We start from the raw sequence: 115,343 nt of genomic DNA on the forward strand, positions 1-115,343 counted from the left end.
GCCGGCTTCGCGCAGCAGCGCCTTGGTCAGCGCCTTGTCCGAGGCGAGGCCGACGGCGATGTGCCCGGTATCGCCGGTGATGCTGGCCTGCAAGCGCTTTTGCTGGGCGCCCCAGCCGAGCACGAACAGATTGGCCTCCGGCGTGAGCCGGCGGAACGGAATGCCCTGCCGTGCGGCGGCCTTGAGGATGGCGCCGGTGCTGGTGCCGATGGCCTGGCGCCGCGCCGTCTCGCGCAGCGCGGCCAGGCCGTCTTCCAGCGGACCGCCCGGTTCGAGCATCGCCGCCGCTGGCGCGCCGCCGGCGTGCTGCCGGTCCGCCTCGGCCAGGGCGCGCACCAGCGTGATGGCCAACTCGACCGCGTTGATGCCGATCTGCTCGAGTTCGTATTCGCACACCACACGGTAGTGTCCGTCGGCCTGGCCGGCCTGGTGGGTACGGCCGGCGCTGACCGGCGTACCGGCCAGGCATTGCAGCGCGAGCGCGACGTGTTCGACCACGTGGGCCAGATTGGTGCCTTCGTGTAGCGCCCGGGCGAAGCCGCCGTATTGTCCGGCAGAGCAGCGGTCTTCTTGCAGCGACGGCAGGATCTCGAGCAGGCGCTGGTTGAAGCCGGGGATCTCGTTGGTTTGAAGGCCGCGCTGGTGTTGTAAATCCAGTACGGTCAGGATGCAGGGGTGCGTCGAATACAGGTTGGGACCGCGCAGCACGCGTTGTTCGAGGATGTTCATGATTCGTCGTTCCGGTCGGTGAGGAAGTCGAGGAAGTCGGCCAGCGCGCGCGGAGCCGGCACGGCGCCGTCGGGCAATTGGCCGCGCGGGGCGGCGGTGTGCGGGGCCGCCGGGTCGGGCGGGGCCGCGAAGGCCGTCCCGGACGGCAGCAGGTGCAGGCCCACGCCGACGAGGGTCGGGACGGCGCCGGCGCGCAGGTCGGCGATGTTGGTCTTGGCGGTGCGGCAGTCGAGCACGGTGACCGTGCCTTCGCCCATGATCTCAAAGCCGGCGCGGCCGTGCACGATCAGCGCGGTGTCCTCGTCGATGCCGGCGCCGAGCAGGAACGGGGTTTGCGCGACCACGCTGAGTAGCCGGTGGATGCGCTGGCGCTGCGAGAAATGCTGGTCGATCACGACGCGATGGACGAAGCCGAGGCCGGCGCCAAGGCGCACCGCGCCTTTTTCCGGCGCCAGCTCGGCCTTGCCCTCGGCCAGCATGTGGGTGCACATGGCCGAGGCGCCGGCGCTGGTGCCGGCGATGCAGGCGCCGCGCAGCGCGTGGGCGTCGCGCATGGCCTGCTCGACGGCGGTGCCGCCGATGTGGGCGACCAGCCGTTTTTGATCGCCGCCGGTCATGAAGATGCCGCCGGCACCGGCGACGATGTCGGCGTTGGCGGCGGCATCAGCGTCGACGCGGTCGCCGATGGGCACGTGGCGTACGTTGCGCGCGCCCAGGTCGTGCAACGCGCCGCGGTACATTTCCCAGACGTCCTCGGGGATTTTGCTGGCGGCGGTAAGCACCACCAGCGGGCGCTCGGCACCGCCGGACAGCTCGACGAAGCGGGCCAGCACGTCCTTGTTGTCGGTGCGGTCCTCGCCGCCGCCGATGATCATCAGGGCGCCAGGGGCGGGTGGGGTTTTTGGTGTGTGTTGCATGGGTGTCTCGCTGTTGATGTTCGTTGTCATGAAAAGTCTGTAATGAAGTGTCGCAGGGAGCGGGCCGCGCCGGTAGGGCGGTTCGTCCTGTGCCGATGTAAGCCAATGCTTACTTCGGTCCGCTCGAAACGCCGCCGCGCCGGCGCCGTATTGATGCGTTCGATCCGCGTCCGTTTCGTTTCTTAGTTGGCATCATTGTAAAAACTGGTTTACCATGGCCTTTCGTTGATTCAATCCCATCGGATCCGTATGAGTGATCATTCCACCGAGTGCCGCCGCAAGAACGAGGCGCTGGCCAGTATTATCGAGCTGGGCTTGTCCTATAAGGACGCGCTCGGCTATCCCAGCGCCAAGATCTACCTGATGGAACAGGCGGTCGACCAGGCGATCATCAAACGGGTGCTGGCCACCCCCCAGCGCCGTCGTGGCGCGCGCGAGCGCGGGTCTTGAGTAGCCTGTCCTGGACAAAAAACCGCCGCGACGCGGCCGTGCCCACTCCGTTTCACCCCTCCGTCAGGACCCCAATGAATCAAACCCTCCCCAGCATCCAGGATTTTCCTATCGCCGGCATTGGCGCGTCGGCGGGAGGGCTGTCGGCCTTGCAAGAATTCTTCAAGCACGTCACGCCCGAGATGGCGATGTCGTATGTCGTGGTCATGCATCTGTCGCCCACCCACGAGAGCGACGCCGCCGCGCTGTTGCAAAAGTGGACGCCGCTGCCGGTGGTCGAGGTCACAGGGCCGACCCATGTTGAGCAGAACAAGGTCTATGTGATATCGCCGAACCGGCAACTGGAGATGATCGACGGCTACCTGCGGGTGCGCGAGCGCGTCGGCGGCGCCGGCTGGCCGGTTGCGGTCGACAGCTTCTTCCGCACCCTGGCGGCGGCGCACGAGTCGCGCGCGTTCGGCGTGGTGCTGTCGGGTACCGGCAGCGACGGCGCGGCCGGCCTGGTCGCGCTCAAGGACCACGGCGGCGTGGTGATGGTGCAAAATCCGGACGAGGCCGAGTTCGCCGGCATGCCGCGCGCGGCGATCGATTCGGGCGTGGTCGATTTTGTGCTGCCGGTGGCCGAGATGCCTGGCAAGCTGGCGTCCGTGTGGGACAATGCGCGCCGCATCAGCTTGCCGCTGCCCAAGGGCAAACCATTCGTCGAGTCGAACGACAGCGCGCTGCCGGCCGAGGACGAGGAGGTGCTGCGCGACATCACCACCGTCCTGCGCGCGCGCACCGGACACGACTTCTCCAAGTACAAGCGCGCCACCGTGCTGCGCCGTATCGAGCGGCGCCTGCAGGTGCGCGAAAAGCCGTCGCTGGCGCAGTACCGCGACCTGCTGCGCGAAGACCGTGCCGAGAGCGAGGCGCTGCTGCGCGACATGCTCATCGGCGTGACCCAGTTCTTCCGCGACACCGAGGCGTTCGAGAGCATCGAGCGGGACATCGTTCCCAAGCTGTTTGCCGACGTCCCGGACGGCCAGGCGCTGCGCGTCTGGAGCGTGGGCTGCTCGACCGGCGAGGAGACCTATTCGCTGGGCATGCTGCTGACCGAACACGCGGCCAGGAGCGCCACCGGTGCGGAGTTCCAGCTGTTCGGCTCGGACATCGACGAGCGCGCGATCGCCTTCGCCCGCGCAGGCCTCTACAACGCCGCCATCACGCGCGACGTGTCGGCCGCGCGGCTGGCCGAGCATTTCAACAAGGAGGACGGCCGCTACCGCATCAAGAAGTCGGTGCGCGACAAGATCCTGTTCGCCAGCCAGAACCTGCTGCGCGATCCGCCGTTCTCCAAGATCGACCTGATCAGCTGCCGCAACCTGCTGATCTACCTGAACCGCGACACCCACGCCCAGGTGCTCGAGATGTTCCATTTCGCGCTCAACCCGGGCGGCTATCTGTTCCTCGGCGGTTCCGAGTCGGCCGACATGGTGGCCGATTTCTTCATACCGGTCGATAAGAAAAACCGCATCTACCGCGCCCGGCCGACGTCGCGTCTGCCGCGCTCGGCCATCCCGATGATGGCGCCGATGGCGGCGGCCACGGCGGTGCCGTACCCGGAGCGCCCGCACGGCGACAAGCCCTCGTTCGCCAGCGTGCACCAGCGCGTGCTGGCCGAGTACGCGCCGCCGAGCGTGCTCGTCGACCAGCAGTCCAACATCGTCCATATGTCCGAGGGCACGGCGCAATTCCTGCGCCATGTCGCCGGCGAGCCGTCGCGCAACCTGGTGGCGCTGGCCGAGCCGGAGTTGCGGCTCGAACTGCGCGCCGCGCTGTTCCAGGCGGCCCAGAGCGGCAAGAGCGTCGAGACGCGCAGCGTGCGCTTCGAGCGCGGCGAGCGGGTGTTTTATGTCAACATGATGGCGCGGCCGTTCTACGACGCCAATACCGCCACCGACTTCATCCTGGTGCTGTTCCACAAGGTCGAGCAGACCACCGACGAGCAGGCCGCCGGCATCCCGCAGGAGCCGGCGCAGGACACTGTCCTGTCGAGCCTGGAACAGGAGTTGCAGCGCACCCGGCAGCAGTTGCAGGACACCATAGAAAACTCGGAGACGTCGAACGAGGAGTTGAAGGCGGCCAATGAGGAACTGCAGGCGATTAACGAGGAACTGCGCTCGGCCACCGAGGAGCTCGAGACCAGCAAGGAGGAATTGCAGTCGGTCAATGAGGAACTGATCACCGTCAATTTCGAGCTCAAGAGCAAGGTCGAGGAGACGGGCAAGGTCAACGACGACCTGCAGAACCTCATCGCCTCGACGGACCTGGCCACCATCTTCGTCGACCGCGGCATGCGCATCAAGCGCTACACGCCGCACGCGTGCGAGTTGTTCAACCTGATCGCCAGCGACGTCGGCCGGCCGTTGCACGACATCACGCACAAGTTGACCTATCCGGAGCTGTCGCAGGACGCGGCGGCGACGTTCGAGTCGCTGCGCCCGGTCGAGCGGGAGGTCGCCAGCGATGACGGGCGCTGGTTCATCGCCCGCCTGCTGCCGTACCGTACCGGCCTGGACCAGATTGACGGCGCGGTGCTGACGTTCATCGACATCACCAAGCGCCGCCGCGCCGAGGAGCGCGCCCGCGCCGGCGAGGAGCGCATGCGCCTGGTGGCGGCCAGCACCAAGGATTACATCATCCTCACGGTGGGCCTGGACGGCACGATCACCAGCTTCAACAGCGGCGCCGAGCGCATCTTCGGCTATGCCGAGGCCGAAATCATCGGCCGGCCTTACGAACTCATCTTCGTGCCCGAGGACCGGGAGGCGAACATGCCGGCCGACGAGCAGCGCCGCGCGCGCGACGACGGCCGCGCCGAGGACGAACGCTGGCACCTGCGCAAGGATGGCAGCCGCTTCTACTGCAGCGGCGTGCTGACGCCGCTGCGCGGCAGCGGCGGCGAGCTGACCGGCTACGCCAAGATCGGCCGCGACCTGACGGGCCGCCAGGAGGCCGAGAAGAGCCGCGCCGAGCAGCTCTCGCGCGAACGCCATCGCAGCACCCAGGCGCAGCGTGACAATGAACAGAAGGACCAGTTCCTGGCCATCATGTCGCATGAGCTCAAGCACCCGCTCAACCTGATCCACATGCACGCCGATGTGCTGCTGCGCCTGCCGGTGGTGCGCGCCGAGCCGGCCGCGCACAAGGCCGTCAGCGCGATCCGCTCGTCGACCATCAGCCAGGCCAAGATCATCAACGATCTGCTCGACCTGTCGCGCGTGTCGACCGGCAAGATGGAGTTGGACCGGCGCGAGCTCGATTTCCGCGCGCTGGTGGGCAACATCGTCGAGGTGACCGGCGGCACGCCCAACGCGCCCCAGGTCGTGGTGCGGATGCCGGAGCAGGTGTTGCCGGTGCACGCCGACGAGGTGCGGCTGGAACAGGTGGTGTGGAACCTGATCAGCAACGCCATCAAGTTCACGCCGCCCGGCGGCACCGTGACCGTCACGCTCGACCATGACGAGAGCGAGGTGCGCCTGTGCGTGCGCGACACCGGCCAGGGCATCCGCCCCGACGTGCTGCCGACCATCTTCGACATCTTCAAGCAGGGCAGCGCCAACCCCATGCGCGGCGGCGTCGGCCTGGGCATCGGCCTGGCGCTGGTGCACGAGTTCGTCAAACTGCACGGCGGCCGGGTCACGGCCGAGTCGGCCGGCGTGGGGCAGGGGGCCACGTTCACGGTGGTCTTGCCGCGCGCGCTGGGGGCCGGGCCGCGCGCGGCCGACGCGGCGCCGCCGCCGCGCGTGCTCGAGGGCGCGCGCCTGTTGGTGGTCGATGACAGCGCCGATGGCCTGGAGGTGTTCACCATGCTGCTCGAGCTCGAGGGTGCGGCGGTGACGGCCTGCTCGTCGCCGGTGGCGGCGCTCAAGTTGCTGCCGGCGCAGCGTTTCGATCTGGTCATGTCCGATCTCGACATGCCGGAGATGGACGGCACGGCCTTCATCCGGGCCTTGCGCTCCCATCCGGACTACCAGGACGTGCCGGCGCTGGCCATCACCGGCATGGCGCGCCGGCAGGATGTCGAGCGCGCGTTAGACGCCGGCTTCTCTGCCCATGTGGGCAAGCCGGTGGACATGGCGGAGCTGTCGCGCAAGGTCGCGCAGCTGTTGGAGAAAAACACAGGTACTTGATAAAATCGACGACGCGTGGCGCGTCGGAAGGGAAACGATGAACGGAGTGGTTGTGATAGGGGCCTCCGCCGGGGGCGTGGCGGCATTGACGGAAGTTCTGGCGGGACTGCCGGGCGACTTTCCCGCGCCGGTATTGATTGTGATGCATATCGGCGACCATCCCAGTGTGCTACCGGCCATTCTCGCGCGCAGTTGCGCCTTGCCGGTGCGGCACGCCGCGCACGGCGAGACGCTGGCGCCGGGCGTGGTGCTGGTGGCGCCGCCCGGCCGCCATTTGATGGTCGAGCGCGACGGCGATGCGCTGCGCGCCGTGCTGGTGCACGGCCCCCGGGAAAACCATTCGCGGCCGGCGATCGACCCGCTGTTCCGGTCGGCCGCCATCGCTTACGCCGGAGGGGCCGCAGGCGTGATACTGACCGGTTTCCTGGACGACGGCGTGGCCGGCCTGGCGGCGATCAAGACCTGCGGCGGGACCGCGATCGTGCAGGACCCCGCCGATGCCAGCGCGTCGGACATGCCGCGCAACGCCCTCGAGCAGGTTGAAGTGGACCGGTGCCTGCCGCTGGCCGGCATCGCCGGCGCGCTGGTCGAGTGGGCCGCGGGGCTGCCGGAGCGCGTGGCGGACCATGCGGCTGAAGCGCCTGAATGGCTGACGGTGGAAAATCGCTTCGCGTCCGGCGGCGGCGAGCTGAAGCAGCTCAAGCGCATCGCCACGCCGTCGCCCTATACTTGTCCGGAATGCGGCGGCAGCCTGTTTTCGCTGAATAACGCGAAGTCGTGCCGTTTCCGCTGTCATACCGGTCACAGCTACACCTTGTTGAGTTTGCTTCGGGAGCAGGAAGACGCCATCGAGGCGGCCTTGTCGAAAGCCTTGCGGGCGGTGCAGGAGAAGGAAAGCCTGGCCGAGCAGTTGGCCGCCGAGTTCTCCGCGCGCAGCGTCGCTCCCGAGCCCGGTTATGCTGCGCTGGCGCAACAGGCGCGCGCCGAGGCCGAAGCCTTGCGCGCGCTGCTGACCGGCGGGAAATAGCGGATCAGTCGATCAGCTGGCGGAACAGGCGCGTGGCCATCAGGCCGACGGCGCTGTGGTGGCGCGCCGGCGTCATCAGCGACTGCAGCAATCGCATCGCCGCCTGCTTGTTGCCCATCGACGCCACTTGCAATTCCAGTTGACGCAGCTCGCCGATAGCCTCGTCGTCGTCGTTGGCGCTGGCGTCGGTAGCGTGATGGCGAATGACGCCACGCATCGGGCCGCTGCGCGGGCTGTGATGCAGGCCGAGCGTGTCGAGCGCGCGCTGGCGGGCGCGGAAGCTCGGCGTGCGGGCCGCCGGGGCGGTCGGCTCGCCAGGCGCGGTGGCGATCCAGTCGCTCAGGATCTGTTGCTCGTAGGCGCTGAAGACGCCGAACATCTCGGCACGCTCGCTCTGAATCAGGCGCCAGAAGCGGCTGTTGTCGGCCGGCTGGCCGCGCTGGATCCAGCCGGCTTTTTCCAGCTCGCCCAGCATGGCCGGAATCTGTTGCGGATCGGACAGCCAGTCGTTGATGCCACGGCCGCCGACGCGGCAGTAGTCGGAGTGCATGTTCTTGCCGACCACGCTTTTGGTCGCCATGATGTGCACCAGTTCAGCCTCCAGATCGAACTCGGCGATGACCGAGTTGGTGCTGGCGCCCAGATCGTTGAGGCGGTAGCCGTCTTGCACGCGGCGCAGGAAGGCGGCGGCGTCGCCGCAACGCGGCAGCAATTGTTGCAGCGCCTGCACCGCCTTGAAGGCGTGACCGGTGCCGCCGTTGTCGACGGTGATGTGCAAGGTGAAGTAATACGGATCGATGCCGAGCTCGTTCAGCTCGTAGGCGGTGATCAGCAGGTGCAGCGGCAGTTGCTCGTAGCCGAGGTTGTAGCCGATGATCTCCGGCAGGAAATGTTCGGCGTCGTAGGCCAGCGCGAGCTGGATCGCACCCTGGACGAAGTGGGTTTCGTCGACATCCTGCCATTGGTCGCAGCCGTGGCTGGCCAGCAGTTTTTTGTAAAGCACGACGTGGTTTTTGTCCGGTACGCCGTCGCCCAGCTCTTCCAGGTAGGTCTGGATCAGGGGGCGGAAGTCGGGATCGTCCCAGCGTTCCAGCACGCCGTACAGCCAGGCGCCGTCGACCAGCTTGGTCGGGGCGACGTGCTTGAGGAAGTACAGCGCGTGGGCCTTGGTGGTGAAGTAGCGGCGCGGGGCGCCGTCGCGGCGCTGCTTGAGGTAGGCGTTGTATTCGGCGCCGATGGCTTCGGAGCGTTCGGTGATCCAGGTTTCCATGCCGGCGGTGTTGTCGGGCAGGTCGGAGCTCAGCAGGCGGGCCTGTTGCAGCTGTTGCTCCAGGAACGTGCGGGCCATCGCTCGGTCGTTGCCGACAGGAACGCCTGGCGACAGGGCGCGGTAGACGGCGCTCGGGGCTGCGCTGGAGTCGTATTCGGCGCTATTGTCGCGTGCGCTGGCGATGGTATCTGGCAATGTTTGAGCGAGTAGGGACATGGTGTTCTTCCGAAAAAGTGAGACGGCGTCAAGCTCGTCTATATAGTCGGTAGATTATCCCTGCCGCAGGGCGCTGGCCCAAGGGGCGTTGCCCCTGTGTTTGTGTAAGACAGAGCTTACATTGCTGGTTTGCATGGGGCGACACTGGCGACTTTGACATGGCAGATTACGGCGTTCCGCCTAATCCGCCATGCATGCGTCGCCGACAGCCTTGTTACGACTCGGCCGTCTTGGCGTTACCGCTCCGGTTCGCCTGCACGCGCTCCGCCGCCTTTTTGCCGGCCAGGAAGGCGTGATCCGAGTTGTAATATTCCCACTCGCTGTAGCGCCCCGCCAGCACGATATCGTGCTGCTCCATCCACGCGCGCACCGTCGCCACGTTCTCCGCCCGCGCGTGGTCGTACACCACGTACGCATACGGCATGTCGACCTGGTTGGCCGTGATCACGCGGTCATCCTCGCGCATCATGCCGACTTTGATGCAGTCCTGGATGCAGCGCTCGATCAACGCTTCGCCATCCAATGGCAACGGCTTCCACGGCGAATAGGAAATCTCGCAAGTGAAACCGAAACCGCCGGGCGCATTGCATTCCGGGCTGGCGTTACCCTGCACGAAGATGCGGTGGAAGATGCTGTCCTCCGGGTAATAGATCCAGTGCTTGTCGGTGACGTCGGTGCGCGCGATGCCGATGTTCACGCAGCGGATCGAGATATGTTTCAATCCCTCCGCCGCGCGCCGCACTTCCGGCGGCGCCGCGTTGCCGATCAGCCGCACCAGTTCCGGCAGCGGCATGGTGCTGATCAACTGCTCGTATTGCAGGCGGCGGCCGTCGGCCAGCACCACCGTATGCTCGCCCGGCAGGATGCAGACCGCGTCCGCGTTGAGCTCGATCTTGCCGCGAATGTGCGGCAGGAAGCCCGACACCAGCGCCTGGAAGCCGCCGCGCTTGGGATAGCCGAAGCGGGCGTTCGGCCCCATCGGCTTGGCGACCGGCTCCAGCGCGCCTTCGATGATCTGGTTCAGGTCCGGCAGCGGCACCCGTCCACCCAGCCACGAGGTTTCCATTTCCTTCAGCGGCACCGTCCACAATTTCTTGTTGTACGGGATGGCGAAGTGGCGCGCGATGCCGGCGCCCCACACGCGGTAGATGAAGTGCTCGAAATCCTCCCCCTTGGCGGCGGTCGACATGGCGCTGGCGCTGCTGTTGGCGACATCGGCGGTGCCGTCGGCGCAGCAATCCTCGACATCCGCGCCGGCGGTGGGGCAGCTCTCCGCCTTGTCGGCCAGGCCGTAGCGCGATTCGATGGCGCCAACGATGCATTCCTTGATGACGGCCGGCGGCAGTCCGTACAGCGCGCCCTGGAACGGATAGCGGGTGAACACCTGCTTGCTGTAGACCCAGGCTTCGCGCATCTGCCAGTGCTGGTTGTCGCCGAGCAGTATGTCGTACAGCTTGAGCACATACGGGTCGTTGGAGAACATGATGTGGCCGGCGTAGTCGAACGTGAAGCCCTGGTCCTGGATCGAGCGGCACCAGCCGCCGACGGTGGCGTTACGCTCCAGCAGCACGGTGTCGGCGCCCAGGTGGTACGCGGCCGACAAGCCGGTCGGCCCGGCGCCGACGATCAGGCAGCCGGTGCGCTGCGCAACGGACGTCTGGCGCATCGGATTGACGACGGCGCTGCCGGCGGCCGCGTCGGCGGAAGCGGCGGCGCGGGTGCCGTCCTGCTGGCTCAGCTTGGCGCCTTTGCCGGAGGGCGGCGTGTTGGCCAGCAGCGCGCGCATGGCGTCTGCGGTCGCTTCCCACGAGGTCTTGTCGACCACGGCGCGCATCTTCTCGTTCAGCGCCGCGCGCAACATCGGCGTCATCGCCAGCGCCGCCTCGCAGGACTCGATGAATTCCGCGTGGCTGTGCGCCACCCAGACGATGTCGCTATACGGGTCTTCCACATCCTTGATGGCGGTGCTGACGGCCGGCAGTTCGGCCGCCATGTACTCCAGCACCTTGGTCGGGCTGATGTAGCGGGTCGATTCGTTGAGCGCGAACGGCAGCAGGCACACGTCCCAGCCGGCCAGGAACTGTGGCAGCGCGTCGTACGACTGCTGGCCCAGGTAGTGGATGTTCGGGCGTTGCGGCAGCGAGGCCGGATCGATCTTGACGACCGGTCCGACCATCACCAGTTGCCATTCCGGATGGGCGTCGGCCAGCGCGGCAAGCAGCGGGGCGTCGAAGCGCTCGTCGATGACGCCGTAGTAGCCCAGGCGTGGACCCGGGATGCCGGCGTGCAGCGGATGGGCGTTGCCCCGGTCGAGCGCCCGCTGGAAGTGCGCGGCGTCGACGCTGCTGGGGAAGCAGTGGGCGTTGTCGTGGCGCCCGCGCTTGGCCTCGTACAGGCTCGGTCCGCCAGTGAAGACCAGGTCGGCGATCTTGAGCAGCGCCGTCTCGCGCTGCAGCAGCTGCTTGGGCGGGTTCTTGAACGCGGAGAGTTCATCCATGCAATCGTAGACCACCAGGCCGGCGTGCAGCGGCGGCAGCAGCGGCAGCGCCATCGGCGTGTAGAACCAGACGATGGGGGCGTCGTCGCCACGGATGAGTTCGGCCAGCAGCGGTTGCAGCAACGGAATCTGGTCGTCGTGGAAGCCGGGCGCCTGCACCGGCGTGTGCGGGCGGTAGACGGTGACGTTCGGCGCGGGCGACGAGCTCTGCAGGAAGCTCTCGCCGTCATAGAAAACCGGCTCTTCGACGAAGGCAATTTTGTAATGTTGTGCCAGGCGCGACAGGAGTTGTTGTGGGCGCTGATAGACGAAGTCCCAGCGCAGATGACAAAAGACGATGATAGTTTTCATGAAGTTCTCCCTGTGCCCTTGCGGGTCGTGAATAGTTGGCTAGCCTGGCCGGCAAACAGCGCTAGCGTTCGCTTCCACGGATCGCGGGGGAGGTTGAACGTAAAGGCTTTATGCAAAGTCGAGGCTGGTATTATCGATTCGTGATGCGATGATTTCTGTGCAGTTGAGCTGCGGTTGCGGCAGAAATAATCTGTCACCAATCGTAGCAATGATTGGATGTTTTTTCATTTCAATTCCGCTGGGAAAAGCAGTTGTAAATCAGCCGCACTTTTTGGTTTTTTTTACGCCTGTTTTTCGTTTTCAATTGGAATTGAAATGCATTGCGGAGCGAACATTGCTAGCATTATTTTTTGGCCGCGCAACCGGCGCGGCACCGATGAAAAGGATGCGCATGAGCCAGTTTGAATATCCGCGACCGCAACTGGTCCGCGACGCGTGGCAGTCACTGAACGGCGAATGGGAATTCGCCTTCGACCACGAGCAGCGCTTCAGCCACGTGGGGGATCCGATCGACTGGAGCGCGCGCATCAACGTGCCGTTCGCGCCGGAGTCCAAGGCCAGCGGCATCGGCGACGAATCGTTCCACATGGCGTGCTGGTATCGGCGCACCTTCGATCTCGAGCAGCGCGGCGCCCACACGATCCTGCATTTCGGCGCGGTCGATTATCACGCGCGCGTCTGGGTCAACGGCGTGCTGGTGGCCGAACACGAGGGCGGGCATACGCCGTTCCACGCCGACATCACCGACGCGCTGGCGGAGGGGCCCACACAAACTATCGTCGTGCATGTCGAGGACGATCCGGGCGACCTGGCCAAGCCGCGCGGCAAGCAGGACTGGCAGCCCGAGCCGCACTCGATCTGGTATCCGCGCACCACCGGCATCTGGCAGACGGTGTGGATCGAGGCGCTGCCGGCGACCTACATCGGCTCGCTGCGCTGGACGCCCGTGTTCGACGGCTTCGAGATGGGCTGCGAGGTGGTGGCCGGCGGCGACATCCGCACCGACCTGGCGGTGTCGGTGCGGCTGCTGCACAACGGCGTGCTGCTGGCGGCCGACCGCTACCTGCTGGTGGGACGGGCGGCCAACCGCAAGATCGTGCTGTCGGACCCGGGCATCGACGATTCGCGCAACGACCTGCTGTGGAGCCCCGAGCGGCCGACCCTGCTGGACGCGGAGCTGACCCTGTATTGCGGCGACGAGGTGCTCGACACGGTGTGCTCGTACACCGCGCTGCGCTCGGTGGCGATCAACCGCGACCGCTTCATGCTCAACGGCCGGCCGTATCCGCTGCGGCTGGTGCTCGACCAGGGCTACTGGCCCGACACCCTGATGACGGCGCCGTCCGACGACGCGCTGCGCCGCGACGTCGAGCTGGCCAAGGAGATGGGCTTCAACGGCGTGCGCAAGCACCAGAAGATCGAGGACCCGCGCTACCTGTACTGGGCCGACAAGCTCGGGCTGCTGGTGTGGGAGGAGATGCCGTCGGCCTACGCCTTCAGCCCGCGCGCGATGACGCGGCTGATCAAGGAATGGACCGAGGCGATCGAACGCGATTACAGCCATCCGTGCGTGATCGTGTGGGTGCCGTTCAACGAATCTTGGGGCGTGCCGAACCTGACGTCGACCCAGGCGCACCGCAACGCGGTCGAGGCGCTGTACCACATGACGCGCATGCTCGACGCCACGCGGCCGGTGATCGGCAACGACGGCTGGGAGGCGTCGGCCACCGACATCCTCGGCATCCACGACTACGACGCCGATCCGGAAAAGCTGCAGCAGCGTTACGCCGTCACCGATCCGGTGCGCACCTTGTTCGACCAGCGCCGCCCGGGCGGGCGCATCCTGACCCTGGACGGTTTCCCGCACCGGGGCCAGCCGATCGTGCTGACCGAGTTCGGCGGCATCGCCTTCGATCCGAACGCGCCGGCGCACCACACCTGGGGCTATTCGCGCGTCGGCGACGCCGAGACGTATCTGAACCGGTATCGCACCTTGCTCAAGGTGGTCAACGAGACGGTGATGTTCTCCGGTTTTTGCTACACCCAGTTCGCCGACACCTTCCAGGAGACCAACGGCTTGCTGAATGCCGACCGCAGCCCCAAGGTGCCGCTGGTGCAGATCAGCGCGGCCACGCGTAACAGCGCCCCCGAGCCGGACCGCAGCCACGATGCGCCGTAGTCCTACGTCAACAGCAGCGGTGTGCTGACAAGGTCCGGCTGAGCCGGTCGTAGAATGCACTGGTCGGATCGTTTGTCGACGCGGCAAGTGGCGATGCCGATGGAAGACGTCACAACCGTTGATTTGGGAGATGAAAATGACCAAGGAAAAGCAGTCGGGCGGTGGCAACAAACAATCCGCCGAACAGTCTGGTAACAGTTCTGGCAGTCCGGCAAAAGCCAAAGCCGGCAAGGATGCCGCAAGCCACACCAAAGCCGATACGGGCAAAGGTGCGGGCGGCGGTAAAAAACAAACGCGCAAGCACTAAGTGTGAAACGCTCACTTTAAAATAGTCAGGGAGAAGAAAAATGAACTTTATCGGATGGATTGTTATTGGTGGTTTGCTGGGCTGGATCGCTAGCAAGGTCATGAACACGGACGCACAGCAGGGCATTTTCCTGAACGTGATCGTCGGTATCGTCGGCGCCTTCCTCGGCGGCCTGGTGATCGCGCCGTTGCTGGGCACGGGCACGATCAACGATGGCGACTTCAGCCTCGGTTCGCTCGGCGTCTCGTTCCTCGGCGCGGTGGTGCTGCTGGCGATCGCCAACCTCGTCTTCCGCGGACGCGCGCGCTAACACCGCAAGCGACACCGCCTGATGAAACACCGCCTTCAAGGGCGGTGTTTTCGTTTCTGCGGCCTGCACGTCCGACCAGCGTAAAATACCGCCCTGGTCGCCAAAACGGCGTGTATGGAAAACCACGATATGCAGGATAACAAGGTCGCCGCGCAGTTTCGTCCGGACCTGGCGCGGTGGCGTCAGCTGGTCGCCCCCGCGTGGCTGGCGATGCTGGTCGATGGCGCGCGGGTCGAAGCCCGGCCATCGCTCAATTGGCGTCTGCTGGAGGTTGGCTGCGGCGGCGCCGCGATGTTCGAACACGCCCACATCCCCGGCGCCTCGTACCTCGACACCGGCGAGTTCGAATGCGAACCGCTGTGGAACAAGGTCGACGACGCAGCGCTGCTCAGCCTGCTGCTATCGCACGGCGTGCGCCACGATACCAGCGTCATCCTCTACGGCCGCAACAATCTCGCCGCCGCCCGGCTGGCGCATTTGCTGCTGTATGCGGGGGTCGAGGATGTGCGCCTGCTCGATGGCGGCTTCGCGTTGTGGCAGGCGGGTGGTTACGCCTGCGCGCAAGGAGCGGTGGCGAAGGCGGCGGATCGTTCGGTCGCGGATTTCGGGGTGGCGTTCCCAGCGCATCCTGAATATCTGATCGGTACCAGCGAGGCGCGCGCGTTGCTGTCCACGCACGATGGCGCGCTGGTCAGCATCCGCAGCGAGGCGGAGTTTCTTGGCAAGGTGTCGGGCTACAGCTACATCGCGGCGCGTGGCGACATTCCCGGTGCGCGATGGGGCCGGGCCGGCGCCGATGGCGACGTCAACAGTATGAGCGCTTACCATCTTGACGACGGCCGCATGAAGCCGGCCGCCGAGATCGCGCTGCAATGGCGGGCGCAGGGGATTGTCGAAGGTTTGCACATCGGGTTTTATTGCGGCACGGGTTGGCGCGCGTCGATGGCGTTTTTCTATGCATGGTTGATGGGCTGGCCACGTATCAGCGTGTATGACGGCGGCTGGCTGGAGTGGAGCGGGGTCGGTGGTTGTCCGATTGATCTAGATCAAACTCTGAGCAGGTTGCAATGCTAACGTGGGGGCGTACTCACCCGAAGCCACATTATGCATGTTCTGGACATCACCATGTACTACGCCGCCGAGGGCGGCGGCATCAGCAGCTATCTCAATGCCAAATCCAACTGGCTGGCTCGGAACAGCCACGTGCGCCATACGATACTGAGTTCAAGCGTGAAGGATTGCAGCCTCGCACCGTCGGTCATCGCCTTGCCGGGTATCGCGCTTCCAGGAATTAACGGCTACCGTCTGCCGCGTTCGCTGCGCGCGCCGGCGCGCATCGTCCAGCGCTGCCGGCCCGATCTGCTGGAGGTCGGCGACGCCGGACCGTGCGCGCTGGCCGCGCTGCATGTGCGCCGACGTTTACAAGTTCCGCTGATCGGCTTCTACCACTCGGATTTGCACGCGCTGGTCGGGCAGCGGTTCGGCCCGCGAGCCGCCACTATCGCCGGCAAGTATTTGCGGCACGTCTATAACCAGTTCGACCTGGTGCTCGCGCCCAGCAAGCTGATGGTGCAGCGGCTGAACCAGCTGGGCGTGACGGATGCCGTGCACCAGCCGCTGGGCGTGGATACCGACATATTCAGTCCGGCGCGGCGCGATGCCGGCCTGCGCCAGCGTCTTGGGTTGCCCGACACGACCCGGTTGCTGGTGTACGCCGGCCGCTTCACGCCGCAGAAAAAGCTGGGCATCCTGATCGAGGCGGTGCGGCGGCTGGGCCGTCCCTACCATTTGCTGCTGATCGGCGGCGGCAGCGCGTTGCCGGCGTCACCCAACAGCACGATACTGCCGTTCGAGCGCGACCCTGGCCGGCTGGCGCGGCTGTTGGGCGGCTGCGACCTGCTGACCCATCCGGGCGACGGCGAAACCTTCGGCCTGATCGCGCTGGAGGCGATGGCCTGCGGCCTGCCGGTGCTGGGCACGGGCGGCGGCGTGGCGGAGCTGATCGATCCCGGCACGGGCCTGGTGGTGCGGCCCGACAGCGCGGCCAGCCTGGGCGAGGGCATCGCGGCGCTGTTCGGCACCGATCTGGCGCGGCTGGGCGCCAACGCCCGTCACAAGGCGTGCGCGCATTTCGACTGGAACCGCATCATGCCGCAGCTGATGGAGCGCTACACCGGCTTGCTGGCGTCGCGGCGGCGGACCGAACCCGACCCCGAGGGCTGCCTTGCCGACTGAGCGCAAGGCGCTGTGCGTCTCGATCCACGACGTGGCGCCCGCCACCTGGCCCGCCTGCCAGCGCTTGCTGGGCGCGATACACGAGGTCGCCGATATTCCGCTGACCTTGCTTGTGGTGCCGTGCTACCACGGCCACGATCTCCCCGACCCCGGTTATGACGCGATGTTGACGGCGTTGCTCGCGCGCGGCCATGAACTGGCGCTGCATGGCTATCGGCATCTGGACAGCGGGCCGCCGGCGTCCGGCTGGCGCAAGCGCTGGCTGCGCGGCGTCTACACCCGCAGCGAAGGCGAATTTTCGGCGTTGAGCGCCGCGCAGAGCCGGCTGCTGCTGGCGCTGGGTCTGGAGTGGTTCGATCGCCGGGGTTGGCCGGTCGACGGTTTCGTGCCGCCGGCCTGGCTGCTGGGCAGCGGTGCCTGGCTGGCGCTGCGCGAGGCGCCTTTTTCCTACACCACCACCTGGACCCATTTCCACCTGCTGTCGCCGCGGCGCCGCATCTGGTCGCCCAGCTTGGTGTACGCGGCGCGCAACCGCAGCGGACGTCAGTTGTCGCCGCGTTTGGCGGTGGCGCAGGCTGCCTGCATGGGGGCGGCCGGGCTGGTGCGATTGAGCCTGCATCCGGCCGACGCCGCCCATCCGGCGCTGCTGCGTCATGCCCAGCATCTGCTGGGCGCGTTGCTCGAGTCGCGCGTACCGATGACGAAGGCCGCCTTCGCGCGCCAGAGCCGGTCACTTTGATGATTTTTCCGTTCGGTGTGGCAATAGTACTCCGGTGCTCACTACAATAGGAGCGATGAAAACCTCACTCAGCGCGCTCCTGCTTCTCTCGTTCGCCGCCGCGCCGGCGTTCGCCACCAACTATTACGTCGCCCCCGGTGGCAGCGACAACGCCGCCGGCACGCAAGCGGCGCCGTGGGCCTCGATCGCGCATGCGCAAACCCAGGCCCAGGCCGGCGACACCGTCTACTTCCGTGGAGGTAAATATGCCTACACGGCCGGTGTCGAGGCCTGCGCCAGCCGCACTGCCATCGTCAACGCCATCACGCTGAACAAGAGCGGCACCGCCAGCCAGCCGATTCGCTACTGGGCGTATCCGGGCGAGACGCCGGTGTTCGATTTTTCGGCGATGAAGGACGATTGCCGCGTCAAAGGTCTCAATGTGACGGCCAGCTGGGTCCACCTCAAGGGCTTGGAGGTGACCGGCGCGCCCCAGCAACCGGGCAACCGCTTGAACCACGAGTCGTGGGGCGTGTGGAATAGCGGCAGCCACAACGTCTTCGAACTGCTCAATTTGCACCACAACATGGGGCCGGGGTTGTTCATCCAGAATGGTTCGAACAATCTCGTGCTGAACAGCGACTCGCACCACAACTACGATCCGTACACGTCCAACGGCGCTGGGCAGAGCGCCGACGGCTTTGGCGCGCACATCAAGGCCAATCAGCCGGGCAATGTGTTCCGGGGTTGCCGCGCGTGGATGAACACGGATGACGGCTTCGATCTGATCAACGCGTTTTCGCCGGTGACGATTGAAAATTCGTGGGCCTGGCAGCATGGTTACCTGCCGGGGACCACGACCCCGCTGGCGGCGGGCAACGGCAATGGCATCAAGGCGGGTGGTTATGGCGGCGCGTATGTGGCCAACGGGGTCAAGCACACGGTGCGGTTCTCGGTGGCGTTCGCCAACAAGGCCGCGGGTTTCTATGCCAACCACCATCCGCTGGCGATCGATTTCTTTAATAACACGGCGTTCAGCAACGGCGTGAATTACAACATGCTGGGGATCGCGCCGGATGGTTCGGCGGTGAATGTCGGGAATTTGCGCAATAACCTGGCGCACAAGGGGACGGCGACGTCGAATACGGCCGGCTTGGATATGGCGAATAATTCGTGGACGACGTCGGTGCAGGTCGGCGACGGAGATTTCGAGGATGTCTCGGCCAGCGGCTGGGACGCGCCGCGCCAGGCCGACGGCAGTTTGCCGGTGCTGCGCAGCTATCATTTGCGCGCGACCAGCGATTTGATCGGCAAGGGTGTTGATGTGGGATTGCCGTTCAAGGGTTCGGCGCCCGATTTGGGCGCGTTCGAAGCGGCGCAGTGATGTGATGGGCCGCCAATACCACTTGGCGGCCCGCTTTGATTAATCCACCAGCTTCGCGGCCAGCTGCTGCACCTTGGCCGGATCGGCTTTTACCGCCATGGCCAGCGCGCGGCCGTAGTTGGCGTCGGCCTTCTGGAAGTGCGACAGCATCGTGTACTTCACGATGTCATCCTTGACCTGACCCAGGTCCCCCGCCAGATTGCTGACCAGATTGGCCTGCTGCTGCGCGTTCAGCGAGCGGTAGAAATCGCCCGCCTGCGCGAAGTTGCGCGTCTTGGTGATGCGCGCCTGCTGCGTCGTGCCGCTCAACGGCAGTTGGCTGGACTTGTATTCGGCGTTGTCGGCCAGCGGCGCGCGCGCGCTGGGCTGGTAGTTGACTTCTCCTTTACGCGCGCCGCTGTTGGCCGCGCCGTCCTGGTTGTAGTTGGCGGCGGCCGCCACGGGACGGTTGATCGGCAGTTGCAGGCCGTTGGCGCCGAGGCGGTGCAGCTGCGTGTCGGCGTACGAGAACAAACGGCCCTGCAGCATCCGGTCTTCCGACGCTTCAATGCCCGGCACCAGGTTCGACGGCGCCATCGCCGATTGCTCGGTCTCCAGGAAGACATTGTCCGGATTGCGGTTCAGGGTCATGGTGCCGACTTTGGTCTCCGGCACGCTGGTCGGCCAGATCTTGGTGGCGTCAAGTCCGTTGAAGTCCAGCTTGGCCAACTGCTCCGGTGTCATGACCTGCACGTACAGATCCCATTTCGGAAAGCGGCCTTCCTTGATGGCGGCGATCAGGTCGCCCGTCATGTGGTTGAAATCGCGGCCCTGGATTTCCGACGCCTCCCTGGCGGTCAGCGTTTTCTCGCCCTGCAGCGACTTCCAGTGGAACTTGACGTAGTTGACCTGACCCTTGGCGTTGACGAATTTATAGGCGTGCACGCTGTTGCCGTCCATTTCGCGGTAGCTGGCCGGCGTGCCTTGGTCGGAGTACACGCGGGTCAGCATGTGGGTCGATTCCGGCTGGTGCGAGAAGAAGTCGAAAAAGCGGTTCGGGTCTTGCACGTTGGTGTCCGGCGACGGTTTGAGCGAGTGCACCATGTCCGGGAACTTGATGGCGTCGCGGATGAAGAATACCGGCAGGTTGTTGCCGACCAGGTCCCAGTTGCCTTCCTTGCTGTAGAACTTGGTGGCGAAGCCGCGCGGGTCGCGCAGGGTTTCCGGCGAGTGGTTGCCGTGGATGACGCTGGAGAAGCGCACGAACACCGGCGTTTCCATGCCCGGCGTGAAGACGGCCGCGCGCGTCAGGTTGGAGATGTCCTTGCTGGCGACGAAGACGCCGTGGGCGCCGGTGCCGCGCGCGTGCACCACGCGTTCCGGCTGGCGCTCGCGGTCGAAGCGCTGCAGTTTCTGGATCAGCTGGACGTCCTGCAGCAGCACCGGGCCGTTGGGACCGGCCGTCTGGGAATTCTGGTTGTCGCCGATGGGTGCGCCGTTGTCGCGGGTCATGACGGTGGCGGGGGCGGGGGCGGTTTGGGCGGCGGCGCTGCCGATGCCGGCCGCTGCCGTCAGGGCCATCGCGGCCAGGCGACAGGCGAGCTGAGTCGATTTCATGGGTATCTCCCTTTTGATGTGTGAAAGCAAACCTTAACGGCTGTGTCACTATTATCAAAATCAATTATTTGTATGAAATCGATAGCTTTTTCGTTATTTAAACCTTTCAGTTACAAGAAATGCCTGTCTGTCCACTTTAGCGCTTGCGGCCGCTACTGGCGAATTGCTCGATCTTACGGGTGGCGCCGGAGACGATCAGGATGTCTGCGGGCAGCACGTGGGTTTCCGGCAGGGCGTGCTGGAAGTCCTCGCCGGGGCGCTTGACGCCGACCACGGTGACGCCGAATTTCTCGCGCACGTGCGACTGCGCCAACGTCATGTTGTGCGTCATGTCCGGCGCGCGTATCTTGGCGATGGCGAAACCGTCGTCGAACTCGATGTAGTCCATCATGCGGCCGGTGATCAGGTGCGCCACGCGCGCGCCCATGTCGGCCTCCGGATAGACGATGTGGTGGGCGCCCACGCGCCTGGCGATCTGGCCGTGCTCCGGCGTCAGCGCCTTGACCCAGATGTCCTTGATGCCCAACTCCGTCAGTACCATCAGCGACATCAGGCTGGCCGCGAGGTCGGTGCCGATGCCGACGATCGCGTGCGAGAACTCGGCCACGCCCAGCTGGCGCATCACGTCCTCGTTGGTGGAATCGGCCTGCACCGCGTGGGTCAGTTTATCGGCCCATAGCTGCACCAGTTCCGTGTCGCGGTCGATGCCCATGACGTCGTGGCCCATGCGCATGAGCGCTTCTGCGACGGCGCCGCCGAAGCGGCCAAGGCCGACGACGACGATGTTGTCGCTGTTCGGGAATGAAATCTGTTCCGTGAAAATTTTACCCAACAATTGGATGCTCCTCGGGATAACGATAGGGCAGGCGCCGTTCGCCCAGTACCAGCGACGCCGCCAGGGTGACGGTGCCGACCCGGCCCAGGAACATCAGCAGGGCCAGGGTCAGTTGGCCGCTCGGCGGCAGGCCCGGGGTGATGCCGGTCGACAGTCCGGCCGTGCCGAAGGCCGACACCACCTCGAAAATAATCTGGTCGGTCGGGAAGTCGGAGACGTGCAGCAGCACCAGCGTGCCCAGGGCAACCATGCCGCAGCCCAGGACCACGACCGTGATGGCCTGTCGCTGCGCCGACGCGCCGAGGCGGCGGCCGAAGGCCTCGGTGTCGCGAAAGCCGCGCACCTCGGCGATCACCAGCAGCGCCAGGATGACGATGGTGCCGACCTTGACGCCGCCGGCGGTGCTGGCGCTGCCGCCGCCGATGAACATCAGGAAGTAGTGCAGCGCCCACGATTCCGGCGTCAGCGCGCCGATGTCGACGGTGTTGAAACCGGCCGTGCGCGCGGCCACCGACATGAACGACGCCGACAGCAGCTTGCCGCCCAGGTCCATGGCGCCCAGCGTGCGCTGGTTGTGCCATTCGAACAGCAGCACGCCGAGAAAGCCGAGGGCCAGCAGCGCGCCGGTGCCGAGCAGTGTGAGCTTGGTATGCATCGACCAGTGGCGCGGGTCGCGCAGCTTGAGGCGCAGGTCGTGCAGCACCGGGAAGCCGATGCCGCCGGCGACGATGGCGATCATCAGCGGCGCCAGGATCAGCGCGTCGCCGGCGTAGCGCGTGACGCTGTCGGCGTGGATCGAGAAGCCGGCGTTGCTGAACGCCGCGACGGCGTGGAAGGTGCCGCTCCATGCGGCCTGCGCCCACGGCAGGTCGTGGGCGAAATGCATGCGCAGGGTGAGCAGGGTGGCGATCAGCAGCTCCGACGCGAACGTGACGACCAGCACCAGGCGCGCCACGCTGGTGACGTCGCCCAGTCCGAGGGTGCGGGTCTCCATCTGGCTCATTAACTTGGTGCGCAGACGGGGCGAGTTGTTGACCAACAGGCCAAGCAGGGTGGCGGCGGTCATCATGCCGAAGCCGCCGAACTGGAACAGCGCCATGATGACGCCCTGGCCGAAGCCGGACCAGTAGGTGCCCGTGTCGACCACCGTCAGGCCGGTCACGCAGACGGCGGATACTGAGGTGAACAACGCCGCCATCCATGGCGCGCCCTGGCCCCCCGCGTGGGAGAACGGCAGCATCAGGAGCGCCGTGCCGAAGGCGATCGCCATCAGGAAGGCCAGCGCCACGGCGCGCGCGGGATGAAGCACGGATCGCATCAGGATGTAGGTCGCAGGGTCAGGTTGTTCAGGGGTGGAGAAGGCGATGCAAGTCACATCGGCGTCGGCGCGGCTCGATTATACGTGACGCCGGGCGTGGCCGATCCCGTGCTGGACGGATGAGCTCGGGGGTGGCATGCTTGTGGTGTCTTCCAGACTTGGTCGGGGTGGTGATGCGGTATTCGGGCAGCGCGGCGGTTTTTTCAAGCTTGTCGAAGGCGCTCGCGTGGCTGGCCTGCTGGGCGCTGTGCGCGTGCGCCGCCGCCGAGCAAGTGTCGCTGCGCCAGTTCGGCCAGGCCGACGGGCTGGCCAACCAGGCCGTCACCAGCATCACGCAGGACGCCGCCGGCTATCTGTGGGTCGGCACCGAGAACGGTTTGTTCCGTTTCGACGGCGCCCGTTTTCGACGCTACGGCAAGCCCGATGGCTTGCCGGCGGCGTTCATCACCGCGCTGGGCACCGATAGCGCCGGCCGCGTGTGGGTCGGCACCGACGCGGGCTTGTGCGAGTGGCGGGGTTCCCGCTGCGTCGCCGTCAAGGATCCAGCTGGCGCGCCTATCGTTGTCTGGGCAGGGCGCGGCTTTGCGCGCAATGGCGAAGACGTGGTGCTGGTCGTGGGCCAGCGCGATCTTCTCGAGTTACGGCCCGGCGCCGCCGCCGGCGCGTGGCAATCCCGATATTATTTCAGCGCGGCGCAGCGCGCCGCGCATCCCGAGCTGGCACGCATCGGCGGCGTCGCCGTCGGTGCCGACGGCGCCGTCTGGACCGGATGCGGCGAGCAGGTGTGCCGCTATGGCGCCGGCGGACTGACCGTCTATGGGCCGCGGGAAGGCGTGCCGGGGGCCTTTTGGCGCGGCATCCTGGTCGGCAAGGACGGCGTGGTGTGGGTGCGCAGCCAGGACTACCTGGTGTCGATCGCGCCGGGCGCCGCGCGGGCGCAGTCCCACACCCCGCCGGGCGTGGCGCAGACGACCGTGAGGCAGTATTTTCCGATGACGCAGGACAGCGACGGCACGCTGGTGTCGAACAACGACAACGGCCTGCTGCGGGGCCTGGACGGGCAATGGCGCGAATACGGCGCCAGGGAGGGGCTCAAGGCCGACGGCGGCATCTCCGCCATCTTCACCGATCGCGATGGCGAGTTGTGGCTCGGCCTCGCGGGCCGCGGCCTGGCACACTGGCAGGGCTACCGCTCCATCGTCAACTGGACCACCGGGCAGGGTTTGCCCAGTGACGATATGTGGTCGTTCCACCGGAGCGCCGACGGTGTGCTTTTTCTCGGCACGGGGCGCGGCCTGGCGTTCCAGCGCCCGGGCGAGCCGCGTTTCGCCCAGCCCACCGGCGGCTACGAGGGCGCCGATCATCAAATCGGCGCGGTGACGTCGGACCGCGCCGGCAACGTGTGGAGCGGCGCCTTCTCCGGTGCGCTGGTGCGTCGAGATCATGACACCGGCCGCAGCGTCCACGTGGCGAAGCTGCCGCTGATTTTGCGCCTGTTCCTGGATGCCGCCGGCCAGTTGTGGATTGCCACCAACAACGGCTTGTATGTGATCCGGGATCCGGAACGTTCACCGGCCCCGCAGCTGGTCGCGGAGCCGCGCTCTTTGCTGGGCGTGCCGAAGGAGGATATCAATATGACCGCCGCCTGCCAGACCGCCGACGGCACCTTGTGGTTCCTCGCCAACGGCACGCTGCTGCGGCTGGCCGGCGGACGCTGGAGCATGCCCGGAATGCCGTCGACCTTCAGCATGTTGAACTGCGACGCCGGCAACCTGTGGCTGGCGGAAGACCACGCGCCCATGGTCTGGTACGGACCCGCCGACGACGAGGCTGGGACCCTGGCGGTGCAGCGCCTGCCGCTGGCCGACACGCCGATGGCGGCGCGCGCGGTGATGTCGATGCATGTCGACCGCCGCCACTGGCTGTGGATCGGCAGCGATGACGGCGTGGCCGTCTGGAACGGCAAGGCCTGGCGCGTGCTCGATCAGCAGAGCGGGCTGGTTTGGAACGACAGCAATCAGTACGCGATCTTCGAGGACACCGACGGTTCGATGTGGATCGGCACCAGCGGCGGCGCCTCGCATATCGTGCACCCTCAGGAGCTGTTCGCACCCAAGGAGCTGGCGCTGCGGATCGAGTCGGTCGACTACGACGGCAATCCGCTGGGCGTCAGCAAGGCGCAGATGATCGCCTGGAGCGGCGGCGCGCTCGAGGTCAGGCTGGCGGTGCTGTCGTTCCGCAACCACGAGGCGCTGCGCTACCGCTACCGCCTCAAGGGACTGGAAAACGGCTGGACCGTCACCGACTCCTCGGCCTTGCGCTATCCGGCGCTGGCGCCGGGCAGCTACGTGCTGCAGGTGAGCGCGGAGAACCCGATGCTGCAGGCGGCGGCCGGGCCGGTCGAGCTGCCGGTGACGATCATGCCGCCGTGGTGGCAAAGCGGCTGGTTCTACGCCGGCTGCGCGCTGCTCGCGGTGGTGCTGGCGTGGCTGCTGTACCGCTGGCGCCTGCGCGGCGTCCTGCGCCGCAGCGCGGCGATGGAGCAGCTGGTGCGCGAACGGACCATGGAGCTGGAGGCCTCGCGCGAGGAGCACCGCATGCGCTCCCTCAAGGACGGGCTGACCAAGGCCTGGAACCGTGTCGCGATCATGGAGATGATCGGCCAGCAAATCGCCGCCACCGCGCGCAGCGGCGGCAGCTTCATGGTGGTGATGCTGGACCTGGACCACTTCAAGCGCATCAACGACACCTACGGCCATCTGGCCGGCGACGCGGTGCTCAAGGAGTTCGTGCGGCGCCTGTCGGACCGCCTGCGCGGTTCCGACACCGTCGGCCGCTATGGCGGCGAGGAGTTCATCCTGCTGCTGCCAGGGCTGTACGCCGGTGGCGGCGAGCAGCGCATCCGCGAGCTGCACCAGGAAGTCTGCGCCGATCCGGTGGTGGAGGACGGCGTTTCCATCGACATTGCCTGCAGCTTCGGCGTGGTGGCCGGACCGCTGCCCGGCTGCACGCCCGAATCGCTGATCAAACTGGCCGACAAGGCGCTGTACCGCGCCAAGGAAAACGGCAGGAACCGCATCGAGTACGCCGAGCGCGAACCCTGATGCCGGCAGGGTCGTCCAACTTTCCATACAGGCACCCCTGGACCGGTCCAGCTTTTCATGCCGGTATCACGTTGCAATCATCATTTCCGTAAAGAATTGTCATTGAAATCAATGGCTTGAAAGGCCATTTTTGGCTTTTCGGCGCTGGCATACCCATTGCTATCTACCCGTACCCCGCGGCGCCGCCGGGGAAAAAATACGGAGATGATAAAAGTGAAAAAAAAGCGCCCACTAACGCTGTACATCCTGATCGCCATGGTGTTGGGCGTAGCCGTCGGCTACGCGTGCCACCAGGCTTTCCCCGATAAAAAGGCCGCCGCCGACATTGCCGGCCATATCTCGATCGTGACGGACGTGTTTCTGCGTCTGATCAAAATGATCATTTCGCTGCTGGTGTTTTCGACCCTGGCGGTCGGCATCGCGCACCTGGGCGACGGCAAGGCCGCCGGCCGTATCGGCATGAAGGCCATGGGCTGGTTCGTGATCGCCTCGCTGGTGTCGCTGACCCTGGGCATGGTGCTGTCCAACCTGATGCAGCTCGGGACCCATCTGGGCCTGCCGCTGCCACCGATCGACGCCACCACCGGTCTGAAAACCTCGGCGTTCACGCTCAAGGAATTCGTCAGCCACATGGTGCCGAAGTCGCCGATCGAGGCGATGGCCAACAACGAGATCCTGCAAGTGCTGGTGTTTGCGATCTTCTTCGGCAGCGCCCTGGGCGCGCTGGGACAATCGGCGGCCAAGCTGACCGCCGGCGTCGACCAGCTGGCGCAGGTCATGCTGCGCATCACCGGCAGCATCATGAAGATGGCGCCGCTGGCCGTCTTCGCCGCGATGGCGTCGGTGGTAACCACCAACGGCCTGGGCATCCTGGCGACCTTCGCCAAGTTCATGGGCGGCTTCTATCTGGGCCTGGTGTGCCTGTGGGCGCTGCTGATCCTGGGCGGCTTCGCCTTCATCGGCAAGCGCGTGTTCCGCCTGATGGTGCTGATCCGCGAACCGTTCCTGCTGGCGTTTTCGACCGCCAGCTCTGAGGCGGCCTATCCAAAACTGCTGGTGGCGCTGGATCAATTCGGCGTGCAGCGCAAGATCTCCAGCTTCGTCATGCCGATGGGGTATTCGTTCAACCTCGATGGCTCGATGATGTACTGCACCTTCGCCGTGCTGTTCATCACGCAGGCCTACGGCATCGAACTGTCGCTCGGTACCCAGATCACCATGCTGCTGCTGTTGATGGTGACGTCCAAGGGCATCGCCGGCGTGCCGCGCGCCTCGCTGGTGGTCATCGCCGCCACGCTCAATCAATTCAACATCCCGGAGGCGGGCCTGCTGCTGTTGATGGGCATCGACCAGTTCCTGGACATGGGCCGCTCCGCCACCAACGCGGTCGGCAACGCCGTCGCCACCGCCGTCGTCGCCAAGTGGGAAGGCGCGCTCGATGAAGAGCAGGCGCCGGTCACGGAGAAGGACAGCGCCGCTAACATTCGCGCCGCCTGAGTCCTGAGTCCTGAGTCGCACCAGTTTAGTACCCAAAAAAGTAGCACTACAAAAGTAATCTCGGGAGATGTAACGATGCAGAAAAATATCATGGGCGCCCTGGCGCTGGGTTTGTTGTCGTCCGCCGCGCCGGCGCAATCGTCGGTCACCGTCTACGGCGTCGCCGACGCCGGCCTGCTGGTCGAGCGGGGCGCCGCCGCCGGCAATACCACCAAGATCGGTAGCGGCATCGGCTCGGGCTCGCGCCTGGGCATCAAGGGCAAGGAAGACCTGGGCGGCGGCATGTCGCTGGCCTTCGGTCTGGAAAACGGCAACAACCTCGATACCGGCATACCCGCCCAGGGCGGGCTGCTGTTCGGCCGCCAGGCCTACCTGTGCCTGACCACCCCGGTGGGCGCGTTCAGTGTCGGCCGCCAGTACTCGCCATTCTACAAAACGCTGAACAACATCGCCGACCCGTTCCAGACCGGCTTCGCGGGTAACTCGCAAAACATCTTCGCCAATAACTCGCGGGTGGACAACTCGGTGGAGTACATCACGCCGAAGGCGGCCGGCTTCTCGGCGGATGTCCTGTACGGCTTCGGCGAAGTGGCCGGCGACACCAGCAAAAACCGCAGCATCGCCGGCAGCGGCACCTACGAAAACGGTCCGCTGACGCTGGTGCTGGCGCACCAGCAGCGCGACAACGCGCTGTCCACCGCCCGCAGCCGCAATACGATGCTGACGGCGCGCTACCAGTTCTCCAGGGTCACGGTCCACGCGGCGCACGCGCGCAACAAGGATTTGCTCGAAAACGAAAGCAAGGATACGCTGCTCGGCTTCACGGTGGCGCTGCCGGTTGGTACGCTGCTGATGTCCTACATCGACCATCACGACGATTCGGCGCTGCGGCAAGATGCGAAGCAGGGGGCGATCGGTTATCTGTATCCGCTGTCGCGCCGCACCGACCTGTACACCGCCTATGGTCATATCAACAACCGCAACGGCGCCAGTTTCAAGGTCGGCACGGCCACCGACACCGGCACCGGCACCACTGGATTCAACCTCGGCGTGCGGCATGTGTTTTAATGGCCGTGGTTTGAACGCGGCGTGATCGCTGGTTGAGTAAATACGAGGGGATTATGGCGGCAGCATCATCGCAGACGGTTCCACCATCGCGGCCTGGCCGGCGGCTTTGGGGGCGACTCACGCTGTGGGTGTTGCTGCTGGCCGCCTGTCTGGCGCTGGCGATTTTTTGCTGGCGCTGGGCGGAGAACGCGGCGATCGAGCGGCTGCGCCTGTCCGGGGCGCAGCGGCTCGACGGCTATGCCCTCAGTCTCGAGAACCTGCTGGCCAAATACGATTTCCTGCCCGGCACCCTGGAGTTGAACAAGGACGTCATCGCCCTGTTGCAGCATCCCGGCGACGACGCGCTGCGCGGGGAGGTCAACCAATACCTGGAGAAGGTCAACCGCCTCTCCAAATCCACCACCATCTATATCGTCAATCTGCAGGGCGTGACGCAGGCGGCGAGCAACTGGCGCGAGCGCGACAGCTTTGTCGGCGACGACGTCTCGTTCCGGCCGTACGTGCGCGACGCGCTGCGCCGCGAGCCGGGTGGTTTTACGGCGTCGGCACCACACGCGGCGAGCCGGGTTATTTTTTTGCGCACGGGATTTATCACAACGGCCGCATGCTGGGCGTCGCCACGGTCAAGGTCAATATCGAGAAGCTGGAGAAGGGCTGGGTGCAGGGCGCCGACAAGGTGCTGCTGGCCGATGCCCACGGCGTGGTTTTCCTGACCTCCGCGCCGGAATGGAAATACCGCACGCTGGCGCCGCTGGCGCCGGAGGTGCGGCAGGAACTGGAGGCGTCGCGCCAGTATTTTTCGCACGCGCTGACGCCACTGGGTTTGCGCGAGGAGCGCCGCATCGACGGCGGCGCCAGCATCGTCGACGTGCCCGCGGCGGCGCAGGCAGCGGAGCCCGATCCCGGACCAGGTTCGCGCATGGTGAGCCAGGCCCGCTCGCTGGCGCCGCGCAAATGGCAGTTTGTGTATCTGTCCGATCTGGCGCCGGCCAGGGCCAGCGCGCGCAACGTGTTCTTGTTCGCCTTGCTGGTGCAGGCATTGCTGGTGATGCTGGTGCTGTACGCGCGCCAGCGCCGCCGCCTTGGCCGGCAGCGGCTGCGCGCGCGCGAGGACCTGCAGCGCGCCTACGACAATCTGGAGACGATGGTGGCCGAGCGCACCTCCAGCCTTCAGCAGATGACGCACAACCTGAGCGAGGAGAATATCGTGCGCCGCAAGGCCGAACAAAAGCTGCGCCAGGCCCAGAGCGAACTGGTTCAGGCGGCGAAGATGGCGGTGCTGGGGCAGATGTCGGCCGGGATCACGCATGAACTGAACCAGCCGCTGACGGCCCTGCGCACGATGGCCGACAACGCCAAGGTGCTGATCGAGCGCGATCGCTTGGACGAGGCCAAGACCAACCTGGCGACCATTTCGCAACTGGTCGGGCGCATGGGACTGATCACCGGCCAACTGCGCCAGTTCGCGCGCAAGGCCGACGCCAGCCTGCGGCCGGTGCCGGTGGCGGCGGCGATCACCGCCGCGCTGTTCCTGGTGGAGCGGCGGGTGGAGCGCGAGCGCGTGAACTTCCGCATGTCGATGCGCAGCCAGGACGTGCATGCGCTGTGCGACAGCAACCGCCTGGAGCAGGTGCTGGTCAATTTGTTTAACAACGCGCTCGATGCGATGACCGACAGCGAAACGCGCGAGCTGACCGTCGGCGTCGAGCGCACCGACGAACGCGTGATGATCGGCGTGGCCGACACCGGCCCGGGCATCCCGGAAGACATCCGCGCCCATTTATTCGAACCATTTTTCACCACCAAGCCGCAAGGGCAGGGCCTCGGACTGGGGCTGGCCATCTCCGAGCAGATCGTGCGCGAATTCGGCGGGCTGCTGCGGGTCGAGGCCAGCGCCTCGGGTGGAGCGCGGTTTATTATTGAATTGCCGCTTGCGGAGCAGGAGACTACGGATGTATGAAGCGATGAAAGTATTGTTGGTCGAGGACGACGCCACCGTGCGCGCGGGCAGCGCGCAGGCGCTCGACCTGGCCGGATTCCAGGTCGAGGCCTTCCACGCGGCTGAACAGGCGCTGGCGAAGGTCACCCCGGGATTCGCCGGCGTGATCGTCAGCGATGTGCGGCTGCCCGGCATGAGCGGGCTCGATCTGATGGCGGCGGTGAAGGCCATCGACCCCCAATTGCCGGTGGTGCTGGTGACCGGGCATGGAGATATCACGATGGCGGTGAACGCCATGCGCGACGGCGCCTACGACTTCATCGCCAAGCCGTATTCGTCGGAGCAGCTGTCCGAGGTGGTGCAGCGCGCGCTCGAGACGCGCCGCCTGACCCTGGAAGTGGCGGCGCTGCGCCACCGCATCGAGCACGGCGTCGGCATCGAGGCCACCTTGCTGGGCGATTCGGCGCCGATGCGCGACCTGCGCCGCCTGATCCTGGACCTGGCCGACGAACCGGCCGATGTGCTGATCTACGGCGAGACCGGGACCGGCAAGGAGATGGTGGCGCGCTGCCTGCACCAGTACAGCCGCCGCCACAAGCGCAATTTCGTCGCGCTCAATTGCGGCGCCATCCCGGAGAATATCTTCGAGAGCGAGGTGTTCGGCCACGAGCCGGGCGCCTTCACCGGTGCCGGCAAGCGCCAGGTCGGCAAGATCGAATACGCGGACGGCGGCTCGCTGTTCCTCGACGAGATCGAGAGCTTGCCGATGTCGCTGCAGGTGAAGATGCTGCGCGTGCTGCAGGAACGGTACGTCGAGCGGCTCGGTTCCAACAGCCAGGTGCCTGTGGACGTGCGCGTGATCGCCGCCGCCAAGGATGATTTGAAGGAGCTGTCGGACCAGCAGAAATTCCGCAGCGATTTATACTATCGCCTGAACCTGATTGTGCTCAACCTGCCGCCGCTGCGCGAGCGTCGCGAAGATATTCCGCTGCTGTTCGAGCACTTCCTGCTCGGCGCGGCGGCGCGCTACAAACGCGCCGCGCCGCCCGTGCCCGGGCCGCTGATGCAGTCGCTGATGGCGCACGACTGGCCGGGCAATGTGCGGGAGCTGCGCAACATCGCCGAGCGCTTTGTGCTGGGATTGTCGAGCGGCGCCGACGGCCTGCTGTCGGCGCGCAGCCTGGCGCCGTTGCCGCTGGCCGAGCAGGTGGGGTGCTTCGAGCGCGCCGTCATCGAGCAGGAGCTGCGCAAGGCCGGCGGCAGCGTCAGCGAGGTCAGTGTGGCGCTGGCGGTGCCCAAGCAGACGTTGTATTACAAGATGCAAAAGTACGGGTTAACGCCGGACGTGTACAAGTAATCGGCGCGCGAGCTCCGAACGGTTGTGCGGATTTCGTCGTTCTTTGTGATTTGCCGGCGCAAGACTTGCGGCGCCGGGCGGCGTATATTATTGGATAACATCGTCTATTCAGGATAACCATGCGCGCCTCGTCACCGTTCCGTCACCGTCGATTGATCCTGCAAGGCGCCGCCAGTCTGGGGCTGATATCTGGCTGGAGCGCCAGGGCCAATGCGGCCGGCGCTGCGGCGGCGACCGGCGCCACAGCCACCGCAGCCGGCGCAGCCGATGCGCCGGCCACGCCATCCTCCGCCACGGCGGTGCCCATGTTCGACGTGCGTCTGCTGCCTTCCTTTTACGCCGAGGCGCTGCAGGCCAACCAGTCCTACCTGCTACGCCTGAACGCCGACCGCTTCCTGCACAACTACCACCTGTTCGCCGGCTTGCCGGTAAAGGGCAAGATCTATGGCGGCTGGGAGTCGGACACCATCGCCGGCGAGGGGCTGGGTCACTACCTGTCCGCGCTGTCGCTGATGCACGCGCAGAGCGGTCTGCCGGCGCTCAAGCCGCGCATCGATTACATCGTCGCCGAGCTGGCGCGCGTGCAGCGGGCGCAGGGCGACGGCTACATCGGTGGCTTCATGCGCAAGCGCAAAGACGGCAAGGTCGTCGACGGCAAGGAGATCTTCCCCGAGATCATGCGCGGCGAGATCCGCTCGGCCGGATTCGACCTGAATGGCTGCTGGGTGCCGCTGTATAACTGGCACAAGGTGTTCGCCGGCCTGTTCGACGCCCAGACCTACGCCGGCAACGCGCAGGCGCTGCAAGTGGCGACGGGACTGGCCGGCTACATGGCCAAGGTGTTCGACGCCTTGAACGACGAACAGTTGCAGCAGGTGCTGGCGTGCGAACATGGCGGCATCAACGAAAGCTTCGCCGAACTGTATGCGCGCACCAACGACGAGCGCTGGCTGAAGGTGGCGCGGCGGCTGTACCACCACAAGGCGCTGGCGCCGCTGGCCGAAGGCCGCGACGAACTGGCCAACCTGCACTCGAACACGCAGATTCCCAAGTTGATCGGCCTGGCGCGCCTGTATGAGCTCAAAGGCCAACAAAGCGACGCCGACACCGTCAAGTTTTTCTGGAAGACGGTGACGGACCACCACAGCTACGTCATCGGCGGCAACGGCGACCGCGAATATTTTTCGGGCCCGGACACCATCGCCGCCCACATCACCGAACAGACCTGCGAAGCCTGCTGCAGCTACAACATGCTGAAGATGACGCGCCACTTGTATAGCTGGTCGCCGGACGCCGCCTATTTCGACTACTACGAGCGCACGCACCTGAACCACATCATGGCGCACCAGAATCCGCGCACCGGCATGTTCACCTATATGACGCCGCTGATGTCGGGCGTGGCGCGCGAGTACTCCAGCGAGGAGAACGATTTCTGGTGCTGCGTGTTGTCCGGCATCGAGAGCCACTCCAAGCATGGCGACTCGATCTATTGGGAGAGCCGCGACACGCTGTTCGTCAACCTGTACATTCCGTCGCTGGTGAAGTGGCGGCACGCGGCGGCCACCCTGGAGATGACGACGCGCTATCCGTTCGAGAGCGATATCGACATCAAGGTCAAGCGCCTGGCCGGCCAGCGCTATTACACGCTGGCCCTGCGCATTCCGGCGTGGGCTTCGGGGCATACCTTGCTGGTCAACGGCAAGCCGCACGCGGCCAGCAAGGACAAGGGTTACCTGTTCGTGCGGCGCCGCTGGCGCGCCGGCGACACCGTGCGTCTCTCGCTGCCGCTGGAGCTGCGGCTGGAATCGGCCGCCGGCAACGACAAGGTGGTCGCGCTGTTGCGCGGACCGATGGTGCTGGCCGCCGACCTGGGCGCGGCCGACAAACCGTTCGACGGCCTGGCGCCGGCGCTGGTCGGCGCCAACATCCTGGCCTCGTTCAAGGAGGCCGACAAGGTGAAGGCCGTGTACCGGACGGTGGGCAGCGGCCGGCCCGGCGACATGAAGTTCACGCCGTTCTTCGCCCAGTACGACCGGCGCGCGGCGGTGTACTTCAACGCCTACAACGAGCAGGAATGGGCTGCCTCCGAAGTGGCGTTCCGCAAGGAGGAGGCGCGCCTCAAGGACCTGGCCGACCGCTCGATCGACGTCATGCACCTAGGGGAGATGCAGCCGGAGCGCGACCACGACCTGCAATCGGACATCTCGTATCCGGTGTCGTACCGCGGCCGCATGGGCCGCGATGCCCGCACCGGCGGCTATTTCAGCTTCCGCATGAAATGCGGACCGGGACAGCTGGTGCTGCAGGCCAGTTATTGGGGCGAGGAGCGCAACCGCGATTTCCATATCAGTATCGACGGCGAGCGGGTGGCCCGCGTCAAGCTCGATGGCAGCCATCCGGGTGAGTTCATCGACCGCGATTATGTGCTGCCGGAGAGATTGACCAGCGGAAAGAACAGTGTCGTGGTTCGATTCGATCCGGAGCCCGGCCACACGGCGGGGCCGGTGTTCGGCGCGCGCTTGTACGTGCAGCGCTGACGGCGAGGCAGGCCGGGACTGGCGCGGTTTCAATCAGACTCCGCTGTTGCAAGATTAATGATACGCTCATAAGTATTGTTATTCTGTAATCGCACGAGGCTTTTATGAATCTACCGGCATTGCCCCAGCTGCCGGCCGCGCGCTTCCTGACCGCGCCGGGAGAATTGGGTGCGCAGATTTTGGCGTACGATTGGGCGCGCACGCCGTTGGGGGCGATCGAGGATTGGCCGCACAGCCTCAAGACGGTCGTCAGCCTGATGCTCAGCTCCCGCCAGCCGATGTGGATAGGGTGGGGCGAACAGGCCACCTTCCTGTACAACGACGCTTATATCGGTGTGCTCAGCATGGCCAAGCATCCCTGGGCGCTGGGGCGTCCGGCGGCGGAGGTGTGGGCGGAGATCTGGGATATCTGCGGCCCGCTGGCCGACCGCGTGTTCGAGCACGGCGAGGCCACCCTGGCCGACGACGTGCGCCTGTTCATGAGCCGTGGCGATTTTTTGGAGGAGACGTTCTTTTCGTTCTCCTATAGCCCGGTGCGCGATGAATCGGGCAACGTGGCGGGATTGTTCTGCCCCAACCTCGACGTCACCGCCAAGCATTTGAACGCCCGCCGCCTGCGCACCCTGTCGGACATGAGCACCCGCATGCTGCAGGAAAAAACCGTGGATGGAGCCTGCGCGGCGGCGATGGCCAGTATCGCCGCGAATCCGGACGACCTGCCGTTCGCGATGCTGTACCTGGCGCACGACAACCCGGAAGGTGCGTCCGTCGGCGCCGCCGCGCTGGCGCAGGCCACGCATCCCGACCTTCCGCGCCAGCTTTTTCCGATCGACGAAGTCATCGCCGATGCCGCCACCCGCGTGGTGGCGCTGCGGCGATCGGCGGAGCGGGAGGCGGAATCCGCATTCCCGTCCGGCCTGGCCAACCAGCCGATACGCGAGGCGCTGGTGCTGCCGCTGATGGGCGCCGGCACGCAGCAAACCATCGGCGCGTTGGTGCTGGGCGTGAGCGCGGCGCGCCGGCTAGACGCCGACTACCGCCGCTTTCTGGAGCTGATCGCGATCCAGACCGGCAACGCGATCCAGCAGGCGCGCGCCGCCGAGGAGGAGCGCCTGCACGCCGAGATGCTGACGGAGCTCGATCGCGCCAAGACCCAGTTCTTCAGCAATGTCAGCCACGAGTTCCGCACGCCGCTCACGCTGCTGCTCGGACCCATGGAAGACGCGTTGCGCGACGCCGCCGCGCCTTTGCCGCCGGCGCAGCGCGCGCGCATGGAGCTGATGCGGCGCAACGGCCTGCGGCTGCAAAAGCTGGTCAACACGCTGCTTGAATTCTCGCGCGTGCAGGCCGGCCGCGCGCAGGCCAGCTTCGCGCCCACCGATCTGCCGGCCCTGACCGCCGATCTGGCCAGCAGCTTCCGCTCGGCCATCGAGGGCGCCGGCATGCGGCTGGTGGTCGACTGTCCGCCGCTGGCGGCGCCGGTGTATGTCGATCCGGGCCTGTGGGAAAAGATCGTTCTGAACCTGCTCTCGAACGCCTTCAAGTTCACATTCGAAGGGCAGATCGCTATCTCCCTTCATCAGGCGGGAACCAACGCGCGACTGACTGTGAGCGACAGCGGCACCGGCATTCCGGCGGACCAGTTGCCGCACCTGTTCGAGCGTTTCCACCGCGTGGAAGGCGCGCGTTCGCGCACCTACGAGGGCTCGGGCATCGGCCTGGCGCTGGTGCGCGACCTGGTGGCGCTGCACGGCGGTGCTATCGGCGCCGACAGTGAGCCGGGACGGGGGACGGTGTTCGCCGTCGAGATCCCGCTGGGCAGCGCCCATCTGGACCCGGCGCACGTGCGCGAGCAGCGCCTGGAGGAATGGCGGCCGACGGCGGTGCAATCCTATGTGGCCGAGGCGGAGGGGTGGGTACAGCCGGCGGCTCCGCTCCCGGACGCCGATCACGCGCCGGGTGCGCGCCATGGGCGTTTGCTGATCGTCGACGACAACGCCGACATGCGCGACTACCTGCGGCGCTTGCTGCGCGGTGTTTGGGATGTCGAGGTGTGCAACAACGGCCGGGAAGCGCTGGACGCGGTGCGGCGCCGGATGCCCGACATCGTCCTCTCCGATGTCATGATGCCGGAGCTAGACGGCTTCGGTTTGCTGGCGGCGCTGCGCGGCGATCCGGCCACGCGCGAGATTCCGATCATGCTGCTGTCGGCGCGCGCCGGCGATGAGGCGCGGCTGGAAGGACTGCAGGCGGGCGCCGACGACTATCTGATCAAACCCTTCTCCAGCCACGATCTGGTCGCGCGCATCGAGGTGCTGCGCCTGCGCAGGCAAGCGCGCATGGTGGACGTGGCCGTGGCGCGCCGCACGCAGAGCATCTTCAGCCAGGCGCCGGTGGCGATCGCCATCCTGCGCGGGCCGGAACACGTGTTCGAACAGGCCAACGCCTGCTACCAGGAGATGGTCGGGCCGCGCGCGCTGGTCGGTCTGTCCATTCGAAACGCCTTCCCGGAGCTGGAGGGGCAGGGCATCTTCGAATTGCTGGACGGCGTGCTGGCCGGCGGCGAGCCTTACGTGGGGCGCTCGGTGGCGGTGCGTTTCCGGCGCGGCCATGGCGAGGAATTGACCGATTGCTGCTTCGATTTCGTCTATCAGCCGCTGATCGACGATGACGGCCGCACCGAGGGCGTGGCCATGGTGGCCTTTGAAGTGACGGAGCTGGCCAACGCCAAGCGCGCCGCCGACGCGGCCAACCGCGCCAAGGACGAATTCCTGGCGATGCTGGGCCACGAATTGCGCAATCCGCTGGCGCCCATCGTCACCGCGCTGCAGCTGATGCGCTTGCGCGGCGGCGACTACGCCCTCAAGGAACGCACCGTCATCGAACGCCAGACCAGGCATCTGGTCGCGCTGGTCGACGATTTGCTCGATGTCTCGCGCGTCGCCGAGGGCAAGATCCAGTTGCGGCGGCAGTCGGTGGAAATGGCCGAAGTGGTGGCGCGCGCGATTGAAACGGCCAGCCCGCTGATCGAGGAAAAACGCCATGTGCTGGAGGTGCAGGTGCCGGCTTCCGGGCTGGCGGTGATGGCCGATCCGGGGCGCTGCGCGCAAGTGCTGGCCAACCTGTTGACCAACGCCGCCAAGTACACCGAACCGCAGGGCCGCCTGAGCGTAAAGGCCTGGCGCGACGGCGGCCACGCGGTGGTGGCGGTGCGCGACAACGGCATCGGCATCGCGCCCGACATGCTGGCTTCGGTGTTCGACCTGTTCGTGCAGGAGCGGCAGGCCTTGAGCCGCTCGCGCGGCGGTCTTGGACTCGGCCTGACGATCGCGAAGAGCATGATGGTGCTGCACGGCGGCAGCATCGGCGCGCGCAGCGACGGCGTGGGGCTGGGCAGCACCTTTACCATCCGCATGCCGGTACTGGAGCAGGTCTTCGAGTCGCCGCGCGCCGCCGTGCCGGCCGCGCGCCAGGCGCCTTCGCGGCAGGCCAGCTCCGGCTTGAAGGTGATGGTCGTCGACGATAACGAGGACGCCGCGCAGGCCATCGGCGAGGCGCTCGAGCTGATGGGGCACGAGGTGCATGTGATGTTCGGTGCGCCGGAGGCGCTGGCCAGCGAAGGCAGCTTGCGTCCGGATGTCTGCCTGCTCGACATCGGCCTGCCCGGGATGGATGGCTATGAGCTGGCGCAGCGCCTGCGCCAGCAGGCCTGCCAGCGGCCCTTGCGGCTGATCGCGGTCACCGGCTACGGCCAGGACGGCGACCGCCGGCGCGCGGCCGAAGCGGGCTTCGACAATCACTTAACCAAGCCGGTCGATCTGGTGACGCTCGACGGCCTGCTACGGGGCGGAGGTTAAGCAGGGATGATGCGCCAGGCGCCAGGCATTCTTCACGACATCAGTTGGGGGCCTGCCAGCGGAAGGTCGCGCCAGCGCTTGCCGGTGGCGTCGGCCAGCGCGTTGCCCAGCGCTCCCGCCATCGGTCCCTGCGCGGCTTCCGCCACGCCGAGGAATGGAGCGCCCGGCCGGTCGATCAGCACCACGTCGACCTTGGCCGGCACGTTCGAATAGCGCATGATCGGATAGCTGGCCCAGTCGACGCTGGCGATGCCGTCCGGGCCGAATTGCAGGCGCTCGTACAGCGTCCAGCTGGCGGACTGCAGGATGCCTCCCTCGATCTGGTTGCGGATGCCGTCCGGATTCACGCCTTGGCCGCAATCGACGGCCGCCGCCACCCGCACAATGTGCACTTCGCCGGTGCTGCGCTCGACCCGGATTTCGACCGCCAGCGCGACATACGCCATCAGATTCTTGTACTGTCCGAAGCCGAAGCCGAAGCCGTGGTGGCGGCGGCGCTGCCGTTCCCGCCTATCCCAACCGAATTTCGACGCGGCGGCACGGATCACATCGCGCGCGCGCGGGTCGTCCAGATGGCGCAGGCGGAATTCGACCGGATCGGTGCGGGCCGCCGCCGCCAGTTCGTCTATCATGCCCTCGATGGCGAACAGGTTGATGTGGGCGCCCAGCGAGCGCATGGCCGACGTGCGCAGCGGCGTCACCGGCAGAAAATGGTTGATCACCTTCGAATTGGCGAACGCGTACAGCGGTGCGGCGTTGCGGTCGCCGCCGCCCTCGGGCATCGGCATCGGCAGCGAGGGGCTGGGCGTGAACGGCTTGGCCAGCAGTTGCGCCGGTAGCAGCTTGCCGGCGTTGCCGGGGCGTTCGTTGTGCGAGCCGCTCCACAGTTCGTAGTGCCAGTCGCAGACCTTGCCGCCGGCGTCGAGCGATGCGCTCAGCTCCGTGCTCATCGCGGGCGCGTACGGCTCCCACTGGTTTTCCTGGTCGCGCATCAACTGCACCCGCACCGGCCGCCCGGGCATGGCGCGGGCGATCAGCGCGGCATCGGCCGCCACGTCGTCGGCGCCGTTCTGGCCATAACAGCCGGCGCTCTCGGTATGGATGCAGCGCACCGCGTCGAGCGGCATGGACAGCATCTCGGCGATGGCCGCGCGCAGCGGATAGACGCCTTGGGTGTGCGTCCACACCGTCAGCTGCGCGCCATCGAGCACCGCCACCGAGCACGATGGGCCGATCGAGCCATGCAACACATATTGTTTGGTGTAGCGGTTCCTGATGGTGGTGACGGCAACCGCTCCACCGGGGGCACGCTTGTCCTCGACCACGATGTCCTGGGCGGGAAGGGCGCGCAAGGTGGCGTGGATGCCGGCGGCGGCCGGCAGGGCCGGACCCTTGGCCCACCTGGCGCCGGCCGATAAGGCGCGCATCGCCAGGATCGCCTGCCATTCGTCGGCCGCGACGACCGCCAGGTAGTTGCCGTCGACGAGTACCTTCAGCACACCGGCCATCCGCTCGACGGCCTTGACGTCGGCCGACAGCAGGCGCGCGCCGTAGGCCGGCGGACGCACCACGCGGGCATGCACCATGCGGGGCGGGCGCATGTCCTGCACATAGCTGGCGCCGCCGGTCAGCTTGGCCGGTATGTCCACGCGCGGCAGCGAACTGCCGATCACGGTGTAGGCACCGGCGTCCTTCAGCACCGATTTGGCCTGCGCCGCGCGGTGCAGATCGATGCCGCGCAGCGCCAGGCCATAGTGCATGTTGCGCCCGTCCGGCGCGATGATCGTGCCGGCCCGGGTTAAGAGGTTGTCCGGTGCGAGCTTCCATTGCGCTGCGGCGCCTTGCACCAGCAGCGCGCGCACCTGGGCGGCGGCGTGCAGCAGGGCGGTGCCGCTGTCGGCGATGGTGTGGCTGCCGGCGGTGTAGCCCTCGTTGGGTGTGCGGCCGGTGTCGCCGGTGATGAAGTCGATGGCGGCCGGCGCCACGTCCAGCTGTTCGGCGGCGATCTGCAGCAACGCCGTGCGCACGCCGGTGCCCAGTTCCACCTTGCCGGTGAAGACCGTGACCTTTCCGTCGGCGGCGATCCTGATCCAGGCGTCGAGCATCGGATTGGTTTTCAGGCTGCCCGCCAGCGCCTTGTTGGCCACCGGCGGCACGCCCATCGCGTTGAATTCGGCAAGCGCGAGACGCGGCAGCAGGGAAAATCCCAGCACCAGGGCGCCGGCGCCCAGTGTGGCGCGGCGGCGCAGGTCGATGGTTTCGGTGTCGGTGACGCGGTCCGTCATGGCTTGCTCCCCGCCGCCTTGTGCGCCAGGGGCGCGACGCGGCGCGCGGCCGCCACTTCGCCGATGGCCGCCAGGATGCGCATATGCGTGCCGCAGCGGCAAAGGTTGGGCTCCATGTGGGCGCGGATCTGGGCCGCGCTGGGCTGCGGATTCTGTTCGAGCAGCGCCTGCGCGCGCATCACCATGCCGGCGATGCAGTAGCCGCATTGCGCCGCCTGGTGCCGGATGAAGGAAGCCTGCAGCGGGCCGGGATGGGCGGCGCTGCCCAGGCTTTCGATGGTGCGCACGCGGCGCCCTTCGCAGGCCGCCAGCGGCGTCAGGCAGCCGAACACCGGCTGGTCGTCCAGCAGCACCGTGCAGGCGCCGCACTGGCCAAGGCCGCAGCCGAATTTGGCGCCGTTCAGCTCCAGCTGGTTGCGCAGCGCGTACAGCAGCGGCGTGGAGGGATCGATGTCGAGCGTGTGGGTGACGCCGTTGACGGTGAGTGTGCTCATGGCTGGTTCTCCTTGCGAATCTCGGTGACGCGGCGCTCAAGCTTCGGCCACGGCGCGCGCTTGCCGATGTCGGCGCGGACGTAGGCGGCGATGCTGGCGATCTGCGCGTCGTTGAGCGAGGCGGCGAACGCCGGCATGAAGGTGGCCGAACGCGCTGGCGTCCATGGCACGCCGTTCAATACGATCTGTATCAGGTTGTCGGGGCGGTCGCCGGCGACGGCGGTGCTCAGGTTGAGCGGCGGCCGGCCACCGGTCGTCATCATCGGGGCGGCGTCGCCGTGGCAGCCGGCGCAGGCGCCGGCAAACAGCGTGCCGCCCTGGCGGATGCGGCCGGCGTCCGCACCGGTGGCCGGCGGCGCGGGGGGCGGGGCCGCGGGCGCCGTCGCCGTCTGCAGCGACATCAGGTAGGCCGCCATCGCCTTGGTGTCTTCCGGCGGCACCAGCGACAGGCTGTGGGCGACGGGCGCCATCGGCCCGGCGGCGGCACCATGCTCAGGCGACCAGCCATGGCGCAGGTACGCCGCCAGTTGTTCGGCGGTCCACGGCTTGGGCGCGCGCAGCAGCGCCGTCAGCGCCGGCGCGTCCCAACCGTCGATATTGCCGCCACCGAAGGCGGGACTGCGCTCGCCGCCGATCGGGTCCAGCGCGCTGTGACAGGAGGCGCAGTGGCCGGCGCCGTCCACCAGATAGCGGCCCCGATTCCATTCTGCGCCACGGGCCGGATCGTCCGGTGTCGGACCGCTGCGCAGGTAGAGTAGGTTCCAGCCCGCCAGCAATGGCCGGAAGCCCAGTGGGAAAATCAGCTGGTTGTCGGGCGCTGTCGCTTGCACCGGCGCGCGGGTCATCAGATAGGCGTAGGCGTCGCCGATGTCGGCGTCCGTCAGCCGCGTGTAGTGAATATAGGGGAAGGCGGGATACAGCAGATGGCCGTCGCGGGAGACGCCGTGGCGCAGCGCGCGGGTGAACGCGGACAGCGACCAGTTGCCGATGCCGGTGGCGGCATCGGGCGTGATGTTGGTTGTGTAGATGGTGCCGAAGGGTGTGCGCAGCGGCAGGCCCCCGGCGTAGGGCCGGCCGCCGGCGGCGGTGTGGCACACCATGCAATCGCCGACGGCGACGATGCGCGCGCCGCGCGTCACGCTGGCGGCGTCGAAACCGCCGGGGGCAGGCGGCGCGACGGGTGCCAGCGCCGGTTGCACTATCCACGCCGCCGCCAGTGCGCCGGCGGCCAGCGCCGCGATGCCGGCGGCGACCCATCTCCGTGTTGTTTTTCTCATTCCCGTTCCCGATCTTCGGCATTTGTCACAGATGCCAATGTGCCATCTGGCGTACCGTTTGTAACCTTTCAAAAGGCAGGGCAGGGAACTGGAATGCGCAAAAACCTATCCGGAGTATAGGCCGCAAGCCGCGCGATCCCCCCTATAATGGGAGGGATTGCCTGTTTCATAATTCATAATTCATAATTCATAAGGACAGCATGTTTCGGGTACCGCGCACTCCCTGGTTGTCCGGGTTGTTGGTTTGCTTGACGTTGTTGATCTTCGCGGTCGATACCTTCACGCCGCTGGACATGGCGGTGGCCGTGATGTACGTGGTGGTGGTGCTGCTGTCGGCAAGCGTGTGGCAGCGGCGCGGCGTGCTGCTGGTGACCGGCATCTGCCTGGCGTTGACGGTCGCCTCCTACCTGCTGACGCACACGGTGGTGTTCTCCGGCGCCGCCGCCGGGCGCATGATGGTCGGCCTGCTCGCCATCGGCATCACCGCCTTCCTGGCGCTGCGCGGACAAAGCGCCACCAACGCGTTGCTGGCGCGCGAGCACGCGCTGCGCCGCAGCGAGGCGTTTTTGGCCGGCACGCAGCGCATCAGCAAAACCGGCAGCTTCAGTTTCAAGGCTCCAGACGGTGCAATGTACTGGTCCGACGAGGCGGCGCGCATCTTCGGCTACCCGCTGGACGTGACGCCGACGATGGAGCGGGTGCTGGAGCGCTGCGCGCCGGACGACCGTCCGCTGGTGCGCGCGGCGATGGAGCGGGCGCTCGGCGCGGAGGGCGTGGTCGATCTGCGCCACCGCCTGCTGCTGCCGGACGGCCAGCTGAAATATGTGCACGTGCTGGCCGAGCCGCGCTACGACAAGCAGGGCGCCTGCGAATACCTGGGCGCGGTGACCGACGTCACGGCGGCGGTGCTGGCCGAACAGGCGCTGCACAGCGCCCAGGTGCAGCTGGCGCACGCCACCCGCGTGACGATGCTGGGCGAACTGGCGGCCTCCATCGCGCACGAAGTGAATCAGCCGCTGGCGGCGATTTCCACCAACGGCGAGGCCTGTTTGCGCTGGATGAACCGTCCGCAGCCCGACCTGGCCGAGGCGCGCGCCACAGTCGCCAGCATCCTGGAAGCGAGCGCACGCGCCACCGGCGTGATCAGGCGCATCCGCGCGCTGGCGCGCCGCAGCGATCCGCAGCACGCGGTGCTGGACCTGAACGCCGTCGCCGAGGAAAGCGTGGACCTGGTGCGGCGCGAACTCGATACCCATCGCGTGGCGCTGACCCTGGCCCTGGCGCCGCAACTGCCGCCGGTGTGCGGCGACCGCGTGCAGCTGCAGCAGGTGATCATCAATCTGCTGATGAACGCCAGCCAGGCCATGGCCACCTGCGCGCCTGGACAAGCGGTGCTGATGCTGCGCACCGGCCTGACCGCCGACGGCGCGCCGCTACTGTGCGTGAGCGACTCCGGCCCCGGCATCGCGGCCGACGCCGCGCCGCGCCTGTTCGAGGCGTTCTACAGCACCAAGGAGGATGGCATGGGCATGGGATTGCCGATTTGCCGTTCCATTATCGAGACCCACGGCGGCCGCATCTGGGTAGGCCAGCCCGCCCCGCACACGCCGCTGAACGGCGCCATCATCACCTTCTCCGTGCCAGCCTATGAACCAGATTGATTCCATTGACTACGCCGAAACGCTGGTCTACATCGTCGACGACGAGGCGCCGCTGCGGGAAGCCCTTTCCAGCCTTTTGCGGTCGGTGGGCATGCGGATCGCCGCCTTCGCGTCGGTGGCCGAGTTCCTGGCCGAACCGCGCGCCGACGTCACCAGCTGCCTGCTGCTCGATGTGCGGCTGCAGGGCGTCAGCGGCCTCGATTTCCAGGCCGACCTGCAGCGCGACGGGGTGGCGCTGCCGATCATCTTCATGACCGGCCATGGCGACATCCCGATGTCGGTGCGGGCGATGAAGGCCGGTGCGATCGACTTCCTGGCCAAGCCGTTCCGCGACCAGGAGCTGCTCGACGCGATCGACGCCGCGCTGCGGGCCGACCAGGCGCGGCGCCTGCGCGACGGTGCGCTGCAAGGACTGACCGCGCGCTATGAAAGCCTGACGCCGCGCGAGCGCGAAATCATGGCGCTGGCCGCGCGCGGCCTGATGAACAAGCAGATCGCCGGCGAAGTGGGCACCAGCGAGATCACCGTCAAGATCCATCGCGGCAACGCCATGCGCAAGATGCAGGCCAAGACCTTCGCCGACCTGGTGCGGATGGCCGAGGCGCTCGGCCTCGCCTAGCCAGAACGTTCGGGGTCAAGTCTGTCATTCGGACACGGACCCAGGCGTATCGCTGTTTTTCAACATGAGGTCGTGTCCGAATGACAGACTTGACCCCGGCGGGGAGGCCAGACTTTAACCGATACGGCCGCGGGGACCTATACCCTCGTATGATTTCCCGGATGTCGGCGAGGCTGTATTGTTCCACCATGCGCAGGACGGCCGCGAGACGCCGTTCGAACATGGGAGCACCCAGTGTCTGATCCGGAACCACATTTTTGTAACATTGCCATCGTCGACGACGACGACGCCGTGCGCGTCGGCTTGAGCAGCCTGCTGCGCTCCTACGGCTACGCGGCGCAGGCCTTCGATTCGGCCCAGGCGTTGCTGGCCGAGGGCGCCGATGCGCTCGGCCGGTTTCATTGCGTGATCACCGATTTGCAGATGCCCGGCATGAGCGGCATCGAGCTGCTGGAGGCGCTGCGCCGCCAGGGCAGCACCTTGCCGCTGATCCTGATGACGGCCTTTCCCGAGGCGGCGCTGCGCAAACGCGCGCTGCAGGGCGGCGCCTCATGCTTTTTGAGCAAGCCGTTCGACGCCAGCCAGCTGCTCGCCTGCCTCAGGAACGCCGCAGCTTCCTTGCCGCCAGCGGATTGATGTTGTCGGCGCACTCGCCGCAAAAGCCGTACAGCGACAGCGCGTGCTCGTGCAGCACGAAGTTGCGCTCCCTGGCCACCGCCTCCTGGCGCGCCTCGATCTCGGCGTCGAGGAATTCCTCCATCTTGCCGCAGTTGGTGCAGATCAGGTGGTCGTGGTGGCCGCCCTCGTTGAGCTCGAACACCGACGCCACCGAATCGAAGTGCCGGCGGATCAGGATGCCGGCGTCGGCGAACTGCATCAGCACCCGATACACGGTGGCCAGCCCCATGTCGATGTTTTCGTCGTGCAGCAGGCGGTAGACGTCGTCCGCGTTCAAATGCTTGCTTTTCGATTCCTGGAACAGTTGCAGGATGCGCAGACGGGGGAGGGTGGCCTTCAGGCCAAGCTTGCGCAACTCTTGAGGGATATCCATACGTCTCTCTGATGATAATGATAATGATTCTTATTCTCACTCTAGCTCGCACTATATCCGGATTTTATTTCTTTGGCAATGCAGTATTGATGCGTGCGTGGCCTTTTTGTGTTCAGGACAAACTATAATCTCCGGACAACATTTATTTTCCGGAACACAGTGACTTATCCCTTCCTCCAAGGCGGCGGCCAACTTGCGCAGATCATTGCTTCCCACGATTGGAGCAAGACCGCGCTCGGCCCGATCGACGCCTGGCCTCAGTCGCTGCAAACGACGGTGGCGCTGGTGCTGCGCTCGACGTTGCCGATCGTGCTGCTGATGCGCGAGGAGGGGGTGATGATCTACAACGACGGCTATTCGGTGTTCGCCGCCGGGCGCCATCCGATGTCGCTGGGATCGAACGTGCGCGAGGCGTGGCCGGAGATCGCCGACTTCAACGACCACGTGATCAAGGTCGGACTGGCGGGACAGACGCTGGTCTACAAGGACCAGCAGCTGACGGTCAACCGCAACGGCGGGCCGGAACAGATCTGGCTGGACCTGGACTATTCGCCGGTGCTCGACGAGGCCGGCACGCCGGTCGGCGTGATGGTGCTGGTGATCGAGACCACCGCCAAGGTCAAGGCCGAGCGGCGCTTGCTCGACGAGGCCGAGCGCATGCGCATCATGTTCGAGCAGGCGCCCGGCTTCATGGCGATGCTGTCCGGTCCCGATCACGTCTTCATGTCGGCCAATCCGGCCTACCTGGCGCTGGTCGGCCAGCGCGAGCTGATCGGCCTGCCGCTGCGCGAGGCGCTGCCGGAGGCCAACAGCCAGGGCTTCGTCGGCCTGCTCGATAAACTGTATGCGTCCGGCGAGACCTGGTCCGGCACGGCCGTGCCGTTCTTCCTGGCCGCCACCGGCGACCGCCCGCCGCGCGAGCGCTTCCTTGATTTCGTCTACCAGCCGCTGCGCGACACCGCCGGCGCCGTGTGGGGCATCTTCGTGCAGGGCGCCGACGTGACCGACCGCGTGATGGCCGAGAACCTGCTGCGCGCCAGCGAAAACACCTTCCGCACCTTGGCGCAAACCATTCCCAGCCAGGTCTGGCAGGCCAACGGCGACGGTGGCCTGGACTGGTTCAACGACCAGGTCTACCGCTATTCCGGCACCCGGCCCGGCGAGCTGGATGACAACCGCTGGGCCGAAATCGTCCACCCGGAGGACCTGCCGGCCGCCAGCCAGGCGTGGATCGTGGCGGTGGCCACCGGCCAGACCTTCGAGACCGAGTACCGCATCCGCCGCGCCGACGGCATCTACCGCTGGCACCTTGTGCGCGCCTTGCCTATCGTCGACGACCACGGCGTGGTGCAGCGCTGGGTCGGCACCAGCACCGATATCGAGGACCAGAAGTCGACCGCCTACAAGCTGCAGCAGCAGGTGGCCGAGCGCACGGCGGAGCGCGACCGCATGTGGCGCTATTCGACCGACGTGATGATGGTGGTGTCGCTGGACGGCTGGGTCAGCGCCGTCAATCCCGCCTTCACCCGCTTGCTGGGTTGGGAGGAGGCGGAGGTGATCGGCACATCGCTGTATAAGCTGATCCACCCGGACGACATGGCCGCGTCGACGGCGGAAATGGCCTCGCTGGCCGAGGGCCGGCATACCTTCAAGTTCGAGAACCGCACCTTGCGCAAGGGCGGCGGCCACGCGATCCTGTCGTGGACCGCCGTGCCGGACGAGCGTTTCGTGCACGCCGTGGGCCGCGACATGACGGCCGAACGGGCGGCGGCCGACGAAATGCGCCGCACGGCGGCGGCGCTGCAGCAGTCGCAGAAGATGGAGGCGATCGGCAAGCTGACCGGCGGCGTGGCGCATGACTTCAACAATCTGCTGCAGGTCATCTCCGGCAACCTGCAGCTGCTCAGCGGCGACGTCAAGGGCAACGCGCGCGCCGAAAAGCGTCTCGAGCACGCTCTGGCGGGCGTCACGCGCGGCGCCAAGCTGGCCAGCTATCTGCTGGCGTTCGGGCGGCGCCAGGCGCTCGATCCGAGAGTGGTCAAGATCGGCCGCTTCATCGCCGGCATGGAGGACATGCTGCGCCGTTCGCTGGGCGAGGAGATTGAGGTGGAAACCGTGATCTCCGGCGGCTTGTGGAACACGCTGGTCGACACCGCGCAGGTGGAGAACGCGGTGCTCAACCTGTGCATCAACGCGCGCGACGCCATGGACGGCGTGGGCAGGCTGACCATCGAGGTGGGCAACGCCATGCTCGACGACCAATACGCCGCCACCCATCCGGAGCTGGCGGCGGGCCAGTACGTGATGATCGCCATCAGCGACACCGGCAGCGGCATGAGTCCCGAGGTGCTGGCGCAGGCGTTCGATCCGTTTTTCTCGACCAAGCCGGAAGGCAAGGGCAGCGGCCTGGGATTGTCGATGGTTTACGGCTTCGCGCGCCAGTCCGGCGGCCACGTGAAGATCTACAGCGAACCGGGAAGTGGCACCACCGTCAAGCTGTACCTGCCCCGTTCGACCGAGGTCGAGGACGCGCCGGCGCCGCCGGAAATGCGCGCGGTGGTGGGCGGCCAGGAAACCATCCTGGTGGCCGAGGATGACGACGGCGTGCGCGCCACCGTGGTCGAAATGCTCAGCGAGCTCGGTTACCGCGTGCTCAAGGCGAACGACGCGGCCAGTGCGCTGAGCATCATCGACAGCGGCCTGCAAATCGACCTGCTGTTCACCGACGTGGTGATGCCGGGCGCGCTGCGCAGCCCCGAACTGGCGCGCAAGGCGCGCGAGCGGCTGCCGGGCATCGCGGTGCTATTCACGTCCGGCTACACGGAAAACGCCATCGTGCATGGTGGCCGGCTCGACGCCGGCGTCGATTTGCTGGGCAAGCCTTATACGCGCGAGGCGCTGGCGCGCAAGGTGCGCCATGTGCTGGCCAACCGCCAGCATCAGGTGCAGCTGGCGGCGCAACCGCCGGCGGCTGCCGTGGCGGCGGCCGACAACGCCGCCGCCACGGCCGGCTTGCGCATCGTGCTGGTGGAGGACGAGCAGGAACTGCGCGAGACCACCACCGAACTGCTGGAACTGCTGGGCCATACGGTGCTGCCGGCCGGCGACGCGGCCGCCGCGCTGGTGTTGCTGCAAGGGGAAGCGGTGGATGTGATGATCACCGATATCTCGCTGCCGGACCTGTCCGGCGAGGTGCTGGCGGCGCGCGCCCGCGCGTTGCGGCCCGATCTGCGTATCATCTTTGCCAGCGGCCAGCATCCGCGCTTTCCGCTGGAGGGGGCGCAATTGCTGCTCAAGCCGTTCAGTGTCGATAAGCTGATGCAGATGCTGGCATCCGTGGTCTAAAGCACATTATTAATGCAATTCTACTAAAAATTAATGTGGTTTTTGGATAGAATTCTTGGTATATTGCTTCACTTCATCTAAAGTTTCTTTAGGGAAGCTTTTCGCGCGCGGCTCAAGCCGTGTAGCGACATTGCCATCTTTCCCATTCTGAAGAACAGACGCCCGTCTGTGGTCGCCGGCGCCCTCGCGCCCGAACACGGCGTACCGGCGACCGCGCCAGGCACCATCGGGAACACAGACAGGAATATCGCATGACCGCTCGTTGCTTGACCCTGCTTTTATTGATGCTCTCGGCCCTGCTGCCGGGCGGCCGGCCGGCGTTCGCCGCCGAGGGCGGCCCGCATGATCCGGTGATCGTGGTGTCGGCCAAAAATCCGCTGTCTTCGCTGCGTTCCGGGCAGGTGGCGGCCATCTTCATGGCGCAAACCGACCGCTTTCCCGACGGCGCGGCGGCGGTGGCGCTCGACCTGCCGCCCGGCAGCGCCCTGCGCGACGCCTTCTACCGGCGCGTGGCGGACCGCTCGCCGGCGCTGATGAAGGCTTACTGGAGCAAGATGGTGTTCACCGGACGTGGCCAGCCCCCGCGCGAGTTGCACAACAGCGCCGCCGTCCGCCGCCTGGTGGCCGACAATCCGGCCATGATCGGCTACATCGACCGCGCCGCCCTCGACGCCAGCGTCAAGGTGCTGGAGGTGCGGCCATGACGGCATCCAGGGCGGGCGACAGCCTGCGCGCGCGCTGGCTGCGGCGCGGGCTCGATACGTACATCTCGCTGCCGCTGTTCGCGCTGCTGCTGCTGGTGGCGATCTGGCTGCTGTCGCTCAACGAGATCGATGTCGAACGCGGGCGCGCGCGCGCGGCCGCCGCCGATTCGCTGCGCGAGGTGCTGGGCACCTACGAGGCGCAGGTGGCGCGCGGCCTGGACGGCATCGATCAAACGCTGCGGGTGCTCAAGTACGCGGTCGAGCGGCGCGGTACCCTGGGCGCGCTGCCGGAACTGGGCCGCGAGGGCTTGCTGCCGTCGGGCCTGGTGTTCACCGTCAGCATCGTCGACCGCGACGGCATGACGGTCGCCATCAGTCCGCGCGCGGCGCCGGCATCGGTGGCCGACCAGCGCTACTTCAACTTCCACCAGCAGCGCGACAGCGGCACGACCTTCGTCGGCGAACCCACGCGCGATGTCGCCAACACCGAGTGGCACCTGCACTTCACGCGGCGGCTCGATGACGAGAAAGGCAACTTCGCCGGCATCGTCATGGTCGAAACCGATCCCGCCTATTTCACCAGCGGCTATGAGCGCAGCCGCATGGGCGAGCGCGGCATGCTGGGGCTGATCGGCACGGACGGCGTCGTGCGCGCCTTGCGCATCGGCGACAAGGTGTCGTTCGGCCAGCGCCTCGAGACGCCCGCGGCGCCCGCCAGCCTGCAGTCGGTGGCCCGGCCCCAGCCGGAGGACGGCGTGAGCCGCTTCAGCGGCGTGAGCGAACTGCATGGCGTGGCGCTCAAGGTCGTCGCCGGTCTGGACGAGAAGGAACAGATGGCCGAGTTCGAGCGCAAGCGGCGCGAGATCCTGTGGCGGGCCGGCGCGGCCAGCCTGGCGCTGGCGATCGCCACCGGCCTGCTGTGGCTGTGGTCGTGGCAGGGCGCGCGCCACCGCGCCCGCGTGCGGCGCGCGCAGGAAACCTATGCGGCGGCGTCGGCGGCCAGCCTGGACGCCTTCTTCGTCATGCGCGAGGTGCGCGACGGCGCCGGCGCCATCGTCGACTTCAAGATCGTCGACGCCAACTTGCGCGCCGAACAGTTCACCGGCGTCAGCCGCGAGCGCCTGTGCCGCACCACCTTGCTGCGGCTGGTGCCGGCGGCGCGCGAGAACGGCATGTTCGCCGACCTGGTGCGCGTGACGCAGGCCGGCGGCGTGCACGAGCAGGAATGGGAAAACACCATCCCCGAGCTGAGCGCGCGCTGGCTGCACCAGCAGGTGGTGCCGGTCGAAGGCGGCGTGGTGGCGATCGTGCGCGACATCACCGAGCGCAAACTGGCCGAGGAGCGCATGCAGCACCTGGCCCACCACGACACGCTGACCGGCCTGCCGAACCGCATCCTGATCACCGAGCGGCTGGAGCTGACCATCGCGGAGGCGCGTGGCCATGGTGGCGGCGCCGACACCTTGCTGGTGGCGTTCATCGATCTCGACGGCTTCAAGCTGGTCAACGACGGTCTCGGTCACAACGCCGGCGACGCGCTGCTCAAGGTGGTGGCCGGACGCATGGCCGCCTGTCTGCGCCCGGGCGACACCGTGGGCCGCTTCGGCGGCGACGAATTCGTGCTGATGCTGCGGCAGGCCGCCCGCGACGACGGTCAGGCCGGGGCGGCGGTGCTGGAACGGGTGCGCGAGGCCGTGCTACAACCGATCAGCGTTGGCGGACAGCAGGTGCAGGTCAGCTGCAGCATCGGCGTGGCGGTCCATCCCCACGACGGCGCCGACGCCGAAACGCTGCTGATGCACGCCGACGCGGCGATGTACCGCGCCAAGGAGCTGGGCAAGAACAACTGCCAGTTCTATGCGCGCGAAATGAACGCCGAGATCGAGCAAAAGCTGGTGCTGCTCGAGGGCATGCGCCAGGCGCTGGAGCACCGGCAGTTCCGGCTGGTGTACCAGCCGAAGGTGGACTTGCGCAGCGGCCGCATTTTTGGCGCCGAGGCGTTGGTGCGCTGGGTGCATCCGGAGCACGGCGTGATCGGGCCGGACCGTTTCATTCCGCTGGCCGAGGAAAGCGGCATGATCGTGGCGCTGGGCGAGTGGGTGCTGCGCGAGGCGTGCCTGCAAAACCGCGCCTGGCAGGACGCCGGCCTGGCGCCGCTGTGCATCTCGGTCAACGTTTCGCCGCGCCAGTTCGAGGAGGGCCGGCTGGTCGAGCGGGTGGCGCTGGCGCTGGCCGACAGCGGCATGGCGCCGCGCTGGCTGGAGCTGGAGGTGACCGAGGGCGTGATCATGCGCGACCTGGCGCGCGCGCTCGGCAAGATGGCGCAGTTGCGGACGATGGGCGTGGCGCTGTCGATCGACGACTTCGGCACCGGTTATTCCAGCCTGTCGGCGCTCAAGTCGTTCCCGATCAGCACCCTCAAGATCGACAAGTCCTTCGTGCGCGACCTGGCCCACAGCGCCGGCGACCAGGCCATCGCCAGTTCCATCATCGGCCTGGCGCACCGGCTCAAGCTGCGCGTGATCGCCGAGGGCGTGGAAACCGAGCAGCAGCGCGGCTTCCTGCGCGCCAACGGCTGCGACGAGATGCAGGGCTATCTGTTCAGCGAGCCGCTGCCGCCGGAGCAACTCGCGGCGTTGCTGGCGCGCTCGGCGGACGCCGCGCCGCCGCCCGTGCGGTTCAGCGAGGTCGCCGCGTAGGCGGTCACCCGAAACAAAATTCCCGAACACATCTTTGTCGCTGGTAAATTCGCGCTCCGTGCGGGGCGCGCGCCCGGCGCGGGTTTGCCGCACAGTCGCGCGTTTGATGTGAAACAAGGCCGCACGGCGGGACGCGATCTACTCTGGTCGAGCTTCCGGAGGCCCGTCATGCACAACGTCACACCGTCTATTTTCACTGTCCGCTACGCATATTTGCCGGCGCGGCCGCCGCGCGCGCCCAGGCTCGCCTTCTTCTTCGCCTTTGCGCTGTGCATGCTGGGCGGCTGCGCCACCAGCATGCACAGCGCGCCCGCGCCGGAAGACGCCGAGGTCATTCCCATCACCGAGCAATGGCTGGACGCCGAGCAGAAGAGTAACGCCAGCGCGCCGGCGGCCGGCCAGGACCTGGGCAGCCTGGCCGTCACCGAGCCGGGCTTGTATACCTATATCCTGGGCGTCGGCGACGTGCTGGCAATCACCCTGTGGGACCATCCGGAGCTGACCGGCGCGGTGGCGCGCGACCAGGGCGTCGACGGCGCCGGACTGGGGCCGCCGGCCGCCAGTTTTGTCATCGACCAGCACGGCAAGCTGCAGTTCCCGTTCGCCGGCAGCATGGACTTCGCCGGGCTCACGCGCGAGCAGGCCGGCGCCTTGCTGACCAAGCGGCTGGCGCGCTACTTCCGCGATCCGCGCGTCACGCTCAGCGTGCAGGCCTACCGCAGCCAGCGCGTCTACATCGACGGCGAAGTGCGCACACCGGGTCTGCAAACCGTCAACGACATTCCGATGACCCTGCTCGAGGCGGTCAACCGGGCCGGCGGCCTGACGCCCAACGCCGACCAGAGCCGCATCACCGTCGAGCGCGCGGGGCGGCGCCACCAGGTCGACCTGATCCGGGCGCTGCGCGACGGCCGCCACGCCGCCGCCGTGATGCTGGCCAACGGCGACATCGTGCGGGTGCCGCCGCGCGACGAGAGCAAGGTGTTCGTCGCCGGCGAGGTGTTGCAACCGCGTTCGCTGACCATGCATGACGGCCGGCTGACCCTGAACGAGGCGCTCGGCGAAGTCGGCGGCATCAATCCGCAGAGCGGCGACGCCGGCCAGGTGTACGTGGTGCGGCAGACGGCGCAGGGGCCGCGCGTGTACCGGCTCGACGCCCGGCCGTCGCGGGCGCTGGCGCTGGCCGAACGCTTCGCGCTGCGCCCCAAGGACGTCGTGTACGTGGCCGCCTCGCCGCTGGCCAACTGGCACCGCGCGATCAGCCAGCTGTTCCCCGGCGAGCTGTCGTCCGCCGTCGGCGCCACCACCAGACCATAGGCCCACCATGAACGACGCTTACGACACCCCGCCGCAACTCAGCGCGCTGCGCGGCATCGCCGCGCCGACCCAACTGATCGAGCGGGTCGACCTGCCGCCCGAGCCGGATCCGGGCGCGCTGCCGTGGCGCGCGTACTTCCAGACGCTGGTCGCGCGCCGCTGGCTGATCGTCGGCGTGGCCGCGCTGTGCACCCTGGCGGCGCTGGCGTACGCGCTGGCCGCGCGCCCGGTGTACGAGGCCAACATGCTGCTGCACGTGGAGGAGGACACCCCGAACGCGTCGAAGAACATCCTCAACGATGTGTCGTCGCTGTTCGAAACCAAGAAGGCGGCGATCGCCGAGATGGAACTGCTGCACTCGCGGCTGGTGGTGGCGCGGGCGGTCGACACCTTGCGCCTGTACATCGACGCGCGGCCGCGCTATTTCCCGCTGGGCGGCGAATGGCTCGCGGCGCGCCGCGGCAGCGCCCTGTCCGCGCCCGGCCTGCTGGGCCGCGGCGGCTATGTGTGGGGCGGCGAGAAAATCGAGGTCGCCAGCTTCGACGTGCCCGACGCCATGTACAACCAGGACTTCGCCATCACCGCGCTCGGCGGCGGGCGTTACCGGCTCGCCGACAGCAAGGGGCGCCCGGTGCTGGAGGGCGAGACGGGGCAGGCCGCGCACGCCGCCGGCCCCGACGGTCCGATCGACCTGTTGGTGACGCGGCTGCGCGCCAACCCCGGCGCCCGCTTCACGCTGCGCCGCAGCTCGCGCCTGGCCGCGCTCGAGCAGGTGCAGGGCGCGCTGCAGATCGCCGAACAGGGCAAGCAGTCGGGCGTGATCGCGGTCAAGCTGCACGGCGCCAACCCGCAGCAGGTGTACGCCACCCTGACCGAAATCGGCACCGAATACATGCGGCAAAACCTGGCGCGCCGCACCGAGGAGGCGCAAAAGACGCTGGCCTTCCTCGACCGCCAGCTGCCGGTGCTGCGCCACCAGCTCGAAGCCGCCGAGGCCAGCTACAACGGCTACCGCAGCAGCCACGCCACCGTCAACCTCGAGCAGGAGGTGCGCATCGCGCTCGACACCCTGGCGGCGGCGCAGACGCGCCGCAGCACCTTGACGCAAAAGCGCGTCGAGCTGCTGGGGCGCTACACCGACGAGCATCCGCTGCTGCAGGCGCTCAACCAGCAGAGCCGCGAGACGCTGCGCGAGATCGACGCGCTCGAGACGCGCATCAGGCGCCTGCCGCTGGTCGAGCAGGAGCAGGCGCGCCTGGCGCGCGACGTCAAGGTCAGCACCGACCTGTACACCGAGCTGCTGAACACGGCGCAGCAGTTGCGCCTGGTGGCGGTGGGGCGGGTGGGCAATGTGCGCATGGTCGACATGCCGGTGGCGCCGGAGCGTCCGCTCAAGCCGAACCGTTCGCTGATCGTGGCGCTGGGCATGGTCACCGGCTTGTTCCTGGGCGCCTTGCTGGCCTTCGCCAGCAAGGCGCTGGGCGGCGGCATCGACGACCCCGAGCGCATCGAGGCGATGCTGGGCGCGCGCACGGTGCACGCGACCATCCCGCACAGCCGCAGCCAGGACCGGCTGCGGCGGCAGGCCCGCAAGCGGGCGCCGCTGCTGCTGGCGCAGGCGGCGCCGGACGACGCGGCGGCCGAAAGCCTGCGGGCGTTCCGCGCCACGCTGCAGTTCGTCTTGCCGCACAGCCGCAACAACGTCGTCAGCTGCCTGGGGCCGACGCGGCGGGTGGGCGCCTCGTTCGTGTCGGTCAACCTGGCGCTGCTGATGGCCTCGGGCGGCAAGCGCACCTTGCTGATCGACGCCGACCTGCGCGACGGCCGGCTGCACGAGTACTTCGGCATCGAGCGCTCCGGCGGGCTGGCCGAGTGCCTCGCCGGCGCGCTGCAGCCGCACATGGCGGTGCGCCACGGGGTTGCCGACCATCTTGATTTCATTCCTTGTGGCAGCGTGCTGCCGCAGCAGACCGAGCTGTTGCAGCACCGCCACCTGGCGAGCCTGCTCGAGTCGCTCGGCGCCCGCTACGATGTGGTGCTGATGACGGCGCCGCCGGTGATGGAGGCGGCCGACGCGCTGGTCGTCGGCGCCCACGCCGGCGCCGTGTTTCTGGTCACGCGCGCCGGCGTGACCACCGAAGTGCAGCTCAACGCGGCGGTCAAGCGGCTCAACCAGGCCGGCATCGCGCCGCACGGGGTGGTGTTCAACGACGCGTGACGGCACGCGCGCGCTTTTTTTGTTGCAATAATGTCTTGCCAGAATTTTTTTTCTAAAAGCATTGAACTATAGAATTTGATTCAGATCAAACCTTCCTCATTCACTTCATGAACGAGGAAAGTCTGATGAACAATTCTGTCAACTACCTGTCCCAAGGGAGCGCCACGACCATCGGTCTGGGCGCCTGCGCAATGCTGCTGGCCGCTTGCGGCGGCGGCAGCGGCGGCGACCAGGGACGGCAGGCGGCCACGGCGGCGCAAGCGCTCGTGCTGGCCGCCAGCGTCACCTACAACGGCGCGGCCGCCGCCAGCGAGCTCTATGTTTCAACCACAGGTTCAGACAGCAACCCCGGCACCCAGGCGGCGCCATTCCTGACCATCGGCCGTGCGGCGCAGGCGGCCACGCCCGGCACCGTCGTGCACGTCGCACCCGGCACCTATGCCGGCGGCTTCGTCACCAGCACCAGCGGCACGGCCACCGCGCGCATCAAGTATGTGTCGGACCGCAAGTGGGGGGCGAAGATCGTGCCGCCGGCCACCTCCACCACGGCGGCGGCGTGGGACAACCGCGGCGACTACGTCGACATCGTCGGCTTCGAGGTCGACGGCAGCGCGGCGCGCGCCGGCACCGTCTGGACCACCGGCATCTACACCGGCGGCTCGTTCGGCGGCGTGCACGGCAACCGCGTGCACCACATCGGGCGCGGCGCCTGCGCCACGGGCGGCGGCATCGGCGCCGACAGCTATTTCAACGGCAGCGCGCATGACGTCCGCGACAATATGGTGCACGATATCGGCGCCGACGGCTGCCGCACGATGTACGGTGTCTACGTCAACAGCGCCGGCACCGATGTCAAGAATAATATCATCCACGGCATCTCGAACGCGGCGGTGCGCCTGTGGCACGACGCCTCGGGCGTCGATGTCGTCAACAACACCATCTTCGCCTCCGACACCGGCGTGGTGGTGGGCAGCGGCGATTATTACCACGCGACGGCGGCGGGGGACAATTCGCGCGTGACGAACAACATCGTCTACGACACCGTCTATGGCGTGGTCGAACAGGGCAACATCGGCTCCCACAACACCTATGCGAACAACCTGATGTTCCAGCAGTCATCCCAAGGCTACCTGCTCCTGAAGGGCGTGGCGGTGGCGACCATCGCGGCCGCGCCGCAGTTCGTCAACTACGTGCGCACCGGTGGCGGCGACTATCATTTGCGCGCCACCTCGCCGGCGATCGACAAGGGCCTGGCGGTCGACGCGCCACCGGTCGACTTCGACGGCAGGGGCCGCCCGTCCGGCGCCGCCGACGATCTGGGCGCCTACGAGTACGCCGGCACCACGCCGACGCCCACCCCGACGCCGACCCCGACGCCGACCCCGACGCCGACGCCAACACCGACGCCTACCCCGACGCCGGCCACCGCCAACCACCTGTACGTTTCCACCGGCGGCTCGGACAGCAATTCCGGCACGCAGGGCTCGCCGCTGAAGACGATCGCGCGCGCCGCCGCGCTGGCCGCGCCGAGCACCACCGTGCACGTGGCGCCGGGCAACTACGCGGGCGGCTTCAGGACCAACGCCAACGGCACCGCGAACGGCCGCATCTACTACGTCTCGACCACCAAGTGGGGCGCGAAGATCGTTCCGCCGGCGAACTCCAGCAGCAGCGTGGCCTGGGACAACCGCGGCAATTATGTCGAGATCAACGGCTTCGAGGTGGACGGCAGCGCCTACCAGAGCGGCACCAAGTGGCGCAGCGGCATCTACAACGGCGGCTCCTACGATGTCATCCGCAACAACCGGGTGCACCACGTCGCCCAGAACATCGCGTGTGACGGCACCGGCGGCTCGGCCATCGGGGTGGACTCCTACTACAACGGCGTCAAGGGCGATGTCATCAATAACTTTGTCTACGACATCGGCCCGGCCGGCTGCAGCCATGTGCACGGCATCTACGTCAGCACCTCGGGCAGCGTGGTCGGCAACGTCGTGTACCGCGTCGCCCAAGGCGCGATCCACCTGTGGCACGACGCCACCGACGTCGTCATCGCCAACAACACCGTGGCCAACTCCGGCATCGGCATCATCGTCGGCGGTGGCGACTTCTACCACGGCGGCGCCGGGGCCGATAACACGCACGTGGTCAACAACATCGTCTACGACAACCGCTACGGCATCTCTGAACAGGGCAAGACCGGTACCCGCAACACCTACCGCAACAACCTGGTGTACCAGAACGCCAACTACAACTTCAGTTTGCGTAACGGCCTGGTGGCCAGCGGCACGGTCAGCGCCGATCCGCAGTTCGTCTCGTACACCCGTACGGGAACGCCGGACCTGCACCTGCGCAGCATCTCGCCCGCCAAGGGCGCCGGCACCACCACCTACGCGCCGGCGGTCGACATCGCGGGCACGCCGATGCAGCCGGTCAGCATCGGCGCATATAAGTAAACCGCGGTAAGGGGAGGCAAGCGGCGGCAGACCATGCCGCCGCCGGCGGACCGGTCACTAGCCGGCTTCGCCCGCCGCCGGCGCCCCCAGTTTGCCGCCGGTCCGTCCCGGCAGGCATTGCTTGATGAACCGTCGCAGCCTGGACGTCTGCGCCTCGAACGGCAGGTGGATCAGGTAGGACAGCGAGACAATGATGGCCAGCATGGCGGCATATACCATGATGCTGGCCGGATCGTCGGGCGACAGCAACGCGCCGCCGCGGTAGGCCCACAGCATCCGCAGCAGCGGCACATGCAGCACATACAAGGTGAACGAGAAACCGGCCAGGAAGGCGCCGGCCGCCACCAGCGGCCGCATCGCGGCCGGATCGCGGCGTCTCGCGCCGCACAGGCACAACAGGAACAGCCCGCTGTACAGCAGGTCCCATCCCAGCGATTGCGCGTCCAGGTCGCCGTCCTGCCCCTGCAGGCGCAGCGCCACGGCCAGCGCGCCGAACAGCAGCCAGCCCGCATGGCGCTGGAGCCGGCCGAGGTCGAGCCGCACGCGCGAGGCCCCGGCCCCCATCAACCACACCAGGAAGTACAGCGCGATGACCGAGCCGAGGCAGAACGCCAGCGCCACCGCCGCGACGGCGGCGGCCAGCCGCCACTGCGTGGTGCCGGGCCGCAGCGCGAGCACCAGCAGCGGGAACAGCGCGTAGTACCAGGTTTCGTAGGCCAGACTCCACAAGGGGAAGTTGCCGCCGAAAACGGGCACCGCCATTGTCTGCACGCCGGCCAGATTACCCAGCAAGGTGGCCAGCGACCACGGGCTGGCGTCGGCCAGCCTGGGTTGTTGTGCGTCCAGCTCGCCGCTGCCCAGGCCGAGCAGCAGCATCAGCACGAAGGCCGGCAGCAACACAATCCACAGCCGCGTGACCCGGTCGATCGCGTAGTCGCGCAGCGCGCGCGGCTTGCCGATGCGGTCGAGCAGGCTGCCGCCCACCAGCCAGCCGCTGAGCACGAAGAACACCACCACCGCCTGATGCGCGAAGCCGGAAAAGAACGACAGCCCGAGGTACCACAGCGACGGCTCTTGCAGCGTGCTCAGGCCGGGGAAGACTTCGGCGCGCAGATGCGCGGCCGCCACCTGCAGCGCCGCCAGGCCGCGCAGCAGCGAGATCAGCGGCGACTGCCACTCGTGCGGTCCCAGCCGGCTTTCCTTGAGCAGGCGCAGGCGCGGCCAGCCGCTTGCCCGCGCGGCGGCCTGCGCGGTCCCGGGCGCCGCCGCCGCGGCCGGCCGCCCCGACAGCAGCGCGCCAAGCGTGTGGAACAGGATGCGCAGGTCGGTGAACAGGCTGCGCTGCTGCACATAGCGCACGTAATAATCGAGCTTGACCGGCAGCACCTGCTTCACGTAGGTCCGTTCCGGGTCGGCCGCCCGGCGCAGGATCTCGCCCTCGTCGCGGAAGTGGATCGCGGCCCAGTCGGTGATGCCGGGCGGCACCGACAGCACGATGTCGCGCACCGCCGGCGGATAGTGTTCCACATAGCGCGGCACCTCGGGACGCGGCCCCACCAGGCTCATCTCGCCGCGCAGCACGTTGAACAGTTGCGGCAATTCGTCGAGCTTGTGGCGGCGCAGCAGCCGGCCGGCGCGGGTGGCGCGGGCGTCGTCCGCCAGCGACAGCAGGCCGATGTCCTCGGCAGAGGCGTGCATCGTGCGGAACTTGACGATGCGGAACGCCACGCCGTTGCGCCCGACCCGGCGCTGGCGGTACAGCACCGGCCCGGCCGAGTCGGCCTTGATCCACGCCGCCAGCACCAGCATCAGCGGCGCCAGCAGCAACAGGCCTGCCAGCGCGGCGACGATATCGAACCAGCGTTTGGTTAACATAGCAGCTCCGTCAGGGTGGCGATGACGCGCGCCTGGTCGGCGTCCGTCATGCGGGTGTACAAGGGCAAGGTCAGCAGGCACTCGTAGCCGGCCTCTGCGCGCGGGAAATCTTCGGGCCGCAGCGCGTAGCGCTCGCGCCAGTAGGGCTGGCGGTGCAGGGGGATGTAGTGCACGCTGGTGCCGATGCCGCGCTCGGCGAGCAGTTCGATCAGCCGGTCGCGCGCCAGCGGCGCGCCCGCCGCCAGCCGCACCGGATACAAATGCCAGGCGTGCTGGCCATCGGCGTCGGCGTCCGGCGGCAGGCGCAGCGGCAGTGCGCGCAGGCCCTCGGCATAGCGCGCCGCCAGCGCCTGGCGCCGCGCCAGGAAGCGGCCGATCTTGCGCAGCTGTTCGCAGCCGATGGCCGCCGCGATGTCGGTCATATTGTATTTGTAGCCGGGCGCGACGACCTGATAGAACCAGGCCGGGCGGCGCGAGGTGTAGCGGTCGAAGGCGTCCTCGCTGATGCCGTGCAGGCGCATGACCCGCACGCGCCGCAGCAGCGCCGGATCGCGGCAGACCACCATGCCGCCTTCGCCGGTGGTGATGGTCTTGTTGGCGTAGAAGCTGAACACGGTGGCGTCGCTGTCCAGGGTGCCGACGGCGCGGCCCTTGTACAGCGTGGGGAAGGCGTGCGCCGCGTCCTCGACCACGCGCAGATTGTGGCGCCGGGCCAGCGCCAGGATGGCGTCCATGTCGCAGGCCAGGCCGGCGTAGTGGACCGGCACGATGGCGCGCGTGCGCGGCGTGATGGCGGCGGCGATGGCGTCCGGGCAGATGCACAGGGTATGTTCGTCGACGTCGACCAGCACCGGGTCGGCGCCGAGGTAGCGCACCACCTCGGCGGTGGCGGTGAAGGTCATGGTCGGCACGATCACCTCGTCGCCGGCGCCGATGCCGAGCGCCTCGAGCGCCAGGTGCAGGCCGGCGGTGGCCGAGTTGACGGCCACGCCGGTGACGCCGCCGCCGAGGAACGCGGCGAAGTCCTGCTCGAAGCGGCGGCTGACGGCGCCGGTGGTGATCCAGCCCGAGCGCAGGCATTCGAGCACGGCGGCGGCCTCCTCGTCGCCCAGGTCGGGCAGCGCGAACGGCAGGAAGTCGGTGGCGGTGGCCGCCGGGCGGGGCGCCGCGTCCAGCGGCTGGCGTGATGAGGGCATGATGTCTCCTTGGTGGGCGTGTCAGGGCGGCGGCGCGGCGCAGGCGGCCAGGAAGCGGCCGGCCAGCAGCGCGTAATTGAGGTGGGCGCGGGCGTAGCCGGCGCCGCGCTGGCCCAGTTCGTAGCGGCGCGCCGCCGGCATGGCGGCCAGGCGGGCGATGGCGGCGGCCAGCGCGGCCGGATCGTCCGGCGCCAGGCTCAGGCCGCACCCGGCCTCGGCCACCGGATCGTTGGCCGCCTCGACCGCGTGGAGGATGGGCCGGGCCGCCATCATGTAGTCGCCCAGCTTGTTGGGGGAGATGCCGAAGCGGTACAGCGGCTGGCGCCGCCAGCCGAGGTAGGCGAGGTCGAAGCCGCGCAGCAGCGCCGGCATGTGGCGCTTGGCCAGCGGCTCGAGGAAGTGGACGTCGCGCAGCCCGGCGGCGGCGGCCTTGCGCTGCAGCGCCTGCTTGTCGGGGCCGGCCCCGGCCAGCACGAACGCCAGCGGCCGGCCCTGCAGCAGCGCGGCGGCGTCGAGCAGGGTGTCGAGCGCGTTGGCCAGGCCGTGGCTGCCGGCGTACCCGACCACCGTGCGGCCCTGCCGGCGCAGTTCGGCCAGCAGGGCCGCCGCCGGCGCCGGCAGCGGCAGCGGCGGCAGGTCCCATTCGTCGAGGTCGACGCCGTTGGGCACCACGTGCAGCTTGTGCGGCGCCATGCCGCGCGCGGCCATGTGGGCGCCGGCCTTGGGCAGGATCGAGATGACGGTGTCGGCGTGGCGGTAGGCGTAGTCCTCGGCCGCCTGCATCAGCACGACGAACGGGTGCCAGGCCGGCATGCCGCCCAGTTCCACCGGCGACAGCGGCCACAGGTCGTGCACCTCGAACGCCAGGCGCGCGCCGGCCAGCGCGGCGATGCGGCGCGCCGGCCAGATATCGGCCGGGTAGGTGCTCGAGGCGATCACCAGGTCGGGCTGGAAGTTGCGCGCCAGGCGCGGCGCGCCCCGGTACAGCGCGGCGACGAAGGCGGCCATGTTGGCGGCGCGCCCCAGGCCGTTGCCGCGGTAGGCCGGCGTCGCGTGCCAGCGGTAGTCGATGCCGTCGATGGTCTCGTCGAGCACGCGGCGCCCGTTCAGCTCGGGCGCCAGCGCGCGCAGGTGCGAATTCGACGAGGCGACGATGCGCACCCGGTGGCCGGCGCGCACCCATTCGCGCGCCAAGTAGTAGGGCCGGTACTCCATGCCGTGCCGCACCGAACCGGCGTAGTGGTTAATCAGCAGTATGTTCATCGGTGTTGCCCTCGTTGTTGCCTTGTTGCGCTATGGATGATCGGGTCGCGGCCGGCCGTCACCAGCGCCAGGCCTCGACCAGCCGCCGCAGGTTGTGGCCGCTGCTGGCGGCCCAGTTGGTGCGCCATTGGGCCGGATGGGTCAGCAGGCAGATGCGGCGGTAGGCGCCGAACGCCGCGCGCGGCGGCATCGGATGGAAATACTGCGGGTAGGGGCGGTCGCTGATGTACAGGTCAAAGCTCGACAGCAGTTCGCGGTCGTAGCTTTCGCAGGCGATGCCGCAGCGCGCGCGCAGCGCGGCGTCGTCCAGCAGTTCGTGGTTGATCATGCCCAGGCGACGGTTGGCGAAGTCGCCGTGGCTGGCGACCGTGTGCAGCTTGCTGCCCAGCTGTTCCTCGATGCGGCGGAAGTTGCGCTCGAACTGGGCGCGGATCTCGTCCATGCGGGCGCGCACCCGGGCCGGGTCTTTCAGGTGGGCCCGCTTGGCGTAGGTGGCGATCTCCTCGTAGTGGTAGCTGGCCTCGCTGCCATAGCGTTCGATCTCGCGCATCAGGCCGAAGTCCAGGGTCGACAGGCGGAAATAGTAGCTGGCGCGTACGCCGTGTTTTTGTTCCAGCTCGAACATGCGGCGCGCGGTCGGCAGGTCGGTGTCGATGTCGTGGCGGTGCACCAGCACCCGGCCGCCGCCGGCGCGCCCGCCGCGCAGCGCCGCCAGCCACGCGCGCACCGACGTCTGCCGGTAGCCCTCCTGGCGCGCGTGTTGCAGCAGCGCGTCGTAGTGGGGCAGGCGCGACGGCATCAGGTAGTCGCTGTAGAGGCGATTGATTACGGTGCGCATGATGTTCAGCGCAGGCTGTAACGGACGCGGTAGGGGGTGAAGCCGAGCATGGTCTTGAATTGCCGCAGGCCGGGCTGGGCGCCGAAGAAAGTGTCGTACATCAAAAACTCCGGACCGTGGCCGGCCTGCAGCTCCCGCAGCAGCAGGCTGACGATGTCGGTCACCAGCAAGTGCATGACGCCGTCGTTGTTGCGGTAGCCGATCAGTTGCGAGAAGGCGGTGAAGTTGCCGTAGCGTCCAATGTTGCAGTAGGCCATCAGCTTGCCCTCCTTGTTGAACACGCCGAAGTAGCGATAATGGCTTTGCGTCTCGTAGTGGACCTTCTTGTCGCGGTAGCTGGCGTCCATCGGCCTGCCTTGCCGGCTGTCGAGGCTGGTGTTGATGTCGTGGATGGCGTCGACATGGTCGTTGCGGTCGATCTCGGCGAGCGAGTAGCCGCGCCTGCGCGCCTTGCTGACATAGGTGGCCGCGCCGCTGACACCGGTGATGCCGTCGGCACAGGCGGCCGTTCCGGCCAGGCGGCGCAGGTCGATCAGGGCCACGCCCAGCTGCTTGTAGCCGAACACCTTGTATTTCGGGTGGGGGCTGGTGAAACGGCGGTGGGTTTCCCGCACGTCGTCCGGATGGAAGCTGGTGTCGAAGCACAGCTTGGCGACCGGCAGCCGGACCACGTCGAGCATCAGTTTGCATTGGTTGGCGAGCTTGTTCATCATGGTGTCCTCAGCAAATGGAGTAACGAATACGGTAGGGCTGGAAGCCCAGTTTTTTCTTGAAGTTGCGCAACCCCGGCAGCGCGCCCAGGTAGGTGTCGTACATCAGGTAATTGAGGCGGCCCTCGTCGATCAGGCGGCAGGCGATGTCGGCCAGCAGCAGGTACATGACGCCGTCGTTGTTCTTGTAGCCGAGCAGGCGGTCGGTGGCGGCGAAGTCGCCATAGATGCCGACATCGCCGTAGGCCACCAGCCGGCCATCCTTGTCGAGCACGCCGTAGTGGCACAGGCCGTCCACCGGGTCGTAGCACGCGGTCCTGGTGGCGTAGGCCGGGTCCATCGGCCGGCCCTGGCGCTCGTCGGCCGAGGTGTTGATGCTGTGGATGTCGTCGATATAATCGTTGCGGTCGATCTCGGCGACCGTGTAGCCGCGTTCGCGGGCGCGCCGGCTGTGGTAGCCGGCGTAGTCGCGCCGCCGCAGCGCGTGCAGATAGGCCTCGCCGCTGTCGTAGGCGCGCAGGTCGATCAGCGCGACGCCGATCGATTTGTTGCGCACCAGCCGGTAGCGCGGATGCGGCTGGGTGAACAGGCGGTGGGTGCGCCGCACCAGTTCGGGGTTGAGGGCGGTGTCGAAGCGCAGCCGCGCGCGCGGCAGCCGGACGATGTCGGCGGCCAGGCGCGACATTTCCCGCAGGCGCGCGATGTGGTCAGAGATGTTCATGGAATTGAATCAGCATGGTTGCCCCGCGTGGCAGGTCGATCTCAAGCATCACGGCCTCCGGAGCGGTAGCGGGCGTAGGCGCCGAGCGCGGCGCCGATCAGCATGTCGCTGAAATAGTGCGACATGCACAGCAACAGCAAGGTGACCCCGAGCAGGCACCAGGCCAGGACGAAACGCTGGTCGCGGCTGGTGCGCCCGCCCAGCAGGTAGCCGTGCACGGCCATCTGGGCCAGCGGAAACGTCAGCAAGGCCAGCAGCCCGAGGAAGCCGAACAGGCCCAGGTCGACCCAGGCCGACAGGATGTTGTGCGCGTAGTTGCCCGGCTGGTAGCTGGCATAGTCGCCCAGCACGGGGTGCAGGTCGATGCTGCGCAGCGCCTGCCCGGTCAAGTGGTGGCGCGCGCTGACCGAGGATGAGTGCGACAGGTCGAGCAGCTCCAGCGTGCGGTTTTCGGGCACGGCGGCGATGATGGCGTCCAGATTGAATTTGAGCAGCAGGAACAGCAGCAGGAAGACCGCCACCATGGCCATGCGGTGGCGCGAGGCATGGAACTCGATCAGCGGGATCAGGAACAGCAGCGCGCCGAACTCGCTGCGGGCGGTGTTGATGTACAAGGTCGGCAGCCCGAGCGCGTAGAGCGCCCAGCGCAAGCGGCGCTGGCGGGTGCAGGCCAGCATGACGGCCAGCGGCACCAGGTAGGAGCGCGAGAAACCCTGGTAGGTGGCGACGCTGTCGGGGTCGCGGGCGGCGCCCAGCACGGCCAGGTAGAACGCGCCATCGACCGAGAAGCTGAACACCACGGCCGACATCGCGGCCAGGCCGGCCAAATGGGTCAGCCGGAAGCGCCGGCCCTGGAAGTCCAGCGTCTTGAAGATGATGAACAGGCTGAGTATATAGACGATGCCCAGCACGTGGGAGCCGAGGATGCCGGCGTCGGCGCTGGCCGCGTTGCAGGCCATCACGGCCGCGAAATAGGCCAGGAAGCCGAACAGGGCGGCGTCGACGCCGTGCAGGCGGTAGGCGTGCGCGTGCAGGCGGCGCAGGTAGGACAGCAGCAGCAGCGGAAACATCAGCAGCGCGACGATGGCGAAGTAGCCGCCCAGGAAGGCGCGGATCACGCCCAGCCCAAGCAAGGTCTGATAGGCGAAAAAGCCGGGGAACAGCAGGAAGAAGGCCAGCTCGGCGCAGGCGGGGCCGGGCAGGCCGGTGGGGGCGCCGGGGCGCTCAGCGGGCAGCATGCAGGCCTCCGGCCGGGTTGCGGTTGACGCTGTAGCGGTAGGACATGCGCAGGTACAGCAGGTACAGCAGCGAGTAGCCGACGGCGTAGGCCAGCACGTTTTGCTTGAGCGTGAGCGGGGCGGCGAACACCGCCACGGTCATGATGAACAGCGCGATCTGCCACACCAGTTCGATCTTCTGGCGCCCGGCGACGAAGAACACATAGCTCAGCGGACTGGCCAGGAAATTGAGGAAGTACAGGGGCGCCAGGATCTGGGCCAGCTCGCCGGCGCCGCGCCAGGCCTCGCCGAAGGCGAAGGCGAACAGCGCCGGCGAGGCCACCAGCAGGATCAGCGACGGCGCGCAGCCCAGCAGCAGCAACACGCGCAGCGCGTGCAGATAAGCCGGACGGCAATTGCCGGTGTCCTGGTACTGGCGCACCGATTCGCGCTTGAACACTTCGTGCACCGACGCCGCCAGCAGCGAGATCGGCGCGGCCAGCACCCGCTGCGTCAGCGCGAACAGCCCGGCGGCCATCACGCCGTGGCGGGCGCCGATGATCAGCAGCGGCAACTGGCCGACGCCGGTGTTGAGCAGATTGGCCGGCAAGGTGAAGTTCCACAGCGCGCGGTGGGTGCGCAGGAAGGCGCGCTGCGTTTTCGATGGGAACAGCGCCGACAGGCCGTGGCGCGAGAGCCGCTGCGACAGCGCCAGCGCCCTGGCACGCAGGCCGTCGCGCCAGGTGCGCCAGTTCAGGCGCTGGCGCCACGCGTCCGCCGATGGGGCGCGGGCCGCGCGCCGTCCCAGCGGCGGCGTGAGCAGGATGCGCGCGGCCAGCAGGCCCAGCGCCAGTCCGATCAGGTGACCGGCCTTCAGCGCGTCGGTGCCGGCGCCCAGGCTCAGGATGCCCAGCTGCGCCAGCGCGATGCCGCCCGCCGCGACGATCCTGGCCTTGGCGGCCGGGGCGAAGGCGTTGTGCGAGGCGGCGTAGGCGAGCGTGGTTTGCATCGTCGCCGTCAGCCAGGCCGCCAGGCCCAGGGTCAGCGCGCCCAGCCAGGACATGCTGGTCAGGCAGGACATCTTGACCAAGGCGGCGGCCACCGTCATCAGCAGCGCCAGCCAGGTCGCCGACCAGGCCACCACGCTGAAGCACAGGTGCTGGCGCTGGCGGCGCTGGTCGAAGATCATCGCGTTTTCCATGCGCAAGGTGGCGATCACCGCCGCGATGGCGACCACCCCGAACCAGACGCTGAACGCCCCCATCTCCGCCGGCGTGCACAGGCGCGTGATCAGCGGCGCGGCCAGGATCGGCAGCGCCTGCGCGGCCACCGAGCCGCTCGTCACGGTGAGCAGGTGTTTCCAGAACGTCGGCAGCGCGGGCAGCTTGGGCATGGGCATGGACATGGCGGGGTCCTAGTTGCCGGTGGCGGCCAGCACCACGGCCGCCACTTTTTCGGCGTCGGCGCTGGCCAGGTAGGGGCCCATGGGCAGGCTGAGCACGTGCTCGGCCAGCAGTTCGGCCACCGGGCAGGCGGCGTCGTCGAAGCGCGCGTAGGCCGGCTGCAGGTGGATCGGCAGCGGATAGTGGACGGCGCTGGGGATGCCGGCCAGCTCCAGCGCGCTCTGCACCGCGGCGCGCCGCTCCACCACCACCGTGTACTGGGCGTAGGCGCTGTCGCGGTCCGGCGCCGGCGCCGCCGTTTCGATGCGGCCGGCGAACAGCCGGTCGTAGAGGGCGGCCACGCGGCGGCGCCGCGCCAGCTCGTCGTCGAATGCGCCCAGCTTGGCCAGCACGATGGCGCACTGCAGGGTGTCCATGCGGCCGCCGACGCCGATGCGGGTGTGGCGGTAGCGCTGCGACTGGCCGTGCACGCGGATTTCGCGCATCGCCCGCGCCAGCTCGTCGTCGCTGGTGAAGATGGCGCCGCCGTCGCCGTAGCATCCCAGCGGCTTGCTGGGGAAGAAGCTGGTGCAGCCGATGGCCGACAGGTTGCAGCTGCGCAGGCCGCGATAGCTGGCGCCGAAGCTTTGCGCCGCGTCCTCGATGACGGCCAGGCCGTGCCGGCGGGCGATGTCGTTGATGGCGTCCATGTCGGCCGGCTGGCCGTACAGCGACACCGGCATGATGGCGCGCGTGCGCGGGCCGATGCGGGCGGCGACCAGCGCCGGATCGAGGTTGCCGCTGGCGCGCTCGACATCGACGAACACCGGCCGCGCGCCCAGCAGCACGATGGCCTCGGCGGTGGCGATGAAGGAGAACGGCGTGGTGATGACCTCGTCGCCGGGCTGGATGCCCAGCGCCATGAGCGAGATCACCAGCGCCTCCGTGCCCGAGGACACGGTGATGCAGTGGCGCGCGCCGCTGAACGCGGCCAGTTTCTGCTCCAGTTGCGCCACCTCCGGCCCCATGATGTACTGGCCGTGGTCGAGCACCCGCTGGATGGCGTCGTTGATGTCTTCGCGCAGCAGTTGATATTGCGTTTTCAGATCGATGAATTCCATGGGGGGCTCCGTGGCCAGGCTGGGGGAATGGATGGGCGCCAGCGATCAGGCGTCCGCTATCAGCGCGCAGACACCTTCCCGCAGCACATACAAATCGCCGCTGTGCGGACAGGCGGCGCTGCCGTCGCCGGCCAGCGGCAGGTCGAGCCGCTCGCCATACCGGCTGATCCAGCCGATCCGGCGCGCCGGCACGCCCGCCATCAGCGCGAAATCGGGCACGTCGCGGTTGGCGACCGCGCCGGCGGCGAGGAAGGCGTGCGCGCCGATCGTCACGCCGCACACCACGGTGGCGTTGGCGCCGATGGTGGCGCCGCGCCGCACCAGGGTGGCGCGGTACTCGCTCTTGCGGGCGACCGCCGAGCGCGGGTTGTAGACGTTGGTGAACACCATGCTGGGGCCGCAGAAGACGTCGTCCTCGATGGTGACGGCGTCGTACACGGAGACGTTGTTCTGGATTTTGACGTTGTCGCCGATCACCACGTCGTTGCCGATGTAGACGTTCTGGCCCAGCGAGCAGCCGGCGCCGATGCGGGCCCCGCCGCAGACGTGGCTGAAGTGCCAGACGCGCGTGCCGGCGCCGATGACGGCGCCCTCATCGACGATGGCGCTGGGGTGTACCGTCAAATCCATGTGGTTCTCCGTGGGCGTGTTCATAGCGGTACTCCGGCTTAATAATCCAGCGGCAGCGCCACGCGGCGGCCGTCGCGCGCCGAGCGGTAGGCGGCGATCAGCACCTCGAGCGACTTCAGGCCCTCGCGGCCGTCGGTCTCCGGCTCGGCCTCGCCGCGCAGCACCTTGATCACGTTGTCGTAGTACAGCGGATGGCCGAAGCCGTACACCGACGTGGTGGCGTAGCTGGCCGCGCGCACGCGGGCGTCGTCCTCGTCCGGCTCGGCGAAGTCCCACTGCTGCACCTCGTTGACGGCCACGCCGCCGATGCGCGCCGTGCCTTTCTCGCCAAGGATGGTGATGCTGCCTTCGAGGTTGTGCGGGTAGGCCAGCATCGTCACGTTCATCGAGCCGAGCGCGCCGTTGCGCCAGCGCAGGCTGATGACGCCGGTGTCCTCGACCTCGATGTCGCGCGCCAGCGTGGCGGTGTACGCTTGCAGGCTTTCGACCGGGCCGACGATCCAGTCGAGCAGGTCGACGTAGTGGCTGGCCTGGTTCATGAAGGCGCCGCCGTCGAACTCCCAGGTGCCGCGCCAGGCGGCGCTGTTGTAGTAGCTTTGCGGCCGGGTCCAGAACACGTTCAGGTTGACCATGTAGATGCGGCCGAAGCGTTTTTTGTCGACCGCGCTTTTGAGCAGTTGCAAGGTGGCGTTGCGGCGGTTCTGCTTGACGACGAACATGCGCACGCCGGCCGCGTCGCAGGCGCTGACCATGCGCTTGGCGTCCTCCCAGCGCGTGGCCATCGGTTTTTCGGTGACCACGTGGCGCCCGGCGGCGGCGATGTGCACCGCCTGTTCGGGATGCAGGCCGGACGGCGTGGTGATGATGACGGCGTCGACCTCGCTCCTGGCCAGCATCTGGTCCAGGCGAGCATACGGCGTGGCGCCGGTCTGGGCGGCGGCGCGCGACAGCGCGGCCGGGTCGATGTCGCAGACGGCGACCAGCTGGCAGCGCTCGGCGTGCTGGGCCAGCGCGGCAAAATGGTTTTGCGCGATGCGGCCGCAGCCGACCAGCGCGAAGCGCATTTTTCGGCCGACGACGGCGGGGGTGAACTGGCGCATGGGAGTGCTCCTTTTAATTGAGGGGGAAGCGCGGCCGGCGCAGGGTTCCTGCGCCCGGCGCGCCGTCAGGACGCCTGGGCCTGCACCGGCGCCGGCGGCGCCATGCTCAGCTGCGCGATCGCGCGCAGCGCCGCTTCGCCGTCGCCGGCCCGGGCGCCGGTTTGCGGCGTGAACTCGTCCATGATGGTTTTGAGCATGGCCTCGATCAGCCAGCGGTCGTTGGTGTCGCAGGTGATCAGCAGCAGCTCGATGTACTGGTCCAGCACGGCCGGCGGCAGCGCCTGCTCCTTCATGCGCAGGATGCGCGGATGACGGCTCGGCTCGGCGCCGTCGGCGGTCAGCAGTTCCTCCTGCAGCTTTTCGCCGGGGAACAGGCCGACGTAGCTGATCTCGATGTCGCCCTGCGGATGCTGGGCGGTCTTCTCGGTCAGGCCGGCCAGCGCGATCATGCTGCGGGCCAGGTCGACGATGCGGATCGGCTGGCCCATGTCGAGCACGAACACCTCGCCGCCCTCGGCCATCGCGCCGGCCTGGATCACCAGCTGCGCCGCCTCGGGGATCAGCATGAAATAGCGTTCCATGGCGGCGTCGGTGATGGTCAGCGGCCCGCCTTGCTGCAACTGGCGGCGGAACAGCGGCACCACCGAGCCGGACGAGCCCAGCACGTTACCGAAGCGGACCATGCTGAAGGTGGTGGTGCTGTCGCCGCGCGACGCCGTCTGCGCGGCGGCCTGGAACACCAGCTCGGACAGGCGCTTGCTGGCGCCCATGATGGTGCTGGGGCGCACCGCCTTGTCGCTCGACACCAGCACGCAGGTCTCGACCAGGTACTTGGCGGCGATGTTGGCGACCGCGCGCGCGCCGACGACATTGTTGCGCAAGCCTTCGACCAGGTTGGTTTCGACCATCGTCACGTGCTTGTAGGCGGCGGCGTGGTAGATGGTGTCGATGCTGTCCTCCTGCATCACCCGTTCGAGCAGCTGTTCGTTGCACACCGAGCCCAGATGGGCGCGCACAGCCAGTTGCGGCCAGTTGGCCTGCAGTTCCTGGCGTATCGTATACAGCGCGTATTCGGAATGGTCGAGCAGGTGCAGGCGGCGCGGTCCGAGGCCGGCGACCTGGCGGCACAACTCGCTGCCGATGGAGCCGCCGGCGCCGGTCACCAGCACGCTCTTGCCGCGCACGCAGCGGCTGAACAGCGCGCTGTCGGGCTGCACCGGCGGGCGGCCCAGCAATTGTTCGAGCGGAAAGTCCGGCACGGGACCGCGCGGCAACGGCTGCCGGCGCAGCGCATGGTCGGCCAGGTCGAGCAGACCGTGCAGGAACTTGATGCTGACGCCCGAGGTGCGCAGCATGCGCAGCACCGCGCCGAGCCGCTCGCCGGAGGTGGCCGGCAGCGCGACGACGATCAGCCGGATCGACGAGGCGGCGATGACTTCGCCGAGCCGCTCGGGCGGGAACACGCGCAGGCCGCCGACGGTGCGCTGTTCGCCGCCGCACTTCTCGTCGATGAAACATACCGGGCAGTAACGGCTGTCGCCGCGCATCGCCTGCGCCAGCCGGGCACCGGTGTCGCCGGCGCCATAGATGGCCACCGGTTCGCGCGCCTCCGCCGGCGCGCGGGTATGGCGCCGCAGGAAGGCGCGCACCGCCACGCGCGAGGCGACCAGGTACGACATCGCGATCAACCAGTAATTGAACAGCGCGCCGGACGGCAGCGGCTGGTCGTCGCGGTCCATGGTCAACGCCGACACCGCCAGCACCGCGCCGCCCAGGCCGAGTCCGGCGATGGTCAGCATGCGCTGGTCCAGATAGCGCACCACCGCCGAATACAGGTCGCTCATGGCCAGCGCGGCGATCGACATCGCCGTCAGCAGCAGCGTGAGCGCCGGCGACGCGCTGGCATAGGCGCCGGCGCCGGCCAGCAGCGCCAGTTGCAGGCACAGCGGCAGCGCCAGGCAGTCGGCGCCGAACATCAATAGGCTCTTGCCGGCGCGGCTGATGGCGATCAATTTCTCGCTGAGGACGCGGGCAAGCGGGGCAAGGCTGTCAGTGAAATAGAGCATGGTGCGCAATACCTTCGACGAAGCAATCATTGTGGTTGCCAACGCAATGGCGCGTGGCATGCACTGATTGTCTTCTGACCAGCATATTGCGGCTTGACTGCGATCAAACGGCCGAGCGTACCCCGGCGGCCGTGCTTGACTTCTACATTTCCTATTCCACTTAATTTTCTTTGGAAATGATTTAAACCTTATGGCATAAGGAGTACTTTTAAATGGGCTTGATCACGTACACGCAGCGGCGCGCGCCGTTGAGCATGTGTTCGACGCGGCCGACCGAGCAATCGGGACCGAGCACGCGCTGGAACAGGTCCAGCTCCGAACGGCAGAACTGCTGGCACTGGCGCGCGGCCGCGCAGATCGGACAGTGGTTCTCGACCAGCAGCAGGCTGCCGTCGCCGCGCGTTTCGACTTCGGCCATATAGCCTTCGCTGCTGCGCGCCTGCACCAGCGCGGCCACGCGCTCGGGCAGCGCGTTGGCGTTGCGCAGATGCACACGGTACTGCTGCTCGCTGACGGCCTCGCGCGCGGCGATCAGTTTGTCGAGGCCGGCGTCGCCGAACAGGCCGCGCACCTGGTCGATCAGCTGCACCGTCAGGTCGGCGTGCCGGTCGGGAAAGCGCGCGTGGCCGGCCTCGGTCAGCAGCCAGCGGCGCGAAGGACGGCCGCGCTTGTCGGCCACTTCCTCGTACGTCAGCATGCCTTTTTCCCGCCACGCCTCGAGCTGCCTGCGCGCGCCCATCGACGTCAGGTCCAGCAAGGCCGCCAGCTGCTGCGCGGTTTGCGGACCGCGCGTCTTGATCAGGAAGAGGGTTTGTTCGGCGGTGTTCACGGCAGCGCCTCTTCGAGGTTGTCGTTGTCCTTGCCGCGCATGCTGGCGTGCCAGCCGCCCATGCGCCACGCCGACCAGGTCGTCAACGCCGCGCCCAGCAGCAGGATCAGTCGCGTGTCGATCAGGGTCAGCACCGCGCCGATCAGCGCCATCAGGATGTTGGCCAGGCAGAACGTGGTCGAGATCAATCCCATCACCGCGCCTTGTCCGTGGGCGCCGAAGCGTTCCGCGCACCAGGTGGGCACGATGCCGTTGTAGAACGAGTGCGGGATGCCGAACAGGATGATGGCCGCGATGCCGAGCTTGGCGTTGCTGGCGGCAAGCAGGGCGATCAAGCCGGCCGTGACGAAGGCGAAGCGGCGCGCCCGCAGCAGCGGCTCGCCTGTGAACGGGCGGCCGGCGAAGATGGTGGTGGCGGTCATGACGGCGCACATGGCGGCCGTGGTCCAGGCGATGCCTTGCGAGCCGTAGCCGGGCACTTCCACCAGCCACAGCGGATAAAACTCGTAGAAGGCCGTCACGCCGCTGGTGTACGCCAGCGTCACGATGAACAGGTTGCGCAGGTCCGGTTCGCGCAGCAGATTGAGCGCGTGGCGGTCGCGCGCCACCTGCCACCATGAGGTGGTGGCGTCCGACGGCGCTTCGGACGGTAGCGCGATGGCCACCAGCACGGCCGTCATCAGCAGCAGCGCGACGGCGATCCAGAACGGCACCGTGATGCCCCACACCAGGGTGAAGCCGGCCAGCAGTGGACCGGCCAGCCAGCCCATGTAGAAGGCGCCGTTAAGCCACGACAGCGCTTTGCGGCGCAGGTCGCCTTCGAGGCGGTCGGCCAGCATGGCGCGCGCGACCGAGCCGTTGCCTTCGAGCAGACCGGTAAAGAAGCGGGCGGCGATGAACAGCGGATACGATTCGAACAGCAGCGCCAGGGCGGTGATGGCGTGGCCGAGGGCGGCGCCGTACAAGGTGACCAGCAGCACCGGGCGGCGGCCGTAGCGGTCGGACATCGGGCCGAGCAGGGCGGAACCGATCAGCAGGCCGAGCGGGTTGATCATCAGCGCCAGGCCGAACAGCAGCTTGGGCGGCAAGCCGAGGAAACTGTTTAGATCGTTTGTGACGCCGGCGGCGAACAGCGGCGGCAGGATCGGGTAGGGCAGCGCGGCGCCGATGGTTGAGAGCAGGGCCAGCAGGCAGGCGGCGCTTATCAGTAGCGGTGATTTCATGGGGTGTCGGTCGGTTTGCAGTACCGATACTGTAAGCGCTCTCAGCCATTAAGTAAACGAAAATGTTTATTAATTCATCGGCGCGGGAGGGGGCATGTATGATGGCGGTCATCGCAACCAGACCGACGCATCATGAGAAAGTGGTACCAGGACCGCCGAGGCGGCTATTTTTTTCTGCTGCTCGGGATCGGCCTGATGCTGGTTTTCGGCGCGCTGGAGTGGCGCTTTCCGGCGTCGGACCGGCTCGAGGCCCTGACCGGCCGCGTGACGTGGAGCTACACCAGCATGGGCGCGCTGTACTACACGGTGGCCGGCGACGCGCGCCAGTTCGCGCTGCTGGAAAAGGGCGACAGCGACGGCCGCATGCGCGCCGCCGTGCGCGATGCCACCATGCTGTATCCGGTCACCATCAAATTCGATCCGCGCCAGACCACGCGTCCCGGTTTCCTGCCCGGCTTTTTCTATACCACCTTCGGCGTCGCGGTCGGCGGCAAGGACGTCACGACCTTCGACGACGTGCGCGCCGCCCATCGCCGCGACAACCTGATCGCGCTGGTGCTGGGCCTGGTGTTCACGGCCTTCGGCGCGCGCCGCCTGTATGTTCTCAGGGGCGCGGCCGAGCCCGCTCCAGTGCCGCCACGTCGCCGCCGGCGATGAGCGCCAGGTGCTCGGTGATGTGCGCGACCGGCCAGTCCCACCACGCGATGGCTTGCAGCGCCGCCGCCACGCCGGCCGGGAAGCGTTCCTTGATTACCCGCGCCGGATTGCCGCCGACCACCGTGTAGGGCGGCACATCGGCCACCACCGTCGCCCGCGACGAGACGAGCCTCCTTAGCCCATCTCGCGCTGGCGGCGGAACGCCAGGAAGCCGGCGATGACGGTGAAGGTGGCGACGATCGCCACCACCACCCAGAAGCCGTGCGGGGCGTCGGCCAGCGGGATGCCGCCGACGTTCATGCCGAACAGGCCGGCGATGATGTTGATCGGCAACGCGAGCACCGTGACCACCGTCAGCACGAACAGGCTGTGGTTGTTGCCCTCGTTGACCAGCGCGGCGATCTCTTCCTGGATCAGCTTGATGCGTTCCTGCAGCGAGGCCATGTCGGCCAGCACCATCGAGAATTCCTCGGTCGACTGGCGCAGCTCCTGGGCGTCGATCTCGGCCACCCACGACGGCGGCCTTTGCAGCAGCCGGAACAGCGCGGCCGGCTCCGGCGCCAGCAGGCGCTGCAGGCGCACCAGCACGCGCCGCAGGTGGCCCAGGCTGGCGCGCTTGGTGTTGAGCTTGCCCGCCAGCAGGTTGTCCTCGATGCCGTCGACGGTGGCGATGGCGTCGCGCACGATCTTGATCAGGGCGTCGGCCTGGTCGCGCAGCAGGTGGATCAGCAGCTCGACCGACGAACGGATCGGCTCGCCGCCGCGCACCGCGTTGCGCAGCACGTCGACCGCCTTGAGCGGCTTGCGCCGCGCGCTGATGACGACCTGCTTGTCGACGCTCAGCCACAAGGTCGAGATGTCGGACGGTTCGAACGTGAAGTCGTGCAGCACGTCGTTGACGACGGCGATCAGGATGTTGTCGGCCAGTTCGATGCGGGTCGAGCGCGGGCCTTCATGCAGGCTTTCATAGAATTCCTCGGGCAGCGCGGTGTGCTCGTGCAGCCATTTCTCGCTGGCGGTGTTGGCCAGGTTGTAGTGCAGCCAGATGAATTCGGTCGGATGGTGGGCGCGGTTCTTCAGCCAGACGCGCGCTTCTTCGGTGTCCAGCGGCCGGCCCGTGCCGTCGGCCTCGCGGCCGAACACATAGCCGCAGACCAGGCCGGATTGGTCCGACCCGTAGGACAGGGGGGCAGTCTGCATGCATCATCTCCATGGGGAGGGCCGGGCGCGCGACTGCGCCACGCCGGCCCGGTGGCGCTCAGACCAGCAGCGCGGCGTTCATTTCGGCGGCGTCGTTGGCCGCTTCCTTCAGCATCAGCGCCAGCTTGTCCTCGTCGATGAACAGGTCGATCGCCGAGTCGGAGTGCGGCGGCAGCTCGCGCTGCGGCTCCTGCAGCGGCGAACGCACCGGCGTCAGATGGTTGGCCAGCAGCAGCGTGTCGAGCAGCGAGTCCGGCGGGATCGACATGAAGCTGTCGCGCAGGCCTTCGATGGCGTCGGCCACCGGTTCCGGGATGCACAGCTTGCGCATCACTTCGCGCGTGATGATTTCCTCGCTGGCCGAGTGCCAGTTCTCCGGGTCTTCCTCGAGCAGGCCGGGGAACTCGTCGGCGCGCGACAGCAGGTAGAAGCCGCCCACCTCGTGGACGATGCCGGCGAACAGCGCGGTGTCCTCGTTGACGCCGGTGACGTGGCGCGCGATCAGGCGCGCCAGCGCGGAGACGGCGATGGTGTGGTCCCACAGCGCCTCGGCCTTGGCGCGCAGTTTCGGGTCGGTGATCTTACTGCCGAACTGGCGCACCACCATCGCGGCGGCCAGCGCGAACAGGTTCTGGTAACCGATGCGCATGATGGCGCCGCGCACGTTGGTAATCACCGGCGCGCCGGAGCGGTTGAACATGGCCGAGTTGGCGATGGCGACGGTGCGGGCGGCCAGCAGCGGCTCGGCCAATACCAGGCCGATCGCCTTATCGACCGGGCATTCCGGATCGTCCAGTGCCAATTGAACGCGGAGCGCCGCGTTTACGCTGGTGGGGAACACCAGTTCGCCACGGATGGCCAAGGCCGCAATATGGCCGAATGCTTCAAGTTTATTCATGATTAAAATTATACGCACGCTACGCCCCATTCTCAACGCCATGATGACGATGTTGTGGGTTACGGCTGCGATAGAGGCGGGGATGCGACAGTGGCAAATGAATCCGTGGTCGTATCGACCACGGATACGGCCATGAACAGGTACGCTGAAAATCTGGGAGACACGTAGGGCTGATTAGCGCGCAGCGCGTAATCGGCCATGCATGCGCCGCGAAGAGCGCATGCAAAGGCGGGAGACGCCGGCGTTAAGCGCTGGCCAACTGCGGCTGACGTGGCGCCACGGCGCCGCTATAACGCGCCACCGACAAATCGTCGGCCAGGATCGCCGGCCGGCGTGCCGAAATGATATCGGACAGCAGTTGCGCGGAACCGCACGACATGGTCCATCCCAAGGTACCGTGGCCGGTGTTGATGAACAGGTTGCGCAGCGCGGTGCGGCCGACGATGGGCGTGCCGTCCGGCGTCATTGGCCGCAAGCCGGTCCAGAAGCTGGCCTTGGTCGTATCGCCGGCGCCAGGGAACAGGTCGTTGACCACCATTTCCAGCGTCTCGCGGCGGCGCGGGTTGAGGCGGGTGTCGAAGCCGGCGATTTCGGCCATGCCGCCGACGCGGATACGGTCGTCGAAGCGGGTCACGGCGATCTTGTAAGTCTCGTCGAGAATGGTCGACACCGGCGCGGCGGCGGCGTTCACGATCGGCACCGTGATCGAATAGCCCTTGAGCGGATAGACCGGGATGCTGACCAGGTTCTTGAGCAGGCTGGTCGAATAGGAGCCGAGCGCGACCACGTACGAGTCGGCGGTCACCACTTCGGCGCCGCAGCGCACGCCCTTGATGTCGTCGCCGGACGCGATCAGGCCGGTGATGTCGACGCCGTAGCGGAACTTGACGCCAAGCTTTTCGGCCATTGCCGTCAGCGCGGTGGTGAACATCTGGCAGTCGCCGGTCTCGTCGTTGGGCAGGCGCAGGCCGCCGACCAGCTTGTTCTGGTCCAGGCCCGGCTCGGCCCCCGCCAGCTGTTCGCGGCCCAGCAGTTCGTAGGCGACGCCGGTTTCCTCGAGCACGGCGATGTCCTTGGCGGCGTCGTCGAGCTGCTTTTGGGTGCGGAACAGCTGCGTGGTGCCTTGCTGGCGCCCTTCGTACTCGATGCCGGTGGCCGCACGGAGGGTTTTGAAGCAGTCGCGGCTGTATTCGGCCAGGCGCACCATGCGTTCCTTGTTGACGGCATAGCGTTCGGTGGTGCAGTTCTGCAGCATTTGCCACATCCATTGCAGCTGGAACAAGGTGCCGTCAGGCGTGATGGACAGCGGCGCGTGGCGCTGCAGCATCCATTTCATGGCTTTGAGGGGGATGCCGGGCGCGGCCCATGGCGAGGCGTAGCCGGGCGAGATCTGGCCGGCGTTGGCGAAACTGGTTTCCAGCGCGGGGCCCGGTTGACGGTCGAGCACGGTCACGTCGTGGCCGGCCTGCGCCAAATAATAAGCGCTCGTGACGCCGATAACACCGCTACCAAGAATGACAACGCGCATGTGAACCCCTATTATTTATATTTCACCATATATTCCACTATGGTATGCTTGTATCACCAGTATTTGTTACTATATAAAATAAATTATTTAGTGGATTATCATGCGAATTCAAAAGGAATCGGTCCGCGCCCTGGATAAGCTCGACCGCAAGATCCTGCACATCCTGCAAAGCGACGGCCGCATCTCGATGAAGGACTTGAGCGAGCAGGTCGGGCTGTCGATCACGCCGGCCATCGAACGGGTCAAGCGCATGGAGCGCGACGGCGTCATCACCGGCTACCACGCGCGCATCGATCCGCCGGCGCTGGGCGCCAAGCTGCTGGTGTTCGTCGAGATCACCCTGAACCAGAAGTCCGGCCCGGTGTTCGAACAGTTCCGGCGCGAGGTGCTGCGCATCCCGGAGGTGCAGGAGTGCCACCTGGTGTCGGGCGATTTCGACTACCTGATCAAGGCGCGCATCCATGAGATGGCGGAATACCGCAAGCTGCTCGGCGATATGCTGCTCAGCTTGCCCGGCGCGGCGCAGTCGAAGAGCTATGTGGTGATGGAGGAGATCAAGGAAACCCTTTTCCTGGCGACCGGGACGCCGTAACCGGCACGCGTCGCGGCTGCGCTTCAGTTAAAATCGTGGCCAGGTAATTTTATGAATCGGAGCAAGTGTGAATAGTCACCACGGTACTCCACCGACCGCCCACGTCGTGAGCGTCCGCTCGCTGGACGAGCATCTGTCGTCGGACCAAAGCTTCAGCTCGGCCTACGCGCGCGCGGTCGGCGCCATCGCCGGCAACGAAGGCAGCCTCACGCTGGCGCAGTTCGCCGCCGTCACCGACATCGCCGGCGACGGCAAATCCTCGGCCGTGTTCACGGCGCTGGTGCTCAACGCCATCGAGTCGGGCATCGACGTCGACTGGGCCTTCAACGCGCTGGCGCGCAGCTGCGCCGGCATCGACCAGGCCGCCCGTGAGAACGCGCTGGCCATGACGATTCCGCTGTTGGCCCTGCACGGCGGCGACGCCCGCCTGCTGGCGCAACGGCTGGCCAAGGCGCTGGCGGTGCGCCTGTCGCCGGACGACTTGAATAAATTGCCGGTGACCGAGCAGCGCGGCATCCTCGCCAACCTCGGCGAGCAGGCGCGGCGCCTGGTGCGCGGGCGCTCGCTGGCCGACACCGTCGCCGAGTTCGGCCGCAACGCCGGCCAGCCGGAACTGGTCGAGCACGCGCGCAATTTCCAGTCGGGCGATATCGACCACGACCAGTTGCGGCAGCTGGTGGTCAGCACCACCGCGTCGATCACCAGCGACATCAGCGCCTATCTGGACCAGGCGCGGCTGCTGTCGATGGGCGAGGCCACGGCCGCCACCCTGGTGAGCGCGGCCAACGATCTGAAAAGCCAGGTGCTGCAACGTCTGACCCTGGTCGACCAGCGCATCGCCCATGAGCGCCGGCTGCTGGCCGAGGAGATCGACGACGCCGTCCATGACGCCGGCAACGCCATCGAGCTGGCCATCGGCGACCGCCTCAACACCGACAAATGGAAAGAGGAGGAGGTCTGGGCCAGCATCGGCCGCCAGCAGTTCGGGCAGGAGATGGAGCGGCGCCTGGACCGCATCGTGCGCCGCAAGGAGCAGTCGCTGCACTTGCTGCAGGAGGACTTGCGCCTGTTCCAGTCGGCAATGCGGCTCAACCAGTCGTCGGTGTTCCAGCGGCAGCACCATTCGACCTTGGCCAAGCTGATGCCGCGCCTGCGCATCGGCACGCGCCTGGTCAACAAGGTCGACACGGCCGCCAATGTCACCTTGATGAGCGGGGCGGTGGTCGCGGCCGGCACCGGCACGGCCGCCTACCTGATCGGCGCGGCGGTGGTGTTGCCGGTGGTGGCGCCGGCGGCCCCGTTCGTCGGCGGCGCGGTGCTGCTGGCGGGGGCCTTTAAATGGTTCACCGATGGCGGCAAGCGCAAGCGCACGGAAATCCGCGACAAGCGCGCCGCGTTCGAGCAGGAATTGCGCAAGCAGTTGCAGGCGGCCGAGCAATCGTTCAACGACCAGCTGACCCTGGTCGCGCAGGGTTTCCACGACTCCGCGCTGCAATTGCTCACGCCGCTGTTGCTGGAGGCGGAGGCCGCCGCGCGCGTGCCCGGCATGCGCCAGCGCATCGCCGACCGCGTGATTACGCAGGCGCAGACGGCGATCCGCCAGCTCGATGCCGAGTTGCGCTGAGCGGCCGCCGAGCCGGCTTGCTTCGAAGCCAAACTTGCAAAAACGTATGTACGTTGGCGAACGGAAGTAATGCTCCACGCTTGTTATTATGTTCCCTGAGCAACTTCGCTCGACAATAAATAACAATATGGGGCACATCATGAACGCCAAACTCATTGCGGCCAGCTTGCTGGCTTTGTCCGCCAGCGCCTTCGCCGGCACCACCAACGTCTCGGTCAACATCGGCCAGCCTGGCTTTTACGGCCGCATCGACATCGGTGATTATCCGCAGCCGCAAGTGATTTATCGGGAGCCGCTGATTATCCAGCGTCCGACCCATTACGTCGAGCGCGCGCCGATCTATCTGCGCGTGCCGCCTGGCCACGCCAAGAAGTGGTCCAAGCACTGCGGCGCATACAATGCCTGCGGCCAACCAGTGTATTTTGTTCAAGATAGCTGGTATAACAACCAATACGCGCCAGCGTATCGCAGCCGTCACGACGACCGCCGGGATGACCGGCGCGACGACCGTCGTGACGATCACCGAGACGACGACCGCGGCAACGGCAAGGGCCATGGCAAGGGCCACGGCAATGGTCACGGCAACGGTCGCGACCGTTAATCGCGACAGCTCACAGGACAATGCGGTGCGGGCCGCCGCTACAGGAGAAACCTTTGCATAGCAAAATAGTCATTGTAGGCGGCGGCGCGGGCGGGCTTGAGCTCGCCTGCAAACTGGGCCGCAAACTGGGTCCGGAAGCGGTGATGCTGGTCGATAGCCGGCTCTACCATATCTGGAAGCCGTCCTTGCACGAGGTGGCGGCCGGAACGCTCGATGTGCATCAGGAAGGCTTGTCGTACCAGATGCTGGCGCACGACAATGGCTTTACGTTTGCCTATGGTCCGATGGTGGCGCTCGACGCCGCGCAGCGGCTGCTGACGGTGGGCGCCATCCGCGGCCTCGAGCCGACGAACGAGCTGATCCTGCCCGCGCGGCAGGTCCGCTTCGACTCGCTGGTGCTGGCGGTCGGCAGCACCTCCAATTATTTCGGCGTGCCAGGTGCGGCCGAACATACCATTTCCCTCAACGCGACGGAAGACGCCGAGCGCTTCCGCCTTACCCTGCTCAAGCTGTTGACCCTTGCGTCGCTGAAGAAGAGCGCGCAGCCGGATTCCGGCGTCGATGTCGTCATCATCGGCGGCGGCGCCACCGGCGTCGAGCTGGCGGCGGAATTGCGCGAGGCCAGCGGTGTCTACGCGGCCTACGGCTTCCGCCAGTTGCAGGCCGAGCGCGACGTGCGCATCACCCTGATCGAGGGGGCCCCGCGCATTCTGGCGCCGCTGCCGGAGAAGGTGTCGACGGCCGCGCTGGAGTTGCTGCATCAGCGCGCGGTCACCGTGGTCACCAATACGCGGGTGACGGCGATCTCGGCCACGCAGGTCAGCGCCGGGGAAGTTTCCTATCCGGCGCAGATCGTGGTGTGGGCGGCCGGCATCAAGGCGCCGGATTTCCTCAAGGAGCTGGGGTTGCCGACGGTGAAATCGGGACAGATCGATGTCGGTCAGGATCTGGCCGTGAAGGGTTTCGACTATATTTATGCGCTGGGCGATTGCGCCGCGTGCGCCGGTCCGGACGGCAAGCTGGTGCCGCCGCGCGCGCAGGCCGCGCACCAGCAGGCGGACTATCTGCTGACCACTTTCGTGCGTCAGCAAAAGGGCAAGCCGCCGCGCTCGACGCCGTATGTTTACCGCGATTATGGCTCGCTGGTGTCGTTCGGGCAGACCAATTCGGTGGGGAGCTTGATGGGATCGCTGAAGGGCTTGAGCTGGTTTGTCGACGGCTTTGTGGCGCGGCTGATGTACACCAGTTTGCATTTGATGCACCACCAGGCGGTGCTGGGGACGATACGGACCGGGGTGCTGGCGCTGGCACGCTTCCTGATCAAGCGCAGCACGCCGCTGGTCAAGTTGCATTGAGATGGGGGCCACGGCGGTTTGCGTTACCTCGGAGACACGTAGGGCGGATCGGCGGGTGAGGCCCGCCAATCCGCCCCGGGGGCCCACCGAAGGAGGCGGCCTACCTGCCGGTAGGCCTTAAGAGGCGGGACGCCGTAATCCGCCATCTATGAGCCGCTGGCAACACATGCATTGGCGGATTACGCTTCGCTAATCCGCCCTACGTGGTTTAGATGGTTTAAATGCCGGTGGCCGCCGCGCGGTGGCCAAGTGTCGCGTTACGTCGCGTTGACCGGCTTCGGCAAGATCATCGTCAGCACGACGCCGCCGTTGGCGCCTGCCGCCAGGGTCAAGGTGCCACCCAGGTAGGCGGCGCGCTCGCGCGCCATGCGCAGGCCGTACTTGCCGGCCGCCTGGCCGGGCGCTGCCGCCGTCGGACCACCCAGGCCCACGCCGTTGTCCTTGACGGTCAGCATCACCTCGTCCTCGTTGTCGTCGACAATCACGTCGATCTCGGTGGCCTTGGCGTGGGTGGCGATGTTGCGCAGCGCTTCCTCCAAAGTGTGCAGCAGCACGATGCCATGGCTGCGCGGACAATCGAGTTCGTCATCCGGCAGGCTGCAGCGGGCGACGATCTTCTGCTGTTCGCCAAATTGCTCGACCAGCTCGCCCAGGGCCACGCGCACGCCGAGGAATTCCAGCTTGTCGTTCCACAATTTGAGCTGCATCTGGCGGTTGGTTTCGACGATCTGCATCAGCAGCTGCTTCATGTGCGCGGCGCGGTCCTGCAGCGCCGGCTCCTGCGGCATCTTTTGCATCAGCAACCCCAGATGCATGGTCAGCGCCGTCAGCGACGAGCCCAGGCTGTCGTGCAGCTGGCGCGACAGCGAACGCCTTTCGTTATCCCAACACGTATGAACGTGGCCGAGCAGTTCGCTCAAATCCGCGCTGCGCAGCGCGTCCTGATGTTCTTGTGGAGCCGGTAAGGACATGGTTTTCTCTGAAGTGATGTTAGCGGACCGGAGTTGCGGTGGGTAACCGCTTTTTTTCCGGCAGACTTATCGTGTTCGGATAATACCCGAGCTTCGCAAAGCATGGCGCACGCGGCGCGGCCGGCGACGGCGCTTTTTCACCGATTATTCGATGGCTTATTTGACCGGCAGCTCGGTGCAGCTGCCGATCACTTCCATCAGGTGATCGATGTCGACCGGCTTGACCAGATGGCGGTCGAAACCGGCGTCGAGCACCCGCCGCAGGTCCTCGGCCAGGCCGTAGCCGGTCAGCGCGATCAGCTTGATATCGCGCGTGGACGGGTCGGCGCGCAGCCGCCGCGCCACCTCGTAACCGTCGATGCCGGGCAGGCCGATGTCGACCAGCGCCAGGTCCGGCCGGAAGCGCGCCGCCACCTCCAGCCCACGCAGGCCGTCCTCGGCGTACTGTACCTCGTAGCCATAGCAGCTGAGCATCATGGCCATCATTTCGCGGCCGTCCTCGTTGTCTTCGATCAGCAGCACGCTCGGCTTGCCCTGTTCGCGGTCTTGCGCGGCGGGTGCAGGGGGCGGCGCGGGCTCGAGCTGGTGCTCGATGCGCGGCATCCTGAGCGTGAAGGTGCTGCCGCCGCCCGGACCCTTGCTTTCGGCCTCGATGCTGCCGCCGTGCAGTTCGGTCAGGCGGCGCACCAGCGACAGGCCGATGCCCAGGCCGCCTTGCGCCCGGTCCAGCGTGCTGGAGCCTTGGACGAACACGTCGAACACGTGCGGCAGCAGGTCGGCCGAGATGCCGACGCCGGTGTCGCGCACGCTGAGCACGACGTCGTCGTTCTCGGTCCAGGTGCGCACCTCGATGCGGCCGCCCGGCGGGGTGTATTTCAGGGCATTGTCGATCAGGTTGCTGGCGATTTGCTCGAGGCGGGTCGGGTCGCCCTCGATCCAGCCGGGATCGAGGTCCTGGATCAGCTGGTAGTCGCCGCTGCGGCCGGTGGCGCGGAAGGTTTCGAGCGTGTGCGCGACCAGCGCCGACAGGTCCAGCGGCGCGCGGTTGAGCAGGATCTTGCCGGACATGGCGCGCGACAGGTCGAGCAGGTCGTCGACGATGCGGCCCAGGTGCTGGCTCTGGCGCTGGATGATTTTCTTGGCCCGCTGCACGCCGTCGGTGGACACGCCAGGCAGGCCGATCAGCGAGGCGGCGCTGCTGATGGCGCTGAGCGGGTTGCGCAGCTCGTGGCCCAGCATCGCCAGGAACTCGTCCTTGGCATGGTTTTGCCGCTCCGCCACCTGGCGGTCCTCGATCTCGCGGGTCAGCCGCTTATTGGTGGCGGTCAGTTCGGTGGTGCGCTGGCTCAACTGGCGGGCCTGCTTCTTCAATTCCTCGTTCTTGACCGCCAGCGCGACGAACACGGCGATCTTGGCGTACAGGATCTGCGGAATCACCGGCGTGAACAGGAAATCGACGGCGCCGCGCTGGTAAGCCTTCAAACGATCGAGCTCGTCCGCGAGGAAGGCGGTGATGAAGATGATCGGGATGTCGGCCGAGCGCGCGCGCTGGTGGATCGCCTCGGCCGTTTCGAAGCCGTCCATGCCGGGCATGTTGACGTCCAGCAGAATGACGGCGAAGTCGTGCATCAGCACCTGGCGCAGCGCTTCCTGTCCGGAACGCGCCGCCAGCACCTCATAGGATTCCTGCTCGGCCCATTGGGCAAGCAAACTGGTCAACGCGAACAGGCTGTTCGCGTCGTCATTGACGACCAGGATCTTTGGTTTTTCTATTTTAGGCACGGGGTCTCTGCTCATGCTGATACTGCGAAATCTTCGCGGCGTGAACGCAGCCAGAGAAGCACCTGCGGATCATAGCAATTGCCTATATGAATGTCAAAACCTCAACGGCAATCGAACCGGTCCCGGGGCGCCACCACGCCAATGTTTGATTGCGCACAGACCCGCCGTGGCGCGGCTGTCACAGTGGAGTTGTAACCCCCACTAAAGGAAAACATCATGAATATCGATACCATCGTCGACAAGGAATATGTAGGGCTGAGTTTCCGGGCCTTGGCCGAAGCGCCGGTGAGCGCCCTGCGCGGCATCAGCCCGAAGGACGCCAAAGCGCTGGCCCAGGCCTTCGACGTGCACAGCGTGCGCGACCTGTCCAAGCTGGAGTTCGTCAAGTGGGCGCAAGCCATCGCCACCCTGGCCGACCACGAACAGGAAACGCCGGAAGAACAGGCCAAGGAAACGCTGCTCGATGGCGGCATCGAGATGACGTTCCCGGCCAGCGATCCGGTGTCGGTCGATTCGGGCATCACGCGCATCGAAGTGCCGCCGGATATGGTCAACGCCAAAGCCGACCATCAGCACGCCGGCAAGGTCGACGAGGGCGGCAAGGCCGGCAAGCAAAAAGCCACCGCGCATTAATCGCGCAGAATCCGCACGGGTTTGTCCCGTGCAATAGAAGAAGGGCGGGTATATCACCCGCCCTTTTTTTTACCGCGTGGCTTTCAGGCCGGCGCCGGCGATCTGACGTGTTGCCGTGTCGGCTGGTTGCGCAGGGTTTGCGCGGTGCAGCTGCGGTTCTTGCCGGAACGCTTGGCCTCGTACAGCGCGGCATCTGCCATGGCGATCACCGAGGCGACCGCGTCGGCGTCGTCCGGGAAGATGCCGATGCCGATGCTGGTCGACAGCTGCAGGGTCAGGCCGTTGATGAGGTAGGGCTCGGAGACCGCCTCGATCAGCTTGCTTGCAGGCTCCTGGGTGTCGCCCAGGTGGGCGATGTTGCCCATGACGATGACGAATTCGTCGCCGCCGACGCGGGCCACGGTGTCTTCCTTGCGGGCGCAGCCGACCAGGCGCTGCGCCACCATTTTCAGGATGTCGTCGCCGGTGGCGTGGCCGTGGGTGTCGTTGATGGCCTTGAAGCCGTCCAGGTCCAGATACATGACGGCGGCCTTGTTCTGCTGGCGCGTGGCGTGCTGCAGCACGGTGGCGATGCGGTCCTCGAGCAGGCGGCGGTTCGGCAGCCCGGTCAGCGGATCGTGCAGCGCCAGTTCCTGCTGCTGGCGGCTATATTGCGCCAGTTCCTTGTACAGCAGGCGCACTTCGAGCATGTTGTGGATGCGCTTGTGCACCTCGAGCAGGTCGAACGGTTTGCTGATGAAGTCGCGCGCGCCCGCTTCCAGCGCGGCGATCTTGAAACTCGGTTGGGCGGTCAGGGCCAGCACCGGCAGGTAGCCGCCTTGTTCGATTTCCTTCAAGCCCTTCATGACCTGAAAACCATTGAGCCCCGGCATTTGCAGATCGAGCAAAATCAAGTCGTAGCATTGCTGTCGGTGCATCGGGCACACCTGTTCTGGCAGCATCGTCGACGCGACATTGGTATAACCGGCTTCGCGCAGGATCTCCAGCATCAGGTCGACGTTGTCGGCACTGTCATCCACCACCAGGATCTTGGCGTGCAGAATTTCGTCTCGGCTCGGCATATTTGTCTCTGTCTGTCTCTTAAAACGGCCGGGATGGCCGGGAAAACGCCAATAATAAATCGATAATATAGCAAACCGCAGTGCTGCGGCGCACACATCTGTAACTTATTGCTGTACGGAAATAATTGTACCCCTATCCCGCGAATTTTTGTAGTGTAACAAGCCTTTTCCGGATTGCTTGTAGGACAGGGCCGCGTCTCAAAGTAGGAGGAAATATGTACTTCGGGGAAATAATGCTTACTTTCGCGTATCGCCCGTCATCGGCGGCGTTCCTGTCTTGACCAGAGGATATCACGCGTGGCGGTGCGCCGCGCCCATGGCCGCCACTTTTGAGATGAGCTCGCTAGGTTCGACGGGCTTGGAGATATGGGCCATGAAACCACTCGACAGCGCGCGCACCCGGTCTTCCGAGCGCGCGAACGCGGTCAGCGCGATGGCCGGCAAATTGCCGCCGTGCGCCGGGCCTAGCGCGCGGATGCGGTCGAGCAGACCGTAGCCGTCGACCTCCGGCATGCCGAGGTCGCTGACCATCAAATCGGGCCGCGCGTGCTGAAGCAAACTGAGCGCTTCGGTGGCGGTGGCGGCGGTCAGCACGTCGGCATTGCAGTCATTAAGTATGCGTTTGATCAACTCCCGGGCGTCGTCTTCGTCGTCAACAACCAACACTTGCAAGCCGGATAAATCATGCGTTGCAGCAGAACGCACGCCGTCGGCGCCCGACGCCTCGTTTTTGCCGGTGCGGCGCGGCAGGCGCACCGTGAAACAGGCGCCCAGGCCTTCGCCGCCGCTCTCGGCGCTGACGGTGCCGCCGTGCTGCTCGACCAGATGCTTGACGATCGATAAACCCAGTCCCAGTCCGCCATGCTGGCGGGTGGTGGTGGCGTCGGCCTGGCGGAAGCGCTCGAACACATGGGCGATGAACCCCGGGGCGATGCCGATGCCGGTGTCGCGCACGAAAATGGCGACCTGGTCGCCTTCGCGGCGCACGCCGACCGTCACCGTGCCGCCGTGCGGGGTGAACTTGATGGCGTTGGTCAGCAGGTTCCAGATGATTTGCTGCAAACGGTTGGCGTCGCCGGCGACCATGCCGGCCAGCGCCTCGAACTCGGTGTGCAGGTGGATGTGCTTGGCCTGGGCGGCCGGGCGCACCGTCTCGATGGCGGCGGCGGCAATGGCCGACGGCGACAGCGACAGCATTTCCAGCTGTACCTTGCCGGAGGCGATGCTGCTCATGTCGAGCAAATCCTCGATCAGCTGCGCCTGCGCGCGGGCATTGCGTTCGATGGTCTGCAGGCCGCGGTGCAGGTCGGCCTGGTCGCGGCTGCCCCGCCGCAGCACCTGGGCCCAGCCCAGGATGGCCGTCAGCGGCGTGCGCAGCTCGTGCGACAGCGTGGCGAGGAATTCATCCTTCATCTGACTGGTGCGTTCGGCCTCGGCGCGCGCCTGGCGTTCGCTGTCGAGCAGCACCTTGCGCTCTTCGGCCGCCTGCTGGGTGGCCTGGTAGAGGCGGGCGTTGTCGATCGCGATGGCGGCCTGGGCGGCGACGCCGCCGATGATGCGCTCGGTGCGCTCGGAAAACATGTCCGGTTCCGGGTGGCCGAAGCACAGCCAGCCGATCACCGCGCCCGAGCTCAGCGCCACCGGCACGGCAAGATAGCTGCGCACCGGCGGTTGGCCGGGCACCGCCTGGCGCGCCTCGGCTTGCAGGTCGTCGATGCGCACCGGGCCCTTGCCGCCCATGTTCGGGCCGAGCAGGGCGGCCGCGCGCGGCTCGGCGAAGCTGGCGAAGCCGGCCGGCGCGCCGCTCGACAGCGTGTGCAGCAGCGCCGCCGCGCCGTCGCCGTCGATACCCTGGTGGAAGAAGGCGCCGAAGCGCGCGCCGCTGATGCTGGTGGCGGCGTCGGTCAGCTCTTGCAGCAATGGATGCAAGTCGCGGGTGGAGGCCAGCGCGGTGCCGGTGCGGTTGACCAGTTCGAGCACGGCGGTTTCATCGCGCAGCGCTTCCTGCGCCCGCTTGACCTGGTCGACGTCGGTGCAGGTGCCGAACCAGCGCAGGATCAGGCCATTGCTGCCGCGCACCGGGTTGGCGCGCGTGAGGAACCAGCGGAACTCGCCGTCGGCGCTGCGGATCGGCACTTCCAGCTCATAGAGCTGGCCGCTGGCGCGGCAGTGTTCCCACAGATCGACCATCGCGTCGAGGCAATCGGGGGCGTAGACGTCGCGCCAGCCGCCGGCGGCCATTTGCTCGGGCGTGGTGCCGGTGTAGTCATACCAGCGCTCGTTGTACCAGATCATGGTGCCGTCCTGCTCGGCGATCCACGCCAGCTGCGGCATGGAATTGGCCAGCGCGCGCATTTCGAGCTGGCTTTGACGCAGCGCTTCTCGCGCGCTCAGCAATTCCTCATGGGCGCTCTGCGCGGTGATGAGCATGGCGTCGTCCGCCAGAGGGGCGGAGGGGAGGACGTCGTTGGGCTCGTTGGGAAGAATCATGTGTCGCTTCAGGCTGCCGCGGGACCTGTGCCGCCGGGTGGCGGCCGCAGGGTCGCCAGGCTAACGCTTGACGGTTTACGGTGTCTTCATTGTAACGCTTTGCTAACGCCGGCACCGCACGGTTGACGCTATCGCCTGCGGCCTGGTTGTCGTTGTAGCGCTATCGCCCGGCCGTTCCGCGCAGGCGCAGGGCGATTTGGTCGAGGGCGCTCTGCAGTTGTTCGATGTCGTATGGTTTTTGCAACGATCTTGCCGGAAACTCCAGGTGGCGCGTCAGTTCGTCGCCGTAGCCGGAGGCGAACATCAGCTCGAGTCCGGGCCGCTCTTGCAGCGCGCGGCGCGCCAGGTCGACGCCGGACATGCCGGGCAGGCTGACGTCGGTGAACAGGATGTCGAACGGTTGGCGCGACAATTCCGGCAGCGCCTCCTCGCCGGAGGCGGCCGGGTGCACCTCGTGGCCGAGCGCGCGCAAGGTCTCGCACACCAGGTAGCGGGCGTCGGCGTTGTCCTCGACCACCAGCAGACGCAGGGGGCGGCTGTCGGTAACGGCGGGCGCCGCCTGGATCGCCTGCGACGGCGACAGCGCGCACAGGATGCCGGCCACGTTGTCGCTGTCGTCGCGGATCGGGGTGTAGTACAGGTCCAGCGGCAGCTGGGCGACGCCGCCGTTGCGCCACACCGGCAGGTTGTTGCCCAGGTAGCTGGCGCTGTGGCCGTCCCAGGCCTGGCGGATGGCGGCGCTGTTCCAGCTCCACGCGGCCGGCTGCATCGACGGCACGTTGGCGCCGGGCGCGCGCAGGCTGGCCAGGCCGATCAGCGACGCGTAGGCGTCGTTGTAGACCATAACTTGCTCGCGGCCCCACATCAGCACCATCGGCAGCGGCGAATTGAGCAGGATATCGACCGTCAAGCGCAGGCAGGGCGGCCAGCCGTCGCGGGCGCCCAGGGCGGTGCGGGACCAATCGGGGGAGGGAGACGTGTCGGTTCGATTCATACTGTGGACGGCCTGTTTATGATCTGTCATCTGTTCTTATGAAAAGGCAAAGCTGATCGAATCGTACACGGTAAAAAAAAAGCCCGCTACAGGAGCGGGCTAAATCTATTTCCTTGGAGGAGAATAGAGGAGACAAGTCAATGATGCTGCAATGCGCCATCAATTGCAAATTTTTATTGATGATGATCGAGATCACAGCCATGAATAAGCTGAAAAAGGTGGATTTTTTGTCTATGTTGCAGTGCGTCGAGCGGGGTGCTTGGGATACACTGCTGCACTATGTACAGAGCGGCCGAGGCCGCAAACAGGGAGGTGTGCCATGGTTACCGTCGTCCGTCACCGCAAAGTAAATATTGTTGTACTCGAGCAAAACGAGCATCTTGCCAGTCACTGCAAGGCTGGCGATATCGGCATCATTTCCGACGATGCGGGCTGGTGGGTGAAGTTTGTCGGGGAGGACGGGCAGGTCGATTGCTATGGCATACCGTATCCTTCCTACAACGAAGCGTTGTGGTCGGCCAAGGCGGCGGCCGAATTCGGCGTGGGCTAGACAAGTCGGGAAAGTGTCCCTATAATGCTGCTTCTTTCGAACGGCATGCCGGTTCAAAGAGGTGCAACAAGGTATGAAATGGCTGTGTGCAAAGAAGTTGATTTGGTGATGTTCATCCCAAGCCAACTAAACGATAGAAAAAATCGAACTTTGCAAAACGAAATTAATGCTTTATAATGTTGCCAACGCGGCTGTAGCTCAGCTGGATAGAGTACTTGGCTACGAACCAAGGGGTCGTGGGTTCGATTCCTGCCAGCCGCACCAAAAATTCGTAAGTAAAGGGCCTGAAGAGAAATCTTCAGGCCCTTTTGCTTTGCAGCGACGATTATCGCGATCAGTCCTTGTAGATGCCGCAGGCGACGGTCATATCTTCATAGCGTTCGACGTACATCGATTTTTTCTGCACGGCCTTGGTCACCGGATCGGGCCACTTATAGTCCTGCCATCCCGAACCTTTGGTTTTAGCGATCTCGATGCGCTCGCGCGTGATCAGTTTGCCGTCCAGGTCTTTCAAATCGATGATGTTCTTGCCGGCCATCTTGGCGTTATTGCCATTCGCCAGGCTCATGCCATCCAGGGTGCCGACCGAAACGTAGAGATCGCGGTCGCGGTATTGCGGGCTTTGCGCCTGTATCTCCTGGATCACTTTATCCTTGCCCAGCTTCTTCATATCGGCGATCACTTTCTTCACCATCGCCACGGCGTCCTTGGCGTTGGCGCGTTCGGTGTCGGCGGCCCCTGCGCTGCCCACGGCGAAGGCCGTCATCATCACTATCGTCCGCAATAAGCGTTTCATTGTCGTCTCCATGAATGAAAAATCGTCCTTCATCATAATTGCGACCCGGTTCCGGGGAAAGACAAATAGTTGGTATGAGGCAAAACGGGAATTTCCTAAAAGGAATGCTTCTCCAATCAGAAAAACGCTGCTATAATCTTGTCTTTCGCGGCTGTAGCTCAGCTGGATAGAGTACTTGGCTACGAACCAAGGGGTCGTGGGTTCGATTCCTGCCAGCCGCACCAAAAATTCGTAAGACGAAGGGCCTGAAGAGAGATCTTCAGGCCTTTTTTCTTTTCAACTCCGGGGTCAGGTCCACCATTTCTACACGGGCTCTGCGCTATGAAATAATGTGTGAACATTTCTGTTCCCGGAGCTTTTAGATTTGAGATTGCCCTGCTATAATGTTGTCTTTCGCGGCTGTAGCTCAGCTGGATAGAGTACTTGGCTACGAACCAAGGGGTCGTGGGTTCGATTCCTGCCAGCCGCACCAAATTCGTAAGTAGAAGGGCCTGAAGAGAAATCTTCAGGCCTTTTTGCTTTGTGGCGCACGCTTATCGGCCGCGCCAAAATCATCTCCTTGATTATCCTGCATGGGCCGCTATTGCTGGCCCACATTGCTATTGGCATTTTCACCAAAATGCCCGATGATTTGTCGATCACCGTCCAAGGAGTGTGCATGACCATCATCACCAGTATCGAAGACCTGCGCGTTCTGGCCAAGAAGCGCGTTCCACGCATGTTCTACGATTACGCCGATGCCGGCTCCTGGACCGAATCGACCTACCGCGCCAACAACGAAGACTTCGCGAAAATTAAATTCCGCCAGCGAGTTGCTGTCAATCTGGAAAACCGCACACTGGCCAGCACCATGGTCGGCCAGAGCGTGGCCATGCCGGTGGCCCTGGCGCCGACCGGTTTGACGGGCATGCAGCACGCCGACGGTGAAATCCTCGCCGCCAAGGCGGCCGAAAAATTCGGCGTGCCGTTCACCTTGTCGACGATGAGCATCTGCTCGATCGAGGACATCGCGGCCAACACCAGCAAGCCTTTCTGGTTCCAGCTGTATGTGATGAAGGACCGTGAATTCATCAACCGCCTGATCGACCGCGCCAAGGCCGCGCGCTGCTCGGCCCTGGTGTTGACCTTGGATTTGCAGGTGCTCGGCCAGCGTCACAAGGATCTGCGCAACGGCCTGTCGGCGCCGCCCAAACTGACCGTCGCCAACATGATCAACCTCGCCACCAAGCCGCGCTGGTGCTTCGGCATGCTGGGCACCAAGCGCCGCAGCTTCGGCAATATCGTCGGCCACGCGACGTCGGTCTCGGACATGTCGTCGCTGTCGTCGTGGACCAGCCAGCAGTTCGATTTGAGCCTGTCGTGGAAGGACGTCGAGTGGATCAAGCAGCGCTGGGGCGGCAAGTTGATCATCAAGGGCATCATGGACGCGGAGGACGCGCGCCTGGCCGTTGAAAGTGGCGCCGACGCGCTGATCGTTTCCAACCACGGCGGCCGTCAACTGGACGGCGCGCAATCGTCGATCGGCGCGCTGCCGGCCATCGTCGAGGCGGTCGGCAAGCAGATCGAGGTGCATATGGACGGCGGCATCCGCTCCGGCCAGGACGTGATCAAGGCGGTGGCGCTGGGCGCGAAAGGCGTTTATATTGGACGCCCGTTCCTGTATGGCTTGGGTGCGATGGGCGAGCAGGGCGTGAGCAAATGCCTGGAGATCATCCGCAACGAGGCCGATCTGACGATGGCCTTCTGCGGACTGCGCGATCTGCAGCATGTCGACCGCAACATCCTTCTTCCCGGGACGTATTGAGAGGCGAGCCATGACAAGGCACATCCTGAATCCGAAAGTCGATGCCTATTTTGAGCGGCTCAAGAACTGGGTGGACGAGGTGCGCGAGCTGCGGGCGATTTGTCTCGATAGCGGGCTTGCCGAGGATTTGAAGTGGGGCGCGCCGTGCTACACGCTGGAAGGGCGGAACGTGGTGTTGATCCACTCGTTCAAGGAGTATTGCGCGCTGCTGTTTTTCAAGGGAGCGTTGCTGAAGGACGCCAAGGGTATCCTGATTCGGCAGACCGACAATGTGCAGGCGGCGCGGCAGGCGCGCTTCAAGAACGTCGAGGAAATCCGCAAGCTGAAAGCTGTGTTGAAGGCATATATCGCGGAGGCGGCGAAGGTGGAAGCCTCCGGCGTTAAGGTCGAGTTTAAAAAGACCGAGGAGTTTTCGGTGCCCGAGGAATTCCAGGCCAAGCTCGATGAGATGCTGGAGTTGAAAACCGCTTTCGAGGCGTTGACGCCGGGCCGCCGGCGCGCTTACCTCTTGCATTTTTCGTCGGCCAAGCAGTCCAAGACGCGCACCGCGCGGGTGATGAAGGCCATTCCCGATATTTTGAGTGGGAAGGGTTTGGACGACTAGACGTTGGCAGAGCCTGGCTGGTGAGTCAATTTTCTTTGCATTTCAAGCTTTCTAATATTGCTTGTCCGGCCGCTGATGGCCGAACGCCGCTTCAAGTACGCTCACGCATGTAACTATTGATGATTTTGCCGTGCAGCTCAGTTTCCATCTCATACGTCATTCCCAGGCGCTCGGCAACACGGCGCGATGATTCATTCCCGGAATCGATCAGCGCTCGAACCTTCGGCTCACGTCGGACGTCGAATACATAATTCAGGACCGCCCCGGCGGCCTCGTTCGCAATTCCTTTCCCCCAGAATGCCCGATAGGTATTCCACCCCATCTCCATCACAGTTGATTCGTCGCGGAAGAAAGCGCCTACGCTGCCAACCAGCTGCCCCGTTTGCCGATCCTCTATCGACCACCAACCAGCCCCGCTCAGCAGCCATAAACCAGCATGCGAACTGAAGATGCGCCAAGCGGCCGCGCGGTCCGCCGCGCCTAAGTGAGCGGAGCTTTCAGCATTCGACAAATGGTCTGCAAATAACGCAAAGTCTTCAACACGATATTCCCGAAGCGTAAGCCGCTCAGTGTGAAGCTGGGGCACGGAAATGGTAAAAGCCTGATTCATCAGAGGTGGCATCCTTAGGTTTTAATGTGAGCATTCCTCAGCTTGCGTAGAGCAGACCGGCGATGCGAAACAGCTGCGATGGCGAACAAGATCAGCGCGAAATACTGACAGGAGGGCCAGCGTGATTGCCGAGATGAGGGTAACAGCTATCAAACTCAGTTTGGTCAAGCGAGCCATGGGCTCTCCGTTCGTTATGGTCGGCATTAGCCCATGACATTATTTGGCGTACCGGCCTGCCAGGCCTCGATGTTGTCGATCAACTGATCGGCCAGCACCTGCATCGCTTGCGAACTGGCCCACGCCGAATGCGGCGTGAGGATGAAGTTCGGCAGCCGCAGGTTGAGCAGCACATTGTCCTCCGGTGGCGGTTCCTTGGTCAGCACGTCGAATCCGGCGCCGGCGATCACGCCGGCGCGCAGCGCGTCGGCCAGCGCCACTTCGTCCACCAGGCCGCCGCGCGCGGTGTTGATCAGCAGAGCCGAGCTTTTCATGCGTATCAGCTCTTTCGCGCAGATGATGTTGCGGGTCTTGTCGTTAAGCGGCAGGTGCAGGCTAAGGACATCCGACGTCTCCAGCAGCTCGTCCCACGACACCTGCTTGATGCCGTCGTCCGTCACCGGCGAGCGATTAAACACCACGACCTCCATGCCGAACGCACGCGCGATCTGCGCCACCGATTTTCCCAGCGCGCCATAGCCGGCAAGGCCAAGGCGGCTGCCGGCCAGGTCGGAGATCGGATGGCCGAACAGGCAGAATCGCTCCGACTTTTGCCACAGGCCCGCTTCGATGTCCTCGCGGTAGGCCACCAGTTGGCGGCGCAGCGCCAGGATCAGCGCGAAGGTGTGTTCGGGCAGCGTGTGCACCGCATAGTTGCGGATGTTGGAGACGACGATGCCGCGCTCGCGGCACGCCTGCAGATCGACGATGTCGGTGCCGGTGGCGGCCACCGCGATCATCTTCAAATCCGGCAGTTGCGCCAGGTCGTCTGCGCGCAACGGTACCTTGTTGGTGATGGCGACCGTGGCGCGCGCATCGCGCAGGCGCTGTACCGCGTCGGCGGCCTTGGTGGCCGGGTACTCGCTCCACTCGTGCGCAAAGGATGGCTTGCGGACGTTGGCGATAACGCTGTCGCGGTCGAGGAAAACGATGCGGTGGATGTCGGTCGTAGTAACGGTCAAAGCGTCGGTCATATGGCTACCTCGTAAGACGTGGCGCGCGCCGCCGGTGGTGGTGCCTTCGGCAGGCGCATGCCTGGATGATTGGATAACAGTTCGGCGACCCATTCGACGAACACCCGCACCTTGGCCGACAGATGGCGGTTTTGCGGGTACACCACGTGCACCGGTATCGAGTCCGAGCTCCATTCCGGCAGCACCTGTTCGAAGCTGCCGTCGGCGACCAAGGGATCGAGCAAAAAATTCGGCATCTGCACGATGCCCAGGCCGGCCAGTCCCGCAGCCGTGTAGGCATTGGTGTCGTTCAGGGCGATGTGGCCGGGCAGGGCGACCTGCACCCGCTCGGTGCCGCGCGAAAAGTCCCAGTCGATGATTTTACCGGTCTTCGATGAAAAATAGTTAACGCACAGATGGCGCGTCAATTCGTCCGGGTGGGAAGGGCGGCCGTAGCGCTCCAGATACGATGGCGCCGCGCAGGTGACGAAATGCAGGATGCCGACGCGCCGCGCGATCAGGCTCGAATCGACCAATTGGCCGGCGCGCACCGCGCAGTCGACGCCTTCCTCGACCAGGTCGACGGCGCGGTCGCTGCAGCCCATCTCCATCTGGATGTCCGGGTAGCGGGTGAAGAAGTCGGGCAGCGCCGGCACCAGCACGCTGCCGGCCAGCCCGGTGGGCACATCGACCCGCAGCCGGCCGCTGGGACTGAGGCGGGTGCGCGACAGCGATTCCTCGGCGTCGCGCACGTCCGATAAGATGCGCAGGCAGCGCTCGTAGTAGGCCGCGCCGTCGGCCGTGACGCTGACGTGCCGCGTGGTCCGGTGCAACAGCTTGACCGCCAGCGACGCCTCCAGCGACTGGATCAGCGTCGAGACCGTGGCCTTGGGCAGCTGCATTTGGTCGGCGGCGCGCGTGAAGCCGCCGGAGTCGACCACGTTCACGAACACTTCCATCGCTTGCAGTTTATTCATTTATGACCTCCATTGTTCATAATGCTGAACAATCAATTCGACTTTAGGCTATTTATCGGATTGTAGAACAAGTTTAAGATTGCTGTACTGCACCAAGGAAAGCATGGGCTGTTCCGGGGCAGAGGCAAGTTGTTACACCACGCGGGAAGGGGATCATCATGAAATATCGGGACGGAATTTTTGCAACGGTTGCGATCGCGCTGACATCGTTCGCGCTGGCGGGCGTCGTCTACACCGATGCCTACTCGCAGACTGCGAAGTCTGAAGTGAGCGGCGTTCGTGCCCTGACCGAAGTGGCCAGCGGCGAGGTGCTGGCTTGCGCCGACACCTCGCTGATGTCGGCCGACGCGACTGGCACGGTGCGGCAGTGACCATCAAGCCACAGGATAAAGCGCTGCCGGAGCTGTCGGATCGCCTGAAGATCCGCAGCCTGGAGGTGCGCGGCGCCGAAGGCCCGCTGCCGGCACGCCTGTACACCAGCGGCGACGCCGGCGCCAAGCGCGATACGCTGACGGTGTTCTTCCACGCCGGCGGCTTTGTCGGCGGCGACCTGGAAGACGCGGACAGCTTCCTGCGCCACCTGGCCGACGACCACCCGGGCATGGCGGTGCTGGCCTCCGGCTATACGCTGGCGAGCGTGCGCCCGTTCCCGGCGGCGGTGGAAGACGCCCACGCGGTGCTGACCTGGGCCAAAAAGAACAAGGGCAAAATCGGCTGGACCGGCAAGCAGCTGATGGTGGCCGGCATCGAGGCCGGCGCCAATCTGGCGGCGGTGTGCGCGCTGATGTCGCGCGACCGTGGCGGCCCGGCGCTGACCGGCCAGATCCTGATCATGCCGATGCTGGACCCGGGCCTGACCACCTGCTCGATGCGCGAGATGCAGCAGGCGCCGGAGCTGCTGGACGTGGCCGACGCCTGCGCGGCGGCCTACCGCGGCTACCTGCCCAACGCCGCCGACCGCACGCACCCGTATGCGTCGCCGCTGCAATCGAGCCGTTTGAAAAACCTGCCGCCCGCGCTGATCCTGTCGTCCGAGGACGATCCGCTGCGCGACGAGGCGGAACAATATGGCGCCAAGCTGATTTCGTGCGGGGTCAAAACCACCGTTATCAGAATGGCGCCGCAGCCCCTGCAAGATCCGGGCGCCCGCAACGACTGCGCGTGCAAATGCGCCGCGCTGGGCGAAATCGCCAGCTTTGTCACTAACCTGGAACGGTCGGAGACGCCGCCAGCTTCATAGATCATCAGGGAACACCACCCTAACCATTTGCAGTATCTGTAATCACGTCCCCACTGGCTTGCCGGCGGGGCGCTAGTACCGTGTTTTCTCGATTTCCGTTGAGGCAGCCGGTGCCGCCATTTCTATTAATTATTTTCATGCACAAAGGGATAAAAAATGAAAAACATTAAACAATTCACCGCTGTAGCCCGGCCGCTGGCCGCCGCTATGGCGTTGGCGGGACTGGCCGCTTTCGGCCTCACGGGTTGCGACGACGCCAAGGGCAAGAGCGAAGCGCCTGCGGCCGGCGGCGGCGGGCCACCTATTTCGGCGGCCACCGTGGTCGAGAAAACCATCACCGAGACCCAGGAGTTCTCGGGTCGCCTGGAAGCCGTCGAGCAGGTGCAGATCCGCCCGCGCGTCGGCGGCTTCATCACCGCGATCAACTTCAAGCCGGGCAGCCAGGTCAAGAAAGGCGACGTGTTGTTCGTTATCGATGCGCGTCCATACCAGGCCGAAGCCAATCGCGCCGAAGCGGCCGCCGGTTCGGCGCGCGCCAAGGCAGAACTGGCCAAGCTGGAATTGAACCGCGCTGAAAAACTGCTGGCCGATAAGGCCATCGCCCAGCGCGAATACGACGAACGCGCGTCGAACCAGAAGCAGCTGGACGCCGATGCCCGCGCCTCGCAGGCGCAGTACGAAGCGGCCAAGCTCAATCTGGCCTACACCCGCGTGGTGTCGCCGATCGACGGCCGCGTGTCGAAAGCGGAAATCACGCTCGGTAACCTGGTCGACGCGTCGGCCGTGCTGACCTCCGTGGTCTCGCTGGAAAACATCTACGCCTCCTTCGACGGCGACGAAGATACCTACCTGCGCGTCGGTGCCGCCGCCCACAAGGGCCAACCGGCCATCGTCAAGATCGGCCTGGCCAACGAAACCGGCTTCCCGCATGAAGGCAAGCTCGAATTCGTCGACAACCAGCTCGATCCGCGCAGCGGTTCGGTGCGCATGCGCGCTACCCTGGCCAACAAGGACGGCTCGCTGGTTCCCGGCCTGTTCGCCCGCGTTCAGCTGGCCGGCACCACCGGCGCCAAGCCCACGCTGCTGATCAACGAACGCGCCGTCAGCACCGATCAAAGCCGCAAGTTCGTGTTCGTGGTCGGCGCCGGCAACAAGGCCGAGTACCGCGCCGTCACGCTGGGCCCACAGGTCGATGGCCTGCGCGTCGTGCGCGACGGTCTGAAACCGGGCGAGAAGATCGTCATCAATGGTTTGCAGCGCGTGCGTCCCGGCGCGCCGATCACGCCTACCGTGGTGCCGATGGATTCCGATCCGCTGGCCGCCAACGTGGCCAAGCCGGAGTCGAAACCCGACGCCAAAAAAGATGAAAAAGTAGCCGTCGCCAACACCAAGGCCGGCACCTCCAAGGAATAAGAATATGAATATCTCCCGATTTTTTGTCGACAAGCCGATTTTCGCGGCCGTACTGTCGATCATTATCTTCGTCGCCGGCTTGATATCGATCTTCAAGCTGCCGATCTCGGAGTACCCGGACGTGGTGCCGCCATCGGTGGTGGTGCGCGCGCAGTATCCGGGCGCGAATCCGAAGATCATCGCCGAAACCGTGGCCGCGCCGCTTGAGGAGCAGATCAACGGCGTCGAGAACATGCTCTACATGTCCTCGCAAAACACCTCGGACGGCGCGCTGGCGCTGACCGTCACCTTCAAGATCGGCACCAACGTCGAGCAGGCCGAAACGCAGGTGCAAAACCGCGTCCAGCGCGCGCTTCCGCGTTTGCCGGAAGAGGTGCGCCAGATCGGCGTGACGACCGTCAAGTCGTCGCCCAACCTGACGATGGTGGTCCACCTGTCCTCGCCGAACGGCCGTTACGACGACCTGTATCTGCGTAACTACGCGGTGTTGAACGTCAAGGACCAACTGGCGCGCCTGCCCGGCATGGGCGAGGTGCAGCTGTTCGGTGCCGGCGACTATTCGATGCGCGTCTGGCTCGATCCGCAAAAGGTCGCCCAGCGCAACCTGACCGCCGGCGACATCGTCGATTCGATCCGTGAGCAGAACGTGCAAGTGGCAGCCGGTGTGATCGGCCAGGGCCCGAGCAAGGGCGCCGACTTCCAGTTGACCGTCAATACCCACGGCCGCCTGCAAAGCGAAGAAGAGTTTGGCGACATCGTCGTCAAGACCAATAGCGACGGCGCCGTGACGCACCTGCGCGACGTGGCGCGCCTGGAAATGGGCTCGAACTCGTACGCTTTGCGCTCGCTGCTGAACAACAAATCGGCCGCCGCGATTCCAATTTTCGAAGCACCTAACGCCAACGCCTTGCAGTTGTCGGCCGACGTGCGCTCGACGATGGAACGCCTGTCGAAAGATTTCCCGGAAGGCGTCGCTTACGACATCGTATACGACCCGACCCAATTCGTGCGGGAGTCGATCCGCTCCGTGATCCACACTTTGGTCGAAGCGATCATCCTGGTGGCGCTGGTGGTGATCATCTTCCTGCAAACCTGGCGCGCATCGGTGATCCCGCTGCTGGCCGTTCCCGTCTCGGTGGTCGGTACCTTCGCCGTGATGCTGGCCTTTGGCTTCTCGATCAACACCTTGTCGCTGTTCGGCCTTGTGCTGGCCATCGGTATCGTGGTCGATGACGCGATCGTGGTGGTGGAAAACGTCGAACGGAATATTCACGAAGGTCTGGCGCCGCGCGAAGCGACCATCCAGGCGATGAAAGAGGTGAGCGGTCCGATTATCGCCATCGCCCTGGTGCTGTGCGCCGTGTTCGTGCCGATCGCGTTCGTTTCGGGCCTGTCCGGCCAGTTCTACAAGCAGTTCGCGCTGACCATCGCCATTTCGACCGTGATCTCGGCATTCAGCTCGCTGACCCTGGCGCCTGCCCTGGCCGCGGCGCTGCTCAAACCGCACGACGCGCCGAAAGACGCGCTGACCCGTGGCATGGACAAGGTGTTCGGCCGCTTCTTCGGCTGGTTCAACCGCTTCTTCAACCGCGCTTCCGATCGTTATGAAAAGGGCGTGACCGGTGTATTGAAGCGCAAGGGCGGTTCGCTGGTTGTCTACGCGGTGCTGGCCGTCGCGGCAGGCTTCATGTTCAAGCTGGTGCCACCGGGCTTCGTTCCGGCGCAGGACAAGCAGTACCTGATCGGCTTCGCCCAGTTGCCGGACGCCGCCTCGCTGGACCGTACCGACGCCGTGATCCGCAAGATGTCGGACATCGCCAAGGACATCCCGGGCATCGACAACTCGATCGCTTTCCCTGGCCTGTCGATCAACGGCTTCACCAACGCGCCGAACGCCGGTATCGTTTTCGTCGGCCTGAGCGCCTTCGACAAGCGTCACGGCAAAGAGCAGTCGGCAGAAGGCATCGCCGCCGAAATGAACAAGCGTATGGGTTCGATCGAAGGCGCGTTCGTGATGGTGCTGCCACCGCCGCCGGTCAACGGCCTCGGTACCACCGGCGGCTTCAAGCTGATGCTGCAGGACCGCGAGAACCAGGGTTACGACGCGCTGTATAAGGCCGTTCAGGCGGTGCAGGCGAAAGCCGCCACCAATCCGAAACTGGCCGGCGTCTTCTCGGGCTACCAGATCAACGTGCCGCAGTTGTTCGCAGACGTCGATCGCGTCAAGGCCAAGCAGTTGGGCATCCCGCTGCAGACCATCTACCAGACCTTGCAGATCAATCTGGGCTCGCTGTATGTGAACGACTTCAATCAGTTCGGCCGTACCTACCAGGTGCGCGTCCAGGCCGACCAGCAGTTCCGTTCGCACCCGCAGGATATCGCCCAGCTGAAGGTGCGTAACGATAAGGGCGAGATGATTCCGCTGTCGTCGCTGATGCGCGTCAAGGACACCTATGGCCCGGATCGCGTACAACGCTACAACGCCTTCGTCGCCGCTGAAATCAACGGTGCACCGGCTCCCGGCGTGTCGTCGGGCGAAGCGCAGGCTGAAATGACAAAGATCGTCGAAGAGGTTCTGCCGAAGGGTATCGGCTACGAGTGGACGGAACTGGTGTACCAGGACATCCTGTCCGGTAACACGATGATTTATGTGTTCCCGCTGTGCGTACTGCTGGTGTTCCTGGTGCTGGCCGCCCAATACGAAAGCTGGACCCTGCCGCTGGCCGTGATCCTGATCGTGCCGATGTCAATCCTGTGCGCGCTGATCGGCGTCAAGCTGACGGCCGGCGACAACAACGTCTTCACGCAGATCGCGCTGTTCGTGCTGGTCGGGTTGGCGTCCAAGAACGCGATCCTGATTGTGGAATTCGCCCGTGAACTGGAACACCAGGGCCGTAGCGTGGTCGAAGCGGCGCTGGAAGCTTGCCGCCTGCGTCTGCGTCCGATTCTGATGACGTCGATCGCATTCATCATGGGCGTGCTGCCACTGGTGTTCTCGAGCGGCGCGGGTTCGGAAATGCGTCATGCGATGGGTGTGGCGGTGTTTGCCGGCATGCTGGGCGTGACCTTCTTCGGCCTGTTCCTGACGCCCGTGTTCTACGTCCTGCTGCGTAACCTGGCGATCCGCCTGGAGAAAAAACCTGCCGTCGCCGGCGACGGCGCGGTGGCTAAACTGGAAGGGACCCACTAATATGAACAAGCTGCAAATGATCGCCAAAGGTGTGGCGCCGGTACTGGCAGCGTTGCTGATGACGGCATGCGCCGCGCCGGAATTCAAACAGCCGGCGGTGGAAGTGCCGACCGCCTTCAAGGAATCGCAAACACCAACGGCCGCCGATCTGGCGACGCCGGTGAAAACCGCCGCCGACGGCAGCACCTGGAAACAGGCGCAAGCCGCCGAGGCGCAGCCGCGCGGCGAATGGTGGCTGGCCTTCAACGATCCAGCCCTCAATGAGCTGATCGCCGAGGCCACCCGCGCCAACGCCAACCTGTCGGTGGCGGCGGCCCGCGTCAAGCAGGCCCGCGCCATCGCCGGCGTGGCCGAAGCGGATCGTATTCCGCAAGTCGGCGTCAACGCCGGCGCCCAGCGTCAGCGTCAGTCGGCGACCTCGCTCGGTCTGCCGACCGGCACCGATGTCCCGCCGGGTAAGCTGTTTAGCGCCAACCTGACCGCCAGCTACGAGGTCGATCTGTTCGGCCGCGTATCGTCGAACGTCAGCGCCGCCCGCAGCGACGCCGCCTCGATCGAGGCGACCTACCGCTCGGTGCTGCTGTCGGTGCAAGCGGATGTGGCGCAGACGTACTTCCGTCTGCGCGCCACCGACGCCGAACTGGAAACGCTGAACCGCACGGTGCAAACGCGTGAAGAGGATGTCAAGGTCAACCAGCGTCGTTTCGACCTGGGCGACATCGGCGAATTCGATCTGGCGCGTGCCAAGACCGAACTGGCGACGACGCGCTCCGAGTTCATCGGCCTGCAGCGTCAGCGAGTGACGACCGAGCATGCGCTGGCGGTCTTGCTGGGCAAACCGGCTGCCAGCTACACGGCCGGCGTGACGCCGCTGCTGGACACGGCACTGCTGCCGGTGATCCCGGCCGGCATGCCGTCGTCGCTGCTGGAGCGCCGTCCGGACATCGCCGCCGCGCAGCGCACGATGGAGGCGTCCAACGCCCGCATCGGCGTGGCCCGTTCGGCCATGTTCCCGGCGCTGACGTTGAGCGCGAGCGGTGGCGGCTCGTCGGCCGACACCGTGGCCGAAGTGTTCAAATGGAGCAGCCGTTCGTGGGTGCTTGGCGCGCTGATGTCGATGCCGATCATCGACGGTGGCCGCAATAAGAACAACATCCTGCGCAGCGAAGCGGCGCTGGAAGAGTCGGTCGGTACGTATCGTCAGAGCGTGCTGGTGGCCTTCGCCGAGGTGGAAGACAACCTGGCCGGCCTGCGTATCCTGGCCGGTCAGACCGCGCAGATGGAAGCGGCCCTGGTGTCGGCACGCCGTTCCGCCGACCTGGCGCAGAAGCTGTACACGGCCGGCCGGTCTAGCTACCTCGATCTGCTGGACGCGCAGCGCAACCTGGCGGCGGTGGAACGCACCGCCGTGCAGCTGCGCGGCACGCGCGCGGTGACCACCGTGGCGCTGATCCGCGCACTGGGTGGTGGCTGGGATAGCGCCGGCGGTACCGCCAGTGCGCCGGCGGCGCCGGCGGTCGCTCAGCAATAATCCGAGCGCCCATGGAAAAGCGGACCCGAATCAAATCGGGTCCGCTTTTTTTTTCGTCTTACAGAACGAAGTTTACTTCACGACGGCTGGAGCTGCTACGCCATCGGTGGCTTCGGTTTTTGCGGCCTTGGCGTGGGCCTTGGCTTTGGTTTTGCTAGCCTTGGCGTGGGCGTCGGCCTTGTCGGCTTTGGCTTCGGCGTGGGCGACGGCGACGTCTTTCTTCGCGTCGGCTTCTACCTTGGCGGTCTTTGCGTCGGCCTTGATTTCAGCTTTGGTTTCTTTCGCTTCGGCTTTGACAGCGGCTTTGGTTTCCTTAGCTTCTGCCTTGGCAGCTGCTGGAGTGGCTGGGGTGGTGGCAGGAGTTTGTGCAAAAGCTGCGGTTGCAAACAGGCCGGCGATCAGGGTAGCGATAAGTTTGTTCATGATGTGAAATCCTCATTCAGGTTTTGATTTAGGGCCGGGACAATTCCCGTGTCACTGAGCAGAAAACGCGGCCCGAATAGCACCCGTTGACGGGCTTTACAATCGCTTACATGTTCGCGAACGCACAGAAGGTGCGACCGCCTGGCGCTACGCTGGCGTCATGAGCGAATCCCTGAAAACCTATAAAGCCAAGCGTAACTTCGCGATCACCCCCGAGCCGGCCGAAGGCGGCCAGGAGGGCGGCGAGACGCTGACGTTCGTCATTCAAAAGCATTGGGCCAGCCGGCTGCATTACGACTTCCGGCTGGAGCTCGATGGCGTCATGATGAGTTGGGCCGTGCCCAAGGGGCCAAGCTACGACACCCACGACAAGCGCATGGCCGTTCACGTGGAAGACCACCCGATCTCGTACAACGATTTCGAGGGTACGATACCGCCCAAGCAGTACGGGGCGGGGAAGGTGATCATCTGGGACAAGGGATACTGGAAGCCGCTGGACGATCCGCGCAAGGCGCTCGCCGCCGGCAATCTGAAGTTCGAACTGACCGGCCATAAGATGCACGGCAAGTGGGTGCTGGTGCGGATGAAGGGCAAGGGCGAAAAGCAGGAGCCCTGGCTGCTGATTAAAGAGAAGGACGAGTATGCGCGCCCGGCCGAGGAGTTCAGCGTGATCGACGAGATGCCCGACAGCGTGAAAGCCTTGCCTTTGCCGGGCAGCGCCGCGACGGTCCCGGCAAAGGTGGCCAAGGGCGCCGCCAACACCGCGCCGAAGGCCGCATCGAAGACCGCACCGAAGACCGCACCCAAGGCTGCCGCTCCCAAAGCCGATCTTCCCCAGACCTTGACGCCCCAATTGGCGACGCTGGTCGATGCGCCGCCGTCGTCACCGGAGGACTGGCTGTTCGAGATCAAGTTCGACGGCTACCGAATCCTCACCCGGGTGGACGGCACGGACATCCGCCTGATCACCCGCAACGGCAACGACTGGACGCACAAAATGCGTCCGCTGCACGACGCCATCGCGAAAATGAAGCTGCCATCGGGCTGGTACGACGGCGAGATCGTCGTCCACGATGAAGAAGGGCGTCCCGACTTCGGCCTGCTGCAAAACGCCTTCGACGAGAACCATTCCGGCGAAATGGTCTACTTCATCTTCGATATTCCGTTCCACGACGGCCGCGATCTGCGGGAGATGCCGCTGGAGGAGCGCCGCGCCATCCTGGAAAAGGTAATGGCGAAGAAGGCGACGGACACAGTGCGCTATAGCGCCGCGCTGAACGCGACGCCACAGGACATGATCGCCGCCGCCTGCAGCATGGGGCTGGAGGGCATCATCGGCAAGCGGCGCGATTCGGCGTACACGTCGCGGCGCGGCGGCAGCTGGATCAAGCTCAAATGTGGGCAGCGGCAGGAATTCGTCATCGGCGGCTACACCGATCCGCAAGGTTCGCGCAGCGGCTTCGGTTCGCTGCTGCTGGGGACCTACGACAAGGACGGCAAGCTGCAATACGCCGGCAACGTCGGCAGCGGTTTCAATGGCGCCTCGCTGAAGGACCTGAAATCCAAAATGGATGCGCTGACGGCCGATAAGAGCCCGTTCGTGCCGAACAAGGACATCGACAAGCGGGCGCATTGGCTCAAGCCGACGTTGGTGGCGGAAGTGGCCTTCGGCGAGTGGACGCGCTCAGGTTCGATCCGCCATTCCGTATTCAAAGGGCTGCGCAAGGATAAGAAGGCCAGCGCCATCACGCGCGAGCTGCCATCCCACGTGAAGGAGAAGGAGAACACCGACATGGAAACCTCGACCGCCGTGCAGGGCAAGCTACCGGCTTCACTGAAAGTGACCAACCCGGACCGAGTGATCGACAAACAAAGCGGCGCCACCAAAATCACGCTGGTGCGTTACTACGCGCTGGTGGGCGCCTTGATGCTGCCACATTTGAAGGGCCGGCCGGTATCGCTTGTGCGGGCGCCCGCCGGCGTCGGTGGCGAGCTGTTTTTCCAGAAGCACGTGGAGACCAACAAACTGCCCGGTGTGAAGAGCCTCAAGCAGGAGCTCGACCCGGATCATCCGCCGATGCTGGAGGTATCGACGGAGCAGGGCTTGTTGTCCTCGGCGCAGTGGAACGTGGTGGAACTGCACACGCAGAACGCCAGCGCCACCAGTTACGAGAAGCCGAACCGGATGGTGTTCGATCTCGATCCCGGCAAGGACGTCACCTGGAAGCAGGTGCAGGAAGCGGCGCAGCTGATGCGGGCCTTCCTCGATCATCTCGGGTTGCCGGCGTTTTTGAAGACTAGCGGCGGCAAAGGGCTGCACGTGGTGGTGCCGATCAAGCCGGGGTATGGCTGGGATGACGTCAAGGCGTTTTCACAGGCGATCGTGGCGCATATGGCGCAGAATATTCCGGAGCGCTTTGTGCTCAAGAGCGGACCTAGTAATCGTGTCGGGAAGATCTTTATCGATTATTTGCGTAACGGGCGGGGCGCGACGACGGCGTGCGCCTGGTCGGCAAGGGCGCGGCCGGGGTTGGGGATTTCGGTGCCGGTGGCGTGGGATGAGTTGGATCAGCTGACCGGCGGCGATCATTGGACCGTGGGCACGGTGCATACCCGGCTCGATGTTGGTAACTCGCCATGGGATGGATACGCCAAAGCCGCCAAGGGGCTGGCGCCGGCTATGAAGATGTTGGATTTTAAACCTGGCTCGGGAAACTGAGATTACATGGGGGCCACGTAGGGCGGATTACGCTTTGCTAATCCGCCCTGCGTGTCTCCGTGTTTTGGTGATGTTGCGTGGCCCCGGTCATGCCGCCTTGCGCGAGGTGGCTGACTTGGCGGTGCTCTTGGCCCTTGCCGCCGCCGCTGGCGCCTTTTTGGCCATGGTGGTTTTGCGGCGAGGCGCTGGCGCTTCTTCCTCCTCCTCGTCGCTGTCTGCTTTGGCAGCGGTTTTGCGCGCCGCAGGTTTGGCGGCCGCGCCCTTGCCCGGCCGCTTGCCCAGGCTGTCCTGCAGCAGCGCCACCAGATCGACCACGTTCGACGCCTTGGCCGGCTTGTCTTCCGCCTCGGCGGCGGTGATGGTCTTGGTCTGGCCGGCCTTGACCTTCTTCTTGACTAACGCCAGCACGTCGTCCTTGTAGGTGTCGCGGTACTGCTCCGGCTTCCATTCCTCGCTCATGCCTTCGACCAGCGACAGCGCCATCTGCAGCTCTTTGTCGCTGATGCCGGCCGCCTTGGCGGTCGCTGGCGGCAGCTTCAGTTCCTCGGCGTCGCGGATCTCCGCCTCATACCGCAGGGTATTGAGGACGATTTTGTCGTCGATGCACACCAGCGCGCACAGATGCTGCTTGGTGCGGATCACCACCGTCGCGATGCCGATCTTGCCGGCCTTGCGCAGCGTTTCGCGCAGCAGCGCGTAGACCTTGGCGCCGCCCTTGGACGGCGCCAGGTAATAGGGCTGCTCGTAATACGTCAGCGGCACATCGGCCGCGTCGACGAAAGCCTGGATGTCGATCGTGCCCGTGGCTTCGACGTTGGCCCGCTTGAGGTCCTCGTCGGACAGGACGACGTATTCGTCCTCCTCGTACTCGTAGCCTTTGACGATGTCGTCCCAGGTCACGTCCTTGCCGGTTTTTTTGTTATAGCGCTTATAGCCCACCGGCGAAAAGTCGCGGCGGTCGAGCATCGTCAAATCCAGCTCGTGCGTCTGCACCGCTGAATACAACTCGACCGGAATGTGCACCAGCCCGAAGCTGATGGCGCCTTTCCACAACGCGCGGGCGGCCATGGCTCAGGACCCCACGGAGCCGGTCACCGGCAACACGATGCCGCTGATATAGCTGGAGCACGACGGAGCGGCCAGGAACACGTAGGCCGGCGACAGCTCCTGCGGCTGCGCGGCGCGGCGCATGTCGGTGGCCTGGCCGAATTCGGCGATCTTCTCGGGCGACTGGTCGGCCGGGTTGAGCGGCGTCCACACCGGTCCCGGTGCCACCGCGTTCACGCGGATGCCCTGGTCCAGCAGGTTGGAAGCGAGCGACATCGTGAACGCGTGGATCGCGCCCTTGGTGGTCGAGTAGTCCAGCAGGTGCTTGGAGCCTTGCAGTCCGACCACCGATCCGGTGTTGATGATGGAGGCGCCGCGTTTGAGGAAGGGCAGCGCCGCCTTGGCCATATGGAAGTAGCCGTAGACGTTGGTCTTCATCGTCATGTCGAAGCGTTCTTCGGTCAGGTCGGTCAGCTTTTCGGCGTGCTCCTGGAAGGCGGCGTTATTGACCAGGATATCGAGCCGGCCGAAGCGATCGTGCGTCTGCTGGGCCGCATCGCGGCAGAAGGCGGCGTCGCGCACGTCGCCGCGCAGCAGCAGGCAGCTCTGGCCTTCCGCTTCGACATAGCGTTTGGTGTCGTTCGCGTCCTGGTCTTCGTCCAGATAGACGATGGCGACGTCCGCGCCTTCGCGCGCATACAGCACCGCGACCGCGCGGCCGATGCCGGAATCGCCGCCGGTGATCAGGGCCACCATGCCTGCCAGCTTGCCGCTGCCGGCGTAGTCGGGTGCCAGGAACTCGGGCTTGAGCTGCATCTGCGCCTCCAGCCCCGGCTTTTCCAGGTGCTGCGAGGGCATCGTGCCCGGATACTCATGTTCGGTGGTTTGCACCGGTCCCTGGCGTTCGCCCGACTGGCTGCCCGCTGATTTTTTCTGCTGGTCGGCCTGGTCCTGTTGCTGCTGGATTTCGCGCTGTTGATTAGCGGTGCCCGAATCGGCCCGGTTTTCGTTGTTTGCCATGATTCCTCCCTTGTGCATCGAAGGAACAGTATTGGCGCACGGGCCAAGAATGACGGTGCGCTTTTTCACACATGCGCGCAGATGGACGGCCGTGCAAGCGCCCGTTTTTGTGGCACACTGGAAGCAAGCGGTTCCGCATAAAAATAGAAATACCCAGGGGCAACAAAAATGACCGACATTCGAGGCCGGTCCGGTAGCGTTGGCGCGTATTTCAGTGCCAGCCGCGACCGGCGCGCGCATTTCCAGGCGATCTGCGGGGAGATGTTCTCCCGGCTTGTGGTCGTCGACAGCATCGACGATATGGCCGCCGAGGCGCGTCAGGCCACCGACTTGCTGGTGCTGGATTTGAACGGCTACGCGCGCCCCGGCGGGTTGGCCGCGATCGGCCACCTGATCATCGACCGGGCCGGCGCGCCGCTGTTGGTGTTGTGCGGGTATGAGCAGTGCGCGTGGCTGCCGGAGCTGATGGCGTTCGGCTCCTTCGACTATCTGATTTGCCCCGTGCTCGATGACGATCTGCGGCACGCCATCCGCCGGGCGTTGTCGGTATCGGACGATCCCGGCGCCGCAACGCAGCAGCGCCTGTTCGACAGGGAGCGCGAGCTGCGCGATCTGGTGGGCCTGCAGCGCGGCGTGCAGCACGCCATCGGCGCCATCGACGATATCGACAGGATGGCGGCCAAGGTGTGTCATGCGTTGTGCGGTTTTCCGGGCGTGTACCACGCGTCGCTGCTGCATATGAAGCAGCATGGCGATCTGCGGCTGGTCGCGCAGGCGTCGCCCGACGATCTCAATCTGGCCGGGCTGCTGGGGCGCACCGACCACCTGCTGCAATCGGCGCTGCGGGATGTGTTTCCGCCGTTGATGGCCGCATCCTCCGGGCGCATGGTGCTGCTGGACGCGCCGGAGAAGACCGGCGATCCGGAATTGGCCATGCGTTTGCACGACCGTTATGTGCGCATGGTGCTGGCGCTGCCGCTGCGCTCCGAGGCGGGCAATCCGGAGACGGAATCGGTCATGGGGGCGATCTGCCTCATGTTCGACCGTCACATCGCCTTCTCGCGCGAGCAGTTCGCCGCGTTCGCCAGCCTGGCGCAGTTTGTCAGCCTCGGTCTGGGCATGAGCGAATTAAAGCACCGGAACGACGAGCTTTCCGGCCAGCTCTCGCAACTGAGCACCGTCGACAATTTGACAGGCGCCGCCAACCGCCGCGCCGGCGAGACGATGCTGGACAACGAACTGCGGCGCGCGCGCCGTTATGGACTGCCGCTGGCGGCGATGTCGTTCGAGGTGAGTAGCTTCCGATCGACGAACGATGCGTACGGCCATCCGCTGGGCGATACGGCTTTGCGGATGGCGGCGCAGACGGTGATGCGCCGCCTGCGCACCTCCGACATGCTGGCGCGGATGCGTGGCCAGGAGTTTTTAATCATCGCCACGCATACGACGGCCTCCGACGTGATGCTGCTGGCGGAAAAACTGCGTCTGGCGATCGCCGAGGCGGACTTACCGGGATGCGATAGCGTCAACGTCAGCCTGGCAATCGCGCAGGCCGGGGCGGAGGAGGGTGTCGACACGGTTCTCGATCGCCTCGACGCCGCGCTGCAGCGGGCCAAACGCGCCGGGCGCAATCATATCGAATCGGCCGGATGATTGACGTCCTATCGGCTTGTCGTTGTCGACCAGTCGCAATCGCTCGAGCATGGAGGCGGGAATGAGGCGTGGTTGGATATTCGTCGTGATATTTGGCGCGGCTATTTTGGGTGCTTTTTCCGCATGTGCCGTCCGCGTAAACCAGATTGAGAGTGGATTTGCTGCGCTTGAAAATGGTGCTTCGGAAAGCGCGTTGATTCAAAAGCTAGGCAGCCCGGATGTGGTCGAAACCTCCGTTGCGCCCTTTGTCGTGTACTCATCTGCGTCATGCAATGCCCCTTGCGTGAGACGGCTTTGGTGGGAACATCCGATACTCAAAGGGATGGAAGCCTGGTCGGTCGAATTGGGTTCGACCGGAAGTGTAATGAACAAAGCTCACTGGATATCGCCTTAGCTGACGTCTGCGGCCGGTTGAGGGCTGCTTCAACACGATCTCCGGGTCATCCCATACATGACGATCATCATGTATGATGGTCGCGGTTAGTTTGCGATGGAGTCGGATATGAAAGTCAGCAGGGAGCAGGTGGCGCTCAACCGCGAGCGCATCGTCGAGACGGCGGCGCGGCTGTTCCGCCAGAAGGGCTACGACGGCATCGGCGTAGTCGATTTGATGAAAAGCGCCGGTTTGACGCACGGCGGGTTTTACGGCCACTTCGCCTCCAAAGAGGATTTGCTGGCCGAGGCCACCGCGCATGCGTTCAAGAAGTCGGTGGAGCGCTGGCGCGAGAGGGCGGCCGCAGCCCCCAATGCGCCAAAGACGGCGATGGCGGGCATCGGCGAGAGCTATTTGTCGGTGCGCCATCGCGACGGGCCGGAACTGGGATGTTCGATCACCTCCCTGGGACCGGATATCGCGCGTCTGGGGCCGAAGGTGCGGCAGGCGCTGACCGAGGGGGCCAAAGGGCAGATCGCGGTGCTGGAGGAATTGGTGCCGGGCGAGGACACGGCGGCCCGGCGCAAGCAGGCCTTGGCCACCTATGCGGCCATGGTCGGGGCGATCGTGCTGGCCAGGGCGGTCGATGACGAGGCCATGTCGCTGGAGGTTTTGGAGGCGGTGCGGGCCTCGATGCCGGGTACTTAGGCACACATGCCCTTATGCGGTTTTCGCATTACGTAATGTAAAAAGCGAGTTTGGCGCTGGACCGGCCGTGCCCGATCGCGTACGCTGGCGGTTTTCAAGTTCTCGGAACGACAATGCTGCATTGGTTGAAGCACTACCGGCGCGCGCTGCTGCCTGGCGATATCAGCGCCGGCCTGGTGGTCGCCATGATGATGATCCCGCAGGGGATGGCCTACGCGCTGGTGGCCGGCGTGCCGCCGGTGGTCGGCATCTACGCCAGCATCCTGCCGCCGGTGGTCTACGCGCTGTTCGGCAGCAGCATGACGCAATCGGTCGGGCCCATGGCCATCGTGTCGCTGATGACGGCGGCCGCCATCGGACCGCTGGCGCCGGCCGGCTCCACGCTGGCCACCGTGCTGGCCGCCCAGCTGGCGATGGTCTCCGGCGCCGTGCTGCTGTTGTGCGGCCTGCTGCGCATGGGCTTTTTGGCCAATTTCTTTTCCCGTCCCGTGATGAGCGGCTTCACCGTCGGCTCGGCGATCGTCATCGCCTTCGATCAAGTCCATACCCTGCTCGGCGCGCCGCTGCCCCACCTGCACGCTCCGAGCGCGGTGCTGGGCGTCGGCTCGTTGCTGTTGCTACTCCTGTCGAAGTTTTATCTGGCCGGCCTGCTGCGCCGCTGCGGCCTGCCGCCGGCCGTCGCCGATATCGGCGCCAAGCTGGCGCCGATGCTGGTGGTCCTGGGCGGCATCGCGCTGATGGCGACCACCGGCCTGGCCGAGATGGGCGTGCGCACCACCGGTTCCGTCCCGCCAGGCCTGCCGCGCCTGAACCTGGCCACTTCCAGCGCCCATTGGCCGCAACTGCTGCAACCGGGCCTGCTGATCGGCTTCATCGTGTTTCTGATGTCGATGTCGGCGGCGCAGTCGCTGGCGCTCAAGCGCAACGAGAAACTGGTCGGCAACCATGAACTGGTCGGCCTGGGCGCGGCCAATGTCGCCAGCGCGCTGTCGGGCGGCTTTCCGGTGACGGGCAGCCTGTCGCGTTCCGCCGTCAACTTCGCCGCCGGCGCCAACACGCCGCTGGCGAGCCTGATCACGGCGGCGCTGCTGGCCTGCGCGCTGCTGGCGCCCACCGGCTGGCTGGCGCTGCTGCCGCTTCCCACGCTGGCCGCCACCATCATCGTCGCCGTGCTGGGCATGCTGGAACTGGGCATCCTGCGCACCGCCTGGCAGTACGACCGCAGCGACGCGCTGGCCTGGGGCGCGACCTGCCTGGGCGTGCTGACCATGGGCGTGGAGGCGGGCGTGATCGTCGGCGTGGCGCTGTCGATGGGTACCCTGATCTGGCGCGCCAGCCGGCCGCATATCGCGGTGTTGGGACGCATCGCCGGCAGCGAGCATTTCCGCAATATCGAACGCTATCCCGCCGAAACGCGGCCGGAACTGCTGGTGCTGCGCATCGACGCCAATCTATTCTTCGGCAATGTGGAGGCGGTGTCCGAGCGTATCGAGTGCGAGCTGGCCACCCACACGAGCGCGCGCCACCTGGTGCTGGTGATGACGGCGGTCAGTTCGATCGACACCACCGCGCTGTTCGCGCTGTCGGAGCTCAATCAAAGCCTCAAGCGGCGCGGCATCGGCATGCACCTGGCCGAGGTGAAGGGGCCGGTGATGGACCGCCTGCGCCACAGCGAACTGCTGCGCGACCTGAACGGCAAACTGTTCCTCAGCACCGCGATGGCGTCAGACCATCTGCTGGCGGCCGGCAAAGGCCGATAAAAGTGTTATGCAAATAACCATTATGAATATTATTTATACATTTAATGCCTGTGGGTAATAATACGCATGGACTTCCGGTCGTTTTGAAACTATGATTTAACTCCTGGGTTCTTGGCCTTGCCATCGGAGCCCCACAGACTAACTATCGACTGGTTGCCGATGCTGTACCGACTTGCCCGCCGTGCTGGCAGAATCTCCATCGCCATGTTTGTCAGCGTCACGCTGACCGCCGTGGTGACCTTGGTATTGACCACCTTCGCGCTGTATTTCTACCAGGTCGAACGGGCCCATCGTTGGGAGCAGCTGCGGCAGACGCTGTCCAACAGCGCCGACGAGCTGGCGTCGGCCGTGGCGCTGCCGGCCTGGAACTTCGACGAGACCCAGATCACCACCATCATGCGCAGCGGCTTGAGCAACCGCGACCTGTACGCCAGCGCGGTGGTGCCGGCCGCCGGCAGCCGTCCCTTCATCCTCACCCGCGACAGCGCCGGACACCTGGTCGAGGTGGCGCGCGAGCCGGACAACCCGGAGCTGCTGTCGGAGCGGCGCGCCATCGTCGCCGCCGGCCGCAACATCGGCGCCATCACCGTGTATGCGTCGCCGGTGCTGCTGCTCGAGCAGCTGCGCCAGCGGCTCTACACCATCATCGGCATGATCTTCGTGCTCGACGTGACCCTCGTCTTCAGCCTCTATCTGCTGCTGTCGCAGCTGATTTTCAAACCCATCACCACCATCGAACGCTACGCCGCCAATGTCAAGGCGGGGCAGAACCCGGGCGCCTTGCCGCCGCGCGACTGGTTTTTCGGCGAGCTGAAAACCCTCAATTCCTCGATCCGCGACATGGTGCGCCTGATGGACAGCCGCTACGTGGCCATGCACGCCAGCGAGGAGCGGCTGCAGATCGCCAGCAGCGCGGCGGCCATCGGCATCTGGGACTGGAACATCGTCAGCGACGCATTGGTCTGGGACGAGCAGATGCACCGCCTGTACGGCATGGACCACGCCACCGCGGCCGGCGCGGCCGGCTCGATGGACGACTGGATCGCGCGCATGCACCCGGACGACGCCATTCCGGTGCGCGCGCTGCTGGACCGGGCGCTGAGCGGGCGCGGCGACTTCGACGTCGAGTTCCGCGTGGTCTGGCCGGACGGCTCGCTGCATTACATGAAGGGCGAGGCGATGATTTTCCGCGACGCCGAC

At 66.0% G+C, this 115,343-nt stretch carries 88 protein-coding genes and 3 tRNA genes (2 of these 91 running past the window's edge); 50 read left to right on the forward strand and 41 right to left on the reverse strand.

Annotated elements, in window-relative coordinates; all coding sequences use genetic code 11:
• A protein-coding gene (gene cphA / locus AC0IYS_RS12070) for a cyanophycin synthetase (protein ID WP_471705362.1) crosses the window boundary here: on the reverse strand, positions 1-729 show its 5' end (the start). Its footprint begins 1,956 nt before the window's first position; only the first 729 of its 2,685 coding nucleotides appear in the window; the start codon lies at positions 727-729; its stop codon lies off the left edge, out of view.
• On the reverse strand, positions 726-1,646 hold the full coding sequence (locus tag AC0IYS_RS12075; RefSeq protein ID WP_471705363.1) for a cyanophycinase: 921 nt from the start codon (positions 1,644-1,646) through the stop codon (positions 726-728). Before AC0IYS_RS12075 ends, cphA begins: the two co-directional genes overlap by 4 nt.
• A 249-nt stretch (positions 1,647-1,895) precedes the next feature.
• Here AC0IYS_RS12075 and AC0IYS_RS12080 point away from each other — a divergent pair, with 249 nt between their 5' ends.
• From AC0IYS_RS12080 to AC0IYS_RS12090, 3 genes are all read left to right on the forward strand, one after another.
• The gene (locus AC0IYS_RS12080) at positions 1,896-2,096 is read left to right on the forward strand and encodes a hypothetical protein (protein WP_471705364.1); all 201 of its coding nucleotides are present in this window, start codon (positions 1,896-1,898) and stop codon (positions 2,094-2,096) included.
• 74 nt (positions 2,097-2,170) lie between these two features.
• Entirely contained in the window at positions 2,171-6,271 is a 4,101-nt protein-coding gene (locus AC0IYS_RS12085; RefSeq protein ID WP_471705365.1) for a CheR family methyltransferase, read from the forward strand.
• A 52-nt stretch (positions 6,272-6,323) separates the two neighbouring features.
• Positions 6,324-7,298, forward strand: a complete 975-nt coding sequence (locus AC0IYS_RS12090; protein ID WP_471705366.1) for a chemotaxis protein CheB — start codon at positions 6,324-6,326, stop codon at positions 7,296-7,298.
• 4 nt (positions 7,299-7,302) lie between these two features.
• Here AC0IYS_RS12090 and AC0IYS_RS12095 read toward each other — a convergent pair whose 3' ends face one another.
• Positions 7,303-8,784: an iron-containing redox enzyme family protein gene (locus tag AC0IYS_RS12095; protein ID WP_471705367.1), complete on the reverse strand. Its 1,482-nt coding sequence runs from the start codon at positions 8,782-8,784 to the stop codon at positions 7,303-7,305.
• Between the two features lie 214 nt (positions 8,785-8,998).
• Entirely contained in the window at positions 8,999-11,632 is a 2,634-nt protein-coding gene (locus tag AC0IYS_RS12100) for an NAD(P)-binding protein (RefSeq protein WP_471705368.1), read from the reverse strand.
• 391 nt (positions 11,633-12,023) lie between these two features.
• Here AC0IYS_RS12100 and AC0IYS_RS12105 point away from each other — a divergent pair, with 391 nt between their 5' ends.
• From AC0IYS_RS12105 to AC0IYS_RS12135, 7 genes are all read left to right on the forward strand, one after another.
• On the forward strand, positions 12,024-13,811 hold the full coding sequence (locus AC0IYS_RS12105) for a glycoside hydrolase family 2 protein (protein WP_471705369.1): 1,788 nt from the start codon (positions 12,024-12,026) through the stop codon (positions 13,809-13,811).
• Positions 13,812-13,947: 136 nt separating this feature from the next.
• Complete coding sequence (locus AC0IYS_RS12110; RefSeq protein WP_471705370.1) at positions 13,948-14,118, forward strand: hypothetical protein; 171 nt, start codon at positions 13,948-13,950, stop codon at positions 14,116-14,118.
• A gap of 40 nt (positions 14,119-14,158) precedes the next feature.
• Complete coding sequence (locus AC0IYS_RS12115; protein ID WP_471705371.1) at positions 14,159-14,428, forward strand: GlsB/YeaQ/YmgE family stress response membrane protein; 270 nt, start codon at positions 14,159-14,161, stop codon at positions 14,426-14,428.
• Between the two features lie 114 nt (positions 14,429-14,542).
• A complete protein-coding gene (locus AC0IYS_RS12120) occupies positions 14,543-15,502 on the forward strand; it encodes a sulfurtransferase (protein ID WP_471705372.1) in 960 nt (319 codons plus the stop codon).
• A 30-nt stretch (positions 15,503-15,532) separates the two neighbouring features.
• Complete coding sequence (locus tag AC0IYS_RS12125; RefSeq protein WP_471705373.1) at positions 15,533-16,663, forward strand: glycosyltransferase; 1,131 nt, start codon at positions 15,533-15,535, stop codon at positions 16,661-16,663.
• Positions 16,653-17,402, forward strand: coding sequence for a DUF2334 domain-containing protein (locus tag AC0IYS_RS12130; protein WP_471705374.1), 750 nt, complete (start codon positions 16,653-16,655; stop codon positions 17,400-17,402). Before AC0IYS_RS12125 ends, AC0IYS_RS12130 begins: the two co-directional genes overlap by 11 nt.
• A gap of 55 nt (positions 17,403-17,457) precedes the next feature.
• Positions 17,458-18,765 (forward strand): right-handed parallel beta-helix repeat-containing protein, encoded by a 1,308-nt coding sequence (locus AC0IYS_RS12135; RefSeq protein ID WP_471705375.1) that lies wholly within the window; start codon positions 17,458-17,460, stop codon positions 18,763-18,765.
• A gap of 39 nt (positions 18,766-18,804) precedes the next feature.
• Here the strand turns inward: AC0IYS_RS12135 and AC0IYS_RS12140 are convergent, their stop codons facing one another.
• The 3 genes from AC0IYS_RS12140 to AC0IYS_RS12150 form a co-directional block, all read right to left on the reverse strand.
• The gene (locus tag AC0IYS_RS12140) at positions 18,805-20,325 is read right to left on the reverse strand and encodes a catalase (protein WP_471708851.1); all 1,521 of its coding nucleotides are present in this window, start codon (positions 20,323-20,325) and stop codon (positions 18,805-18,807) included.
• Positions 20,326-20,497: 172 nt separating this feature from the next.
• Positions 20,498-21,196 (reverse strand): potassium channel family protein, encoded by a 699-nt coding sequence (locus AC0IYS_RS12145; RefSeq protein ID WP_471705376.1) that lies wholly within the window; start codon positions 21,194-21,196, stop codon positions 20,498-20,500.
• Positions 21,186-22,514 carry a TrkH family potassium uptake protein gene (locus tag AC0IYS_RS12150; protein WP_471705377.1) on the reverse strand — a complete coding sequence of 443 codons (1,329 nt, stop codon included), beginning with the start codon at positions 22,512-22,514 and terminating at the stop codon, positions 21,186-21,188. Before AC0IYS_RS12150 ends, AC0IYS_RS12145 begins: the two co-directional genes overlap by 11 nt.
• 209 nt (positions 22,515-22,723) lie before the next feature.
• On the opposite strand from AC0IYS_RS12150, the gene AC0IYS_RS12155 reads away from it, so the two are divergent.
• The 8 genes from AC0IYS_RS12155 (at position 22,724) to AC0IYS_RS12190 (ending at position 37,873) form a co-directional block, all read left to right on the forward strand.
• The gene (locus AC0IYS_RS12155) at positions 22,724-25,618 is read left to right on the forward strand and encodes a diguanylate cyclase (protein ID WP_471705378.1); all 2,895 of its coding nucleotides are present in this window, start codon (positions 22,724-22,726) and stop codon (positions 25,616-25,618) included.
• Between the two features lie 213 nt (positions 25,619-25,831).
• Positions 25,832-27,115 carry a dicarboxylate/amino acid:cation symporter gene (locus AC0IYS_RS12160; protein ID WP_471705379.1) on the forward strand — a complete coding sequence of 428 codons (1,284 nt, stop codon included), beginning with the start codon at positions 25,832-25,834 and terminating at the stop codon, positions 27,113-27,115.
• A gap of 75 nt (positions 27,116-27,190) precedes the next feature.
• Positions 27,191-28,183 carry a porin gene (locus AC0IYS_RS12165; RefSeq protein WP_471705380.1) on the forward strand — a complete coding sequence of 331 codons (993 nt, stop codon included), beginning with the start codon at positions 27,191-27,193 and terminating at the stop codon, positions 28,181-28,183.
• A 53-nt stretch (positions 28,184-28,236) separates the two neighbouring features.
• On the forward strand, positions 28,237-28,896 hold the full coding sequence (locus AC0IYS_RS12170) for a PDC sensor domain-containing protein (protein WP_471705381.1): 660 nt from the start codon (positions 28,237-28,239) through the stop codon (positions 28,894-28,896).
• Positions 28,788-30,143 carry a sensor histidine kinase gene (locus tag AC0IYS_RS12175; protein WP_471705382.1) on the forward strand — a complete coding sequence of 452 codons (1,356 nt, stop codon included), beginning with the start codon at positions 28,788-28,790 and terminating at the stop codon, positions 30,141-30,143. Before AC0IYS_RS12170 ends, AC0IYS_RS12175 begins: the two co-directional genes overlap by 109 nt.
• Positions 30,136-31,479 (forward strand): sigma-54-dependent transcriptional regulator, encoded by a 1,344-nt coding sequence (locus AC0IYS_RS12180; protein WP_471705383.1) that lies wholly within the window; start codon positions 30,136-30,138, stop codon positions 31,477-31,479. Before AC0IYS_RS12175 ends, AC0IYS_RS12180 begins: the two co-directional genes overlap by 8 nt.
• Before the next feature lie 119 nt (positions 31,480-31,598).
• Positions 31,599-34,016 carry a beta-L-arabinofuranosidase domain-containing protein gene (locus AC0IYS_RS12185; RefSeq protein ID WP_471705384.1) on the forward strand — a complete coding sequence of 806 codons (2,418 nt, stop codon included), beginning with the start codon at positions 31,599-31,601 and terminating at the stop codon, positions 34,014-34,016.
• A 104-nt stretch (positions 34,017-34,120) separates the two neighbouring features.
• Entirely contained in the window at positions 34,121-37,873 is a 3,753-nt protein-coding gene (locus AC0IYS_RS12190; protein ID WP_471705385.1) for an ATP-binding protein, read from the forward strand.
• Positions 37,874-37,905: 32 nt separating this feature from the next.
• Here AC0IYS_RS12190 and AC0IYS_RS12195 read toward each other — a convergent pair whose 3' ends face one another.
• Genes AC0IYS_RS12195 through AC0IYS_RS12205 form a run of 3 tightly spaced genes read right to left on the reverse strand, consistent with a single transcriptional unit; the run spans position 37,906 to position 41,929 of the window.
• Positions 37,906-40,158, reverse strand: coding sequence for a xanthine dehydrogenase family protein molybdopterin-binding subunit (locus AC0IYS_RS12195; protein ID WP_471705386.1), 2,253 nt, complete (start codon positions 40,156-40,158; stop codon positions 37,906-37,908).
• On the reverse strand, positions 40,155-40,652 hold the full coding sequence (locus AC0IYS_RS12200) for a (2Fe-2S)-binding protein (RefSeq protein ID WP_471705387.1): 498 nt from the start codon (positions 40,650-40,652) through the stop codon (positions 40,155-40,157). The genes AC0IYS_RS12195 and AC0IYS_RS12200 overlap by 4 nt, the downstream gene beginning before the upstream one ends.
• A complete protein-coding gene (locus AC0IYS_RS12205) occupies positions 40,649-41,929 on the reverse strand; it encodes a c-type cytochrome (RefSeq protein ID WP_471705388.1) in 1,281 nt (426 codons plus the stop codon). The genes AC0IYS_RS12200 and AC0IYS_RS12205 overlap by 4 nt, the downstream gene beginning before the upstream one ends.
• A 248-nt stretch (positions 41,930-42,177) precedes the next feature.
• On the opposite strand from AC0IYS_RS12205, the gene AC0IYS_RS12210 reads away from it, so the two are divergent.
• From AC0IYS_RS12210 to AC0IYS_RS12220, 3 genes are all read left to right on the forward strand, one after another.
• Positions 42,178-43,590 carry a sensor histidine kinase gene (locus AC0IYS_RS12210; RefSeq protein ID WP_471705389.1) on the forward strand — a complete coding sequence of 471 codons (1,413 nt, stop codon included), beginning with the start codon at positions 42,178-42,180 and terminating at the stop codon, positions 43,588-43,590.
• Complete coding sequence (locus AC0IYS_RS12215) at positions 43,577-44,209, forward strand: response regulator transcription factor (RefSeq protein ID WP_471705390.1); 633 nt, start codon at positions 43,577-43,579, stop codon at positions 44,207-44,209. Before AC0IYS_RS12210 ends, AC0IYS_RS12215 begins: the two co-directional genes overlap by 14 nt.
• Positions 44,210-44,443: 234 nt before the next feature.
• Positions 44,444-44,845 (forward strand): response regulator transcription factor, encoded by a 402-nt coding sequence (locus AC0IYS_RS12220; protein WP_471705391.1) that lies wholly within the window; start codon positions 44,444-44,446, stop codon positions 44,843-44,845.
• On the opposite strand, the gene fur is transcribed toward AC0IYS_RS12220, so the two are convergent.
• Positions 44,808-45,260 (reverse strand): ferric iron uptake transcriptional regulator, encoded by a 453-nt coding sequence (gene fur, locus AC0IYS_RS12225; protein ID WP_471705392.1) that lies wholly within the window; start codon positions 45,258-45,260, stop codon positions 44,808-44,810. The genes AC0IYS_RS12220 and fur overlap by 38 nt on opposite strands.
• A 159-nt stretch (positions 45,261-45,419) precedes the next feature.
• On the opposite strand from fur, the gene AC0IYS_RS12230 reads away from it, so the two are divergent.
• The 6 genes from AC0IYS_RS12230 to AC0IYS_RS12255 all read left to right on the forward strand — a co-directional run bounded on the left by AC0IYS_RS12230 (position 45,420) and on the right by AC0IYS_RS12255 (position 57,999).
• Positions 45,420-48,605: a hybrid sensor histidine kinase/response regulator gene (locus AC0IYS_RS12230; protein ID WP_471705393.1), complete on the forward strand. Its 3,186-nt coding sequence runs from the start codon at positions 45,420-45,422 to the stop codon at positions 48,603-48,605.
• A gap of 251 nt (positions 48,606-48,856) precedes the next feature.
• A complete protein-coding gene (locus tag AC0IYS_RS12235) occupies positions 48,857-49,309 on the forward strand; it encodes a type 2 periplasmic-binding domain-containing protein (RefSeq protein ID WP_471705394.1) in 453 nt (150 codons plus the stop codon).
• Positions 49,306-52,008 carry a bifunctional diguanylate cyclase/phosphodiesterase gene (locus AC0IYS_RS12240; protein WP_471705395.1) on the forward strand — a complete coding sequence of 901 codons (2,703 nt, stop codon included), beginning with the start codon at positions 49,306-49,308 and terminating at the stop codon, positions 52,006-52,008. The genes AC0IYS_RS12235 and AC0IYS_RS12240 overlap by 4 nt, the downstream gene beginning before the upstream one ends.
• A gap of 168 nt (positions 52,009-52,176) precedes the next feature.
• Positions 52,177-53,325: a polysaccharide biosynthesis/export family protein gene (locus tag AC0IYS_RS12245; RefSeq protein WP_471705396.1), complete on the forward strand. Its 1,149-nt coding sequence runs from the start codon at positions 52,177-52,179 to the stop codon at positions 53,323-53,325.
• 7 nt (positions 53,326-53,332) lie between these two features.
• The gene (locus tag AC0IYS_RS12250) at positions 53,333-55,543 is read left to right on the forward strand and encodes a GNVR domain-containing protein (protein ID WP_471705397.1); all 2,211 of its coding nucleotides are present in this window, start codon (positions 53,333-53,335) and stop codon (positions 55,541-55,543) included.
• Positions 55,544-55,668: 125 nt separating this feature from the next.
• Positions 55,669-57,999: a DUF1565 domain-containing protein gene (locus tag AC0IYS_RS12255; RefSeq protein WP_471705398.1), complete on the forward strand. Its 2,331-nt coding sequence runs from the start codon at positions 55,669-55,671 to the stop codon at positions 57,997-57,999.
• A gap of 57 nt (positions 58,000-58,056) precedes the next feature.
• Here the strand turns inward: AC0IYS_RS12255 and AC0IYS_RS12260 are convergent, their stop codons facing one another.
• The 14 genes from AC0IYS_RS12260 to AC0IYS_RS12325 form a co-directional block, all read right to left on the reverse strand.
• Positions 58,057-59,874, reverse strand: a complete 1,818-nt coding sequence (locus tag AC0IYS_RS12260; RefSeq protein WP_471705399.1) for a sugar transferase — start codon at positions 59,872-59,874, stop codon at positions 58,057-58,059.
• Complete coding sequence (locus AC0IYS_RS12265) at positions 59,868-61,070, reverse strand: DegT/DnrJ/EryC1/StrS family aminotransferase (RefSeq protein ID WP_471705400.1); 1,203 nt, start codon at positions 61,068-61,070, stop codon at positions 59,868-59,870. The genes AC0IYS_RS12260 and AC0IYS_RS12265 overlap by 7 nt, the downstream gene beginning before the upstream one ends.
• A 21-nt stretch (positions 61,071-61,091) precedes the next feature.
• Complete coding sequence (locus AC0IYS_RS12270; RefSeq protein WP_471705401.1) at positions 61,092-62,333, reverse strand: glycosyltransferase family 4 protein; 1,242 nt, start codon at positions 62,331-62,333, stop codon at positions 61,092-61,094.
• Positions 62,334-62,391: 58 nt separating this feature from the next.
• The gene (locus AC0IYS_RS12275) at positions 62,392-63,171 is read right to left on the reverse strand and encodes a hypothetical protein (RefSeq protein WP_471705402.1); all 780 of its coding nucleotides are present in this window, start codon (positions 63,169-63,171) and stop codon (positions 62,392-62,394) included.
• Between the two features lie 5 nt (positions 63,172-63,176).
• Positions 63,177-63,884 carry a hypothetical protein gene (locus AC0IYS_RS12280; protein ID WP_471705403.1) on the reverse strand — a complete coding sequence of 236 codons (708 nt, stop codon included), beginning with the start codon at positions 63,882-63,884 and terminating at the stop codon, positions 63,177-63,179.
• 7 nt (positions 63,885-63,891) lie between these two features.
• Positions 63,892-64,602 carry a hypothetical protein gene (locus tag AC0IYS_RS12285; RefSeq protein ID WP_471705404.1) on the reverse strand — a complete coding sequence of 237 codons (711 nt, stop codon included), beginning with the start codon at positions 64,600-64,602 and terminating at the stop codon, positions 63,892-63,894.
• 41 nt (positions 64,603-64,643) lie between these two features.
• The gene (locus AC0IYS_RS12290; protein ID WP_471705405.1) at positions 64,644-65,840 is read right to left on the reverse strand and encodes a hypothetical protein; all 1,197 of its coding nucleotides are present in this window, start codon (positions 65,838-65,840) and stop codon (positions 64,644-64,646) included.
• Positions 65,827-67,224: a lipopolysaccharide biosynthesis protein gene (locus tag AC0IYS_RS12295; RefSeq protein ID WP_471705406.1), complete on the reverse strand. Its 1,398-nt coding sequence runs from the start codon at positions 67,222-67,224 to the stop codon at positions 65,827-65,829. Before AC0IYS_RS12295 ends, AC0IYS_RS12290 begins: the two co-directional genes overlap by 14 nt.
• Positions 67,225-67,233: 9 nt before the next feature.
• Positions 67,234-68,322 (reverse strand): DegT/DnrJ/EryC1/StrS family aminotransferase, encoded by a 1,089-nt coding sequence (locus AC0IYS_RS12300; RefSeq protein WP_471705407.1) that lies wholly within the window; start codon positions 68,320-68,322, stop codon positions 67,234-67,236.
• Between the two features lie 45 nt (positions 68,323-68,367).
• On the reverse strand, positions 68,368-68,952 hold the full coding sequence (locus AC0IYS_RS12305) for an acyltransferase (protein ID WP_471708852.1): 585 nt from the start codon (positions 68,950-68,952) through the stop codon (positions 68,368-68,370).
• A gap of 38 nt (positions 68,953-68,990) precedes the next feature.
• Positions 68,991-70,052, reverse strand: coding sequence for a Gfo/Idh/MocA family protein (locus AC0IYS_RS12310; RefSeq protein ID WP_471705408.1), 1,062 nt, complete (start codon positions 70,050-70,052; stop codon positions 68,991-68,993).
• Positions 70,053-70,117: 65 nt separating this feature from the next.
• Positions 70,118-72,118, reverse strand: a complete 2,001-nt coding sequence (locus AC0IYS_RS12315) for a polysaccharide biosynthesis protein (protein WP_471705409.1) — start codon at positions 72,116-72,118, stop codon at positions 70,118-70,120.
• A gap of 208 nt (positions 72,119-72,326) precedes the next feature.
• Positions 72,327-72,947 carry a helix-turn-helix transcriptional regulator gene (locus AC0IYS_RS12320; protein WP_471705410.1) on the reverse strand — a complete coding sequence of 207 codons (621 nt, stop codon included), beginning with the start codon at positions 72,945-72,947 and terminating at the stop codon, positions 72,327-72,329.
• Positions 72,944-74,170 (reverse strand): MFS transporter, encoded by a 1,227-nt coding sequence (locus AC0IYS_RS12325; protein WP_471705411.1) that lies wholly within the window; start codon positions 74,168-74,170, stop codon positions 72,944-72,946. Before AC0IYS_RS12325 ends, AC0IYS_RS12320 begins: the two co-directional genes overlap by 4 nt.
• Positions 74,171-74,302: 132 nt before the next feature.
• Between AC0IYS_RS12325 and AC0IYS_RS12330 the strand changes: the two genes are divergently transcribed.
• Positions 74,303-74,827: a hypothetical protein gene (locus tag AC0IYS_RS12330; protein ID WP_471705412.1), complete on the forward strand. Its 525-nt coding sequence runs from the start codon at positions 74,303-74,305 to the stop codon at positions 74,825-74,827.
• Here the strand turns inward: AC0IYS_RS12330 and AC0IYS_RS12335 are convergent.
• From AC0IYS_RS12335 to AC0IYS_RS12350, 4 genes are all read right to left on the reverse strand, one after another.
• Positions 74,775-74,963, reverse strand: a complete 189-nt coding sequence (locus tag AC0IYS_RS12335) for a hypothetical protein (protein WP_471705413.1) — start codon at positions 74,961-74,963, stop codon at positions 74,775-74,777. The two genes, AC0IYS_RS12330 and AC0IYS_RS12335, sit on opposite strands and share 53 nt — an antisense overlap.
• Before the next feature lie 38 nt (positions 74,964-75,001).
• Positions 75,002-76,027, reverse strand: coding sequence for a transporter (locus AC0IYS_RS12340; RefSeq protein ID WP_471705414.1), 1,026 nt, complete (start codon positions 76,025-76,027; stop codon positions 75,002-75,004).
• A gap of 58 nt (positions 76,028-76,085) precedes the next feature.
• Positions 76,086-76,925 carry an HDOD domain-containing protein gene (locus AC0IYS_RS12345; protein ID WP_471705415.1) on the reverse strand — a complete coding sequence of 280 codons (840 nt, stop codon included), beginning with the start codon at positions 76,923-76,925 and terminating at the stop codon, positions 76,086-76,088.
• A gap of 244 nt (positions 76,926-77,169) precedes the next feature.
• A complete protein-coding gene (locus tag AC0IYS_RS12350; protein WP_471705416.1) occupies positions 77,170-78,453 on the reverse strand; it encodes a D-amino acid dehydrogenase in 1,284 nt (427 codons plus the stop codon).
• A gap of 100 nt (positions 78,454-78,553) precedes the next feature.
• Between AC0IYS_RS12350 and AC0IYS_RS12355 the strand changes: the two genes are divergently transcribed.
• The 4 genes from AC0IYS_RS12355 to AC0IYS_RS12370 all read left to right on the forward strand — a co-directional run bounded on the left by AC0IYS_RS12355 (position 78,554) and on the right by AC0IYS_RS12370 (position 82,625).
• On the forward strand, positions 78,554-79,045 hold the full coding sequence (locus AC0IYS_RS12355; protein ID WP_363506214.1) for an Lrp/AsnC ligand binding domain-containing protein: 492 nt from the start codon (positions 78,554-78,556) through the stop codon (positions 79,043-79,045).
• Positions 79,046-79,112: 67 nt separating this feature from the next.
• The gene (locus AC0IYS_RS12360; RefSeq protein ID WP_471705417.1) at positions 79,113-80,669 is read left to right on the forward strand and encodes a hypothetical protein; all 1,557 of its coding nucleotides are present in this window, start codon (positions 79,113-79,115) and stop codon (positions 80,667-80,669) included.
• A gap of 139 nt (positions 80,670-80,808) precedes the next feature.
• Positions 80,809-81,270, forward strand: coding sequence for a hypothetical protein (locus AC0IYS_RS12365; protein ID WP_471705418.1), 462 nt, complete (start codon positions 80,809-80,811; stop codon positions 81,268-81,270).
• Positions 81,271-81,323: 53 nt separating this feature from the next.
• On the forward strand, positions 81,324-82,625 hold the full coding sequence (locus tag AC0IYS_RS12370; protein WP_471705419.1) for an NAD(P)/FAD-dependent oxidoreductase: 1,302 nt from the start codon (positions 81,324-81,326) through the stop codon (positions 82,623-82,625).
• A gap of 257 nt (positions 82,626-82,882) precedes the next feature.
• On the opposite strand, the gene AC0IYS_RS12375 is transcribed toward AC0IYS_RS12370, so the two are convergent.
• The gene (locus tag AC0IYS_RS12375; protein WP_471705420.1) at positions 82,883-83,596 is read right to left on the reverse strand and encodes a sensor histidine kinase; all 714 of its coding nucleotides are present in this window, start codon (positions 83,594-83,596) and stop codon (positions 82,883-82,885) included.
• 156 nt (positions 83,597-83,752) lie between these two features.
• Positions 83,753-85,378: a response regulator gene (locus AC0IYS_RS12380; RefSeq protein ID WP_471705421.1), complete on the reverse strand. Its 1,626-nt coding sequence runs from the start codon at positions 85,376-85,378 to the stop codon at positions 83,753-83,755.
• Positions 85,379-85,594: 216 nt separating this feature from the next.
• Between AC0IYS_RS12380 and AC0IYS_RS12385 the strand changes: the two genes are divergently transcribed.
• A complete protein-coding gene (locus AC0IYS_RS12385) occupies positions 85,595-86,011 on the forward strand; it encodes a hypothetical protein (protein WP_471705422.1) in 417 nt (138 codons plus the stop codon).
• 83 nt (positions 86,012-86,094) lie between these two features.
• Here the strand turns inward: AC0IYS_RS12385 and AC0IYS_RS12390 are convergent, their stop codons facing one another.
• The 3 genes from AC0IYS_RS12390 to AC0IYS_RS12400 form a co-directional block, all read right to left on the reverse strand.
• Positions 86,095-87,072 carry a diguanylate cyclase domain-containing protein gene (locus AC0IYS_RS12390; RefSeq protein WP_090321331.1) on the reverse strand — a complete coding sequence of 326 codons (978 nt, stop codon included), beginning with the start codon at positions 87,070-87,072 and terminating at the stop codon, positions 86,095-86,097.
• Positions 87,073-87,363: 291 nt separating this feature from the next.
• Positions 87,364-89,562, reverse strand: a complete 2,199-nt coding sequence (locus AC0IYS_RS12395) for a hybrid sensor histidine kinase/response regulator (RefSeq protein ID WP_471705423.1) — start codon at positions 89,560-89,562, stop codon at positions 87,364-87,366.
• A 160-nt stretch (positions 89,563-89,722) separates the two neighbouring features.
• Complete coding sequence (locus AC0IYS_RS12400; protein WP_471705424.1) at positions 89,723-90,556, reverse strand: response regulator; 834 nt, start codon at positions 90,554-90,556, stop codon at positions 89,723-89,725.
• Positions 90,557-90,696: 140 nt separating this feature from the next.
• Between AC0IYS_RS12400 and AC0IYS_RS12405 the strand changes: the two genes are divergently transcribed.
• The 3 genes from AC0IYS_RS12405 to AC0IYS_RS12415 all read left to right on the forward strand — a co-directional run bounded on the left by AC0IYS_RS12405 (position 90,697) and on the right by AC0IYS_RS12415 (position 91,370).
• Positions 90,697-90,906: a hypothetical protein gene (locus AC0IYS_RS12405; RefSeq protein WP_471705425.1), complete on the forward strand. Its 210-nt coding sequence runs from the start codon at positions 90,697-90,699 to the stop codon at positions 90,904-90,906.
• Positions 90,876-91,106 carry a hypothetical protein gene (locus AC0IYS_RS12410; protein WP_471705426.1) on the forward strand — a complete coding sequence of 77 codons (231 nt, stop codon included), beginning with the start codon at positions 90,876-90,878 and terminating at the stop codon, positions 91,104-91,106. Before AC0IYS_RS12405 ends, AC0IYS_RS12410 begins: the two co-directional genes overlap by 31 nt.
• Before the next feature lie 187 nt (positions 91,107-91,293).
• Positions 91,294-91,370, forward strand: a tRNA-Arg gene (locus AC0IYS_RS12415).
• Between the two features lie 70 nt (positions 91,371-91,440).
• Here AC0IYS_RS12415 and AC0IYS_RS12420 read toward each other — a convergent pair.
• Entirely contained in the window at positions 91,441-91,902 is a 462-nt protein-coding gene (locus tag AC0IYS_RS12420) for a cache domain-containing protein (protein ID WP_471705427.1), read from the reverse strand.
• Between the two features lie 147 nt (positions 91,903-92,049).
• On the opposite strand from AC0IYS_RS12420, the gene AC0IYS_RS12425 reads away from it, so the two are divergent.
• The 4 genes from AC0IYS_RS12425 (at position 92,050) to AC0IYS_RS12440 (ending at position 94,310) form a co-directional block, all read left to right on the forward strand.
• A tRNA-Arg gene (locus tag AC0IYS_RS12425) sits at positions 92,050-92,126 on the forward strand.
• 171 nt (positions 92,127-92,297) lie between these two features.
• Positions 92,298-92,374 (forward strand) — tRNA-Arg (locus AC0IYS_RS12430).
• A gap of 186 nt (positions 92,375-92,560) precedes the next feature.
• Positions 92,561-93,706 carry an alpha-hydroxy acid oxidase gene (locus AC0IYS_RS12435; protein WP_471705428.1) on the forward strand — a complete coding sequence of 382 codons (1,146 nt, stop codon included), beginning with the start codon at positions 92,561-92,563 and terminating at the stop codon, positions 93,704-93,706.
• Between the two features lie 10 nt (positions 93,707-93,716).
• Positions 93,717-94,310 (forward strand): YdeI/OmpD-associated family protein, encoded by a 594-nt coding sequence (locus tag AC0IYS_RS12440; RefSeq protein WP_471705429.1) that lies wholly within the window; start codon positions 93,717-93,719, stop codon positions 94,308-94,310.
• A 91-nt stretch (positions 94,311-94,401) separates the two neighbouring features.
• On the opposite strand, the gene AC0IYS_RS12445 is transcribed toward AC0IYS_RS12440, so the two are convergent.
• The 3 genes from AC0IYS_RS12445 to AC0IYS_RS12455 all read right to left on the reverse strand — a co-directional run bounded on the left by AC0IYS_RS12445 (position 94,402) and on the right by AC0IYS_RS12455 (position 97,066).
• A complete protein-coding gene (locus AC0IYS_RS12445) occupies positions 94,402-94,920 on the reverse strand; it encodes a GNAT family N-acetyltransferase (protein WP_471705430.1) in 519 nt (172 codons plus the stop codon).
• A 203-nt stretch (positions 94,921-95,123) separates the two neighbouring features.
• Complete coding sequence (locus AC0IYS_RS12450) at positions 95,124-96,110, reverse strand: D-2-hydroxyacid dehydrogenase (protein ID WP_471705431.1); 987 nt, start codon at positions 96,108-96,110, stop codon at positions 95,124-95,126.
• Positions 96,107-97,066, reverse strand: a complete 960-nt coding sequence (locus AC0IYS_RS12455) for a LysR family transcriptional regulator (protein ID WP_471705432.1) — start codon at positions 97,064-97,066, stop codon at positions 96,107-96,109. The genes AC0IYS_RS12450 and AC0IYS_RS12455 overlap by 4 nt, the downstream gene beginning before the upstream one ends.
• A gap of 158 nt (positions 97,067-97,224) precedes the next feature.
• Between AC0IYS_RS12455 and AC0IYS_RS12460 the strand changes: the two genes are divergently transcribed.
• The 5 genes from AC0IYS_RS12460 (at position 97,225) to AC0IYS_RS12480 (ending at position 104,440) form a co-directional block, all read left to right on the forward strand.
• Complete coding sequence (locus AC0IYS_RS12460; RefSeq protein ID WP_471705433.1) at positions 97,225-97,437, forward strand: hypothetical protein; 213 nt, start codon at positions 97,225-97,227, stop codon at positions 97,435-97,437.
• Entirely contained in the window at positions 97,434-98,306 is an 873-nt protein-coding gene (locus tag AC0IYS_RS12465; RefSeq protein ID WP_471705434.1) for an alpha/beta hydrolase, read from the forward strand. The genes AC0IYS_RS12460 and AC0IYS_RS12465 overlap by 4 nt, the downstream gene beginning before the upstream one ends.
• 156 nt (positions 98,307-98,462) lie before the next feature.
• Complete coding sequence (locus AC0IYS_RS12470; RefSeq protein ID WP_471705435.1) at positions 98,463-99,719, forward strand: efflux RND transporter periplasmic adaptor subunit; 1,257 nt, start codon at positions 98,463-98,465, stop codon at positions 99,717-99,719.
• Between the two features lie 4 nt (positions 99,720-99,723).
• A complete protein-coding gene (locus tag AC0IYS_RS12475; RefSeq protein ID WP_471705436.1) occupies positions 99,724-102,909 on the forward strand; it encodes an efflux RND transporter permease subunit in 3,186 nt (1,061 codons plus the stop codon).
• A 1-nt stretch (position 102,910) separates the two neighbouring features.
• Positions 102,911-104,440, forward strand: a complete 1,530-nt coding sequence (locus AC0IYS_RS12480; protein WP_471705437.1) for an efflux transporter outer membrane subunit — start codon at positions 102,911-102,913, stop codon at positions 104,438-104,440.
• 72 nt (positions 104,441-104,512) lie between these two features.
• Here AC0IYS_RS12480 and AC0IYS_RS12485 read toward each other — a convergent pair whose 3' ends face one another.
• Positions 104,513-104,863 (reverse strand): hypothetical protein, encoded by a 351-nt coding sequence (locus tag AC0IYS_RS12485; RefSeq protein ID WP_471705438.1) that lies wholly within the window; start codon positions 104,861-104,863, stop codon positions 104,513-104,515.
• Between the two features lie 160 nt (positions 104,864-105,023).
• Between AC0IYS_RS12485 and ligD the strand changes: the two genes are divergently transcribed.
• Complete coding sequence (gene ligD / locus AC0IYS_RS12490; RefSeq protein ID WP_471705439.1) at positions 105,024-107,582, forward strand: DNA ligase D; 2,559 nt, start codon at positions 105,024-105,026, stop codon at positions 107,580-107,582.
• A gap of 87 nt (positions 107,583-107,669) precedes the next feature.
• On the opposite strand, the gene ku is transcribed toward ligD, so the two are convergent.
• A complete protein-coding gene (gene ku / locus AC0IYS_RS12495; RefSeq protein ID WP_471705440.1) occupies positions 107,670-108,650 on the reverse strand; it encodes a non-homologous end joining protein Ku in 981 nt (326 codons plus the stop codon).
• A 3-nt stretch (positions 108,651-108,653) separates the two neighbouring features.
• A complete protein-coding gene (locus tag AC0IYS_RS12500) occupies positions 108,654-109,649 on the reverse strand; it encodes an SDR family oxidoreductase (RefSeq protein WP_471705441.1) in 996 nt (331 codons plus the stop codon).
• Positions 109,650-109,817: 168 nt separating this feature from the next.
• Between AC0IYS_RS12500 and AC0IYS_RS12505 the strand changes: the two genes are divergently transcribed.
• The 4 genes from AC0IYS_RS12505 to AC0IYS_RS12520 all read left to right on the forward strand — a co-directional run.
• Positions 109,818-111,302 carry a GGDEF domain-containing protein gene (locus tag AC0IYS_RS12505; protein WP_471705442.1) on the forward strand — a complete coding sequence of 495 codons (1,485 nt, stop codon included), beginning with the start codon at positions 109,818-109,820 and terminating at the stop codon, positions 111,300-111,302.
• Positions 111,303-111,804: 502 nt separating this feature from the next.
• Positions 111,805-112,383 (forward strand): TetR/AcrR family transcriptional regulator, encoded by a 579-nt coding sequence (locus AC0IYS_RS12510; RefSeq protein ID WP_471705443.1) that lies wholly within the window; start codon positions 111,805-111,807, stop codon positions 112,381-112,383.
• Positions 112,384-112,496: 113 nt separating this feature from the next.
• Positions 112,497-114,143 carry a SulP family inorganic anion transporter gene (locus AC0IYS_RS12515; protein WP_471705444.1) on the forward strand — a complete coding sequence of 549 codons (1,647 nt, stop codon included), beginning with the start codon at positions 112,497-112,499 and terminating at the stop codon, positions 114,141-114,143.
• Between the two features lie 204 nt (positions 114,144-114,347).
• Positions 114,348-115,343, forward strand: partial view of an ATP-binding protein gene (locus AC0IYS_RS12520; protein ID WP_471705445.1) — the 5' end (the start) only. Its footprint extends 1,167 nt past the window's final position; 996 of the gene's 2,163 nt are visible here — the first part of the coding sequence; its start codon is at positions 114,348-114,350; the stop codon falls past the right edge of the window.

The sequence above is a fragment of the Duganella sp. AC237 genome, assembly GCF_979254035.1.

Bases quoted from the DNA above. Each gene is read 5' to 3' on its own strand.
- AC0IYS_RS12200 (WP_471705387.1), bottom strand. From the start codon at position 40,652: ATGAGCACACTCACCGTCAACGGCGTCACCCACACGCTCGACATCGAT.
- AC0IYS_RS12340 (WP_471705414.1), bottom strand. From the start codon at position 76,027: ATGCAGACTGCCCCCCTGTCCTACGGGTCGGACCAATCCGGCCTGGTC.
- AC0IYS_RS12075 (WP_471705363.1), bottom strand. From the start codon at position 1,646: ATGCAACACACACCAAAAACCCCACCCGCCCCTGGCGCCCTGATGATC.
- AC0IYS_RS12185 (WP_471705384.1), top strand. From the start codon at position 31,599: ATGCGCGCCTCGTCACCGTTCCGTCACCGTCGATTGATCCTGCAAGGC.
- AC0IYS_RS12115 (WP_471705371.1), top strand. From the start codon at position 14,159: ATGAACTTTATCGGATGGATTGTTATTGGTGGTTTGCTGGGCTGGATC.
- AC0IYS_RS12395 (WP_471705423.1), bottom strand. From the start codon at position 89,562: ATGATTCTTCCCAACGAGCCCAACGACGTCCTCCCCTCCGCCCCTCTG.
- AC0IYS_RS12355 (WP_363506214.1), top strand. From the start codon at position 78,554: ATGCGAATTCAAAAGGAATCGGTCCGCGCCCTGGATAAGCTCGACCGC.
- AC0IYS_RS12405 (WP_471705425.1), top strand. From the start codon at position 90,697: ATGATGCTGCAATGCGCCATCAATTGCAAATTTTTATTGATGATGATC.
- AC0IYS_RS12095 (WP_471705367.1), bottom strand. From the start codon at position 8,784: ATGTCCCTACTCGCTCAAACATTGCCAGATACCATCGCCAGCGCACGC.
- AC0IYS_RS12105 (WP_471705369.1), top strand. From the start codon at position 12,024: ATGAGCCAGTTTGAATATCCGCGACCGCAACTGGTCCGCGACGCGTGG.
- AC0IYS_RS12190 (WP_471705385.1), top strand. From the start codon at position 34,121: ATGAATCTACCGGCATTGCCCCAGCTGCCGGCCGCGCGCTTCCTGACC.
- AC0IYS_RS12455 (WP_471705432.1), bottom strand. From the start codon at position 97,066: ATGAATAAACTGCAAGCGATGGAAGTGTTCGTGAACGTGGTCGACTCC.
- ku (WP_471705440.1), bottom strand. From the start codon at position 108,650: ATGGCCGCCCGCGCGTTGTGGAAAGGCGCCATCAGCTTCGGGCTGGTG.
- AC0IYS_RS12080 (WP_471705364.1), top strand. From the start codon at position 1,896: ATGAGTGATCATTCCACCGAGTGCCGCCGCAAGAACGAGGCGCTGGCC.
- AC0IYS_RS12325 (WP_471705411.1), bottom strand. From the start codon at position 74,170: ATGAAATCACCGCTACTGATAAGCGCCGCCTGCCTGCTGGCCCTGCTC.
- AC0IYS_RS12440 (WP_471705429.1), top strand. From the start codon at position 93,717: ATGACAAGGCACATCCTGAATCCGAAAGTCGATGCCTATTTTGAGCGG.
- AC0IYS_RS12085 (WP_471705365.1), top strand. From the start codon at position 2,171: ATGAATCAAACCCTCCCCAGCATCCAGGATTTTCCTATCGCCGGCATT.
- AC0IYS_RS12170 (WP_471705381.1), top strand. From the start codon at position 28,237: ATGGCGGCAGCATCATCGCAGACGGTTCCACCATCGCGGCCTGGCCGG.
- AC0IYS_RS12450 (WP_471705431.1), bottom strand. From the start codon at position 96,110: ATGACCGACGCTTTGACCGTTACTACGACCGACATCCACCGCATCGTT.
- AC0IYS_RS12215 (WP_471705390.1), top strand. From the start codon at position 43,577: ATGAACCAGATTGATTCCATTGACTACGCCGAAACGCTGGTCTACATC.
- AC0IYS_RS12265 (WP_471705400.1), bottom strand. From the start codon at position 61,070: ATGCCCTCATCACGCCAGCCGCTGGACGCGGCGCCCCGCCCGGCGGCC.
- AC0IYS_RS12205 (WP_471705388.1), bottom strand. From the start codon at position 41,929: ATGAGAAAAACAACACGGAGATGGGTCGCCGCCGGCATCGCGGCGCTG.
- AC0IYS_RS12310 (WP_471705408.1), bottom strand. From the start codon at position 70,052: ATGCGCCAGTTCACCCCCGCCGTCGTCGGCCGAAAAATGCGCTTCGCG.
- AC0IYS_RS12175 (WP_471705382.1), top strand. From the start codon at position 28,788: ATGCTGGGCGTCGCCACGGTCAAGGTCAATATCGAGAAGCTGGAGAAG.
- AC0IYS_RS12120 (WP_471705372.1), top strand. From the start codon at position 14,543: ATGGAAAACCACGATATGCAGGATAACAAGGTCGCCGCGCAGTTTCGT.
- AC0IYS_RS12275 (WP_471705402.1), bottom strand. From the start codon at position 63,171: ATGCGCACCGTAATCAATCGCCTCTACAGCGACTACCTGATGCCGTCG.
- AC0IYS_RS12385 (WP_471705422.1), top strand. From the start codon at position 85,595: ATGAATATCGATACCATCGTCGACAAGGAATATGTAGGGCTGAGTTTC.
- AC0IYS_RS12510 (WP_471705443.1), top strand. From the start codon at position 111,805: ATGAAAGTCAGCAGGGAGCAGGTGGCGCTCAACCGCGAGCGCATCGTC.
- AC0IYS_RS12125 (WP_471705373.1), top strand. From the start codon at position 15,533: ATGCATGTTCTGGACATCACCATGTACTACGCCGCCGAGGGCGGCGGC.
- AC0IYS_RS12165 (WP_471705380.1), top strand. From the start codon at position 27,191: ATGCAGAAAAATATCATGGGCGCCCTGGCGCTGGGTTTGTTGTCGTCC.
- AC0IYS_RS12140 (WP_471708851.1), bottom strand. From the start codon at position 20,325: ATGGCCCTGACGGCAGCGGCCGGCATCGGCAGCGCCGCCGCCCAAACC.
- AC0IYS_RS12375 (WP_471705420.1), bottom strand. From the start codon at position 83,596: ATGTCCTTACCGGCTCCACAAGAACATCAGGACGCGCTGCGCAGCGCG.
- AC0IYS_RS12470 (WP_471705435.1), top strand. From the start codon at position 98,463: ATGAAAAACATTAAACAATTCACCGCTGTAGCCCGGCCGCTGGCCGCC.
- AC0IYS_RS12245 (WP_471705396.1), top strand. From the start codon at position 52,177: ATGCACAACGTCACACCGTCTATTTTCACTGTCCGCTACGCATATTTG.
- fur (WP_471705392.1), bottom strand. From the start codon at position 45,260: ATGGATATCCCTCAAGAGTTGCGCAAGCTTGGCCTGAAGGCCACCCTC.
- AC0IYS_RS12300 (WP_471705407.1), bottom strand. From the start codon at position 68,322: ATGGAATTCATCGATCTGAAAACGCAATATCAACTGCTGCGCGAAGAC.
- AC0IYS_RS12505 (WP_471705442.1), top strand. From the start codon at position 109,818: ATGACCGACATTCGAGGCCGGTCCGGTAGCGTTGGCGCGTATTTCAGT.
- AC0IYS_RS12365 (WP_471705418.1), top strand. From the start codon at position 80,809: ATGAACGCCAAACTCATTGCGGCCAGCTTGCTGGCTTTGTCCGCCAGC.
- AC0IYS_RS12410 (WP_471705426.1), top strand. From the start codon at position 90,876: ATGGTTACCGTCGTCCGTCACCGCAAAGTAAATATTGTTGTACTCGAG.
- AC0IYS_RS12285 (WP_471705404.1), bottom strand. From the start codon at position 64,602: ATGAACATCTCTGACCACATCGCGCGCCTGCGGGAAATGTCGCGCCTG.
- AC0IYS_RS12240 (WP_471705395.1), top strand. From the start codon at position 49,306: ATGACGGCATCCAGGGCGGGCGACAGCCTGCGCGCGCGCTGGCTGCGG.
- AC0IYS_RS12420 (WP_471705427.1), bottom strand. From the start codon at position 91,902: ATGAAACGCTTATTGCGGACGATAGTGATGATGACGGCCTTCGCCGTG.
- AC0IYS_RS12150 (WP_471705377.1), bottom strand. From the start codon at position 22,514: ATGCGATCCGTGCTTCATCCCGCGCGCGCCGTGGCGCTGGCCTTCCTG.
- AC0IYS_RS12135 (WP_471705375.1), top strand. From the start codon at position 17,458: ATGAAAACCTCACTCAGCGCGCTCCTGCTTCTCTCGTTCGCCGCCGCG.
- AC0IYS_RS12390 (WP_090321331.1), bottom strand. From the start codon at position 87,072: ATGCCGAGCCGAGACGAAATTCTGCACGCCAAGATCCTGGTGGTGGAT.
- AC0IYS_RS12315 (WP_471705409.1), bottom strand. From the start codon at position 72,118: ATGCTCTATTTCACTGACAGCCTTGCCCCGCTTGCCCGCGTCCTCAGC.
- AC0IYS_RS12290 (WP_471705405.1), bottom strand. From the start codon at position 65,840: ATGCTGCCCGCTGAGCGCCCCGGCGCCCCCACCGGCCTGCCCGGCCCC.
- AC0IYS_RS12305 (WP_471708852.1), bottom strand. From the start codon at position 68,952: ATGGATTTGACGGTACACCCCAGCGCCATCGTCGATGAGGGCGCCGTC.
- AC0IYS_RS12180 (WP_471705383.1), top strand. From the start codon at position 30,136: ATGTATGAAGCGATGAAAGTATTGTTGGTCGAGGACGACGCCACCGTG.
- AC0IYS_RS12500 (WP_471705441.1), bottom strand. From the start codon at position 109,649: ATGGCAAACAACGAAAACCGGGCCGATTCGGGCACCGCTAATCAACAG.
- AC0IYS_RS12270 (WP_471705401.1), bottom strand. From the start codon at position 62,333: ATGAACATACTGCTGATTAACCACTACGCCGGTTCGGTGCGGCACGGC.
- ligD (WP_471705439.1), top strand. From the start codon at position 105,024: ATGAGCGAATCCCTGAAAACCTATAAAGCCAAGCGTAACTTCGCGATC.
- AC0IYS_RS12435 (WP_471705428.1), top strand. From the start codon at position 92,561: ATGACCATCATCACCAGTATCGAAGACCTGCGCGTTCTGGCCAAGAAG.
- AC0IYS_RS12235 (WP_471705394.1), top strand. From the start codon at position 48,857: ATGACCGCTCGTTGCTTGACCCTGCTTTTATTGATGCTCTCGGCCCTG.
- AC0IYS_RS12110 (WP_471705370.1), top strand. From the start codon at position 13,948: ATGACCAAGGAAAAGCAGTCGGGCGGTGGCAACAAACAATCCGCCGAA.
- AC0IYS_RS12480 (WP_471705437.1), top strand. From the start codon at position 102,911: ATGAACAAGCTGCAAATGATCGCCAAAGGTGTGGCGCCGGTACTGGCA.
- AC0IYS_RS12280 (WP_471705403.1), bottom strand. From the start codon at position 63,884: ATGATGAACAAGCTCGCCAACCAATGCAAACTGATGCTCGACGTGGTC.
- AC0IYS_RS12460 (WP_471705433.1), top strand. From the start codon at position 97,225: ATGAAATATCGGGACGGAATTTTTGCAACGGTTGCGATCGCGCTGACA.
- AC0IYS_RS12260 (WP_471705399.1), bottom strand. From the start codon at position 59,874: ATGTTAACCAAACGCTGGTTCGATATCGTCGCCGCGCTGGCAGGCCTG.
- AC0IYS_RS12250 (WP_471705397.1), top strand. From the start codon at position 53,333: ATGAACGACGCTTACGACACCCCGCCGCAACTCAGCGCGCTGCGCGGC.
- AC0IYS_RS12100 (WP_471705368.1), bottom strand. From the start codon at position 11,632: ATGAAAACTATCATCGTCTTTTGTCATCTGCGCTGGGACTTCGTCTAT.
- AC0IYS_RS12350 (WP_471705416.1), bottom strand. From the start codon at position 78,453: ATGCGCGTTGTCATTCTTGGTAGCGGTGTTATCGGCGTCACGAGCGCT.
- AC0IYS_RS12485 (WP_471705438.1), bottom strand. From the start codon at position 104,863: ATGAACAAACTTATCGCTACCCTGATCGCCGGCCTGTTTGCAACCGCA.
- AC0IYS_RS12195 (WP_471705386.1), bottom strand. From the start codon at position 40,158: ATGACGGACCGCGTCACCGACACCGAAACCATCGACCTGCGCCGCCGC.
- AC0IYS_RS12345 (WP_471705415.1), bottom strand. From the start codon at position 76,925: ATGAATAAACTTGAAGCATTCGGCCATATTGCGGCCTTGGCCATCCGT.
- AC0IYS_RS12330 (WP_471705412.1), top strand. From the start codon at position 74,303: ATGAGAAAGTGGTACCAGGACCGCCGAGGCGGCTATTTTTTTCTGCTG.
- AC0IYS_RS12255 (WP_471705398.1), top strand. From the start codon at position 55,669: ATGAACAATTCTGTCAACTACCTGTCCCAAGGGAGCGCCACGACCATC.
- AC0IYS_RS12445 (WP_471705430.1), bottom strand. From the start codon at position 94,920: ATGAATCAGGCTTTTACCATTTCCGTGCCCCAGCTTCACACTGAGCGG.
- AC0IYS_RS12515 (WP_471705444.1), top strand. From the start codon at position 112,497: ATGCTGCATTGGTTGAAGCACTACCGGCGCGCGCTGCTGCCTGGCGAT.
- AC0IYS_RS12400 (WP_471705424.1), bottom strand. From the start codon at position 90,556: ATGAATCGAACCGACACGTCTCCCTCCCCCGATTGGTCCCGCACCGCC.
- AC0IYS_RS12475 (WP_471705436.1), top strand. From the start codon at position 99,724: ATGAATATCTCCCGATTTTTTGTCGACAAGCCGATTTTCGCGGCCGTA.
- AC0IYS_RS12295 (WP_471705406.1), bottom strand. From the start codon at position 67,224: ATGTCCATGCCCATGCCCAAGCTGCCCGCGCTGCCGACGTTCTGGAAA.